Below are 113302 nucleotides of genomic sequence, written 5' to 3' on the forward strand. Positions count from 1 at the left end.
GCCGCTTCGTCTCCCAGAAGTTCATGGAAGCGAAGGGCATCCCGACCACCCGCTGGTTCGACGCCGTGCTGGCCAAGCCGGACGAGATCGAGCAGCCGGCTCCCGTCAAGGCCATGATGGTGTTCGGCCACGGCGGCAACACCGTGACCCGCATGCCGGAGATGCGGAAGGGGCTGGAGGCGCTGGACCTGCTGGTCGTCGCCGACCCGCACCCGACCACCTTCGCCTCCGTCAGCGGCCGCAAGGACGGGACATACCTGCTGCCGATCTGCACCCAGTTCGAGGCCGAGGGCTCGCGCACCGCGTCCAACCGCTCGATCCAGTGGGGCGACCGGGTCGTCGATCCGATCTTCGAGTCGAAGAACGACTACGACGTCATGTACGCGCTGGCCACCCGCCTCGGCTTCGCCGACGAGATGTTCAAGCGCATCAAGGTCGTGAACGGCGTGCCCGACCCCGAGGACATCCTGCGGGAGATCAACTACGGCTCACTGTCCACCGGCTACTCCGGCCAGTCGCCGGAGCGCCTGAAGCTCCACATGGAGCACCAGGCCGACTTCGACCGGACCACGCTGAAGGCCTCCACCGGCCCGTGCGCCGGCGAGTATTACGGCCTGCCCTGGCCCTGCTGGGGCACGCCGGAGATGAAGCACCCCGGCACCCACGTCCTGTACGACACCTCCAAGCACGTGCTGGAGGGCGGCGGCACCTTCCGCGCCCGCTTCGGGGTGGAGAAGGACGGCGCCACCCTGCTGGCCGAGGGCTCCTGGTCCAAGGGGTCGGAGATCGAGGACGGCTATCCCGAGTTCACCTACGGGATGCTGAAGAAGCTGGGCTGGAACGCCGACCTGACCGACGCGGAGCGGGCGACCATCGAGAAGATCGGCGGCGCCAACCCCGACGGCGTGAGCTGGGCGACGGACCTTTCCTGCGGCATCATCCGGGTGGCGCTCAAGCACGGCTGCTCGCCGTTCGGCAACGCCAAGGCCCGGGCGGTCGCCTGGAACCTGCCGGACCCGGTGCCGGTCCACCGCGAGCCGATCTACACCTCGCGGCGCGACCTGGTCGAAAAATACCCGACCCTGGACGACCGCCGCGACTTCCGCCTGGCCCACCTGGGCAAGACGGTGCAGGCCCGCGACGTCACCAAGGACTTCCCGATCATCCTGACCTCCGGCCGGCTGGTCGAGTACGAGGGCGGCGGCGAGGAGACCCGGTCCAACAAGTGGCTGGCCGAGCTCCAGCAGGAGATGTTCGTCGAGGTCAACACCCAGGACGCGGCGCGCCTGGGCGTCAAGGACGGCGCCATGGTCTGGGTCCACGGCCCGGAAGGCAACGGCAAGGCCAAGGTCAAGGCGCTGGTCACCGACCGCGTCGGCCCGGGCGTCGCCTTCATGCCCTTCCACTTCGCGGGCTTCTGGGACGGCGAGAGCCAGCGCGCAGCCTATCCGCCGGGCACCGACCCGATCGTGCTCGGCCACTCGGTGAATGCTCTGACGACCTACGGGTACGACCCGGTCACCTACATGCAGGAGACCAAGTGCACCCTGTGTCGGATTGTTGCGGCGTAAGGCGGGGATCAAGGCAATGGCAAGAATGAAGTTCCTGTGCGACGCCGAACGCTGCATCGAATGCAACGCCTGCGTCACGGCCTGCAAGAACGAGCACGAGGTGCCCTGGGGCATCAACCGCCGGCGCGTCGTCACCCTCAACGACGGCAAGCCGGGCGAGCGGTCGATCTCCATGGCCTGCATGCACTGCACCGACGCGCCCTGCATGGCGGTGTGCCCGGTGGACTGCTTCTACAAGACCGCCGAGGGCGTGGTCCTGCACTCCAAGGACCTGTGCATCGGCTGCGGCTACTGCTTCTACGCCTGTCCGTTCGGGGCGCCGCAGTACCCGCAGGTCGGCAACTTCGGCAGCCGCGGCAAGATGGACAAGTGCACCTTCTGCGCCGGCGGCCCGGAGGACGACGTCACCCCGGCGGAGTACCGGAAATACGGCTCCAACCGCCTCGCCGAGGGCAAGCTGCCGCTCTGCGCGGAGATGTGCTCGACCAAGGCGCTGCTGGCCGGCGACGGCGACATCATCGCCGACATCTACAAGGAACGCGTCGTCCGGCGCGGTTACGGCTCCGGTGCCTGGGGCTGGTCGACCGCGTACAAGGACAAGGCGAGCGCCTAGGACCGGCTGGAGGAACGATCATGTCCATGATGAATCTCGGGCGCGTCCTGCGCCTCGCCGCGCTGACGCTCCTGCTGCTGGTCCCGGCGGTCGGGGCGCACGCCCAGACCCCGACCGGCGCGACCCCGGTCCCGCCGGGGCCGAACGCCCTGACCGGGCCGGACATCAGCAACGAGCAGCTGCTGTTCCAGCAGCTCCAGGGCGGCTTCCAGGGGCGCGTCAGCATCCCCGACCAGAAGTCGGCCACGCTGATCCAGCCGGAAGGCCGCGACTGGCGGGAGTTCCGCCAGGGTACCCTGAAGACCATCGCGGCGGTGGTGCTGCTGGGCAGCATCGCCGGATTGGTGATCTTCTACATGGTCCGCGGCAAGATCCGGATCGACGCCGGGCCGTCCCGCTTCCGGGTGCGGCGGTTCAACGGGCTGGAGCGGTTCGCCCACTGGATCACGGCCGTCAGCTTCCTGGTGCTGGCGCTGACCGGGCTCAACCTCGTGTTCGGCCGCTACATTCTGATCCCGCTGCTGGGACCGGAGGCGTTCACCACCCTCACCGTCTACGGCAAGCTGGCGCATAACTTCGTCAGCTTCCCGTTCGTGCTCGGCATCGTGCTGATGCTGCTGGTCTGGGTCCGCCACAACATCCCCGACGCCACCGACCTCGCCTGGGTCAAGGCGGCCGGCGGCCTGTTCTCCAAGGGCAAGCACCCGGCGGCGAAGAAGTTCAACGCCGGTCAGAAGATGATCTTCTGGCTGGTCGTGGCGGGCGGCGGCGTCGTGGCGGCCAGCGGCTACGTTCTGCTGTTCCCCTTCTACGTGACCGACGTCGCCGGCATGCAGCTCGCCCATCTGGTCCACGCCGTGCTGTCGGTGCTGCTGATCGCCGGCATCATCGGGCACATCTATATCGGCTCGGTCGGCATGGAAGGCGCCTTCGACGCCATGGGCAGCGGCGAGGTGGACGTCAACTGGGCGCGGGAACACCACAGCCTTTGGCTGGAGGAGGAGGCCCGCAAGGGCCGTGCGCCGCCGGCTCCCGGCGTCGGGTACCGGGCGCCGGCGGAGTAACGCCGGACCTACGTGGCGAACCGGTCCTGCCTCACCTCGATCAGGGTCGGTCCCCGCCGCTTGAAAGCCTCCATCAGGGCTGCCGTCAGCATCGCCGGATCTTCCGCGCGGAGGCTGTGGCAGCCCATCGCTTTCGCCAGCATGTGGTGGTCGGGGTTCCTCAGGGTGACGCCGATCTCCGGGATGCCGCGCTGGATCATGCCATCGCGGATCTGGCCGAAGCCATCGTTGTTCCACATCACGACCGCCAGCGGCATGTCCAGTTCGACCGCCGTCATCAGGTCCTGCACCGTGAACATCAGCCCGCCGTCCCCGATCAGGCAGACCACGTCGCGGTCCGGCATGGCCAGCTTGGCCCCGATCGAGGCCGGCAGGGCGAAGCCCAGGGTGCCGTACCCGTGCGGGTGGTGCCACGTCCGGGGCAGGTCGGCCGGCCACAGGCTGTTGCCGGCATAGGCGATCTGGGTCATGTCGGTCATGACGATGCCGTCGGCCGGCAGGCCCGCCCGGATCGCCGACAGCACTTCCCGATGCTGCCGGCGCAGGGGCGGAAGGTCGGCGGTGGCGGCCTCGCGCGCAGCCCTGACGGCGGCGTGCTGGCGGGCCGGGTTCGGCGTCGCCAGACGGTCCACCAGATCGCACAGGATGGAACCGGCGTCGCCCAGCAATGCCACGTCCGGGGCCGTGTCGCGGGTCAGCGCGGCCGGGTCGATGTCGATCCGGATCAGCGTCCCGCCGAACTTCGGCACGCCGCTCCAGAAATCCGTCTCCGCCAGCTCGGAGCCGGCGACCACCACCACGTCGGCGCGCTCGATGAATTCCACCATGGCCGGATGGTCGCAGGACGAACCCAGGTTCAGCGGATGACCGTCCGGCAGGACCCCCTTGGCGGCGCCGGTCGGCAGGACGGCCGCGCCGACCCCCTCCGCGAATTCGCGGACCGCCTTGGGGCAGTCGCGGGCGCCGCCGCCGACGATCATGGCGGGCCGCTCCGCCATGGCGATCAGGTCCGCGGCGCGGACCAGGGCGGCATCGCACGCCGCGGGGCGGCCGATGACGGCGCGGGCATCCGTGCGGAAGTCGGCAGGTGCCGCGAGCACGTCCAGCGGGATCTCGATATGGACCGGGCGGGGGCGGGCGGACTGGAACACGCCGAAGGCGCGCGCCATCACCTCCGGCAGCTCGGCCGCGTCCATCACGGTGTGGCTGAAGGCGCAGAGTGGGGCGATCGCCGCTTGCTGGCTGCGAAGCTCATGCAGCCGCCCGCGGCCCATGCCCAGGTCGCGCCGATCGTTGACGCTGCTCAGCACCAGCATGGGGATGCTGTCCGAATAGGCCTGCGCGATCGGCGTCGCGGCGTTGGTCAGGCCGGGACCCGTCGTCAGCAGGCAGGCGGCCGGGCGGCCCGACGCCCGGGCATAGCCGTCGGCCATGAAGCCGGCGCCCTGCTCGTGCCGCGGCGTGACGTGGCGGATGCGGCCGTTGGGCAATCCCCGGTAGAGCTCCAGCGTGTGGACCCCCGGTATGCCGAACACCGTGTCGATGCCGTAGGATTCGAGCAGGCGGATCGCCGATTCGCCGCATGTCGCTTTGCCGCCTGGCGCCCTGGAGGTCACGAAGTCACCTGCGCTTCCGGTTCTGTTTTTCCGTCCGGGGCAGCGTAGGCAGGCGTCGGGGCGCTGGCAAGCAATCCGAACAGCCGGTCGGCGTCGGCCCTGGCGATCGGCGGGATCGGCGTGGACCAGTCGGGCAGGGCGAACAGCGGCCAGGAAGGCTCGACCCGGAACCCGTCCCGGAAGAAGACGTCATGGCCGCCGGCCTGCTCGTGCCGCCAGCCTCCCGCCGCCTCGCACAGCGGCGGCAGGACGATGGTCCGCAGCGCCTCGGCGTAGTCGCGGCCTGGGGCGGAGCGGACCTGGAGCCCGATGAACAGCCCGACCGCGGCAAGGACGGGGGCGGCGGACCAGAGCAGCGGGTGGCCGACCCACGCGGCGATGCCCAGCCAGCCCAGGCACAGGGTCCCGAACGCCAGGGCGCGCCGCCGCAGGCGGATAGCGTGATGCCGGCGGGCATCCTCCAGCGGCATCAGGTGCGGCGCGATGCGCGCGGCGAACATGTCGTGGAAATCGCTTGGCATGGTACTTTCCGCCATTATGGTGCGGCTGCGAAGAAACGTAGTATCCATCGGCAGCGTGCCCGGCGGAATATCGCGCCTTCCGTACCGCACGCCATACCTGCCGCTTTCCGGACCTGGGAAGACGGCTCCGATACCGCGACGGCGCGGCGACCCGGTCGCCCGACCGCGCGGCGACACTGTGATGGGGGAACAGCAATGAGCTTCAAGATCGTCGAACAGGCTCCGGCCCGGCTCAACCGCAGCGAACTGGCGGTTCCCGGGAGCAGCCCGAAGTTGTTCGAGAAGGCCGCCAAATCGGCCGCCGACGTCATCTTCCTGGACCTGGAGGATGCCGTGGCGCCTGACGACAAGCCGCAGGCCCGCAAGAACATCGTCGAGGCGATCAACGACATCGACTGGGGCAACAAGACCCTGTCGGTCCGCATCAACGGCCTCGACACCCATTACATGTACCGCGACGTGGTCGAAGTGCTGGAGCAGTGCGGCGACCGGCTCGACCTGATCATGATCCCCAAGGTCGGCACCGCCGCCGACGTCTACGCGGTCGACATGCTGGTCACCCAGATCGAGGCCGCCAAGGGCCGCCGGAAGCGGATCGGCTTCGAGCTGATCATCGAGACCGCGCTCGGCATGGCCAACATCGACGAGATCGCGACCGCGTCGAAGCGCAACGAGAGCCTGCATTTCGGCGTCGCCGACTATGCCGCCTCGACCAAGGCGCAGACCACCGGCATCGGCGGCCCCAACCCGTCCTACGGCGTGCTGACCGACAAGGACGGCGACAAGCCGCGCGACTATCACTGGGGCGACATGTGGCATTATGCCACCGCGCGCATGGTGGTCGCGGCCCGCGCCGCCGGCCTGCGCCCGGTCGACGGCCCGTTCGGCGACTTCTCCGACGCCGACGGCTACAAGGCCCAGGGCCGGCGCGCCGCCGTGCTGGGCTGCGAGGGCAAGTGGGCCATCCACCCCTCCCAGATCCCCCTGGCGAACGAGGTGTTCAGCCCGTCCGAGGCCGAGATCACCAAGGCCAAGCGCATCCTGGAAGCGATGGAGCAGGCCCAGAAGGAAGGCCGGGGCGCCGTGGCCCTGGACGGCCGCCTGATCGACATCGCGTCGATCCGCCAGGCGGAGGTGATGGTCAAGAAGGCCGAGCAGATCGCCGGCTCGTAAGCGCATGCCGGCGGCGCCCGCCCGGGTGCCGCCGGAACGCCGCTCCCGGCGAAACCCTCAGCCTTCGGGTCCCGGGCGGTTCGAGGGCGGGAGAGCGAGGAACATGCGCCGCTCCGGTCCCAGCAGGGATCGGAAGCCGAAAGCCGCATAGAAGCGACGGGCCGCTTCATCGATGGGATCGACGGCAATGACCGTCATGGCCACGGTCTGCGCGGCCAGCATGGTCTTCTTGACTGCGTCGGCGAGCAGCAGGCTGCCGAGACCCCGCCGTGCGACGATCTGATCGACTGCCAGCCGTCCGACCAGGGCTGCGGGGACAGGATATTTCGGCAGGCGTTTCGTCATGTCGGGCGGTAGATCGCCGGCCGCTATGGTCGCCGCGCTCAAGGTATAATAGCCGAGGATGCGGTCCGGATGCTCAGCGGACACCGCCACGAAAACGCGCGCCGTGACCCGCCGCATGTCCTGCGATGCCTGCTGCCGGATGTAGCGGTCCAGCGGATCCACGCCGCAGGCGAAGGCCCCCCGGTCGTGACCCTGTCCCAGCGCTTCGATTCGCAATGATCCTGCCGGCCAGGGGGCGACCGGGTTCACGGGCGCAGAATCCGCCCATGTTCGGCAAGCGCACGCCGCAGCCGCTCGTTCGGCTCGGGGGGATCGAGCAGCAAGTCCTGGAAGCGCGCCCATTCTTCGGCGGTAAGGGCGATCATCTCGTGCTCACGCACGACGGTTTCCGCTTTCTGCAAAGCCACGTCGATGACGAAATCCGTCAGCGTCTTGTCAAGATAAGCGGCGGCGCGCTCCAATTTCTGCTTGGATTGGGGGCTGAGTCGAAGACTGACGCGATCCTGGCGCTGGGCGACGCGTGGCATGAAGGCTTCTCCGGAAAGTGCCGCCGGGAGATTGTACGCCTATTAGGCGCACGCGGCAAGGATCATCCACTTGGTAGCAAACTAACCTTTCTGCGTCCTATTAGCGCTGGCTAGCCTATGGGTCGTGTGGTAGGGAAACCGGTCATTTTCCCAGCCCGTCGTGAAATACCTTCATGCAGACGTTTCTTGAATTTGAAAAGCCGATCGCGGAACTCGAAGGCAAGATCGAGGAGCTGCGGCACCTGACCGATACCGGCGACATCAACATCGCCGAGGAAGTCTCCAAGCTCCAGGCCAAGGTCGACAAGCTGCTGCGTCAGACCTATGCCAAGCTGGCGCCGGCGCAGAAAGTCCAGGTGGCCCGCCATCCCAACCGGCCGCACTGCATGGATTACATCGACAGTCTGGTCCAGGATTTCACGCCGCTCGCCGGCGACCGGGGGTTCGCGGAGGACCGCGCCGTCATCGGCGGCATCGGGAGGTTCCGGGGCCGTTCCGTCATGGTGATCGGCCAGGAGAAGGGGCACGACACCGAAAGCCGCGTCCGGCACAATTTCGGCATGGCCAAGCCGGAAGGCTACCGCAAGGCGATCCGCCTGATGGAGCTTGCCGACCGCTTCAAGCTGCCGGTCATCACCCTGGTCGATACCGCGGGGGCCTACCCCGGCGTCGGCGCCGAGGAGCGGGGCCAGGCCGAGGCCATCGCCAAGTCGATCGACACCTGCCTGAGGCTGAAGGTGCCGATGGTCGCCACGGTGATCGGCGAGGGCGGCTCCGGCGGGGCCATCGCGCTGGCCGCCGCCGACCGGGTCATGATGCTTGAGCACGCCATCTATTCGGTCATCTCGCCGGAAGGCTGCGCCTCGATCCTGTGGCGGACCAACACGGCGGCGGCGGAGGCCGCGGCGGCGCTCAGGCTGACCGCCCAGGACCTCAAGGACCTCGGCGTGATCGACCGCGTGATCGCGGAGCCGATCGGCGGCGCCCACCGCGACCGGGACGAGATCATGACCGCGGTCGGCAACGCCATCGAGGATTGCCTGGATGAACTCCGCGGCCTGGAAGGCGGCGCCCTGCGCCTCAAGCGGCGCGACAAGTTCCTGGAGATGGGCCAGAAAGGCCTGTCCTGACGCGATGCCCGGGCCGGTGCTAGACCGTCGCCACCTGATCTCGGCGGCCGGGGTCGTCTTCGGGACGGCCCTGGCCTGGGGCGGCCTCGCGCTCTTCTGGCCCGGACCCGCGGCCGGCTCCGGCCCTGCGGCCGACGGGTCGGCCTCCGCCGCCGGCTTGCTGGTCTGGCCAGCGCTCCTGCTGCTCCTGATGGTCCTCACGGTCGCCCTGGCCCGGTTCGCCACCGCCGCGTTCGATCCCCTGACGGATCCCGAAAGCCGGTTCCAGCGGCGCGCCCAGCGGGCCCTGTCCAACTCGGTCGAGCAGACCGCGGTCTTCGTGCCGGCGATGCTCTCCGCCGCGGCGCTGGCCGCTCCCGGGGATATCCGCCTCGCCGGCGTCATGACCGGGCTGTTCTGCGTGTCCCGCCTGTTGTTCTGGATCGGGTACCTGATCCATCCCTACCTGCGGGCACCGGGAATGATCATGACGCTCAACGTCAATGCCGCTATCGTCGGCTATGCAGTCTACCGGGCGCTGGGGTAAGCGGAACTCCGCGAGGCGGACCATAAGCAACGAACCGGAGGAAACGTCCCATGGATGCCGAAACCCTCAAGGCCGTCCAGGCTCCCTTGAAGCAGCGATACCGCGACGTGCCGGACAGCGCGGTCATCACCCTGAAGGCCGAAGGCACCGTCGGGGCCGAGGGCGTGACCTGCAAGGTCGATACCGGCCGGGCGCTGGTCGAGGCCGGTCTTCATCCCGCCGCCGGCGGCGACGGAACTGCGGCCTGTTCGGGCGACATGCTGCTGGAGGCGCTGGTCGCCTGCGCCGGCGTGACCCTGCGGGCGGTCGCCACGGCGCTGGACATCGATCTGCGCGGCGGTACCGTGCGGGCCGAAGGCGACCTGGACATGCGGGGCACCCTGGGTGTCTCGAAGGAGGCGCCGGTGGGCTTCCGCTCCATCCGCATGACCTTCGACCTGGATACCGACGCCGACGACGAGAAGCTCGCCAGCCTGCTCAAGCTGACGGAGCGGTATTGCGTGATCTATCAGACACTGCGCAACCCGCCTGCCGCCGAAGCCAGGATCGTCCGGAACAGCGACCATCCGGCCCGGTAGTCACCGGTTCGATCAGGAGAGGCTCTTCCGGCAGGGCTCCGATCCTCTCACCGTCATGACCGGGCTTGACCCGGTCATCCACGCCCGAACTTCATCGACCTGGTTCGCGCGTGGATGCGCGGGTCAAGCCCGCGCACGACGAAAGAGGGGCGCCGCGTAGGGCGGGTAGAGCAGGGCGGCACCCGGCCTACATGTTGATCTTCTTGTTGTCGCCGGGATGAGGCGGCTCGCCGGTCAGCTTGGCCTTCACGTAGCCGTAGGCATGGACCATCGCGCTGGACGGGCTGTCCCAGTATTCGGCCTTCGTCACGTGGACGCGGAGCAGGGCGATGTTCGGATCGTCCTTGCCCTTCGGGAACCAGGCGGCGAGGGGCTCGCTCCAGAGTTCCTCGATCTTCCCCTTGTCCCGGACGAGCTGGGCCGTGCCGGAGATCGAGACATAGTTCTGGTCGTCGGGATCGGCGTAGCTCAAGTTGACTTCATGGTGCTGGTTGACTTCATCCACCTTGTGGGAATTGGCACCGGTGAAGAACCAGAGATCGCCATCGAATTCGGATTGCTGGGCGACCATAGGACGGCTGCGGAGGGTACCGTCATCATCGATGGTGGTCATCATCGTGAAGCGGATGTCCTTGATCATCCCCCAGAGCTTCTTGATGTCGTCTGAATTCTGGGCGCTGGTAGCCATCGTGGCTCTCTCCGTTCCAATTGAGTATTGCACTTCAACAGGAGGAGAGCCGCGGTGTTCCCGACATCCGCCGTGCGGCGGCGGATCAGAGCATCAGCGTGGGGAACGCCAGCAGCACGCCCAGCGCCGCGATCCCCAGCAGGGCGGTGGCGCAGTGGCCGTAGTCGCCCGCCAGGGGCGCCAGGGAGAACTCGACGCCGGCCCGCTTCAGCGCCTGCCGGGCGTACTTCTCGGGCTCCGGGCAGCGTACGCCGTCGATCCGGAACTTCGTCAGCATGTCGGAGAGGTCCTGGACGGCGGTCTCGCCGGGCAGGGCCATCAGCCGGCGGGCGGTCGAGACGGGTTCGCGGCCGCAGGCCTCCAGGGCGGAGCGCAGCGTGATCGGCCGGTTCGTGACGCGGGAATTGCCGATCCGGTGGGCGAGGAGCTTGCCGATGACGTCTTCGGACTGACGGGAAACTCCGGAAACACACGGGAAGAACGCGCGCATGAACCTGACCTCCGCTTGAGTGCATATGACCTATGGCGGAGATTGTGCGGCGCACAGACCGGTGCGACGTTGATCCATGTCAAGTTTTTGGAAAATCGTCGCAGGGGGCTTCAGTTACATTTTAGACTGTATGTCCAGACCCCCGGGGCTCCCCGTTCGAGGTGCCCCGGGCATATCCGGCTGTTCAGGCGACCCGCCCGTGGCAGTGCTTGTACTTCTTGCCGGACCCGCAGGGGCACAGGGCGTTGCGCGGCGTACGCGGGTCGATCTCGGCTTCGGAGCCGACCGACGCGGGGGCCACGCGCCGTACCATCCCGTCCGGCAGGGCCGCGTCGGCCGGAACGGCGTCGGCGGCGGCAAGCGCCGGGTCCTGGCGTGACTCGACGCCCTCGAACGGCGGCGGCTCCATGTCCTCGGGGTGGTTCACCCGCATCTCGACATAGGACAGCACGGTGGTGACCGTCTCGCGCAGGTGCGACAGCATCCCCTCGAACAGTTCGAAGGCTTCGCGCTTGTATTCGTTCAGCGGGTCGCGCTGGGCGTAGGCGCGCAGGTTGATGCCCTGGCGCAGATGGTCCAGGTGCAGCAGATGCTCCTTCCAGGCTTGGTCGAGCAGCTGGAGCAGCAGGCTCTTCTCGGCCGCCCGCATCAGTTCGGGACCGTAATTGGCCGCCTTCTGCGCCATCTTCTCGTCGGAGGCGCGGCGCACCCGGTCCTCGATCTCCGCCTCGGCGATGCCCTCTTCCTTGGCCCAGTCATGTACCGGCAGGTCCAGGTTCAGGACCCGGCGGATCTCCTCGTGCAGGCCGTCGATGTTCCACTGCTCGGCATAGGCATTCGCCGGGATGGCCTTCTTGACCATCTCCTCGATCACCTCGTGGCGCATGTCCTCGATGGTGCCGCCGATCTCCGGCGCGTCCATGATCTCGCGGCGCTGCTCGTAGACGACCTTCCGCTGGTCGTTCATCACGTTGTCGTACTTGAGCAGGTTCTTGCGGATCTCGAAGTTGTGCGCCTCGACCTTCTGCTGCGCCTTCTCCAGGGCCTTGTTGATCCAGCTGTGGACGATCGCCTCGCCCTCCTTCAGGCCCAGGCGCTGGAGCATGCCGTCCATGCGCTCGGACCCGAAGATCCGCATCAGGTCGTCGTCCAGGCTGAGGAAGAACTTGGAGGCGCCGGGGTCGCCCTGGCGGCCCGACCGGCCGCGCAGCTGGTTGTCGATGCGCCGGCTCTCGTGCCGCTCGGTGCCGATCACGAACAGGCCGCCGGCCTCCTTCACGATCTCCTTGTCGCGCGCGATCTCGGCCTGGATCTCGGCCGTGCGGCGCTCCCGCTCGGCCGGATCCTGGATGTCGGCCAGCTCGACCGCCAGGCGCATTTCCAAGTTGCCGCCCAACTGGATGTCGGTGCCGCGGCCCGCCATGTTGGTGGCGATCGTCACGGCGCCGGGCCGGCCGGCCTGGGCGATGATCTGCGCTTCCTGCTCGTGGTAGCGGGCGTTCAGCACCGCGTGCGGGATGTTCTTCTTCTTGAGCAGGTCGGACAGCACTTCCGACTTCTCGATCGACACGGTGCCGACCAGGATCGGCTGTTTGCGCGCCCGGCACTCCTCGACCAGGATCGCGATGGCGTCGAACTTCTCGCGGCCGGTGCGGTAGACCTCGTCGTCGAAATCCTTGCGCTGGACCGCGACGTTGGTCGGCATCTCGACCACTTCCAGGCCATAGATCTCGGCGAACTCGTTCGCCTCGGTCATGGCGGTGCCGGTCATGCCGGACAGGCGCGGATAGAGGCGGAAATAGTTCTGGAAGGTGATCGAGGCCAGCGTCTGGTTCTCGCGCTGGATCGTCACGCCCTCCTTGGCCTCCAGCGCCTGGTGAAGGCCCTCGGAATAGCGCCGGCCCTCCATCATGCGGCCGGTGAACTCGTCGATGATGATGACCTTGTCATCCTTGACGATGTAGTCCTTGTCCCGCTGGAACAGGGTGTGCGCCCGCAGGGCCTGGTTGGCGTGGTGGACCAGGCTGACGTTCTGGATGTCGTAGAGGTTGCCCTCCGTCAGCAGGCCCATGTCGCGCAGGATCTGCTCGACCTTCTCGGTGCCGGCCTCGGTCAGGCTGACGGCGCGGACCTTCTCGTCCTTCTCGTAATCCTCGGCGGACAGGTGCGGGATCACCCGGTTGACCGCGATATAGAGTTCGGAGCTGTCGGTCGAGGGGCCGGAGATGATCAGCGGCGTGCGCGCCTCGTCGATCAGGATGCTGTCGACCTCGTCGACGATCGCGAAGTTGAACGGCCGCTGGACCATGTCCTCCAGCCGGAACTTCATGTTGTCGCGCAGGTAGTCGAAGCCGAACTCGTTGTTGGTGCCGTAGGTGATGTCGGCGGCATAGGCCATCTTGCGCTCGAAATCGTCCAGCCCGTGGACGATGCAGCCGACCGAAAGCCCCAGGAAGCCGTAGACCTTGCCCATCCAGCCGCTGTCGCGCTTGGCCAGGTAGTCGTTGACGGTGACGACGTGGACGCCCTTGCCGGCGATCGCGTTGAGATAGACCGGGAGCGTGGCGACCAGCGTCTTGCCTTCGCCGGTCCGCATCTCCGCGATCTTGCCCTGGTGCAGGACGATGCCGCCCATCAGCTGGACGTCGAAGTGGCGCTGCCCCAGGACGCGCTTGGCCGCCTCGCGCACGGTGGCGAAGGCGTCGGGCAGGATGTCGTCCAGCGTCTCGCCCTTTTCGAGGCGCTCGCGCAGCCAGTCGGTGCGCATCCGGAGTTCGTCGTCCGACAGGCCGGCTACCTTCGGCTCCAGGGCGTTGATGACCTCGACCTGCCGCAGCAGCGCCTTCACGGTGCGATCATTCGCGGTGCCGAAAAGTTTACGGGCAATAGCACCGAACATTGAGACCTCGGGTTAGAGCAAAGAACGGTATGAGCAAGAAACGGCTGGCGCACGATCCAGGGCGCCCGCTCGGCATCGGCCCGGGCATGGCACGGCCTTGACATAAGAGTGCGCGCAATGCCTGTCAACAAGCCTGCGGCTGCACCACCCTTGCGCCTGTAGCCATGCACCCGGCGGCACCCGCGGCCTTCGGCAGGTGCGGCAAGCGTCTTAAGCAATCGTTAAGCCGTATGGGACAAAGATAAGCCCGCGGAGAGGCTTTTCCAACCGCGCAGTAGGCGCAGGCAGCCGCTCCCCCCGTCGTTATTGGCCCTTAGAAGGAGGCAGCCGATGGTCGGCATGATGGAAGTTCTGGCCCAGACTCTGCCCGCGGGCCTCAAGCGCACCGTTCCCGGACCGGCCCAGCCCCAGGTCGCCGCGAAGTCCGAAGCGCCGCCGCGCCGGGACGCCGCCCCGGACGCGGCTCCCCGGACCCCGTCCAATTCGAATTCCGGCGCCCCGGACGATTCCCCGAATGCCGGGAGCGTCAAGGTCGAGTTTTCCGCGACGGCGATGCGGCTCAGTCAGGTCGTCAGCGAGAATTCCCGCCTCGCGCGGACTCCGCTGTCGGTCGGACGGGCGCGCGAGCCCGAACGGCCGCTCGACGCCGTGCTGGAAAAGGTGCGCGAGGACCTGATCAAGGTCCTCCGCATGTTCGGCCGCTCGGAGGAGGAAAGCCTCAAGGCCGCCGAGGCGGTCGCCGGCAAGGCCCGGGAGGCGACCGCCCGCGGCCCGCTGGCCGCGCGCTCGCCGGAGCCGGGCCAGGCGTCGGCCAACATCTCGCTGGTCTTCCAGTCGGTCAGCCTGAAGATCACCAGCGAGACCGGCAACATTGAGGCTTCCATAGAGATGGTGCGCCTGGACGCCAGCATGACGACGGGGGCCGCCCTGGCGGTCGGGCTTCCGGGTGGAGGGGGCGGCGCTGGAGGCGGCGGGGCTGGCGGGGGCGGCGCCGGCGGTGGTGGCCAGCAGGTCGATCCGCTGGTGCTGGACATGGATGGCAACGGCATCGACCTGACCACGGCGCAGTCCGGCGTCCTGTTCGACATCGATGGCGACGGCTCCCGCGACCGGACCGCGTGGGTGGCGGGGAAGGATGCGTTCCTGGCGCTCGACCGCGACGGCAACGGAAGGATCGACGACGGGCGCGAGCTTTTCGGCGAGCAGAACGGCGCCGCCGGCGGGTTCGCCGAACTGGCCCGGTTCGACCAGGACGGCAACAGCGTCATCGATCGCCGCGATGCCGTGTTCAATTCGCTGATCCTGCTGCGCGGCGACGGTGCCATGACCCGCCTGCGGGACGAGGGCATCACCGAGATCCGCCTCGACCTCGCGATTCCGGTCGACCAGCGCCTGGCCGGCGGCAATGCGGTCGCCCGGAGCGAGTTCGGCCGGGCCGACGGTAGTCGGGGAATGCTCGCCGACGTCCTGCTCGACGTGACGGTCTGACCCTTTCGTCAAGGGGTGGGCATCCGGCGGCGGGGATCAGGGACCGCCGCCGGATGCGAATGTGTCATGCGGCTGTCATCCTGCTGTAATCCGTTGCGCCTAAGTTCCGCGAAATTTTCCTGATTGCGGAGACCCGACGGAATGCGCGTACGCCTGCTCCCGATACCGGCCCTCATGATCGGCGCGCTGGCCGCCGCCCCGCTTCCGGCCGCCGCCCAGGCGCCCTCCGTGGGCGTCCAGGTGCATACGAGCAGCGATCCGATCCTGACCCTGCGCAAGGTCGCTTTCGAGGGCGGCAAGACCCTCGACCTCTCCGTCGGGATCGGCAGCGGCGCGTTCCGCGGCAAGGACGATCCGGCCGACATCTTCCACACGGTCAGCGACCGCGGCCCCAACTTCACCTGCGGCGACGCCGAGGACATCGTCGGCGTCAAGGGCGAGAAGATCTGCGGCGACGTGAAGCGGGGCCGCATCTACCCGGTGCCGGACTACAGCCCCTCGATCTACCGCATCCAGGTGCTGGAGGGCGGCACCTTCCGCGTGCTCGACAGCATCTCGCTGAAGGATGCCCGGGGCAACCCGGTGGACGGCATGCTGAACCCGCTGACCGTGGCCTCGACCGAGCAGCCGCTGGACGCCGCCGGGAACAAGCTCAAGCAGAACCCCAATGCCGTGGACGCCGAGGGGATCGTCCGCCTGTCCGACGGCAGCTTCTGGATCGGCGACGAGAACGGGCCTTCCATCCTGCACGCGGGTCCCGACGGCCGCATCCAGGTCCGCCATGTCCCGGCCGGGACGGAAAAGGACTATGCCGGCGCCGGCTACGAGGTGAAGGGCACGCTGCCGGCCATCCTGGCCAAGCGGGCGCTGAACCGCGGCATCGAATCCATGGCGGTTTCCGAGGACGGGAAGTTCCTCTATTTCGTCCTTCAGAACCCGCTGGCCAACCCGGACAACGACGCCTACGCGGACGCCGCCAATACCCGGCTGTTCAAGCTGGACCGCGCGACCATGCAGGTCGCGGGCGAATATGTCTACGTGATGGAGCCGACCTCGGCCTACCGGGGCGAGGAGAAGAAGAAGCAGAGCACCGTGCGCATCAGCGAGCTGATGCATCTCGCCGGCGACGACCTGCTGATCCTGGAGCGGACGGAGCGGACCACCAAGATCTTCCGCATCGCCCTGGCCGGCGCCACGGACATCCGGGGCGGCAAGTGGGACGACGCGGCCACGGCCCCCTCGCTGGAACAGGCCGACCTCGCCAAGGAAGGCGTCGTGCCGGCTGCCAAGTCCCTTGTGCTCGACACCGCGGACCATCCCGGGATTCCGCCCAAGATCGAGGGCATGGCCCTTTTCGGCGACGGCGCGCTGATGCTGATCAACGACGACGATTTCGGCATCGACGGCAAGCGCACCGCGGTCATGAAGGTCACCGGGCTCGGTCTCGACACTCCGGCCAAGGCCAAATAAGGCCGCTGATCGGACGATCCATGGCGGGGGTGTGGCGGGGTTCGGGCATTTGCCGGACCCCGGCAGTCCCGCCTTGCAAGCCGCCCCAAGCCGTGCTTAATCGCTGCGAAAGGGAAAAAGTGCGTGCGACCGCGGATTGCTGGCGCATGTCGCCGCACCCGTCATTCCGATGAATAAGGAACCTCTCATGTTCGCACGAGTCCTCCGCGTAGCCGCCGTCTCGCTGGCGCTCGGCGGTGCCGGCTTCGCCGCCCTGGCCCAGACCGGCACGACTCCCCCGGCCGGCACCGGCGCCGGCGAGGATCCGGTCGTGGCCAAGGTCAACGGGGCCGAGATCAAGCGCTCCGAGGTCATGCGCACGATCGCGTCGCTGCCGCCGCAGGTTCAGCAGATGCCGGTGCAGATGATCTTCCCCGCCGTGATCGACCAGATCATCAACGGCAAGCTGGTGGCCGAAGCCGGCTACAAGAACAACGTGCAGAACGATCCGGAAGTGGCGGAGCGGATGAAGCGCGCCGAGGAGCGCATCGTCCAGGAGCTCTACCTGACCAAGGAAGTCCAGAAGCGCATCACCGCCGAGCGCCTCCAGGAAGCCTACAACCAGTTCAAGCAGGAAAACCCGCCGCAGGACGAGGTCAAGGCCAGCCACATCCTGGTCGAGTCCGAGGACGCCGCCAAGGCGATCATCGCCGACCTCAAGAAGGGCGGCGACTTCGCCAAGATCGCGGGCGAGAAGTCGACCGACAAGGCCGCGGCCCAGCAGGGCGGCGACCTCGGCTTCTTCACCAAGGACCAGATGGTGGAGCCGTTCGCCGACGCCGCCTTCGCCATGAAGCCGGGCGACGTCAGCGAGACTCCCGTCCAGACCCAGTTCGGCTGGCACGTGATCAAGGTCGTGGACCGCCGCCAGAGCACCCCGCCGACCTTCGAGGAGGTGCAGGAGCAGCTCCGCAGCCAGGTTTCGGAACAGGTGATCGGCGAGCTGGTCGAGGACCTGCGCAGCGACGCCAAGGTCGAGCGCTTCCAGATGGACGGCTCGCCGATGCCCGAGCAGCCCGCCGCCACGCCCGGTTCCGCCACCCCGGGCGCCGCCCCGGCGCCCAAGCCGTAATCTACCGACACTTCCACGACCCGAAAGCCACGACCACCATGGCACCGACCATCTCTCCCCTTGCACCCGGCGACTTCCCTTGGATGCCGGCAATACCCGGTGTCCGTCTGGCTACGACCAATTGCGGCATCCGCTACCAGGGCCGCGACGACCTGATGGTCGCCCTGCTCGACGCCGGCACGACGGTGGCCGGCGTGGTCACGCGGTCCTTGACCGCCTCGGCGCCGGTCCACTGGTGCAAGAAGAACCTGGCGGGCGGCAGCGCCCGTGCGATCGTGGTGAATTCGGGCAATTCCAACGCCTTCACCGGCAAGGCCGGCGAGGCGTTCGTCCAGGCCACGGTGGAGGCGGCGGCCACGCTCGCCGGCTGCGAGCCCGGCGAGGTGTTCGTCGCCTCCACCGGCGTGATCGGCCAGCCGATCCCGGCCGACGCCATCGCCCGGCACCTGCCGGGACTGGCCAACTCCTTCGACGCCGGCGGCTGGTTCCCGGCCGCCAAGGCGATCATGACGACCGACACCTTCGCCAAGGGCGTCACCCGCACGGCGAAGATCGGCGGCACCACGGTGACCCTCAACGGCTTCGCCAAGGGCTCCGGGATGATCGCGCCCGACATGGCGACCATGCTGGGCTTCGTCTTCACCGACGCGGCGATCGCCGCCCCGGTCCTCCAGAAGCTGCTGGCGGAGGCCAACGAGCAGTCGTTCAACTGCATCACGGTGGACGGCGACACCTCGACCAGCGACACCGTGCTGCTGTGCGCCACCGGCCAGGCCGGCAACAAGCCGGTCACCAAGGCCGGCGACAAGTCGCTGGCCGACTTCAAGGCCCAGCTCAACGCGCTGATGGTCGACCTCGCCCAGCAGATCGTCCGCGACGGCGAGGGGGCCACCAAGTTCGTGACCGTCCGGGTCGAGGGCGCCGCGTCGGACAAGGCGGCCAGGCGGATCGCGCTGAGCATCGCCAATTCCCCGCTGGTCAAGACCGCCATCGCCGGCGAGGACGCCAACTGGGGCCGCATCGTCATGGCGGTCGGCAAGGCGGGCGAGAAGGCCGACCGCGACAAGCTGCGGATCTCCGCCGGGGGCGTGCTGATCGCGGCCGACGGCATGGAGGTGCCCGGCTACGACGAGACGCCGGTGGTCGAGCACATGAAGGGCCGCTACATCGACTTCCTGGTCGAGCTGGGCATCGGGTCCGGCGCCGCGACGGTCTGGACCTGCGACCTGACCCACGGCTACATCGACATCAACGGCAGCTACCGGAGCTGAGCCGAAGGTGACGCTTCTTCCGGGTGGATCCCCATGAACTGCTTCGACCCCGACTCGACTCCCGAGCCCGGCAAGCCGGTGCTTCTGGTGGTCGCGGCGGCCCTGGTCGATCCGGACGGCCGCGTCCTCCTGGCCCAGCGGCCGGAGGGCAAGGCCCTCGCCGGCCTGTGGGAGTTCCCCGGGGGCAAGGTCCATGAGGGCGAGAGCCCGGAATACGCGCTGGTCCGCGAACTGCGGGAGGAGCTGGGGATCGAGACGGCGGGAAGCTGCCTCGCCCCCTTCACCTTCGCCTCGCACCGCTACGAGAGCTTCCACCTGCTGATGCCGCTCTATGTCTGCCGCGTCTGGCAGGGCACGGTCGCCCCGCTGGAAGGCCAGTCCCTGGCCTGGGTGCGGCCCAACGACATGGGCAAATACCCCATGCCCCCGGCCGACAAGCCCCTGGTCGCGATGCTGCGGGACCTGCTGTAGGGTAACGGCATTTCATCCGCACAAGGTGCTCTTGGTTTGTAGGAGATCACGATGGGCATCAACGCGCGATACAGCGATGCCAGGACCGAACTGACCGAGCGTGTGACCTTCAGCCGGGAGGAGGCGGAGCGCGCCTTGAGGAACAGGATCCGCAAAGGCGACCTGTCGGTCATCGATTATCTGACGAAGCACAAGGGCTACCGGGAAGAGCACGCGCAGGCTCTCGAACCGAAGTTCCGCGCGGCGATCCGCGGGGTCGAAGCGCCATAATCCCTGTACGGGGGAAGGGCGTCCGGGCGGCATAGCCCATCGACCCGCCGGGTTCGATCGGCTAAGTTCCCGCCTCCCGTGTCCACAGAAGCGCCCGATCCCATCATGACCGCCAAAGTCGGCAACCCTCTCTTCCGCGACATGCCCACCACCGTGTTCGAGGTGATGTCGCAACTGGCCCTCAAGCATCAGGCGATCAATCTGGGGCAGGGATTTCCCGACGACCGCGGCCCGGCCGACGTTCTCCGGGCGGCGGCCGACGCGCTGCTGGACGGCTACAACCAGTACCCCTCGATGATGGGAACGCCGGAGCTGCGCCAAGCCGTCGCCGCCCACGCCCGCCGGTTCTACGGGCTGGAGGTGGACTGGGCGCGCGAGGTCCTGGTGACCTCCGGCGCCACCGAGGCGCTGGGCGCCTGCCTGCTGGGGCTGATCGAGCCGGGCGACGAGGTCGTCCTGTTCGAGCCGATGTACGACAGCTACCTGCCCATCATCCGGCTGGCCGGCGGCATCCCCCGCATCGTGACGCTGAAGGCGCCGGACTGGAGCTTCACCCGCGAGGACCTGGAGCGGGTGTTCGGCCCGAAGACCAAGGCGCTGGTGCTCAACAACCCGCTGAACCCCGTGGGCAAGGTCTATTCCCGCGCCGAGCTGGAGCTGATCGGCGAGTTCATGCGGCGCTTCGACGCGTACGCGGTCTGCGACGAGGTGTACGAGCACCTTGTCTTCGACGGCGCCCGCCACATCCCGCTGATCACCATCCCGGGATTGCGCGACCGCTGCCTGCGGGTCGGCTCGGCCGGCAAGACCTTCTCCCTGACCGGGTGGAAGATCGGCTACGTGACCGGCGCGCCCGAGCTGCTCCAGCCCGTCGCCAAGGCGCACCAGTTCATGACCTTCACGACCGCGCCCAACCTCCAGGCCGGGGTCGCCTACGGCCTCGCCAAGGAGGAGGCGTACTTCACCGGCCTCGCCACCTCGATGCAGGCCAAGCGCGACCGGCTGGCGGCGGGCCTGCGCGAGGCCGGGCTGTCGGTGCTGCACAGCGGCGGCACCTATTTCCTGATCGCCGACATTTCCTCCACCGGATTCGATGGCGACGACGTGGCGTTCTGCCTGAACCTGACGGAGGCGGCCGGCGTCACCGCGATCCCGGTCAGCGCCTTCTTCGCGGAAAGCCCGGTGCGCAACTTCATCCGCTTCTGCTTCTGCAAGCAGGATGCGCTGCTGGACGAGGCCGTCGCCCGGCTCAAGCGCTATTTCTGAGGCAATTGTATAGAACTTGCGCCATAATCCGGCGCCATGCTCCAGCAGGCGCCGCTCGGCGCCTGCTGGTTATTCATGTCGGCATCGGGGTTTGTCGTTTCATGCGCATACTGCGTCCGTTCGGGCTCGCTCTCGCCGTGGCCCTTGGGTGTTCGACGGCCGCTCCGGCACAGCAACCCGCACCGGAACCGATCCCCGAAACGCCGCCCTTCGGCGTCGCCGGGGTCGAGGTCCTGGCGGAACGCGACGTTCCCCAGGCCTGCTTCACCTTCACCCGCCCGCTGGAGAAATCCTCCCCGACCGACTACGCCGCGCAGGTCGAGGTCGAGCCGCCCGTGCGCGTGACCGCGGTCGCCCGCGGCGCCACCCTCTGCCTGGAAGGACTGGACCACGGCGCCGGATACGGCGTGACGCTGAAGCGGGGGCTGCCGGGAGCCGGCGGGGCGGCGCTGGGGGAAGCCGCGCGCTACGACGTGGCGGTGCCGGACCGCAAGCCCGTGCTGGCCTTCCGGGGCGCCGGCTACGTCCTGCCCCAGGTCGGCGCCGAGGGGCTGCCGCTGCGCACCGTCAACGTCGCCCGAGCCCGGCTCCAGGTGCTGCGGATCGAGGATCGGTCCCTGGTCGAGCAGATCCATTACGGGCGGATCAGCCAGGCCCTGACCGAGCTGGACGTCGGCGGCATCGTGGAGCGGAGCGGCACCCAGGTCTGGCAGGGCGAGATGGCGATCGGCGACCGGCGGAACCAGGCCGTCGTCACGCCCTTCCCGGTGGAGGCGGTCATCGGCGCCTCGGGCGGCGCGCTGAAGCCGGGCGTCTATCTCGCCGTCGCGGGCAACGCCGACCGCGAAGGCGAATCGTGGGAGGCCAAGGCGACCCAGTGGTTCGTCGTCTCCGACCTGGGGCTGACCACCTTCGCGGGGGAGGACGGGCTGCTGGTGTTCGCCCGCAGCCTGACCACCGCCGAACCCGTGCCGGGGGTCGAGCTCCGCCTGCTGGCGCGCAGCAACGCCGAACTGGGCAAGCTCGCGACCGGGCCGGACGGCATCGCCCGCTTCCCGCGCGAGGCCCTGCGCGGCACCGGCGGCGGCGCGCCCCAGGCGGTCTTCGCCTATGGCGCGTCCGGCGACATGGCGTTCCTGGACGTGGCCGCCGCGACCGACCCGTCGGAACGCGCCGGCCCCGGCGCCGACGCGTCGCCGCTGGACGCCTGGCTCTACACCGACCGCGGATTCTACCAGCCGGGGGAAACGGTGTTCCTGAACGCCCTTCTGCGCGACGCCGGGGCGGTGGCGGCCGAGGGGCGCGCCCTGACCCTGAAGATCCTCCGCCCCGACGGGTTCGAGGTGGACCGGCGGCAGGCGGCCGACGCCGGGGCCGGCAGCTACAGCCTCGGCCTGGAGCTGCCGCGCCCCGCCGCGGCCGGCCAGTGGTCCGTCACCGCCCACCTGGAACCGGACGGCGCGCCGGTGGGCCGCGTCGATTTCGCGGTGGAGGACTTCGTGCCGCCGCGCCTGGACGTAGGTCTCGCCGCCGATCGCGACCCCGTGGAGGCCGGCGGCACCCTGGCGCTCCGGATCGACGGCCGGTACCGCCGGGCGGGACCGGCGGCCAAGCTGCCGGGCGAGCTGGCGGTCACCCTGCGCCGCGCGGCCGAGCCGTACCCGCGCTTCGCCGGCTACCGCTTCGGCCTGGTCCAGCAGCCGTTCGAGCCGCTGCGGACCGACGCGCCGGGCTTCGTCACGGGTCCCGACGGCGTCGCCCGGGTCGAGCTCCGCCTGCCCGGGCCGCCGGACACCAGCCACGCGCTGGAAGCCGTCATCCAGGGCACGCTCTACGACATCGGCGGCCGCCCGGCGGTGCGCGAGATCGTCCTTCCGGTCCGGCACCAGCCCTTCGCGATCGGGATCAGACCCCGCTTCGGCGGAGACGCCGTGCCGGAGGGGGCCACCGCCACCTTCGACGTGGTCGCGGTCGGACCGGACGGCGCGCCGCTCGACCGGCCTTCCCTGTCCTATGAGCTGTACGAGGAGGAATACGACTACGCCTGGTTCGAGGCGGACGGCCATTGGGACTACCGGGCGCAGGTCAAGGACAAGCGGGTGACCGGCGGCACGCTCGCGGTCATGGCGGAACCGCCCGCCGACGGCCGCGCCGCGATCGAGCAGCCGGTCGGCTCCGGCCGCTACCGGCTGGAGGTTTTCGATACCGGAACGGGCGTCGCGACCAGCCTGCGGTTCTCGGCCGGCTGGTGGGTCACGCCGACCGCGGGCGAGCGGCCGGACCAGGTGGACGTGGCGGTCATGCTGCCGAAATATTCCGGTGGCGAAACGGCCAAGGTCTTCGTCAAGCCGCCCTACCAGGCCCAGGTGCTGGTCGCCGTGGCCGGGCGGGCGGTCCACCAGACGGTGCTGCGCCGCATCGGGCCGGAAGGCGCCTTCCTGGACATCCCCGTGGACCCGTCCTGGACCGCCGGGGTCCATGTGGTCGCCACCGCCTTCGCCCCGGCGGAGCCGGCCCACGGCGCCGCGTCGCGCCGGGCGGTCGGCAGCGCGTGGCTGGCGGTCGATCCGGCGCCGCGGCGTCTCGACGTTTCGATCCCCGCTCCCGCCGACCTGGCTCCCCGGAGTCGGGCCCGCGTCCCGGTCACGGTGCGCGGGGCGGAGGAGGGCGCGCAGGTCCGTCTGACCCTGTCGGCCGTGGACGACGCCATGCTCCGGCTGACCGATTTCGCCGCACCCGACCCGGCGGCGCACTATCTCGGCCGGCGTCCGCTGGAGGTGGACCTGCGCGACGTCGGGGGACCGCTTGCGGACCGGAACGGCGCCATGGCCGCGACGGGCACGCGGCCGGCCATGGTCCCGCCGGTCCGGCGCCGGCCGGGCGACCCGCCGCCGCCGCTCCGGAGGGAGATGACGGCCCTCCATTCCGGTATCGTGACGGTCGGCCCCGACGGCACGGCGGAGGTCCCGCTGGAGATCCCCGACTTCGACGGCCGGCTGCGGCTGATGGCGGTCGCCTGGACGCCGGGCAAGGTCGGCAGCGCCACCGCGACCGCCGCCGTCCGCGATTCCCTCCTGGTCGAGCCGGGGCTGCCCCGCTTCCTGGCGCCCGACGACGTGGCGCAGGTCACCCTGACTTTGACCGACCGGGGGCAGAAGGGCGGCGACTATGCGCTGCGCTTCGGCACCGGGGGGATGGTCGAGCTGCGCTCCGGCGGCGAGGTCGCGCTCCGCGGGGTCCGGCCCGGCAAGCCGGTGACGGTGCCGCTGACCATCGCCGGCACCGGAGTCGGCGCCGGACTGGTGCGGGTGGAGATCACCGGCCCCGACGGGGTCGCCGTGACCCGGGAATGGGCGGTCGGCGTGCGCCGTCTCCAGCCCGCCGTTTCGCGCCGCCGGGTCGAGCTGATCGAGCCCGGCCGGAAGTCGGCCGTCTCGCCCGACGCGGTTCCCGAGCCGGTGGCACTCCGCCGCGAGACGGTCGGCGTCATGCTGGCGGTCGGGACCATGCCCGACCTGGACCTTCCCGGCCTGCTGCTGTCGCTCGACCGCTATCCCTACGGCAGCGCCGAGCAGATCACCAGCCGGGCGATGCCGCTGCTCCAGCTCGGCCCCGTGATGGCGGCGCTGGAGATCGCGTCGGAGGGCGAGGTCCGCCAGCGCGTCCAGCGCGCCATCGACCGGCTGGTCTCGGTCCAGCGGTCGGACGGCGCTTTCGCCATGTGGTCCTCCCAGGGACCCGGGGAGCTCTGGCTGACCTCCTACGCTCTGGACTTCCTCGGCCGCGCGCGCCAGGCCGGCTACCGGGTGCCCGAGACGCCCTGGCGCAAGGGCATCGAGTGGCTGAACGGCGTGCTCGACAATGCCTGGTTCGGCGACGCGGAACTGGCGGCGCGGGCCTACGCCCTCTACACCCTGGCGGGCAGCAAGGCGGTCGATCCGGCGGAGGCGCGCTATTTCCAGGAAACCCACTGGGACGCCCTGCCGACCCGGCTGGCCCGCGCCCAGGTCGCGGGGGCGCTCGCCCGGCTGGGCGACGCCGACCGCGCGGCCGAGGCCTTCGCCCGACTCGACCGCGCCCGCGCGGAGCCCGCCGGCATGCGGGATTTCGGCTCGGAACTGCGCGACCAGGCAGCATTGATCGCGCTCCTGGCGGAAGCCGGCGGCGGCCGGGACCGGCTGGCCGGCCTGGCCCAGCAGCTCGCCACCCTGCTGGCCGACGCCGAGGCGACCAGCACCCAGGAGCGGGCCTGGATCCTGAACGCGGCCGCCGCCCTGGCGTCCAAGGCGGGGGAAACGAAGATGGTGCTGGACGGCCAGCCCGTGACCGTGCCCGGCGCGCTGTACCGCCGGCTCCTGCCCGGTGGCCCGGCGATGCCGCTGGAGAACGCCGGCGCCGTGCCGCTCTACCGGTCGGTCACCCTGGCCGGGGTGCCGGCGAGCCCGCTGCCCGCCGATGCCGAGGGTTTCGACATCCGGCGCACCGTCCTCGGCACGGACGGCGCCCCGGTCGATCCCGCCGGGGTGGCGAAGGGCAGGGTGCTGGTGGTGATCCTGGAAGGCGAGAGCCTGCGGCGGGAGGAGCACCAGGCGCTGGTCGTGGACATGCTGCCGGCGGGTCTGGAGATCGAGAACGTCCGGCTGGCCGACAGCGGGCAGCTCGGCGACCTGTCGTGGCTCGGCGCCCTCAGCGCCGCCAACCACGTGGAGTTCCGCGACGACCGTTTCGTCGCCGAACTCGACCTGACGCCCGACCGGCCCACCTTCCGGCTGGTCTATCTGGCGCGCGCCGTGGTGCCGGGCGACTACGCCCTGCCCGGAGCCTTTGTGGAGGACATGTACAGCCCCAACCTGTTCGCCCGCGGCCCCGCCGGGCGGATGGTCGTCCGGGAGGAGTAGGGCGCGCCGCCGGGACTGGCGCCGGAATTACGCCCCCCGCGGGCCGGCGCCGGCGTGCCTCCCGCCGCCGGCCCGTCGGCGGGAGGCGATGAAAAGGATTGCCGCCAGCACCGCCATCACCGAGCCGAGGCCGATGTAGAAGGCGATGGCGATCCCGATCGTGGCGGTGCCCAAGAGTACGAGCAATAGGAGCCACACTCCCAGCACCACGATAGCGCGGTCGGACATCTAACACCCCTGCAACTCTGTCTCTCTTGCGCCGACTATAGGCGCATGGATTTCGAGCCGCGCGTGGCAAGCTGTCGCTGGCGCATGGCAAGGGGACGCTTCATAAAATGCAAATAAAAACCGCTCTGTTGAAACAAGCCGGCCGAGCCCCATATAGCCCCAGTCTTTTTGAGTGAAATCAACAGTCAACCGGTGGGCAGGGGGAAGCATGGAACCCGCGGAGGAATTCCGCCGATGCTGAGTGCTATTCTCGGCATCTTTGCATGGGCGCTGGTAGCACCAATTGTCGCAGGCAGGTTGCCCAAGCTGGGGGGATGGGTCCTGGCCGTCGTTCCGGCGGCGCTGACCGTCTGGTTCGCGGGGTTCCTCCCGGAAATCGCCGCGGGCGGCGTGGTCCGTGAGGTGGTGCCCTGGATCCCGGGCCTCGGGGTCAACCTGTCGTTCTATCTCGACGGGCTCAGCCTGACCTTCGCGCTGATGGTCTGCGGCATCGGTACGCTGATCGTCATCTATTGCGGCGGCTACCTGCATGGCGATCCCATGCTGCCCCGGTTCTTCCTGTACATCCTGGCCTTCATGGCCTCGATGCTCGGCGTGGTGCTGGCCGACAACGTGATCTCGCTGATCGTTTTCTGGGAGCTCACCAGCGTCACGTCGTTCCTGCTGATCGGCTATCTGCACGACAGCCCGAAGTCCCGCCGGTCGGCGCTCCAGGCGCTGCTCGTGACCTCGCTGGGCGGCCTGGTCATGATGGCGGGGCTGATCCTGCTCGGGATCGCGGGCGGCAGCTTCGAGCTGAGCGAGCTGGCCGGGCAGGGCGACCTGCTGCGCGAGCATCCGCTCTATCTCGCGGTCCTGATCCTGATCCTGGTCGGCACCTTCACCAAGTCGGCGCAGTTCCCGTTCCATTTCTGGCTGCCCAACGCGATGGACGCGCCGACGCCGGTCAGCGCCTACCTGCACTCGGCGACCATGGTCAAGGCCGGCGTCTACCTGATGGCGCGGCTCGCCCCGACCCTGGGCGGGACGGAGGTCTGGATCTACACGCTGGTGGGCTTCGGCGCCTTCACGTCGCTGCTGGGCGCCATCCTGGCGGTCCGGCAGACCGACCTGAAGAGGATCCTGGCCTACACAACGATCACCGCCCTGGGCCAGCTGACCATGCTGATCGGCATCGGCAGCGTCTATGCCGTCGAAACCTTCGCCGTCTACCTGCTTGCCCATGCCTGCTACAAGGGCGCGCTGTTCATGGGCGTGGGGGCCATCGACCACGAGACCGGCACGCGCGAGGTCGGCCAGCTCGGCGGCCTCCTGAGGCTGATGCCGGTCACCGCCGCCGCGGTCGGCCTGGCGGCCATGTCCAACGCCGGGCTGCCGCCGTTCCTGGGCTTCCTCGGCAAGGAATTCATGTATTCCAGCACGGTGGGCATGGCGGGCGAAGGCATGCCGCTGCTCGGCTGGATCGCGACCCTGGCCATGCTGGCGTCCAACGCCCTGATGCTGGTGACCGCCGGCCTCGTCTTCGTCAAGCCCTTCCTGGGTCCCAAGATCGAGACGCCGAAGCACGCCCACGAGGCGCCGGTCAGCCTGTGGCTCGGCCCCGTCGTCCTGGCCGCGGTCGGGCTCGGGCTGGGCGTGTTCCACGGGGTGCTGGAGCGCCTGTTCGTGGTGCCCATGGCCGCCTCGCTGGCGGGGGAGGCGGTCGAGGTCCACATCTATCTCTGGGGCGGCTTCACCACGCCGCTGGGGCTCAGCATCGTGACCGTGGCGCTCGGCGCTGCGCTCTATCTCGCATGGCCGCGGGTCAAGGCGACCCTCGACGGCGTGGCGCGGGCGCTGGGCTACGACTCCGACGGCGGCTGGGACCGCATCCTTCAGGGACTGGTCGGCATCGCCTGGTGGCAGACGCGGGTGATCCAGTCCGGCTATCTCCGCCATTACGTGATGTTCACCATCGTCTTCACGACGGTGGCGATCGGTGCCACGATGATGGTCCACGGGGCCTACACGGCACCTTCCCTCGCGGTGCTGGATGCGCCCTACACCGCCTGGGTGCTGGCCCTGACCGTGATCGCGGCGACCTCCGCCGCCGTCGTGGCCCGGTCGCGCCTCGTCGCCATCCTGTCGCTCGGCGTGGTCGGCGTCGTGATCGCGCTGATCTTCCTGCTCTACGGCGCGCCCGACGTCGCGATCACCCAGTTCATGGTCGAGACCCTGGTCGTCATCATCGTCGCGCTGGTCCTGGCCCGGCTGCCGCGCCTGACCGCGTTCGAGCGGCCGAACCGGCGCCGCGCCGTCCGGGATGCCGTCATCTCGATCGCGTTCGGCGCCGTCGTCACGGCGGTGATGCTGTCGGTCATCGACCTGCCGATCCCCTTGGACCTCAGCGAGTATTTCGCGACCCGCAGCTATACCGAGGGCTTCGGCCGCAACGTGGTCAACGTGATCCTGGTCGATTTCCGGGCGGTCGATACGCTGGGCGAGATCCTGGTGGTGGCGACCGCGGGGCTGGGGGCCTTCGCCCTGCTGAAGGCCCGGCCCCGGCGCCCAACGCCCGAGCCGACCCCTGTCGAAACCGTAAAGACCGGAGACCGGCCATGATGGACAGCCTGATCCTGAGGACGGCGACCCGGCTCCTGCTCAGCCTGATGCTGCTGTTCTCCTTCTTCATCCTGCTGCGCGGCCACAACGAGCCCGGCGGGGGCTTCATCGGCGGCCTGATCGCCGCCAGCGCCTTCGCCCTCCACTCCATCGCCTTCGGCCCGGCGGCGCTCCGCGAGGTGCTGACCTTTGATCCGAAGGCGATCACAGGGGCCGGGATGCTGTGCGCGATCGCCGCCGGCCTCTGGTCGGCCTTCCTGGGCGATGCCTTCCTGACCGGCCAGTGGCTGCACTGGGGCGAGGGCGATGCCGCCTTCCATGTCGGCACGCCGCTGCTGTTCGACGTCGGCGTCTTCCTGGTGGTGATCGGCGCGGTGCTGACCATCGTGCTGTCCCTGGAAGAGGAGGACGTGTAGGTGGAAACCCTCATGGCCTTCACGATGGGATTCATGGCCGCCGGCAGCGTCTACCTGCTGCTGAGCCACAACCTGGTGCGCGTCCTGTTCGGCCTCATCCTGCTCAGCAACGCGGCCAACTTCGTGATCTTCGCGGCCGGCGGGATGACCGAAGGGCTGCCGCCGCTGATCCGCGCAGGCGCCAAGGAGCTGACCGGCGTCTATTCCAACCCGCTGCCCCAGGCGCTGATCCTGACCGCCATCGTCATCAGCTTCGGCCTCCTGGCTTTCGCGCTGGTGCTGGTCTATCGCGGCTACCAGGAGCTGGGCACGGTCGACAGCGACCGGATGCGCCTGGCCGAGCCGCCGCATCCCGACCAGGACATCCCCGAGCCCGAGGAGCCGCGCCGGCCCCAGGTCCGGGACGCCGCCCGCCGGGTCGAAAACATACGCGAACCTGTCGGGCGTGAGCCCGCCGGACGCGAGCCTGCCGGGAGCGACGCATCGTGAGCTGGTACCTGATCGCCCCCATCCTGGTCCCCATGACCACCGCGGTCCTCGCCATCATGCTGTGGAACAGCCGCGCCGCCCAGCGCGCGGTCAGCGCCGCCGGCGCGGGACTCCACCTCGTCTCGGCCATCCTGCTCATGGCCAAGGTCTGGCAGGGCGGCATCCTGGCCGGGCAGATGGGCGGGTGGCCGGCACCGTTCGGCATCACCCTGGTGGCCGACCATCTCAGCGCCGTGATGGTGCTGATCACCGGCATCATGGGGCTGGGCGTCGGCCTCTACAGCCTGTCCGACATCAACGAGGACCGGGAGCGCAACGGCTTCCACCCGCTCTACCACGTGCTCCTGACCGGCGTGACGGGGGCCTTCATCACCGGCGACCTGTTCAACCTCTATGTCTGGTTCGAGGTGATGCTGATCGCCTCCTTCGCGCTGCTGGCGCTGGGAGCGGAGAAGGAACAGCTTGACGGCGCCATCAAGTACGCCGCGATCAACGTGGTCGCCACGGTCATGTTCCTGATCGCGGTCGGCATCCTGTACGGCCTGACCGGGACGCTGAACATGGCCGACCTGGCCGTACGTCTGCCGCAGGTCGAGCAGCAGGGACTGGTCACCACGGTAGCCGTCCTGTTCATGATCACGTTCGGCATAAAATCGGCGGTGTTCCCGCTGTTCTTCTGGCTGCCGGCCTCGTACCACACGCCGGCCGTGGCGGTTTCCGCGATCTTCGCCGGGCTTCTCACCAAGGTCGGCGTCTATGCCCTGGTCCGGACCTTCACCCTGATCTTCACCGGCGACGTGGCCTATACCCACACGGCGCTGCTGGTGGTGGCCGGCCTGACCATGGTGACCGGCGTGCTCGGCGCCGCGGCCCAGAACGAGATCCGCCGCATCCTGTCGTTCCACATCATCAGCCAGATCGGCTACATGGTGATGGGGCTGGCGCTCTATACGCCGCTGGGACTGATCGGCGCGGTCTTCTACCTGGTCCACCACATCATCGTCAAAACCAACCTGTTCCTGGTGGCCGGGGTCGCGAAGCGGCTGACCGGATCGATGGAGCTGAAGAAGATCGGCGGGCTCTACAAGGCGTCGCCCCTGCTGGCGGTGCTGTTCCTGATCCCGGCGCTCAGCCTCGGCGGCATCCCTCCGCTGTCGGGCTTCTGGGCGAAGCTGGTCCTGATCCGGGCCAGCCTGGAAATCGGGTCCTACGCGATCGCCGCGACCGCGATCCTGGTCGGATTGCTGACCATGTTCTCCATGACCAAGATCTGGGGCGAGGCCTTCTGGAAGCCCCATCCCGGCGGCGATGCCCGGGTGCTGTCCATCTCCGACCTGACAAGGACCGAGCGGACGCTGCTGATCGGGCCGATCGTCGTGTTCGCGGCGCTGACCGTCGCGATCGGCCTGTGGACCCAGCCGTTCCTGGACCTGGCGACCCGCGCGTCGGCCGAACTGCTGGCTCCGGCACCCTATATCGAGGCCGTGCTGGGACCCCAGGCGGGGGTGCCGGGCGCCCAGCATGCGGGAGCGCAGCCATGACGATGTTCATGTTCAACCTGGCCCTGGCGATCGTCTGGCAGGCCGTCACGGGCAGCTTCAGCATGGGCGGCCTGATGATCGGGTTCGCCGTCGGCTACGCCGTGCTGTGGATCGCGCGGCCGGTGTTCGGCAACGACCCGTACTTCTGGAAACTGTGGCACATCATCGGCTTCTTCTTCTATTTCCTGAAGGAGCTGGTGGTATCCAGCCTGCGGGTCGCGTGGGACGTGGTGACCCCGCCGATCTATGCCAGGCCGGGCGTGGTTCGGGTGCCCATCGATGCCCGGACCGACCTGGAGATCACCCTTCTGGCCAACCTGATCACGCTGACGCCGGGCACCCTGACGCTCGACGTGGCGCCCGACCGCAAGTCCCTGTACGTCCACGCCATGTTCATCGACGACCCGGAGAAGGTGCGGGCCGAGATCAAGAACGGCATGGAGCGCCGCCTGCTGGAGCTGACGCGATGAGAAGCGACCTGTCGCCCTTCCTGAACTGGTCGATCGAGATCACCTTCATCGTCCTGCTGGTCTCGATCCTGATCGCCTTCGTCCGGCTGGTCCGCGGGCCCTCGCTGCCCGACCGGATCGTGGCGCTGGACCTGCTGACATTGCTGGCCGTCGGCGTCATCGCCCTGTTCGCGATCCGGGAGGACAAGCCCGTCTTCCTCGACGCCGCCATCGCGCTGGCCCTGGTGGCTTTCCTGGGCACGGTCGCCTACGCCCGCTTCCTGGAACGGCGCGGACGCCACGAACGCAAGATCGAGGAGCCCGGCCCATGATCGGCACCATCCTGGAGATCCTGGCCGGCGTGCTGCTGCTGGGCGGCGCCGCTTTTTCCCTGGTCAGCGCGCTCGGCGTCCTGCGCCTGCCGGACGTGCTGATCCGCATGCACGCCTCCAGCAAGGCCGGCACCCTGGGCGCCGGCATGATCCTGGCGGCGGTTGCGGTCCTGTACGGCACCGACGAGATCGTCGCCCGCGCCGTCGCCGCGATCTTCTTCCTGCTCCTGACCGTCCCGGTCGCCTCCCACATGATCGGCCGCGCCGCCTACATCACCGGCGTCAAGCTGTGGTCGGGCACCGTGGTGGACGAGGTGCGCGGGGAATACGAGGGCCGCGCCGCCGGCCGCCCGAAGGTATATCCCGAGAACCAGTGATGGGGCGGTCGCGATCAACGCGATCCTTCGTCATGGCCGGGCTCGATCCGGTCATCCACGTGCAAGCTCCCTCATGCCGGTTGGCGCATGAGCGAAAAAGGGGCGCCCCGTATGTCGGGTAGAGCGAAGCGGCATCCGACGTCACTACGTCTGCTCTGTCGGGTGCCGCTTCGCTCTACCCGACATAAATTTTTCTCCACGACGGTGAAGCCGTGCGGATTCGTATTCATCCGTGGGAAGATTGGCGGCCCAAACGAAAAATGCGGGCCGAAGCCCGCATTTCCCGCGATCCGACGGTGCCGCCCGGCTTAGAAGCGGTAGCCGAGGCCGACGCCGAAGATCCAGGGGTTGATGTCCACGTCGGCCTTCAGCGCGGTGCCGCCCAGGTTGGCCTTGACGTCGGTGCTCAGCCACAGCTTCTTCACGTCGACGTTCAGCGACCACGGACCGGAGATCGCATAGTCGATGCCGGCCTGGAGGGCGAAGCCGAAGCCGTCCTCGTAGCTGATCGAACGCAGCGCACCCTTTTTCTCGTTGTAGAAGATGGTGTAGTTGACGCCAGCGCCGACATAGGGGCTGAAGCGCTCCTTGGGGGCGAAGTGGTACTGTGCCGTCAGGGTCGGCGGCAGCAACCAGACGCTGCCCAGGTCCAGGCCGTTGGAGGCATCCACGTCGTGCTTCGTGGTCGCGGCGATCAGTTCCAGGGCGATGTTGTCCGTAATGAAGTAGGAAACGTCGACTTCCGGAACATAGGCGTTGCCGAGCCGGGTGTTCAGGGTGGTGTCGACACCGCCCGCCGTCTTGATGTCGCCGCGTTCCGTCGGGATCACGCCGATGCCGCGCAGGCGGACGTTGATGTCGCCGGCGGCCTTCGGCTTGAAGGCGGCAGCTTCCTGGGCGCTGGCCGGGGCCGGGGTGCCGGCGGCGAACAGGGCTGCAGTCAGGGCAGAAACGGCACAGGCGACACGCCAGGAACGAAACATTCTCAGTACTCCGTTGTTCTTCGAATTTCTTCGTACGAAAGCTCTCTCGTAGCGATGGGTCTCTATCACAACCGAAATACCTTGACTAGAAAGGCGTAATTGTTTGGCACGCATACAGTTTGAGCGATAAGCTTTTGCTGCGGTAAAGGGGAAAACCTGCCGAACCTGCGGGATTTCACGAAGATGGCCGATCGCTCTGCGGCGATCTTGAAGTGTACAAATTTTGTGCAGTAGGGTTTCGGAAGGTCAGGCAGTAAACGGCTCACTTTTGCCGAAACAATGACTTTAGGGACTTGGGAATCACATCGGATTCGGTAGTTTTTACTATCGGAAGGTGGTGTGCCTACTAAGCGCGATCCTTTCGAACCTATTCGTCCGGAATGTGTTTATGCTGTGACAGAGCACTTTCGCGTGCTTCCGCTGCCCCGGTGTTGCCCGCGACAGGGTGACGCTCCCCTTGACCAGAGGTGCTTTCGACATCGTCGCGGGCCGACCAACAAGCAGGAGATCAGACAACCCATGTGTGGCATTTGCGGTGAGATAAGGCTCGATCGAAGCGCCGCCGACGGCAGGGCGGTCAATGCCATGGCCGACGTGCTGGCGCCGCGCGGCCCCGACAGCGCGGGTGCCTTCGCGCAGGGCCGGGTGGCGTTCGGCCACCGCCGCCTCAAGATCATCGACCTGTCCGACGCCGCCCAGCAGCCCATGGTCGACCCGGCCCTGGGCCTGACCATCGTGTTCAACGGCTGCATCTACAATTACCCGGAACTGCGCACCCAACTCGAGGGGGAGGGCTACCGGTTCTTCTCCCACGGCGACACCGAGGTGATGCTGAAGGCCTACCATGCCTGGGGGCCGCGCTTCGTCGACAAGCTCTACGGCATGTTCGCCTTCGCGATCTGGGAACGCGAGAGCGGCCGGGTCGTGATGGGCCGCGACCGGCTCGGCATCAAGCCGCTGTACCTGGCCGAGACGCCGGGCATGATCCGGTTCGCCTCGACCCTGCCGGCCCTGGTCGCCGCGGGCGGCATCGACACCGACATCGACCCGGTGGCGCTGCATCATTACATGAGCTTCCACGCCGTCGTGCCGGCTCCCATGACCATCCTCAAGGGCGTGCGCAAGCTGCCGCCCGCGACGCTCCTCACCATCGAGCCCGACGGGACGAAGCGCGAGGAGGTCTACTGGACCGTCAAGTTCGGCCCGCAGGCCGGTGACGGAAGCCTGTCCGAGAGCGACTGGCAGGACCTCGTCCTGGAGACCCTGCGCAAGGCGGTGGAGCGGCGGCTGGTGTCCGACGTGCCGGTCGGCGTGCTGCTGTCCGGCGGGCTGGACAGCTCGATCATCGTGGCGCTGCTGGCCGAGGCCGGGCAGCACGGCCTCCAGACCTTCTCGATCGGGTTCGAGACCGTCGGCAACGAGCGCGGCGACGAGTTCCAATATTCCGACATCATCGCCCAGCGGTTCGAGACCGACCACCACAAGCTGTTCGTGGACAGCAGCCGGACCCTGCCGGAACTTCAGAACTGCGTCCGCGCCATGGCGGAGCCGATGGTCAGCCACGACGCGATCGGCTTCTACCTGCTGTCGCAGGAGGTGGCGAAGCACGTCAAGGTGGTCCAGAGCGGGCAGGGGGCCGACGAGATCTTCGGCGGCTACCACTGGTATCCGCCGATGATGGAGAGCCGCGACCCCGTGGCGGACTATGCGCGCGTCTTCTTCGACCGCGACCAGGCCGAAATGGCCCAGGTGCTCGACCCGCGCATGCTGGGCGACGATTACAGCCGCGCCTTCGTCGAGCGCCACTTCGCCCAGCCCGGCGCCGACCGGCCGATCGACAAGGCGATGCGACTCGACACCAACGTCATGCTGGTGGATGACCCGGTCAAGCGGGTGGACAACATGACCATGGCCTGGGGGCTGGAAGGGCGCGTCCCGTTCCTTGACCACGACCTGGTCGAGCTCGCGGCGCGGGTCCCGCCCGAGCTGAAGATCGCCGAGGGCGGCAAGTACGTGCTGAAGGAGGCCGGGCGCCGCGTCGTCCCGTCGGAGGTGATCGACCGGCCCAAGGGCTATTTCCCCATGCCGGCCCTGAAATACCTGCGCGGACCCTACCTGGACCTCGTCCGCGACGTGCTCAACGAACCGAAGGCGCGCGAGCGCGGCCTGTTCCAGCGGGACTACGTGGATCGCCTGCTGGCGGAGCCGGACAGCCACATCACGCCGCTCCGCGGCTCCAAGCTCTGGCAGGTCGCCCTCTTGGAATTCTGGCTCCAGACACACGGCATCTGAGCATGACCCAGCCTCCCAACCCAAGGTCCCAGCATCGTCTGGAGCGGCGCAATGCGCCGTCGCTCCGCAACTGGTACTCGCGCGATCAGCACCATCCCGACCAGACCGGCTACGAGGAGAACGCGACGGTCGATTGCGGCTGGGGCCGGCTGCTGTTCGCCCACACCTTCCCCGACCTGCCCGAACTGGCCGGGGCGCTGCGGGAGGAGACGCAGGGACGGCGCGACATCGCGCTGTACCTGCGCGACCCGCACGTGGCGCTGTCGCTGGCGCCGCAGGAGCTGTTCCTCGACCCGTCGCACACATACCGGCTGTGGCTGGAGAACTACCGGCCGAGCCGGCGCCGGCCGCGCGGCTTCACGGTGCGCCGGCTGCGGACGGTGGAGGACGCCGAGGCGATCAACCGCATCTATGCCAGCCGCAACATGGTGCAGGTCCCGCCCCACTTCTTCCACGACAAGCGCAACAGCCGGGTTCTCACCTATTTCGTCGCGGTCGACCAGGCGACCAACAGCGTGATCGGCTCTGTCACCGGCGTCGATCACGGGCGCGCCTTCAACGACCCGGAGAACGGCTCGTCCCTGTGGTGCCTGGCGGTCGATCCGCAGGCCTCGTTCCCCGGCATCGGCGAGAACCTGGTGCGGACGCTGGCGGAGCATTTCCAGGCGCGCGGCCGCAGCTTCATGGACCTGTCCGTGATGCACGACAACGTCAATGCCATAGCCCTCTACGAGAAGCTGGGGTTCCAGCGGGTGCCGGTGTTCGCCTTGAAGACGAAGAACTCGATCAACGAGAAGCTCTATGTCGGGCCGCCGCCCGACGAGACGCTGAACCCCTACGCGATGATCATCATCAACGAGGCCCGGCGCCGCGGCATCGGGGTCGACGTGGTGGACGCCGAGGGCGGCTATTTCACCCTCAGCTACGGCGGCCGGTCGATCACCTGCCGGGAGAGCCTCAGCGAGCTGACCACCGCGGTGGCCATGAGCCGTTGCGACGACAAGGCGGTGACACGCCGGCTGATGGTCAAGGCGGGGCTGAAGGTCCCGGCCCAGCAGGCCGCTGCCAAGCCGGAGGACGACGCCGCCTTCCTGGAGAAGTACGGCTCGATCGTGGTCAAGCCGGCGCGGGGCGAACAGGGCAAGGGCATCACGGTCGACGTCCGTACGCCGGAAGCGGTCGCCAAGGCGGTGGCCGAGGCGCGCAACCACGCGGAGACCGTGCTGCTGGAGCAGTTCTTCCAGGGCGACGACCTGCGAATCATCGTGATCGACTACCGCGTCGTGGCCGCGGCGATCCGCCGGCCGGCCGAGGTGACGGGTACCGGCGAGCATACCGTGCGGGAGCTGATCGAGGCGCAGAGCCGGCGCCGTGCCGCCGCGACCGGCGGCGAGAGCCGCATCCCCATGGATGCCGAGACGGAGCGATGCGTCACCGCCAACGGCTTCTCCATGACCGACGTGCTGCCGGAAGGGCAGGTCCTGCCGGTCCGCAAGACCGCCAACCTCCATACCGGCGGCACTATTCACGATGTCACGGACCGCCTGCACAGGACGTTGGTGGATGCCGCCATCGCCGGCGCGAAGGCGTTGGATATACCCGTCGTCGGTTTCGATTTCCTCGTGCCGTCGGTGACGGAGCCCGACTATGTCATCATTGAGGCAAATGAACGTCCCGGCCTTGCCAATCATGAACCGCAGCCCACGGCCGAACGTTTTGTTGACCTTCTCTTCCCCAATACTAAGCTACTGTCCAATGGATAGAGATAGCGAAACGAGAAGCTCAATCTGATGCAAGGCATACCTACCGAAAGACCGCAGGCCGAAAGACCTCAGGCGGTGGCTCCGAACGGGACGGACGGCCAGGCGCTCGTGCCCCCGGCCCGGCCGGCGATCGACATGGATTATGTCCTGTCGATGCTGGAGAGCCTGCTGAAGATCCCGAGCCCGACCGGCTATACCGACGAGATCGTGCATTTCTGCGGGCGCGAACTGAAGCGGCTGGGCATCCCGTTCGAGCTGACCCGGCGCGGCGCCATCCGCGCCGACATCAAGGGCCGGCTCAACAGCCCGGACCGGGCGATCGTCGCCCATGTCGATACGCTGGGCGCCCAGGTGAAGGGCCTGAAGTCCAACGGCCGGCTGGAGGTGGTCGCCATCGGCACCTGGTCCGCCCGGTTCGCCGAGGGTGCCCGCTGCACGATCTTCACCGACCACGGCTCCTACCGCGGGACGATCCTGCCGCTGAAGGCGTCGGGCCACACCTACAACGAGGAGATCGACACCCAGCCCGTCGCCTGGACCAACCTGGAGGTCCGGGTGGACGCGGTCTGCTCCAACACGGCGGACCTGATCCGGCACGGCTTCAATGTCGGCGACTTCGTCGCGATCGACCCGCAGCCCGAATTCCAACCCAACGGCTTCATCAATTCCCGCCACCTGGACGACAAGGCGGGCGTCGCGGTGCTGTTCGGCGCGGCCAAGGCGGTGATCGACGCCGGCGTGGAACTGCCGGTCGATTGCCACCTGCTTCTGACCATTTCGGAAGAAGTCGGCTCGGGAGCCTCGTCGGTCCTGCACGGCGACGTGGCGGAAATGGTCTCCATCGACAACGCGACCCCGGCGCCGGGGCAGAACAGCCGCGAATCGGGCGTCACCATCGCGATGGCCGACAGCACCGGCCCGTTCGATTACCACCTGACCCACAAGCTGCTGGATCTGTGCTCGGACTACGACATCCGGCATCAGCGGGACATCTTCCGCTTCTACCGGTGCGACAGCGCCGCCGCGATCGAGGCCGGCAACGACATCCGCACTGCCCTGGTCTGCTTCGGCGTGGACAGCTCCCATGGCTACGAGCGCACCCACGTCCATGCGCTTCGCTCCCTGGCCGAACTGGTGGCGCTCTACATGCAGAGCGACGTCACCTTCGAACGCGACCGCCACGCCATGGGCCCGCTGACCGGCTTCCCGCACCAGAAGACCGAGCCGGCCGAAGCGGCCGAATAGGCCGCTCCGGCCGCTTCCAAGACGCAGCGGCGCCCGCCGGCCGGCCGGCCAGGGCCCGGCGCCGCTGCACGCGGTCCGACGATAGGAGTTCCCAAGCGTTCGGAGCCGAAATCCCAAACAAATGCCGAGTCTTCATGCATGATGCCGCCTCCGGCGGGATGATTTTTCTTTGCCGAATTTTGCAAAACTATCCATCCGGGTAAGGGTTTTCCGGTCCTCTATGATCTATGTCCCGTTCGATACAGGTTTTACTGGTGCAGCGGGACGTCCTTTTGTTCGAGTTTTTCAGAAAAGTTGAAGGTGTCCGGTGGCGGTAGGGCCGGACTCGCTCGTCGCGGGCGCGGTGTCCCGGGAAGCCGACCGGTCCCTGATGCTGGCGCGCTCCCTGACCCGGCGGCTGCGGTTCGTGGCCGTCCTGACGGTGGTCTTCGTCGCCGGGCTCACGGCGGTCTTCCTGCTGCTGTTCCGCGAGGTCGAATTCCGGGAGCAGGCGGTCCGGACCACCTACGAGACGCGCGTCGTCCTGGAGACCCTGCGGGGCGCCTTCGACCGGTTGGCGGCTTCCGGAGCGGAGCGGCCGGACCTCCGCCGCGAGCGCATCGCCGAGGTCGGGGAGGCGCTTTCGACCCTCTCCCGGGTGGCGGCCGGCGACGGTGCCAACCGCCCGGACCTGGAGCGGCTCGTCGGGTTCGTCCGGGAGAGGCTGGACGAACCCGACGGACCCGGCGACCCCGCCGAGGTCGACCGGCGGATCGAGGCGCTCCAGGCCGGCCAGGAGGCCGACCTGAGGGAGAGGGTCGCCTGGATCGACCGCCTGGGCGACTGCGCCTTGTACGGGGGAGGGGCGCTCGGCTGCGCGAAGGTCCTGATCCTGGGCGTGCTGCTCGGGCAGGCGGCCCGTATGGCGCGGCGCGAGGCGGACATGATCGACGAGCGGGCGGTCCTGCTGCGGGAACTGAACCACAGGGTCGGCAACAGCTTGGCGACCGCCGTCGCGTTCCTCCAGCTCCAGGCGGCGCAGATCAGCGATCCGCGGCTGCTCGGGACTTTCCGGGAGGCCCAGAACCGTATCATGGCGCTGGGCGAGGTGCACAGGCGGCTGCTCCAGGCGGAAGCCGTCACGGCCCTGGACCTCTCGACCCTGCTGCCCGGCCTCGCCGGCGAACTGGCGCGGAGCCTGGGGGCCGAGGAGCGGGTCTCGGTCACCGCCGATCCAGCCGTCGTTCCGGTCGAGACGGCCATCGCCCTGGCCATCATCATGACCGAGCTGACGACCAACGCCGTGCTCCACGGCTGCCGGAAGGATGTCGGCTGCGACGTGGCGATCCGGCTGGACGCGGGAACGGACGGCGGCCTCTCCCTGTCGGTGCGGGACTCGGGCGGAGGACTGCCGGCGGATTTCGACCCGCAGGCGTCCGGCAAGGCCGGCCTGCGGATCGTTACCGCGCTGGTGGATCAGGTCGGGGGAAGCTTGAGCTACGAGGCCGACGGCTTCACCGAGGCCCGGGTGAGCGTACCGCCGCCATGACGGCGGGCCGGCCGGGCCCCGACAGGTCGGGACCCGGTCCGATGCCCGGCCGCTCTCGGCGGACGTCCGTCGTCAGAGCGGCATGATCCAGGTCGCTTCGCGGCCCTTGGCGGCGTCCTGCACGCGCATCTGCACGCGCTGGCCGGCCTCCAGCTGCATCAGACCGCAGCGGCGCAGCACGCTCTTATGGACGAAGACGTCCTTGCTCGCGTCGTCGGCGGTGACGAAGCCAAAGCCCTTGTCCGGCTTGAACCACTTGACCGTGCCCGACATCTCGACTTCCGGGCCGCCCGAGGGCGCGCCGTAGTCGCTGTCGCCGTAGCGGTCGCCGCCGCCGTAACCGCCGCCGCCATAGCCGCCGCGATCGCTGCCGTAGCGGTCGCCGCCGCCATAGCTGTCACGGTCGCCGTAGCGGTCGCCGCCGCCGTAGCCACGGTCGCCGCCGCGATCGCCGTAACGGTCGCCGCCGGCGGGGCGGGCGGAGGCCGGCGCGCCGCCGACCACTTCGACGATCCGCGTCACCTGGGGACCCTTCGGCCCCTGGCTGATCGTGCACAGGATCTCGGTGCCGTCGCTCAGCTCCTGCAGGCCCGCCCTGTTCAATACCGAGATGTGGAGGAATGCGTCCGGAGATCCGTCAACCGGAGCGACGAAACCAAAGCCCTTGGTTACATTGAACCATTTCACCAGGGCCCGAGCCTGGGCGCCATCGTCGAACGACATGGCGTTGTGCTGACTGAAGCGAGACAAGTGTGCAGAACCTTCGAATCCAGCGCCGCGCGCGGTTAACACCTTCGAGGGCAGCACCGGTTGTTCCCCCTGGCTTGCCCCCGTAATGATTTTATGCACAGAAAAATTTGAGTCTCCAGTGTAATTTTTTGTTCACCTTACTCTATCGGCTGGTTCTTTTCTTCTTTAGACAGACCGGTGCGTATCATTTTGGCCGAATTGCGCGAAAAATCGACAGGTCGGGTTGGTCTTGACCTTTACGTAAACGGCAAGTAGCCTGCAACTACCTCATCCGGTGCGGGAAGCGGCGAGCCGCCTTCCGCACCGGGAACGGCAAGCGGCAGCGATCGCAAGGGCGCATATATAAAGCCGCGGCGACGATGGGCAGCAGGGAGACAGATGGAATGGCCGATCCGGCAGCGAAGCTCTCAGAGTTCCCGTGGGCGCGTTCGTATCCCGCGGATATCGACTGGCACGCCGACATCCCGACGGCGCCGCTCCATCGCCTCATGGACGATGCGGTCGCCCGATTCGGCGACAGGCCGTGCATCGACTTCATGGACAAGCGGTACACCTACGCCCAGGTCGGCGCCCTGGTCGACAAGGCGGCGAAGGGCTTCCAGGACATGGGCGTTGGGAAGGGCAGCAAGGTCGGGCTGTTCCTGCCCAACACGCCCTATTTCGTGATCTGCTATTACGGCGTGCTGAAGGCCGGCGGCACCGTGGTCAACTTCAACCCGCTCTACGCCGAGCGGGAGATCGCCAAGCAGATCGAGGACAGCGACACCGACATCATGGTCACGCTCGACCTGGCGGTGCTCTACGGCAAGATCGCCAAGATGCTCGGCCAGACGCGGCTGAAGCGGATCGTCGTCGCCCGCATGGCCGACATCCTGCCCTTCCCGAAGAACTGGCTGTTCCCGATCGTCAAGCGCAAGGAGGTCGCCCGCATCCCGTCAGACGACCGGCACCTGGCCTTCTCCCGGCTGATCGCCAATGCCGGCCGGCCGGCCCCGGTGGAGATCGATCCCGGCGAGGACGTGGCGGTGCTCCAGTATACCGGCGGGACCACCGGCGTTCCCAAGGGCGCCATGCTGACCCACGCCAACATCTACGCCAACGCCATCCAGTCGCGCCTGTGGTGCACCGACGCCAAGCCGGGGCAGGAGCGCATGCTGGGCGTGCTGCCGCTGTTCCACGTCTTCGCCATGACCGGCGTGATGAACCTGCCGCTGGTGCTCGGCGCCGAGATGGTGCTGGTCCCCCGGTTCGAGCTGGACAACGTGATCCGGCTGATCCAGTCCAAGAAGCCGACGCTGTTCCCCGCGGTGCCGACCATCTACACCGCGATCGTCAACCACAAGGACATCGGCTCCTACGACCTGTCGTCGATCCGCTTCTGCCTGTCGGGCGGGGCGCCCCTGCCGGTCGAGGTGAAGCACGCGTTCGAGACCAAGACCGGCTGCAAGCTGGTCGAGGGCTACGGCCTGTCGGAAAGCTCGCCCGTCGCCACGGCCAACCCCATGTACGGGGTCAACAAGGCCGGCTCGATCGGCATCCCGCTGCCGGGCACCGTGATCGAGATCGTCAGCCTGGACGACCGCTCCCGCCTGGTTTCCCCGGGCGAGAAGGGCGAGGTCTGCATCCGCGGCCCGCAGGTGATGAAGGGATACTGGAAGCGCCCGGGCGAAACCGCGGAGGCGCTGGCCGACGGCCGCCTGCATACCGGCGACGTCGGGTACATGGACGAGGACGGCTACACCTTCATCGTCGACCGGATCAAGGACATGATCCTGTGCGGCGGCTACAACGTCTATCCGCGCAACGTGGAGGAGGCGATCTACCTGCATCCCGCCGTCGCGGAATGCGTGGTCGCCGGCGTGCCCGACCCCTACCGGGGGCAGACCGTCAAGGCCTATGTCAAGCTGGCCGAAGGCCACGGGCTGACGCGCGAGGACCTGGCGGAATTCCTGCGCGACAAGCTGTCGCCCATCGAGATCCCCAAGCACCTGGAGATCCGCGACGAGCTGCCGAAGACCATGATCGGCAAGCTGTCCCGCAAGGCTCTGCTGGAGGAGGAAGCCCGCCGCTCCGGCCGCCAGACCCAGGACTGACGGCCGGACCGGAAAGGGGCGGGGGCGGGGATCAGCGCATCGCGTAGCGGGACGCGCTGATCACCGCCTGGGTGCGGTTCTTGACGCCCAGCGACTTGAAGATCGCCGTCACGTGGATCTTCACCGTGCCTTCGGACAGGCCCAGCTCGTAGGCGATCTGCTTGTTGGACTTGCCCTCGCGCAGGCAGCCCAGGACGTCGCGCTGGCGCTGGGTCAGGCTGACGCCGGAGGCCGGCTCGGCCACCACGGCATGGTCGCGCGGCACGCTGGTCAGGCCGCTGGTCCCGGACGCGTTCATCAGGGCGTGCGGCACATAGACGCCGCCGGCCAGCACCAGCCGCAGCGCGCTGACCATGATCTGCACGCTCGACGACTTGGGGATGAATCCGCCGGCGCCGTGCTCGATCGCCTGACGGGCGTCGGCGCCGCTCTCCGACGCGGACACCACCACCAGCGCGGTCTTGGGCAGCAGCGCCTTGATCTGGCGGATGCCGTCGAAACCGGGCCAGCCCGGCATCTGCAGGTCGGTCAGGATCAGGTCGGGCGGCTCGCTTCCCGAGCATTGCGCCATGACGTCCTGGTAGGTCGCCGCCTGGACATAGTCGGCGTCCGAAAAAATCTGCTCCAGCAGCCGATTGAGTCCTTCGCGGAACAGCGCGTGGTCGTCCCCGATCAAAATACGCATCTCTTGCCCCTTTCCCTTTCTAGCCCGCTCATCGCATACGCAATTATGAGGTATGCTCATTCGCAAGCATACTATTTTGTTCGTTAATAAACCCTACCAACGGCCCTAGTGCAAATTAATCATAGGAGAGATGGTTAATGTTGCTACTAAGTCACAGCTTTAATTAGCCAATATCATATGCCTGTAGGAGGAGAGGGATCGGACGGGGCTGATTTGATCCGAGTATCATATTTCTTCGGTCATATGAGGGTGCGGGGGAACGGGCCGGGTAATAGGCGGAGATTCGACATCCCGGCCCAGGAGCCGCAGTATTTCGGCCGGTTCGACCGTTCCGGCCCGGCTTTTGAACAGCCCGCGCACCGTCGCGGCCGCCGCGACTCGGGCGTCCATCGACTCGATGCGGTGTTCCATGTAGACCCACTTAGCGTCCCAGCCCACGACGCGGGTATGCAGCCTGAACCGCTCGAACGGCTTCAGCGACCGCCGGAAGCGGACGCTGACCCCGCCCAGCACCGGCATCCACCGGTTCCTCAGGATCGGCCGAGCCAGCCCGCACCGGATCATCAGGTCCGCCCGGCCGAGGTCCATGATGGTCAGGTAGCGGCCGTTGTTCATGTGAAGATTGACGTCCAGGTCGTTCGGCCACACCCGGAACGTCAGGACCGACTCGTCCATTAGGTCCCGCCGCCGCCCGAACAGGGCGGCCAGCAGGACCTTGACCATGCGGAAGACCAGGTTCATCTCGGCGCCGCCTTCAGAAAGCGTCGGCGTCCATGTCCATCAGCACCTGCGAGCCGGCCATGATGGTCAGGAACAGGCCGTTGACCTGGGGCAGCAGCTTGGTCATGTAGAACCGCCCGGTCTTGACCTTGCTATCGTAGAACCCCGCCCGGCCGTCGGCCTCGGGCAGCTTCTCCTTCGCCGCCTTGACCATGCGAAGCCACATGTAGCCCAGCGCCACCAGCGCGAACATCCGCAGATAGTCGGTGGAGGCGGCCCCCGCCTCGTCCGCGTTCTTCATGCCCCTCTGGGCGACCAGCGCGGTCGCCTGCTGGAGCTTGCCGAACGCCTTGGCCAGCGGGATCACGAACTCCAGCAGCTCCGGATCCTCCTGAGTCTCCTCCAGCAGCTCCGAGACGGGGTGGAAGAAGCGGCGCAGCAGCCGGCCCATGTCCTGGGGCAGCTTGCGGCCGACCAGGTCCAGCGCCTGGATCGCGTTGGTCCCCTCGTAGATCTGGGCGATCCGGGCGTCGCGGACGAACTGCTCCATCCCGTATTCCCGGATATAGCCGTGCCCGCCGTACAGCTGCATGCCCATGTTGGTCGCGTCGAACCCGTGGTCGGTGAAGAACGCCTTCACCACCGGGGTCATCAGCGCCACCAGGTCGTCGGCCTCGCGCCGAACTTCCGGGTCGGGATGCTTGATGGACACGTCGATGTTCATGCCGACCCAGGCGGCCAGCGCCCTGCACCCCTCGGTATGCGCCCGCATGGTCAGCAGGGTCTTGCGCACGTCGGGATGGACGATGATCGGGTCCGCCGGCTTGTCCGGCGCCTTGGCCCCCGTCAGCGACCGCCCCTGGAGCCGCTCGCGGGCATAGGTCACGGCGTTCTGGTAGCTGACCTCCGCGAGGCCCAGCCCCTGGATGCCGACGCCCAGCCGGGCCGCGTTCATCATGGTGAACATGGCGCGCATGCCCTTGTGCGGCTGCCCGACCAGCCAGCCCTTGGCGCCCTCGAAATTCATCACGCAGGTGCTGGACGCCTTGATGCCCATCTTGTGCTCGATCGAGCCGCACATCACGCCGTTCCGCATGCCCGGCGTCCCGTCCTCGCGCGGCAGGAACTTGGGCACCAGGAACAGGCTGATGCCCCGCGTCCCGGCCGGCGCGTCCGGCAGCTTCGCCAGCACCAGGTGAAGGATGTTCTCGGTCAGGTCGTGCTCCCCGGCCGAGATGAAGATCTTGGTGCCGGTGACCGAATAGCTGCCGTCGCCCGACCCGTCGGGCACCGCCCGGGTGCGGATCATGCCCAGGTCGGTGCCGCAGTGCGGCTCGGTCAGGCACATGGTCCCCGACCAGGTGCCGTCCACCAGCTTCGGCAGGTACGTCCGCTTCAGCTCGTCCGTGCCGTGCAGCGACAGCGCGTTGTAGGCGCCGTGGCTGAGGCCGGGATACATGCCGAACGACAGGTTGGCCGAGCAGATGAACTCCTCCAGTATGAAGTTCACCACATGCGGCAGCCCCTGGCCGCCATAGTCCGGATCGCAGGAAACCCCCGTCCAGCCGCCCTCGATGAACTTGGCGTAGGCTTCCTTGAAGCCCGTAGGCGTCCGCACCACGCCGTTCTCGTAGTGGCAGCCCTCCTCGTCGCCGGAGCGGTTGAGCGGCTGGAGCTCGTTCTCGGCGAACTTCGCCCCTTCCTCCAGCACCGCCTCGATCAGGTCGGGCGTATGGTCCTCATGGCCCGGCAACTCGGCGAGCCTGCCGACCGCGAAGACTTCGTTGAGCACGAAACGGACATCGTCCAGAGGCGCCTTGTAGGTCGGCATGGTTCAAGTCCCTTGGTATCTCGATGGGAGGGAATCCCGTAGGTCGGCCTTGGCCCGCAGGGCCAACGCCGACGTTGCTGCCGGAACGTCGGCGCGGAGGCGTCGGCGTTCGCCTTCGGCGAAGGCCGACCTACGGTGTGCCTGTCGGGTCAGTTGCGCAGCGGCTTGCCGGTGGTCAGCATGTGTTCGATCCGGGCGACGGTGGCACGGGTGCGGACCAGCTTCATGAAGCTCTCGCGCTCCAGCTCCAGCAGCCGGTCCTCGTCCACCTCCTCCGTGATGTCGGTGTCGCCGCCGCTCAGCACCTCGGCCAGCGCGCCGGAGACCACCACGTCGTGGTCCGTCGCCTTGCCCTGTTGGCGGAACCCGTCCACCGCCATCCGCAACGCCGCCCGCGCGGTCGGCCCCGGCAGCCGCAGCGTCGCCGGCTCCGGCGGGGCGTAGTTCTCCGCCAGTTCCAGCGCCTTCGCCTTGGCGTCGGCCAGCAGCCGGTCGCGGTTCATGGTGATGCCGTCGGTCGGGCGCAGGAACATCAGGTCGCGCGCCTCGTCCGCCGACTTCGCCACCTTGGCCAGGCTGATCGTCTCGAACACCTGGGCGATCGGCGGCATCGGCCCGCCCGGCCGCTTCCTGTTCAGGGTCGCCCGGGTCAGCATCTCCTTGCAGCCGCCCCAGCCGGGGATCACCCCGACGCCGACCTCGACCAGCCCCATGTAGGTCTCGGCATGGGCCTGCACCGCGTCGCAATGCAGCAGGATCTCGCAGCCGCCGCCCAGCGCCATGCCCGACGGCGCCGCGACCACGGGGAAGGGGGCGTATTTCAGCGCCTTGTAGGTCTCCTGTCCCTCCTGGACCGACTGTTCCACCTGCGGCCACAGGGCGATGTTGACCGCGAACAGCGCCAGCCCGAGATTGACGCCGACCGAGAAATTGTCGCCCTCGTTATGGACGACCAGCGCCTTCCACTCGCCCGTGCCGTCGCCGATCATGCCGATCGCCTTCTGGATCAGCGCCATCACGTCGCCGTCCAGCGCGTTCATCTTGCCGGTGAACTCCAGGCAGGCGACACCGTCTCCGATGTCCCACAGGGCGGCCGAGCCGTTCCGCTTGATCGGCTTCGACCCGCGCTTGACGTCGGACAGCAGCAGCACGCCCTCGGGCCGGACCACCTCGGCATAGCCCCCGTCCACCGTCAGGAACTCCAGCCTGCCGCCCTCGGTCCGGTAGAATCCTTTCCCCGCCGCCTTCTCCAGCAGCGCCGGCACCGGCTTGCCCTCGTCCCTCAAGGCCCCGGCCAGCCAGTCCGCCCCCAGCTGGTCGATCAGCTCGAACGGCCCGAACTTCCAGTTGTAGCCCAGCCGCATGGCCTGATCGACCGCGGTCACGTCGTCCGCGATCTCCGGCACCAGCGACGCGGCATAGGCCAGCAGGTCCACCAGCACCCGGCGGGCATAGGTGCCGCCCCGGTCCGGATGCTCGACCAGCGCCCGAAGCCCCTGCTTCGCCGCACCCACGCTCTCCAGCGAGGGTTTCTCCGACGGGCGGTACTGCCCCGTCGCCAGGTCGATCGCCTCCTTCACCCGGCCGCCGCCCGACCTGTTCAGCCGGTAGAAGCCGCCCTTGCCCTTCCGCCCGGTATAGCCTTCGGCGATCATGCGGGTGAACAGCTCCGGCTCCCGGTGGATCGCCCGGTACGGGTCGTCCGCCGGCAGGGTGTTCAACAGCGAGCGGCTGACATAGGGCATCAGGTCCAGCCCGACGAGATCGACCAGCCCGAACACGCCCGTCTTGGGGATGCCCATGGGCCGGCCCACGACAGCGTCGGCCTCCTCCACGGTCAGCCCCAGGTCCATCGCCTGGTTGATCGCGGCCTGGATCCAGTATGTCCCGATCCGGTTGGCGATGAAGCCCGGCCGGTCCTTGCACCGGACCACGCCCTTGCCCAGCCGCACGTCGGCGAAGCGGCTCAGGGCCTCGACCGCCTCGGGCCGCGTGTCCGGCCCGGCGACCACCTCCAGCAGCCGCATGTAGCGCGGCGGGTTGAAGAAGTGGGTGATCATGAAGTCCCGGGCGAACCCATCGCCCCGCCCCTCGATCAGGTTCTTCAGCGGGATGGTCGAGGTGTTGGAGGAGACGATCGACCCCGGCTTCCGCACCGCGTCCAGCCGGGCATAGAGGTCCGCCTTGACCGCCGGGTTCTCGACCACGGCCTCGACGATCCAGTCCACCCCGGCCAGCTTCTCCAGGTCGTCCTCGATGTTGCCGGGGGTCACCAGCCGAGCGTTGCGCTTGTGCATGAAGGGCGCCGGCTCGGTCTTCAGCATCTTCTCGATCGCCGTGCGGGCCACGACGCTGCGGTCGTTGCCTCGCCCGTCCTTGACCTCCTGCGGCACGATGTCGAGCAGGAAGACCGGGATGCCGGCATTGGCGATGTGCGCGGCGATGCCGCTGCCCATCACGCCGGCGCCGATCACGGCGGCGCTGCGGATTTCCATGGGGGCTCTCCTCCGTTTCCGCTCGTGGCTCAGACCGCTTCCAGGACGGTGGCGATGCCCTGGCCGCCGCCGATGCACTGGGTGGACAGCGCGAACTGCCCGCCCTCGCGCTTCAGAAGCTGCGCCGCCTTGCCGGTGATGCGGGCACCGGTGGCGCCCAGCGGATGGCCCAGCGCCAGCGCGCCGCCGTCCAGGTTCACCTTGGCCCCGTCGAAGCCCAGCGCCTGGGCCACCGACATGGCCTGGACCGCGAAGGCCTCGTTGCTCTCCACGATGTCCAGGTCCTTCACGGTGATCCCGGCCCGCTTCAGCGCCTTCTCGGTGGACGGCACCGGGCCGTAGCCCATGATGGTCGGGTCGCAGCCGGACACGGCGATCGACCTGATCCGGGCCAGCACCGGCAGGCCGTGGGCGCGGGCGAACTCCTCCGACGTGACCAGGGTGGCCGAGGACCCGTCGGTCAGCGGGCTTGCCGTGCCGGCGGTCACCGTCCCCTCCGCCAGGAAGGCGGCCTTCAGCGACTTCAGGCTCTCGGCGCTGGTGTCGGCGCGGATGCAGCCGTCCTTGTCCACCACGCCGTCGGGCGTCTCGATCGCCACGATCTCGTCGTCGAACCGGCCGGATTCCTGCGCCGCCGCCGCCTTGCGGTGGCTCTCCACGGCGAAGGCCTCCTGGGCCTCGCGGGTGAACTGGAACTTCATCGCCAGGTTCTCGGCGGTGATGCCCATGGGCATGTAGGCGCCAGGGTTGCTCTCGGCCAGCTTCGGGTTGGGCATGGGGTTGAAGCCCAGCATGGGCACCCGGCTCATGCTCTCGATGCCGCCGGCGATGAAGGCGTGCCCGGCATCCATCTGGATGGCGCCGGCCGCCATGTGGATCGCCTGCATGGACGAGCCGCAGAAGCGGTTGATCGTGGTCCCGGCGACGCTCTGGGGCAGCTCCGACAGCATGCCGACCAGCTTGGCGATGTTGAAGCCCTGCTCGCCCTCCGGGAAGGCGCAGCCCAGGATGATGTCCTCGATCTCGTGTGCGTCGACGCCGGTCTTCTTCAGCAGGCCGTTGACCACCTGGGACGCCAGATCGTCCGGCCGGATGCGGGCCAGCTTGCCCTTGCTGGCGAAGTGGAACGGCGACCGGGCAAATCCGGCAATGACCACGTTCTTCATGGTGCTAGCTCCTCACCGACAATTCGGATTCTGGTTTGGCGTTTATTTCTTAGGCTTCTTGTCCGGCTCGACGCCGGCGGCATCCAGATGGTCCAGGATCTGGCGCTCCAGCGCGCGCAGCTCGTGCAGCGTCTGCTTGACGTCCTCCAGCTGGGTCTCCAGCGACCGGATCCGCTCCCGCCCGCGGCCCAGCGCGTAGCGCATCTGCTCGATCTGCCTGTCGTCCGTGTCGTACAGGTCCAGGAAGTCCTTGATCTCCGCCAGGCTGAAGCCCAGCCGCTTGCCCCGGCAGATCAGCGTCAGCCGCGCCCGGTCGCGATGGCTGTAGATCCGGTTCAGCCCGTCCCGCGTCGGCGCCAGCAGCCCCTGGTCCTCATAGAACCGGATCGTCCGCGGCGTCACCCGGAACTCCTCCGCCAGCTCGCTGATCGAGAAGGTGCGGGCGTTGGTGGAGCCGTTCGGCGGATCGATCATGCTGAGCATAGGAGGACACCGCGCTGGGGAATTGGGACCGGGAACCGGGATATGACGTTTACGTAAACGGAAGGTACGCGACCCGGCCCGCCGCGTCAAGCCCGCTTGCCGTTCCCGAGCATACACACTAAAATACACACTCTTGGACGCGGCGGAGGGACGTTCCCATGCACATCGGAACCGGGCAGATCTACGACCCCTCCGCGCCGAAATCGCGGATCAACATGACCCTCAACGAGGATCTGGTCCGCGTCGCGCGCGGCTACACCGACAACCTGTCCGACTATGTCGAGAAGTTGCTGGCGGCGGCCATCGCCGAGGAACGGCGGAAGAGGCTGGCCGATCAGGAACATTGGGACCGGGTCTGCGCCTCATGGGCCGAGTTCCACGAGAAGCACGGCTGCGTGGCGGACGAGTACAACGCCGACTTCCGGCCCGGGGACGCCACCCCCTGATGCCGCAGTTCGACGTTCACCGCAATCCCGGCCGCTCCCGGGAGGCGACGCCGTACCTTTTGGTCATCCAGCGGGACCGCTACGACAGGATGCCGCGCCGCGTGGTCGTTCCGCTCGTCCGGCGGGAGTATACCGGTCACACCGACCGCGACCTGAACCCCGGCTTCACCGTCGAGGGCCTTGACGTCGTCATGGACCCCCTCGCGCTCGCCAGCGTCCCGGTCCGGGATCTCGGTTCCGCGATCGCCAGCCTCGACCACGACAGCACGCGGATCATCCGCGCGATCGACGAACTGGTCGCCTACGGCAGATAACCGCAACCCCTTGCGGAGGGGCGGCGTCCCGCCGCCCAAGGTGCGCGGGACGCGCACCCTCCCGAATCCCACGACTCGCTCCGAAACCGACAGGATCATCGGACCCGCCGGCTTCATCCCACGGCGCCTTTCTCGACAGCACCTCGACCATTGCCGGAACCGGCTCGCTCGGAGCCGAGATAGCCGCGACGAACGCCTCGAAGCACTCGGGAGTCAAGCGCATCAGGACAGGCCAGCCTTCATGCCCGGACTTGATCCACGGCTGTCCGGCACGGCGATTGCCCATCAACCCCAAGCTGATGCTCGGGACACTTCATCTTCCCTTCATCGTCATGCCCGGACTTGATCCGGGCATCTCCAGCCACGGAGCCCCGGTGAGACCTGTGAGACGATGGCCGGATCAAGTCCGGCCAGGACGAAAAAGGGGTATTTCCGCCTTGAGTTCAGGCTTGTGAGCAGTACGCAACAAACGTGCCGGACAGCCGTGGACCGCACCGGCGCATACCCCGTCACCGGCGCGCCTCTGCGTCCCCATGCCCGGCGGCGGCGCCGATTTCCCCGTCTCCCCAGTCCGAGACGATCGCCAGGACCGAGTCGTGATGGGCCTTCCCCGACTTGGCACCCTTCGCCGCCAACTCGCGCACCGCGGGATCGTGTCCGTGGATCGACGCATGCTCGTAGCGATAGAACCATTCGTAATGATGGATCACCTGGGACATGATGTATTCCCGGTCGAACGCCGGGCCGGACAGCCCCTCCAGCCGATCGCGAGTCCGCCGCTGGACCGGCCCGACCGTCTCCAGCGACGCCACGCCGTTGGCGCCGGCGGCCTGCCGGAACTGCTCGCCCGAGCGGCCATGTTCCTCGACCATGCGGCGCGCGAACGCGCGGACCGGTTCCGTCACGGCTTTCTCCGCCGCCGCTTCGCCCAGCCGCACCTGCGACAGTTCGACGTTCATGGCATAGATCAGGAACATCCGATCCTCCGGCGCCAGCCCGTCCGGCAGGCCGCCCCGCAGTTCCTCGGCGAGCCGCCCGGCCTGCTCCCGGAAAGCCTCGTTGGCATCGACCTCCCCGGCGGCCGCGTTCCGCAGCGCGGGATCGGTGCCGTGCCGCGCCTCCCTCCGGTAGATCCAGCCCGCGGTATAGAGGGTCGGTTCCTGAATGCCCACATACACGGCGTCGAAAGCGGCGCCGTCCAGGGTCCGAAGCCAGTCGATCGACCGTTGCGTGACCGGATCGATTTCCCGCACGGGCTCGACCCCGTTGCTTCCGGCAAGGCCGGCCAGCTCTTCCCCGGTCTCCGAATGATGGGCGAGGATCCGGCGGGCAAGGTCGCGCACCCGCTCGTCCCGCGCATGTTCCGCGGCGAGCGTGCCGATCGCGATCTGGCCGGCGCTGGTGGACGTCGCCGAAAGAAGATAGTTCACTTCCTCCGCATGGGGCTCCGCCGCCCGCGGGGAAGTCTGCGCCTGGGCCGCGCCGGCCAAGGCCGCCTGGGCGACCGATGCGAGGAGGGCGATGCCGCGGATCGTGGACCCGATCGTTGCTGGTCTGGCTCGGTGCATCTTTCTCTCCGGTATAAGGTTCGTGCCCTGACCAGAGATGACCACCGAACGGCGCGGAAGTTCCAATCCGCGCAAGCCCCGGTCGGCTCCGCAGGGAGTATTTCCTGCGCGATCCACCGGTCACCCGTCCTGACCGGGTCTGGGCCTCGGACCTGACCCATGTTCCCACGGCGCGAGGATCACCGTCGCAAGCCCGATGGCACCCTGTCCAGCATCGCCGCCAAGCGGTTGGGCATCATGGGGCAGTCGGCAGTCGGCAGTCGGCGATCGGCGGACTTCGCCGGCCACTGGCAGCGCGCCGAAACGGCTGATAGTATCGCGACCTCCGATCGCTGAAAATTCTCCATCGGCGACTGCTCCCTGATCCCCTGCCGCCTCCCGAGATATCAAGAGCCAAGAAAGAACACTGATGATTGGGAGCATGCTCGGCCTGCTGAGATCGGAAACAGCCCGATACAGGCATTATTATGAGGAAAGACGAGAAGAGGCGCATCAGTATATCTTAGCGCAATTGGCCCCGATGATCGGTGAGTCCCTGACGGACATTACGGATATCAACTCCAAAGCTCTCGAATGCTGGGAGAAGCAGTGGCTACCTTTCATCCCATCAGGGAGATCATGGTCGGATTGGAATTGGCGCGACGATGTCGCGGGTTGGAAGAAGCATATCGATCGATTCGAAGTCGCGATCTGGAGCGGAAGACAGCTTTGTGGATTGGCTCTCGGAAAGCCTTCGCAAGCGAGAAACAACCTTTCGGTCTACCTGTTGCAGGGCAGTCCGGTTGAAAATCACCCCCTCAAGGGCAAAGTATTGGCTATCGTGATCGACGCCGCAGGCGCCTATGGAACCGCTCTGGGCTGCCGGGAGAAGGCTTGTGAAACCGCTCAGCGGTATGACAGGTAAGTATCAGGATCTGGGTTTCAGGCTTGTAAAGGAACACAGATCCGCGCCATATTGCGTTCGTTCGTTATAAGGGAGGTCGCCATGTCGGTTGCCCAGCATTTGCGGAGAGTGTCAGGAATTTCGTGTGAGGGCGGGCGGTTTCGCATGATCAGGCGAATGCCTTTGTGAAGCGCTCACCGAAGAGGACGGCGAACTGAGCCTTTGCCATGGCCCATTCGCGTGCCGGCATGGTCCACTGTTTCTCGGTCCTGTGCAAGACCAGGAAGATCAGCTTCAGGGCGGCATCGTCAGTCGGGAAGTGGCCTCGGGCGCGAACGGCCCGGCGGAGCTTGGCATTCAAGGATTCGATGGCGTTGGTGGTGTACAGGATGCGCCGGACCTCGGCCGGGAAGGCGTAGAACGGCACCACCTCGTTCCAGGCGCGGCGCCAGCACGGGCCGATGGCCGGATACTTGCGTCCCCAGGCGCTGTCCTCGAAGGCTTCCAGCGCGGCCTCGGCGGCCGTGGCGTCGATCGCCCGGTAGATGTCCTTCAGGGCGGCTGCGACGGCCCGGCGGTCCTTCCAGGAGACGAACTCCAGGCTGTTGCGCAGCAGGTGCACGATGCAGGTCTGGACCATGGCCTGCGGGAACACCGCCTGGATGGCGTCGGGAAAGCCCTTCAGCCCGTCGACCACGGCGATCAGGATGTCCTCCACGCCGCGGTTGCGCAGCTCGTTCAGGACACGCAGCCAGAACTTGGCGCCCTCGTTCTGCTCCAGCCACAGGCCGAGGATCTCCTTGGTGCCGTCGGCCCGCACACCGAGGGCCACGTGGACGGCCTTGTTGCGGACCAGTCCCTCGTCGCGGACCTTGACCCGCAGGGCGTCGAAGAACACTAGCGGGTAGACCGGCTCCAGCGGCCGGGCCTGCCAGGTGGCGATCTCGTCCAGCACGGCGTCGGTCACGGCGCTGATCAGGTCGGGCGAGACCTCCACGCCGTAGAGTTCGCGCAGGTGCCCGACGATCTCCCGGACGCTCATGCCGCGGGCATACATCGATACGATCTTGTCGTCGAAGCCCGGAAAGCGCCGCTGGTACTTGGCGATGAGCTGCGGATCGAAGGTCGCCCGCCGATCGCGCGGGATCTCCAGTTCCAGCTTGCCGGTGTCGGTCAGCACCGTCTTGCGGCCGTAGCCGTTCCGGCCGTTGCCGGCCTCGTCCTCGCCGGCGAGATGATGGTCCATCTCGGCATTCAGCGCCCGCTCGGCAAGTGCCTTCTTCAGGCCGTCCAGAAGGCCGTTCGGATCGAACGCGCTCTTCGCGTCGGACCCGGCAAGAAGTTGGTCGAGCAGGGCGTCAGGGATGACGGGTGGTTTGCGACGAGCCATGCGGGATCTCCTTTTCTCCCAGTATGCCCGCCCTCACACGAAATTCCTGACACTCTCGCATTTGCGCCCTACCGGCTTTGGCAGACCTATTGAAAAGCCGGTGTCTGCCGAGCGCCAGGATGGACTGGATGCCGATACCGCCCGGCAGCGGCTGCATGGCTATAAGAGCCTGCTGTCCACACTCAGCACCGAGCAACGGAAACGTGTTTTGGCGGACGTTGGTCCAGAGGTTGCCGGGATTCCCGGATCTTACGAAAAGTAGATCCGGCAACAGATCAGCCCCGCCTCGGCGGAACTTCTCCATTTGATCCAGGCGCGGTGCGGCACTTTACATGACGATAAGTGCCATACCGTTACAAGTGCCCGCTTGAAAAACCATGGATGGGCGATGCTTCCGAGCATGAGTGCGCCCATGGCGAGGTATGTCATGCCGCCCGCGACGCCGCATCTGACCTCTTGGTCGCGGACCACCCAGCGCCGTTGCGGCACCGTGAAGCCCTTCCGTTGCGCCACCTTGCGCCCGACCTCGAGGATGAACTCCTGGCCGGCCGCGCCACCCGTCAGCTTGTCGCGATCGCAGGCGCCATCGGCGAAGTAGTGCTTGAGCCGGGGCCGGCGCTTGCGGATCGCCTTGATGACGAACTCGGCGCCGGCGACATCCGGTCATCGGAGGCGGTCAGGTCGAGCATCTGCAGGTGCCCTTCGCCGCCAGCTTGCACACCCGCTCTCCCCGCGCATGTTCCGAGGCGAGCGTGCCGATCACGATCTGGCCGGCGCTGGTGGACGTCGCCGAAAGAAGGTAGTTCACTTCCTCCGCATGGGGCTCCGCCGCCCGCGGGGAAGGCAGCGCCTGGGCCGCGCCGGCCAAGGCCGCCTGGGCGACCGATGCGAGGAGGGCAATTCCGCGGATCGTAGACCCGATCGTTGCTGGTCTGGCTCGGTGCATCTTTCTCTCCGGTATAAGGTTCGTGCCCTGACCAGAGATGACCACCGAACGGCGTGGAAGTTCGTACTCGGGTTGACGCTGACCAGCGGGCCGCCGCTCGACATGAAGTCCCGCTATTAATCACTCAGATTATCCGGACACACAAATCAGACGAATAGCCCTGACTCATGATCTACCTCCAAATACGGTAAATCACACCATAGCCAAATCGCAACATTTATTTGTATTTTTCGCTCAGCGCCCCAGTGTTATCAAAGCTGAATTGTATAAATTTCAGTTAGGTCTTCCTTGCAATACTGGCTCCAACCACAACGCCGGCGAGGACAAGAAGGCCGCACATAAATCCTTGCGCAAGATTTCCTTTCTTCTCTGCGGGTAGGTCCTTGACAAGGTTGTTGAAAGCATCAGCCGTCTTCTCGATAAATTGTAATGTGGGTGATCTTAGCCCGAGGTCAGTTTCATTTCTAATTTTTTTCTAGTTCTGTAAGAATAACCGGCCCATCCTTATTCGGCATTAAGTTTAGCCATCATAGCTCGACGCGACCACCGGCGGTGAGCTTCATTGACTGCGTTATTGCGACAAAACGTCATTTCAGGTCCGGTTGTGATTTGCAGTTGCGCCCTGGCGCTCATCGCCGAACCCAGGTTAGATACCGTCAACGTCATCACTTAGTATCTGGCATTCAGCCTGACGCAGGCCGATACGGTGAACAGGGCTATCCAGAAGGCTATCAGGGCGTCTACATCGAAATCCGCTAGGGCTTCGACGGAAACGGGTCGGCATCAGATCCGCTGGAACGACAGGCCTTTCACCCGCCCCATGTTAGCGGATCTGGCGTGGCGAGAGTACGGCGAGGGACGAGCAGGAGCTGTTTCTTGGCATGATGCGGTCCTGCGGCATCAACTCCATGCATCGGCCATTCGAAGTTCGCAACGGCTGGGAAGAAGCCGACCGTGAATACACTGCCCCCGATCTGCTGCCGGAATGCGCCGTAGTCGAGAGTCGCCTGTCCTGGCGCTGTGAGTCCGATAGCCCCGGAGAGACGGCTATATTCCGCTATCCTTTCCTGCATGGCGGCCTGATCCGGGAGATCATGGCGAAGGTCGGCGAACAGGCCGGCCAGGATGCGCTCTATTGGCAGGGCAGTTTCTGGGGTTATGAAAAAACTACTGGCAGCCGCCTTCTCATCGAGCAGCACATGACAGGCCGATGGCAAGGCGAGATCCATGTAACGAAACGCGGCCAGGCGGCAGCGCTGCTCGATCGCCTGGTTGAACTGGTCGAGCGGGCGCAGTCGCATCTGGGCCTGAAACCGGACGATGTGTCACGCCCGCCAAAGGCGCCCAATCCCCAGGAGGAGGTGAAATTGACATTCGGACGGGAGAAGCCGCACGATTCCGCCACACCGGAATGGTACGTGTCCTATGCCTGGGGCGACGACAAGACCAAGGAGGGCCGGGAGCGTACACGTACCGTAGACCGCCTCTGCGCGAAGGCGGAAGCGCGGGGGCGGACCATCCTGCGGGACAAGAACGTGCTCGACCTCGGCGACAGCATCACCGATTTCATACGCAGGCTGGGCCAGGGCAAGCGCATCTTCGTGATCTTCAGCGAGAAGTACGCCCACTCGCCCTACTGCATGCTGGAACTCCACGAGATCTGGCGCACCAGCCGGCAGGAGGAGCAGGACTTCCTGGACCGGGTACGCATCCTCGCCCTGCCGGATGCACCGCGCATGGACGATCCGCGCGACCGGATCAAGTTGGCAGTGCATTGGAAGAAGGAACACGACGATTTCGACGCCCTCAGCCGGGAACATGGCGCCAGCGTCTTCGGCGAGGAGGACCATCGCCGCCTTAAGCAGATGCAGCGGTTCTATGCCGATGTGTCGAACATCCTCGCGACCCTCGCCGCCCGGGTGCAACCCCGCACCCTGGAGCAACTGATCGAGTGGGGGCTTGAAGACCCCGAGGATTGACCTGCCGCCAGAAGCGGCGCCAATCCTTCGATTGCAATCATCGCAAGCAAAGAATCGCCCGCAAGACCGCCGGAAAGCCCCAAAACCAGCACGCACGTTGACATCCGCGCGAATTCGGATCAGAGTTCGCGCGCCGTCATATCCCATGCATGGCGGCCGAGCCGAAGAGTGGGGACTCCAAGGCCCGGCCTGACCATAGATGCCACTTGCTGAAGGCCGAACATCCATGGCTAATCGACTACCTAGCACAAACGGAGTGCTCGCGCTCCGGTCATTGTTACCCCCGCCGCGGCGACCTCGTTCGTCGCGGCGGGGGGCTCCCTCCGCTTTCCGGCCAGCCGCGCGGGGGTAGCATCATGTCCATGTCTGGAAGGTACGAGGCCCGGTTCGACGCCGGGCTGGGGGACATGCGCGTTTTCGACGGCGACGGCACGCCGCTGACCGACGACGATGCTGTCTACCTCGTCAACATGCTGGGCGAAACGGTGGACGAGATGGACCGCCGAGGCTTCGACCCCGACTCCGCCCGGTTTCACATCGACCGCCGGCCGGAACAGCCCTCCGCGCCGGGGTAAGGCCCTGCGCCGGTATCGCGGCGGTTGAACAGAGAAACAATTCCTTGTGGGTCGGGTAGAGCGAAGCGGCACCCGACACAGCAGGCGCGGTGCTGTCGGGTGCCGCTTCGCTCTACCCGACCTACGGTCTTATCCTTGCCAAGCAATTTATGGTTTCAACGACCGTGGGCGTCAGCCTCCCAGCGTCGCAAAAGCTGTCGCCGTATCCGTGCCCATCCGACCTTATCCGTGTCCATCCGTGGAAAACAGAAGCTCGGATACCCCGACTTGCCACCCAGCCCCAACCAACATCAGGATTGATTTCCTGACAAATCCAAGGATAATAAACCCAACCCTCACCCCGCCCTGAAAGCCGCGACCATGAGCCAGACCACCCCCGCCGCCGCCCCGACGGTATCCGCATACTCCCCCCTCCCGCACCGGCAGGAAGCCTTCGCCCGCCATGTGGCATCCGGCCGAAGCTTCAGTCAGGCGGCCCGGCTCTCCGGCTATGCGTGGAACAGCGCGCGCCAGACCGGCTCGCGCCTGATGCGGGACCCCGGCGTCGCCGCCCGCGTGGTCGAGCTTACCGCCATCGAGGATACCCGCCGCCATGCCGAGCTGGACGAGCTGGTCGCGGCGGCCAAGCGGGTTCTGCTCGACGCCATGGAGAAGCAGCAGCATTTCGCGGCCCTGCGCGCGATCGACCAGATCGCCCGCCTGCGCAGCCTGGACGGCCCGCAGGCCGACGCCCGCCGCGCCGCCTTCGACGACGATCCCGACGACGCCGAAGAGGGCGGCGGCCCCGTCAGCAGCATCGCCGACCCCGACGCCCTGTTCGAGCCGCCGATGCCGCCCGCCGTCGCGGCCCCGGTCGAACCCGCGCCCGAGGACCCGGAGAAGGCGTACGCCAAGGCCGTCAAGCTGCAGAACCGGCGCTACAGCAAATGCTACGACCTGGTCATGTCCAGGCATCCCGACATCAAGGCGAGGCTCCGCGACGCCCAGGACGTGTCGCTCTACTTCGACTCGGAATACCGCCTGCTACCGCCCGAACTCTGGCCCGCCGGCAAGTCCCCGGCCGTTTCGCCCGCTCCGTCCGCTCCGGCCGTTTCGCCCGCGCCGCCCGCGCCGAAGATGACGAATGTCGACGGAAGCGGCCATGCCCCGGGGGGTCGCGCGGCCTGATCCCCCGGCCCCGGACCCCCCCGCGACCCCCTCAGTGGTGCGCCGATCCCGACGCCCCCAGGGCCTCCACCGCGAACTCGACCTCGACCGTGCCGGCCTTCTCGAAGGTCAGGGTGCCGGCGAAGCTCTCGCCCTGCTTCAGGGGCCGTTTCAGGTCCATGAACATCAGGTGATAGCTCCCGGGCTTGAACTCGACCTTGCCCCCGGCCGGCACGGCGACGCCGTCGGGCAGGTGGCGCATGGTCATGATGCTGTCCTTCATCGCCATCTCGTGGATCTCCGTCCGGCCGGCGATCTCCGCCGTGGCGGAAACCAGCCGGTCGGCCTCGGACCCGGTGTTGACGACGGCAAGGTAGCCCCCGGCCACCCGGGCGCCGCCGGGCGTGGCGCGGGACCAGGGATGGTCGATCTCCAGGGCGCCCGCCTTGGTGCCGTGGGCGAAGGCCGGGATCGCGGAAGGGCCGGCGGATGAAAACAGGACGGCGACCGCCAGCGCGGCGGCGCGGAAAGACTTGGACATGCGGATACTCCACGCGAAAGGGAACGGGTTTCGGTCGTTCAGGCGACCGCCGGCGGCGCCCGCGTCCTGCGGGGAGTCTGGTCGAGCGGAAGCAGGACGGGGCCGGCCGCCGGAACCGCCGAAGCCGCGCCGCGCGCCGGGACCGGGGCGGCGACCGCGACATCCCCCGGCGGCGGAGCCGTCCCGCCGCCGAACATCGCGCAGCCGGCCAGGCAGCAGTCCGGCAGATGCGGCCCGCCATCCTGCCCACCGTCGGGATCGGAAGCGGCACCCCCCGTACACAGCGAGTCGCCGTAGATCCGCTCCGGGGAGGCCGCCGCGGCGCCGATCGCCATGCCGGACAGCAGCATCTGGACGGCAAGCAGGTATGCCGCGCCCAACGCCACCCAGAAACCTGCAGCCCGTCCCCGGGCCTGTCGCCGCGATCCCGCCATCCCGTCCTTCCCGTGCCGGCCCGCGCACTATCATGCTTTCCACGCTCCGGCAACCTGCTTAAACTCCGGGCAGCCGGTGCCCGGCCGGAGGGCAGCGGCGGGCCGCCGGAAAGCGCGCGGGACGCTATCGACGGCAGCCATCGGCATGGCACCATCCTTGCGTCCAAGAACGATAAGCACGCCTTACAGGGAGCATCATGCACAACCTTCAGATCAACGCCCAGCGGCTGTGGGACAGCATCATGGAGACGGCGAAGATCGGCGGCACGGCCAAGGGCGGCATCTGCCGGCTGACGCTGACCGATCTGGACCGCCAGGTGCGGGACTGGTTCGTCGCCGCCTGCGAGGAGGCCGGCTGCACCGTCACCGTGGACGAGATGGGCAACATCTTCGCGCGCCGCCCGGGCAAGGACAATTCGCTGCCGCCCATCGCCATGGGCAGCCACCTCGACACCCAGCCGACCGGCGGCAAGTTCGACGGCGTCCTGGGCGTCCTGTCCGGGCTGGAAGTGCTGCGCACGCTGAAGGACACGGGGTACGAGACCAACGCCCCGATCGAGGTGATCAACTGGACCAACGAGGAAGGCTCCCGCTTCGCGCCCGCCATGCTGGCCTCGGGCGTCTTCGCCGGGGTCTTCACCCGCGACTATGCCGACGGCCGCAAGGACCGCGAGGGCAAGAGCTTCGGGGAGGAGCTGGACCGCATCGGCTACCGGGGTACCGAGAAATGCGGCGAACGCAAGCTCGGCGCCTTCTTCGAGATCCATATCGAGCAGGGCCCCATCCTGGAGGACGAGGAGAAGGTGATCGGCGTCGTCACCGGCGTCCAGGGCATGCGCTGGTACGAGGTGACCGTCACCGGGTTCGAGAGCCACGCCGGCACCACGCCCATGCATCTGCGCCGCGACGCGCTGGTCGGTGCCGCCCGGATGGTCGAAGCCGTCAACAAGGTGGCGCTCGCCCACGCGCCGCTGGCGGTCTCCACCGTCGGGCTGATGGAGGTCAGGCCCAACAGCCGCAACATCCTGCCGGGCGAGGTCTTCTTCTCCGTCGACCTGCGCCACCCCGAGGACGAGATCGTCGCCGCGATGGAGATCGAGGTCCGCGAGGCGATCGGCCGGATCGCGGCGGAGCTGAAGCTGGAGGCCGCGATCGAGCAGGTCTGGGACTCGCCGGCCGTCAAGTTCGACCCGGCCTGCGTCGGGGCCGTAAGCACCGCCGCGAAGGAGAACGGCTACAGCCACCGGGAGATCGTCTCGGGCGCCGGCCACGACGCCGCCTACATGGCGCGCGTCGCGCCGACCGCCATGATATTCATCCCGTGCGAGAAGGGCATCAGCCACAACGAGGTCGAGAACGCCGAGTTCGACCATGTCGCCGCCGGCGCCAACGTGCTTCTGCGCGCGGTGCTGGAATACGACAACCGCGACGGCGCCGCTTCCGATACCAAGGCCGCGTGATGGCATCGCCCGGGGCCGTCGTGGCCGAGAAGGCCGGCACCGCCGCGCGGCACGACCCCGCCGCGCGGGCGCCGGTGGTGGAGGCCAGGGACCTGTCCCTGGTCTTCCAGACCGCCGACGCGCCGGTCACCGCGCTGAGCGGGATCGACCTGACGATCCGGCGGGGCGATTTCGTCTCGCTGATCGGGCCGTCCGGCTGCGGCAAGACCACTCTGATGCGGGCCGTGGCCGACCTCGTCAGGCCGACTTCCGGCACGCTGCTGGTCAACGGCGGCACCGCCGGGCAGGCAAGGCTGGACCGCGCCTACGGCTACGTCTTCCAGGCCCCGGCCCTCTATCCGTGGCGCTCGATCGAGCGCAACATCATGCTGCCGCTGGAGATCATGGGCATGCCCCGGGCCGAGCGGAAGGAACGGGCGGCGCGCTACCTGGACCTGGTCGGGCTGAAGGGGTTCGAGCGGAAGTTCCCCTGGCAGCTTTCTGGCGGCATGCAGCAGCGGGTGTCGATCGCCCGCGCCCTGAGCTTCGAGCCGGCGCTCCTCCTGATGGACGAGCCGTTCGGCGCCCTGGACGAGATCACCCGCGACAACCTCAACGTCCACCTGCTGCGGCTGTGGGAGAAGACCGGAATCACCGTGATCTTCGTGACCCACTCGATCCCGGAGGCGGTGTTCCTGTCCTCCCGGATTGTCGTCATGTCGCCGCGGCCCGGCCGCATCCTGGAGGTGATCGACGGCGACCTCCCCCGCGACCGCGACCTGGACGTACGGGAAACGCCCGAGTTCCTGGAGATCGCGCACCGCGTCCGCGTCGCCCTGCGGGCGGGCCACAGCTATGACTGACGCCGCCGCCCCCGCCGTCCGCCGCGTGCCGGCGCGCGACGGCGCGGCCCTCCCGATCCTCACCGTGCTGGCGGCCCTGCTGCTGGTCTGGTACGCCGCCTCGGTCTGGCTGAACGCGCCGCAGGTGCAGGAAAGGCTGGAGCGCGCCTCGCCGGACTGGTCCGTCTCCGACCTCGTCGCCGGCGCCTGGGCCATGGACCGGCCGGTGCTGCCGGCACCCCACCAGATCGCGGTGGAGCTGTACGACTCCGTGGTCGGGCGGCCGGTCACGTCCAAGCGCAGCCTGGCCTTCCATGCCGGGGTGACCCTGTCGGCGACGCTCGCCGGGTTCGCCCTCGGGCTGGCGACGGGTGTCGCGCTGGCGGTCGGGATCGTCCATGTCCGGGTGCTCGACCGCTCGCTGATGCCCTGGATCATCGCGTCCCAGACCATCCCGATCCTCGCCATAGCGCCCATGATCGTGGTGGTGCTGGGCAACCTGGGCTTCACCGGGCTGCTGCCCAAGGCGATCATCTCGGCCTATCTCAGCTTCTTCCCCATCGCGATCGGCATGGTCAAGGGGCTGCGCTCGCCCGACCCGATCCAGCTCGACCTGATGCGGACATACAGCGCCACCCCGGCCCAGACCTTCGCCAAGCTGCGCTGGCCGTCCAGCATGGCGTTCCTGTTCCCCAGCCTCAAGGTCGCCATAGCTCTCGCCCTGGTCGGCGCCATCGTGGCGGAGTTGCCGACCGGCGCCCAGGCGGGGCTGGGCGCGCGGCTGCTGGCCGGCTCCTATTACGGACAGACGATCCAGATCTGGGCGGCGCTGTTCATGTCCGCCTTCCTGGCGATGCTGGCGGTCGGCGCCGTCGGCTTGGCCGAGCGCGGCCTGACCCGGATCAGGGGAGGGCGCCTGTGATGCGCTGGGCATTTGCAACCCTCATTGCCGGGGCGGCGGCGCTGGCGCTTCTGGACCTCAATAAGCTCGCCGCCCTCGTCGCGGGACTGGGGGCGGTCGCGGCCTGCGGTGCCGCCATGGCGGCGCTGGCGCGGGACGACCGCTGGCCGGCCCGCATCGCGGTGCCGCTGCTGTTCGGCGTTCTGCTGCTGTGGCTGTGGGAGATGGTGACGGTCGGGTTCGGCGTCCCGCGCATCCTGCTGCCGCCGCCCAGCATGATCGCGGCGGCCTTCGGCAGCCATCTGCCGACCCTGGCGGCGGACTTCCACCAGACGGTGATCCGGTCCGTGATCCCCGGCTATGCGATCGGCTGCGGCGCTGGGTTCCTGACGGCGCTGGCGATCGACCGCTCGCCCTTCCTGCAAAGGGGGCTGCTGCCGCTGGGCAGCCTGGTCAGCGCCATGCCGATCGTCGGGATCGCCCCGATCATGGTCATGTGGTTCGGATTCGACTGGCAGTCCAAGGCGGCGGTGATCGTCGTGATGACCTTTTTCCCCATGCTGGTCAACACGCTGGCCGGGCTGCGGGCGGCCGGGGCCATGGAGCTGGACCTGATGCGCTCCTACGCGGCGGGCTACGGGCAGACGCTGATGAAGCTGCGGCTGCCCGCCGCCTTGCCCTTCGTCTTCAACGCCCTCAAGCTCAATTCCACCCTGGCGCTGATCGGCGCCATCGTGGCGGAATTCTTCGGCACGCCGATCGTCGGCATGGGCTTCCGCATCTCCACCGAGGTGGCGCGGATGAACGTGGACGTGGTGTGGGCGACCATCGCCGTCGCCGCCCTGGTCGGCTCGGCATCCTACGGAATCATCTCGGTGATCGAGCGGGGGGCCACCTTCTGGCATCCCTCGTTTCGCCAACAATAGTCCGTTCAACGACAAGACGAGGCTGGGGGTACTGGGTGATGCGCAAATTGGCTCTGGCGATGGCGGCATTGGCCGCCGCGGGTATCGGCGGGATGGCGGGGACGGCCCGGGCGGCGGACCCGCTGACCCTGCAATTGAAATGGGTCACGCAGGCGCAGTTCGCCGGCTACTACGTGGCGGAGGCGAAGGGCTTCTACGACGAGGTCGGGCTGGATGTCACGATCAAGCCGGGCGGGCCGGACATCAACCCGTCCCAGGTGATCGCCGGCGGCGGGGCCGACGTGGTCGTGGACTGGATGCCCTCGGCGCTGGCGACCCGCGAGAAGGGCGTTCCGCTGGTCAACATCGCCCAGACCTTCAACAAGTCCGGCATGATGCTGACCTGCCGCAAGGACAGCGGCGTCGCCACGCCCGCCGACTTCAAGGGCAAGACGCTCGGCGTCTGGTTCTCCGGCAACGAGTATCCGTTCCTGTCCTGGATGGACAAGCTGGGCTACAGCACCGGCGGCACGAACCCCGACATCAAGGTGCTGAAGCAGGGCTTCAACGTCGATCCGCTGCTCCAGAAGCAGGCGGCCTGCATCTCCACCATGACCTATAACGAGTATTGGCAGGTGATCGAGGCCGGCGTGCCGGAAAGCGACCTGATCGTCTTCAAGTACGAGGACCAGGGCGTCGCCACGCTGGAGGACGGGCTCTACACCCTCGATTCCAAGCTGAAGGACCCCAAGATGGTCGACAAGCTGGCCCGCTTCGTGAAGGCTTCCATGAAGGGCTGGGACTACGCGATCAAGAACCAGGCCGAAGCGGTGGAGATCGTGCTGGAGAACGACGCCTCCGGCGCCCAGACCGAAGAACACCAGGCCAAGATGATCAGCGAGATCGCCAAGCTGATTGAGGGCGGCACCAAGGGTCCCGGCTACCTGGACCCCGCGGCCTACGAGCGGACCGTCAACGTCCTGATCGGCGGCAAGTCCGACCCGGTCATCAGCAGGATGCCCGAAGGCGCCTGGACCCACGAGGTCTGGGAGAAGGCGGGGCTGTAACCGGCGCCCGAGGACCCATATTGGTCCGCATGAAGCTGGCCGTCGTCATCAACGGATCGGCGGGGGCCTTGCTCGACCAGTCGGCGGGGGACGCCGCCGCCCGGATCGAAGCACTGTTCCGCGACCAGGGGGCGTCCGCGACCGTGACGGTCGCCCCTCCCGGCGGACTGATGGAAACCCTGCGGGCCGCCGCGGCGACCGATGCCGACGCCGTGGTGGTCGGCGGCGGCGACGGCACCGTGGCGGCGGCCGCCGCCCTGCTGGTCGATACCGACAAGGCCATGGGCGTCCTGCCCCTCGGCACGGCCAACCTGCTGGCCAAGGACCTGCACATGGCCCTCGACCTGGAGGCGGCGGTCGGCCAGCTCGCCGCGGGCGAGATCCGGGCGGTTGATGTGGCGGAGGTCAACGGCACCGTGTTCCTGTGCAACGCCGTGCTGGGGCTGTTCCCCATGCTGGCTCGCTACCGGGAGCGGCACAGGCACGAGCCCGGATTCGCCAAATGGTTGCATCTCGGGGCCGCGACCCTGGCCGCCATGCGCCGCTATCCCCGGCTGGAGATGGAGATCGACCTGGGCTCCGGGCCGCAGCGCCGCCGGACCATGGCCCTGGCCGTCGCCAACAACGCCTATGACGACGCCTTCTTCTCCTTCTTCGCCCGCTCCAACCTGGGGGCCGGCGAGCTGGTGGTCTATCTGGCCCGCCACAAGACTTCGGTCGGCATGTTCCGCATGGCGACGCGCATGCTTCTCGGCCGCTGGCAGAGCGACCGGGACCTCAGCGTCGAGCGCGTCCGCGAAGTCACCGTCCGGACCCGCAAGCGCAGCCTAGCCGTCGCCATCGACGGCGAGGTCCGCCGGCTGGCGACTCCGTTGCGCTTCCGGATGCGTCCCGGCGCGCTCAAGGTCCTGGTGCCGGCCGGGACCATGCCATGAGGCGGCTCGCCCATATCTCCGACCTGCATTTCGGCCGGATCGACGAGGCGGTGGTCGAGGCGCTCCTGGTCGACCTCGCCGAGGTCCGGCCCGACCTGATCGTCGTCAGCGGCGACCTGACCCAGCGCGGCCACCACGACCAGTTCCGCGCCGCCCGCGCCTTCCTCCAGCGGCTGGAGGCGCCCTATCTGGTGGTCCCCGGCAACCACGACATTCCGGGCGTCAACCTGCTGGCCCGCTTCGCCGCCCCCCTGCGGCGCTACCGCCGCTACATCGAACGCGACCTCCGCCCGCTCCACCGGGACGACGAGATCGCGGTGCTGGGCCTCAACACCGCCCGGCCGGTCGGGCTCCACTGGAACTGGTCCCACGGCAGGATCAACGCCGAGCAGATCGCCCACGCCCGGAGCGTCTTCGACTCGGTGGGACCGGAGGTCGTCAAGGTGGTGGTCACCCACCATCCCTTCCTGCCGCCCCCCGACGCTCCGGACACGCGGCTGGTCGGGCGCGCCGGCCTGGCGCTCCGCACCTTCGAGGCCTGCGGGGTGGACCTGCTGCTGGCCGGGCACCTGCACCGCGGCTACCACGGGGATGTCAGGACGCACCATACGGCGGTGAAGCGCTCGATCCTGGTGGCCCAGGCCTCCACCGCGACATCGACCCGGCTGCGGAACGAACCCAATGCCTACAACCTGATCGACTTGGACGGCGACCGCATCGGCTTCGGCGTCAGGGTGTGGAACGGCGCCGGGTTCCGCTATGCCGCCGCCGGCCGCTTCGTCCGCCGGCACGGCCATTGGGAGCGGGCCTAGCCATGGGCGGCCGGGGCGAACTGTTCCTCCAGCGCCTGCCGGGTCGGCTCGATCTGCTGCCGCGCCAGGGCGAGCAGTCGGCTCGACTCCTCCAGGTCGGCGGCGTTCACCTCGATCGCGCGGGCGATGGCGGAGAGCCGCCCGGCGCCCAGGTTGGCGTTGGCGCCCTTCATGCCGTGGGCCGCCCGCTTGACCGCCGCGGCATCGCCCGTCGCTATGGCCGCCTCGATCTCGTCCGCCTGGAGCCGGGCCTGTCCGGGGAACAGGCCCAGCATGTCCATCAGGTCCTCCGCGTCGAGACAGTCCTGGAGTTGCTCGAGCATGGTCTGGTCCAGCAGCGGCGTCTCCGCCAGATCGTCGGGCGCGGCCGGGGCGGGCGCCTGCGGTATCGGTGCGGGAAGCTTGCTCATCACGCGCTCGATCGCGGCGAACAGCTCGGCCGGGCGGACCGGCTTGGAGACGTAGTCGTTCATTCCGGCGGCGAGATAACGCTCCCGGTCGCCGGCCATGGCATGGGCGGTGACGGCGACGACCGGGATCGTTCCGAAGGGCGGGGGCAGGGTGCGGATCGCCTCGGCCGCCGAGCAGCCGTCCATCACCGGCATCTGGATGTCCATCAGCACCAGGTCGAACGGCGCGTCCGCGCCGGCCACCGCGGCGACCGCCTCCGCCCCGTTGGTCGCCAACTCGACGGAATGGCCCCGGCGGGTCAGCAGGCTGTCCATCAGGGTCCGGTTCACCTCGACGTCGTCCACCACCAGCAGGCGCAGGGGGCCGTGGTCCACCGCTTCCTGCGCGGGATCGGGCAGGGGGGCCTCGACGATGTCGGGGCCGGGCTGGCAGCGCACGGTGAAGCTGAAGATGCTGCCCTTGCCGACCTCGCTCCGGACGGTGATGTCGCCGCCCTGGAGCAGGCAGAGCTGCCGGCAGATCGCCAGCCCCAGCCCGGTGCCGCCGTAGCGCCGGGTGGTCGAGCCGTCGGCCTGGGAGAACCGTTCGAACAGGCGGCCCAGGAACTCCTCCGGGATGCCGATGCCGGTATCCTGCACGTCCACGGCCAGGATCAGCCCTCCCGATCCGTCCGGCCGGGTGGCGAAGCGGATGTCGATCCGTCCGCCGTGGGTGAACTTGACCGCGTTGCCGACCAGGTTGAACAGGATCTGCCGGATCCGGCCGACATCGCCGCGCAGCGAGATCCGCGCGCCCGGATCGATGGAGTAGGACAGCTCGTTGCCGCTCTCCATCGCCCGGGGATGGAGGATCGAGACCACGTCCTCCGCCGGCTGGGTCAGCAGGAAATCCACCGCCTCGACCTCGATCCGCCCGGCCTCCAGCTTGGACAGGTCCAGGATGTCGTTGACGATGGTCAGCAGGTTCTCGGCGGACCGCAGGGCGGAACCGGCGTGGGCCTGGGGCTCGGGGGGAAGGCGGCTGTCGACCAGCAGGCCCAGCAGTCCCATCACGCCGTTCAGCGGGGTACGGATCTCGTGGCTGATGTTGGCCAGGAACTCCGACTTGGCGCGGCTCGCCGCCTCGGCATCCTGCTTGGCCTGGTTGAGCGTTCCGGTCAGCCGCAGCAGCTCCCGCCGGGACCGGCTGCTCTGCAGGATGTACCAGCCGGCCAAGCCCGCGAAGCCGGCGCACAGAACGGCCTGTATCACCGTCGCCGTGGTCGCCAGCCGCTGCATCTCGGTGATCTCGGTCCAGCGCTGGGCCGCCTCGCCGGCGCTCACGCTGTTGATCCCGAGCATCATGGACTGGATCGGTTCGCGCAGCAGCGGCAGCCGCACCAGCAGTTCCGCCACGACGGCGCCGTCGAACCCGCCGCGCGAGGCTACGAGGGCGTCCGTTTCGTCAACGAAACGACCCAGCTCGCCGATGGGGCCGTCATAGAAGGCCCGGCCGGTGAACATCTGCCGGTAGGTGCCGCCGCGCACGATGTTGAGCCGGCTGACGAACACCTCGTACCGCCGCTCCGTCTCGGCCGCATCACTGATGCCGGCCGAGGCTTCCAGCAGCGCCACGTGCAACCGGTGGTGCTCAGTGCCGAGCTGGAAGAAGGCCCAGGCCTGGTTGTCGGTCCCGCCCGCCAGCACGCCGACGGTCTTGTTCGACAGCGCGTACTGCAACGCCCCGACGATGGAGAAGGAGACGACGACGGCAAGGCCCAGCCCCGCGAGGGCGGCGCGCAGCCCCCGTGTCAAGGTTCGACCCTGATCCGGTCGATTTGCCAGATCGCTCGGAAGAACCAAGCGTCGTTCTGCAATTCCGGATGGTCATCGAACGGGAACATCAACCAGAACGGTCCTCGCTCCCGCGGCGGGATGGGCTTGCCGTTCATGGAGGTCGCGATGATCGGCCGATAGCGCCTGATATCCGTCAGAGACAATTCTACCTTGTAATCGTCCTTGGCGATCAACGAAACCTTGCCGCCGTCGGCCTTCAGCAGGGCCAGGACATCGGTCAGGTAGGGACCGGAGAAGCTGGCCTTGCCCGTCCAGGGGGTGGCGGTGGCGATCTCCACCGCGGGCAGGCCGGCGAGCTGCTGCGAATCGATCGTGGCCGCCGCCGGGAGGCCGGCGCCGGAGACGCTGATCTGCGCCGCCAGCACCGGCGTCCCGCCGTTCCAGGAAGCCAGCGAAAACAGGAGGATGGCGGCAAGGATGCGGGCAATCATGATGGAGCGGGTCCCTGCTGGTCGAGTTGGCTCGCAGAGATTACCCCATTCGGAGAAAAAGTGCCCGCACCCCTGTCGTCTCAGGGAGTGACCGCCGTCGCGACCTCCCTGTCGACACCGACCGGCCTGTGCAACTCGTTGTACCGCTCGATCGCCTTGAACGCCGGGGGATGGCACGGGCGGTCGATATAGCGCCCGGCACCCCGGACGGTACGCAGTTCGCCGTCGGTCCAGACCAGGTTGCCCTGCGACAGCGTGTGCCGGGCGATGCCCTTCACCTCCATCCCCTCGTAGATGTTGAAATCGACGTTCTGGTGATGGGTCTTGGCCGAGATGGTCCGGGTCCCCTCGGGGTCCCAGACGACCAGGTCGGCATCCGCCCCGACCTGCACCGCGCCCTTGCGCGGATACAGGTTGAAGATCTGGGCGCAGTTGGTCGAGGTGATCCGGACGAACTCGTTAGGCGTCAGCCGGCCGGTGCCGACGCCGTTGTGCCACAGGATCGACATGCGGTCCTCGATCCCGCCGGTGCCGTTGGGGATCTTGGTGAAATTGTCGCGCCCGGCCGCCTTCTGCGGCGCGCAGAAGCAGCAATGGTCGGTCGCCGTGGTCTGCAGGCCGCCGGAGGACAGGCCGGCCCACAGGGCCTCCTGGTGGTGCTTGGCGCGGAACGGCGGGCTCATCACGTAGGCGGCGGCGGTCTGCCAGTCGGGATTGCGGTATACCGACTCATCGATCACCAGATGCTGGGCCAGCACTTCCCCGTAGACCCGGTGCCCGGCGGCGCGGGCGCGCGATATGGCCTGGGTCGCCTGCTCGGTCGAGACATGGACGATATAGACCGGCGCTCCCAGCACGTTGGCGATCGCGATGGCGCGCTGAGCCGCCTCCCCCTCGACCTGGGGCGGGCGGGACAGGGCATGCCCCTCCGGCCCGGTGATGCCCTGCTCCAGCAGCGTCTTCTGCAGATGGAAGACGGCGTCGCCGTTCTCCGCATGGACGGTGCACAGGGCGCCCAGTTCCTGCGCGCGGGCGAAGCTGTTCAGCAGGACGCCGTCATCGACCATGATGGCGCCCTTGTAGGCCATGAAATGCTTGAAGGAGTTGACGCCGTGCTCGCGCGTCAGCACGCCCATCTCCTCCCGCACCTGGTCGGACCACCAGGTGACCGCGACATGGAAGGAATAGTCCGCCGCCGCCTTCTCCGCCCAGCCGCGCCACTGGCGATAGGCCTCGACCAGCGACTGCTGGGGCGCGGGGATCACGAAGTCGATGATCATGGTGGTGCCGCCGGCCGCCCCCGCCGAAGTGCCGGAGAAAAAGTCCTCGCTGGCGACCGTTCCCATGAAGGGCAGTTCCATGTGGGTGTGCGGGTCGATGCCGCCCGGCATGACATACATGCCGCCCGCGTCGACCACTTGCGAGCCGGCCGGCGCGTCGAAACCGTCGCCGATCGCGACGATCGTGCCGTTCTCGCAATAGACGTCTGCGCGGAAGCTCTGCTCGGCGGTCACGACGGTTCCGCCGCGGATCAGGATCGACATGAAGCTTTTTCTCCCCGTTGTTCCGTGTCCGCTGTTCCGGACCCCTGTCGAGCGTAACGCAGGGAGGCCGTGCCCCGAAACGCGAAAAGCCCCCGATGCCGGAGCATCGGGGGCTTTCCGTCGAGGGCTCTCCGCGGAACGGAGCGCTTAGTGCAGGTTGCGCGGCAGGTCGGCGATTGCGGCGTCGACCAGCTTGGCGGACTGCGCGGCGTCCATGTTCTCCGCGATGAGGCGACCGCTGGCGGCGATCGCGAGATCGACCGTCAGGCTCTTCACTTCCTGAAGGGCCAGGGCTTCGGCTTGGGCGATCTTGTCCATCGCCTGGGCCTCGCGCCGCTTCATGGAGGAGTCGAGATCGGCAGCGGCGTGCAGCCGCAGCCGCTCGGCCTCCTCGCGGGCGTGGGCGATGATGTCCTCGGCTTCCTTCAGCGCGTCGCGCTGACGGCGCTGATAGGAGGCGAGGGTGGCCTGGGCATCCTCGCGGAGCCGCTGCGCTTCTTCCAGTTCCTGGCGGATCTTGTCCGCCCGGTCGTCCAGCATCGCCGTCAGGGCCTTGGCGCCCGGACGGAATGCGAAGAAGAGGAAGATGAAGAAGGCGACGGCGACCCAGAATTCAGCAGCTTGAAACATCAGCCACGCTCCTGCATCACGGCGCCGACGGCCGTATCGGCCCGGGCGGCATCGACCTTGATGCCGCCGAGCTTCTCGGCGGTCTGCTGGGCGATCTCGGCCGCCACGGAGCGGACGCTGGTGAGCGCCGTTTCCTTTGCCGCGTTGATCCGCTCCTCGGCGGCGCGGGTCTTGGCGGCCAGATCGGCATTGAACTGGGCCTGACGGCCCGAGGACGCCGAAGCGATGTCGGCGGTCGTGGCGGCCATCACCGACTGGGCATGCGCCCGGGCGTCGGTCAGGGCCTTCTCGTAGCCTTCCATGACACCGGCCGACTCCTCCCGGAGCGCGGAGGCCCGGTCGAGGTCGTTGGTGATCCGCTCCTGCCGCTCCTCCAGCACCTCGGCGACCTTGGGCAGAGCCACCTTGGCCATGAGGAAGTAGAGGGCGATGAACGAGATCGCCAGCCAGATCAGCTGGGGGGCGAAGACTGTGGGATCGAGCTGGGGCAGGCCGCCGCTGCCATGCTCTGCGCCGTGGGCCAAGTCGGCCCCGTGCGCGGCATCGCCGGCCGCTCCATGATCCGCCTGGGCCAGGGCGCTGCCCGCCGTGACGACGAGCATCGTCCAGGCGAGACCAACGCGCCCGGCCAGTCCGCCCGCACGCAGACGAGCCAAAAACTTGGGCATGATCGATCCCCTAAGCTTGCGGCGCCGGTCGCCGGGACGGTGATCCCGTTGAGCCAGGCGCCGCATGTGAGCGAAAACCAGCTTCGTTCAGGCTCGAGCTTAGGCGAACAGGATCAGGAAGGCGATCAGCAGGGCGAACAGCGCCACGGCTTCCGTCAGCGCGAAGCCCAGAATGCCGATCGGGAAGACCGCCGCGCGCGATGCCGGGTTGCGGGCGATCGAGCTGATCAGGGTCGAGAAGATGTTGCCGATGCCGAGGCCAACACCGAACAGGGCGAAAACCGCCAGACCGGCGCCGATGAACTTAGCGGCTTCTGCGTCCATGATTAGATACCCTTCTTTTGAGACTGGAAAGTAAGACAGGTGGGTGGTGTCGAGTAACCCGCGGCGCGGCACCGATCAATGGCCGGAGGGGCCGATCAGTGCAGTTCCAGGGCGTCGCGGATATAGAGGCAGGTCAGGATCGTGAACACGTAGGCCTGAAGCAGGGCCACGAGGATTTCGAAACCGACCAGTGCAACGTTGATCGCGAGCGGCAGGATGCCGATCGTGTAGCCGAGGCCGCCGAGACCGGCGCCGAGCAGGACCGAGAAGCCGCCGAACACCTTCAGCATCGTGTGGCCGGCCATCATGTTGGCGAACAACCGGATGGACAGGCTGACCGGACGCGACAGGTAGGACAGGACCTCGATCGGGATCAGGATCGGCGCCAGCGCGATCGGCGCGCCGTGCGGCATGAACAGCGAGAAGAAGTGGAAGCCGTGCTTGATCAGTCCCAGCAGGGTGACGAAGACGAACACCGTCAAGGCCAGCCCGAAGGTGACGATGATGTGGCTGGTGAACGTGAAGGTCCCCGGGATCATGCCCAGCAGGTTGCCGACCAGGATGAACATGAACAGCGAGAACACGAAGGGGAAGTATTTCCGCGCATCGGGACCCGCGTTCTCGCGCACCATGTTGGCGACGAACTCGTAGAACATTTCGGCCAGCGACTGCATGCGGCCCGGGACCAGGGCCCGGCCGCGCATGCCGAACACGATGAAGCCGGTGATCAGCGCGACTGCAATCACCATGTACAGCGACGAATTGCTGAACGATGCGTCGAGGCCGCCGACATTGATCGGCACGTACCTCTGGATTTGGAATTGGTGAAGCGGATCCACGGTCGTCCTCGTTCAGCCAAACTTTGCGTCTGGCGCTGTTATTGTTCCGGCCCGTCTTCCGGCTTCCGCATGCTCCGGTAGCCCGGTGCGTAGCCGACGCCTGTGACGGCCCGGTAGACATTCACAATTCCGGCCCCGGCGCCAAGGAAAAACATCCCGATCAGGCCCCAGGGCGTCGTACCCAGCCAGCGATCCAGCAGCAGGCCGCCGCCGACGCCGATGATCATGGCGGCCACCAGTTCGATCCCGATCCGGAAGGCGAGCCCGAGGGACTTCCTCGGCAGGTCGTCATCCCCGTCAGGCTTGGAAGCCGGGCCGGCGCTGCGTTCCCGCGCCTTCCGCAAACGGGCATCGATGTCGTCCAACGAAGGTGGGGGAGACTGGTCGTCGCTCATGTCCGGTCCCACTTCCCCCGGTTGGCCGGGAAGCCGCGCGAAAGCGGCGGCACCATACGGTTAGGGCAGTACCCTGTCAAGTCGCAAAACCCTCCTTCCAAGTGGTTGAATTACTTGGATTTCCGACGCAACTGACCCCTTCGAAAGGCTCTTCGGAGAGGCTTTTGGGGGCCTTGAAGCGCCGATGCGACACTATGTACGCGCGGCGCGTACCGCCGCGCTGCGCCGGTTCCGGACCATTCGTCAGGAGTCCAGGTGGGCGGCGATCGTCTCCGCCATCTTGTCCGGCGCGGTGCCGTGGGCGAAGGCTTCGAGGAACTTCCCGTCGGGTCCCATCAGGTAGACGAAGGACGAATGGTCCATCGTGTAGTAGTCGCCGCCGCCCTTGTCCGGGGCCTTCGCGAAATAGACCCGATAGGCCCGCGCCGCCCCGGCGACCTGTTCCGGCGTGCCGGTCAGCCCGACCAGCCGGGGATGGAACTGGGCGACGTAATCGGCCATCTGCGTCACGGTGTCACGCTCGGGATCGATCGTGATGAACAGCGGCTGGACCTGGTCGGCCTTGGCGCCCAGACGGTCCAGGGCGGTCGCCATCACCTGCAGTTCCGTCGGGCAGACGTCCGGGCAGAAGGTGAAGCCGAAATAGACCAGCATGTGGCGGCCCTGGTAATCGGCCTGGGTGACCGGGCGGCCGGTATGGTCGGTCAGCGAGAACGGACCGCCGATCAGGGCCGTGCCGGTCTGGGTGCCGCCCCGGGTGCCGCCGGGCAGCTGGGAGACCTGCCACCAGACGATCCCGGCGGCGATCAGCAGGCCGATCAGGGTGCCGACGGCGAGGCGGATGAGGCGTTGGTTCATTGTCCTGACTGCGGTTGCATGGAGCGGGGCGAACAGGCCGGGCGATTCACACCTTGACCGGGTTATCTGTTCCGGCCGAGGGTAGGGCACAGCGGGACCAATCGCCGCAGCCTTGTCGCCCTTCAGCATTCCTTTAAGGCACCGCCGGGTGCCAGTCCATGAGGATCGGACCATGAAGATCGGAATTGTCGGAGCCGGTTTCGTCGGAAGCGCCGCTGCCTACGCGATGGTGATGCGGGGCGTCGGCACGGAAATCGTCCTGGTCGACCGCAACCGCGACTTGGCGGCGGCGCAGGCCGAGGACATCCTGCACGCGACGCCGTTCGCCTATCCCATGCCGGTCAACGCCGGCGACTATGGCGATCTGGCCGGGTCGTGCGTGGTGGTCCTGGCGGCCGGCGCCAACCAGCGGCCCGGCGAGACCCGCCTGGAACTGCTGGAGCGCAACGCCGCCGTCTTCGGCGAGATCATCCCCCAGGTCCTGTCGAGCGCGCCCGGCGCGATCCTGCTGATCGCGACCAATCCGGTCGACGTCATGACCCAGGTCTCGCTGGACATCGCCCGCCGCACTCGGCCCGACATGCCGGCCGGACGGGTGATCGGCTCCGGCACCATCCTGGACACCGCCCGGTTCCGGGCGCTGCTGGGCCGGCACCTGGGTATCTCGCCGAAATCGGTGCATGCCCACGTGCTGGGGGAGCACGGCGACAGCGAGGTGCTCCACTGGTCCGGAGCGGACGCCGGGGCGATGCCGGTCGCGGAGTTCGCCGAGCAGGTCGGCCGGCCGCTGACCGACGCCGTCCGCGCGGAGATCGACGAGGGCGTGCGCGGCGCCGCCGGCCGGATCATCAAGGGCAAGGGCGCCACCTGGTACGGCATCGGCGGCGGGTTGGCGCGCATCGCCCAGGCGATCTCCGACGACGAGCGCGCGGTCGTCACCTGCTCGACCGTCAACCCGGAGGTGGCCGGGGTCGAGGCCGTGGCGCTGTCCCTGCCGCGCATCCTGGGTATCGACGGCGTGATCGGGACGCTGCGGCCGACCCTGGACGAGGGGGAGACGAAGGCGCTGGCGCGGAGCGCCGGGATCCTGAAGGAAGCCGTGTCGAAGCTCGGACTAGGATAGATCCGACGGCCGTTCCGCGCGCTTCCGGCTGCCGCACCCGCCGCCCGGCGGTAACGGCCCTGGCGTCGGCGAAGACCCAGGGCCCCCTTGCAACCCGGCCGACCCCTGCAATACACTGCGGCCGTCCGGGCGAGAAGCCCGCAGGCATGGAATCGGCAGTGGGCATGCGCTTCACACGGGTCTTTGCGGCCGTGCTGTTCAGTCTCCTCCTCGGCTGGGGAGGCGCCGTCATGTCCGGTGCCGCCGCTTCCGTCGCGCCCCATCCTGCCGTGTCTTCGGGCGAAAGCGCCGGGGACGGTTGCGACGAGCGGCCGGGGCACCACGGGTACTCGGTGCCGGGGCACCACGGGTACTCGGGGAATCATAAACACCACGATCATCGGACCGAGGGCGACCACGGGGAGCATTCCAAACTCTCCCACCAGGGCTGCTGCGCGATGGCCTGCGGCATGTCGGCCCTGGAACCGGCCGATCCCGGGGTGAACCCCGTCGAGTGGACGTCCGTCCGCGTCCAGCCCCTGGCCGACGACGTGCTCCGGGACCGATCCGTCTCCCCCTTGCGGCGGCCCCCCAGACCCGCGGCCTGACGCCGACCTCCCCCCGCTTTACCGTTCCGGGCCTCCGCGCCCGGAAGCAGCCACTTTTCCATGTCTCTCCGGCGCCGATGGGGCCGGAGACGGAGGACACCCGACATGCGTCCGCATATCCGCACCCTGCATGCCGTCGCCGCCCTCGTGACCGGCGTCGGCCTCCTGGCCGCTTCGGCCGCGGCTGTCGCCGCCCCCGGCAAGGCCGGCCACACACATGATACCGCCGCTATCGGCGAGCCCGCGAAGGCGACCGCCAAGACACGCACCGTCCAGGTCGAGATGGGCGACAACTACTACGAGCCTGGGACCATCGCGGTGAAGGCCGGGGAGACCGTCCGCTTCGTCGTCAGGAACACGGGCGAGTTCCTGCACGAGTTCAACATCGGCACCGCGGCGATGCATGCGGCCCACCAGAAGGAAATGGCCATGATGGTGGACCACGGCATGCTGACTGAGACCGGCGTGAACGAGGAGATGATGAAGATGGATCACTCCGGCATGCCGGACATGGGCCATTCCATGAAGCACGACGACCCCAACAGCGTCCTCGTGGAGCCCGGCCAGACCGGGGAACTGGTCTGGAAGTTCTCCAGGCAGGCGACGATCGAGTTCGCCTGCAACATGCCGGGCCACTACGAGTCCGGGATGGTCGGCAAGGTCGCGTTCCAGCGCTGAGGGAGGACGGCCCATGCACGAGGCATCGCGCGGCCTTTCCCGCCGCGCCGCCCTCAGGCTCGCCGGAGCGGCGGGCCTGGCGGGCATCGTCACGGTCCATCCCGGCCGCCGCGTCTTCGCGGCCGCCGACCAAAGCCTGGACCTTGCCGTCGAACGGACCCGCATCACGATCGACGGCGAGACCAGCGGCGCCATTTCCATCGGCGGCTCGATCCCCGCGCCCACGCTGCGCTGGCGCGAGGGTCAGGAGGTGGTCGTCCACGTGACCAACCGGCTGGACGAGGCGACCTCCATCCACTGGCACGGCCTGCTGCTCCAGGGCGTCATGGACGGCGCGCCGGGCTTCAACGGCTACCGGCCGATCGGCCCCGGCGAGACCTACACCTACCGGTTCAAGCTCCGCCAGGCCGGCACCTACTGGTACCACAGCCACTCCGCCTCCCAGGAGCAGGAGGGCATGTACGGCGCCATCGTGATCGAGCCCGCCGGGCGCGATCCCGTCCGGACCGACCGCGACTACGTCGTGCTGCTTTCCGACCACACGCCCGAAGCGCCCGAGTCCGTGCTGCGCAAGCTCAAGGTCAGCGAAGGCTATTACAACAACGGCAGGCGCACCCTGGTCGACTTCTTCCGGGACGCCCGGCGCGACGGCCTGGGCGCCACGATCGACGACCGCCTCGCCTGGGGCGGGATGCGCATGGACGCCACCGACCTCGCCGACGTGACCGGATACCGGTTCCTGGTCAACGGCAAGGGCCCGAAGGACAACTGGACCGCCGTCTGCGACCCCGGCGAGCGGGTACGGCTCAGGGTCGTCAACGGTTCGGCCATGTCGATCTTCGACGTCCGCATCCCCGGCCTGGCCATGACCGTGGTCGCGGCCGACGGGCAGAACGTGGTGCCGGTGAAGGTCGACGAGTTCCGCATCGGCGTCGGCGAGACCTACGACGTCATCGTCATGCCGACCGGGGACAAGCCTTTCACCTTTTTCGCCGAGCCGATCGACCGCACCGGCTTCGCCCGGGCGACGCTCGCCTCCCGGGAGGGTCTGGAGGGCGATATCCCCGAGCGGCGCCCCCGCGCCATCCTGACCATGGCCGACATGGCCATGGCCCATGGCGGCATGGACCATGGCTCGATGGATCACGGCACCATGGACCATGGTTCGATGAACCAAGGCGCCATGGCCGGCATGGACCACGGTTCCATGCCCGGAATGGACCATGGCGCCATGCAGGGCATGGATCACGGTGCCGCGGCACGCCCGGAACGCGCGGTCGGCTGGGCCGACGCGGGGACGCCTCCGGGGACAAAGGCCCTCTCCTACGCGGACCTGAAGTCGTTCTCGAAGGCCAGGGACCGGCGCGAGCCCTCCCACGAGATCGAGATCCAGCTCACGGGCATGATGTCGCGCTACATCTGGACCCTGAACGGCCGGAAGTTCGACGAGGGTGCCGCGATCCGGGTCGCTTACGGCGATCGGATCCGGATCCGCTTCGTCAACACGACCATGATGGCCCACCCGATGCACCTGCACGGCATGTTCGTCGAGCTGGAGAACGGCCAGACGGACCGGATGCCCCGGAAGCACGTCGTGCTCGTGCCGCCGGGCCAGGTCACCACGGTCCAGCTGACCGCCGACGAGCCCGGCGAGTGGCCCCTCCACTGCCATCTCCTCTACCACATGGCCTCGGGCATGATGACGCGGTTCATCGTCGAACCCCGCACGGCGAGCCTCTGATGCGGGGATCAGTATGCGAATGACGAAGACAAGCCTCCGGACGGCGGCGCTCGCGGCGGGATCCGTCCTGCTGGCGCTGTCGGCGGTCCCGTCGCGCGCCGCCGCGCAGGAACACGGCGGACCCCGGGACGCGGACCAGGCCGAGCAGTTCCACGAGGAGCCGCCGATCCTCTCGACTCTCCTCATCGACCGGCTGGAGCATCGCTGGCGGGACGGCGAGAACTCGATCGACTGGGAGGTGCAGGGCTGGATCGGCGGAGACACCAACAAGGCCTGGTTCAACGCCGAAGGCAGCAAAGCCGTGGACGGGGAGGTGGAGGAAGCGGAATTCCAGCTCCTCTACAGCCGCATGACGTCGGAGTTCTGGGACCTCCAGGCCGGCATCCGGCACGACGTTCGTCCCCGGCCGCAGACGACCTATGGGGTGGTCGGGTTCCAGGGAGTGGCGCCGTACTTCTTCGACGTGACCGCCCAGCTCTTCGTCAGCGAGGACGGCGACTTCAGCGCCCGCCTGGAAGCCGAGTACGACCTGCTCATCACGCAGAAGCTCGTCCTGCAGCCGGTCGCCGAGATCAACGTCTCGGCCCAGCGGGTCCGGGAGCTCCATGTCGGTCCCGGCTTCAACGACGTGGAGCTGGGATTGCGCCTGCGCTACGAGGTCGTCCGCGAGTTCGCTCCCTACATCGGCGTGAACTGGGAACGGAAGCTGGGCGAGACCGCCGACATCGCCCGGGACCATGGCGAGGACCCGAGCGACCTGTCCTTCGTCACCGGCGTGCGGTTCTGGTTCTAGGGTTCCTGCACTCCGGTTCCGCTGAGTAGGCTCGCCGTAAGTCGGCCTGTGCCAAAGGCCGGCTTACGGCATTCCGCACCGTCGGAAGGTCAGGAGAGCAGCGGCATCATCGCGGCCACCAGCGGGTGGCGGACGATGTCCTGGGTGGTCAGGCGGACGATGGCGACGTCGTCCAGCGGGTCGAGCCGGCGCACGGCCTCCTCCAGGCCGGACATGCCGGGCAGCAGGTCGGTCTGGTCGGGATCGCCGGTGATCACCATGGTGGAATGCCAGCCCAGCCGGGTCAGCAGCATCTTGATCTGCTGGAACGTCATGTTCTGCGCCTCGTCCACGATGACGAAGCTGCGCGAGATCGTCCGTCCGCGCATGTACGCGAGGGGGGCGATCTCGACCGTACCGTCCTTGGTCATCTGGCGCACCTGGCGGGCGCCCAGCCGGTCGGACAGCGCGTCGTAGATCGGACGCATCCACGGGTCCATCTTCTCGTTGATGTCGCCGGGCAGGAAGCCCAGGCTCTCGCCCGCCTCGACGACCGGCCGGGTGATCACGATGCGCGTCACCCTGCCGGCGCTCATCGCCTCGACCGCCTTGGTGACGGCCAGATAGGTCTTGCCGGTCCCCGCGGGCCCGACCGCCAGCGTCAGCGCATGGGTATCGATCGCCGCCATCAGCGCTTCCTGGTTGGACGTGCGCGGCTTCACCGTCTTCAGGTAGCTCTGTTCGCGGAAGCCGTCCTCGTCGGCTTCGGTGAGAGCCACGACCCGGGCCGAGGAAGCGGTGCGTTTTGCCATGGTGCGTCGTCCTTTCCCTTCGCTGGCATCCTGGTTGAGGGGATCCCAGGCGCTGCATGTGTCAAACGGGGCTCTCATCGATCACCTCCTGCTGCCGAAGCGGCGTTGGGCCATGTCGTTCTCCTGGACCGTTGAAACCGGCTTTGGGGACTTGAAGGCGGGCACAAAAAAACCTCCCGGACGGGAGGTTCGATCGTGCATTCGGCTGACGCGTGGCGGCGGATGGCTGTCCGGCGGCGGCGAAGCGTTGGTGCCCCGCATGTTGGATCCGCGATGCTTCTCGACGGGTCGGACAAGGGAAGAAGCTCCTGTCGTCTGTGTCAGCCTTGGTGTCACCGAGGATAACCGTCAAATTCGTGCTTTGTCGCCGTTATTTCGTGGGGCCAATAAAAAATTCATCTACATGTTGCGGGTTACCCACCCCGCGCCCGCTCTGGCGACGCCGGCATGGCGTCCGCGCGCTTGTTTGCCTATGCTGGCGCCACGATGTCGTACTCGGGGGTGACGGGGGTAGGCATGGCGAGCAGGTTCACGTCGATCTGGAACGAGAAGAAGCCGGTGGCCGGGACGGCGCGGTCTGCCGCCCGTCCCGTCCGCGGCCGTGCAGGCGTGGCAAGCGGCGCCGCGGACAGCGAAAGCGGCGACGAAGGCGACGACTCGGCGGCGCGATCCCTTCGGGCTCTCAAGGTGATGCTCGACCGCGGGTTGATGACCGAGGCGGAGTATGAGCAGCGCAGGGCGGCCCTCGCGGGGGGAGCCTCGGAACGGCCTTCCGACGGCGGCTGAATGCCTGTCCGGGCCATGTCGGAGATTCGCCGAAAAGTGAAGATATCGGCACCATAATTTGTAGTTTTTGAGGCACAGACCCCAAGAATTGGGCTATGGTCCGCAGTCGAGCCCGGCCGCGGGGCTGGTGGCGGAAATATCCGCGGGTTATGGTTAACTAGACGCTTGCACTTCGGGGCCATGGCTCGCTAGAAGGAGTAGCCATTTTCTCGATTTTCGTAGGGGCGGCCGATTTCAACCCGTGGGGCCAGGGCAGGGGACGGCGGTGCCGGACGCCTGCCGGGCGGCGGTCATCATGATAAGTGGTAGGGGTTTGTGAGAAGCACCAGTCAGATTTCGGAACGTGACGCGCCGTTCCAACTCAGGGGCAACAGCTTCACCGTCATGGTGTTGAAGCTGATGGCTCCCGATGACCCGTCGTTTTTCCCCCAACTGCTGAGCAAGATCCGCCAGGCGCCGAACTTTTTCCGGAACGCCCCGGTGGTGCTCGACCTCGAGGACCTGGAGGAAGGCGCCGGCCCCGCCGACTTCATCGATTTCGTCGTCACCCTGCGCCAGAACAGCCTGATCCCGGTCGGCATCCAGGGCGGCACGCCGGCCCAGCAGGCCGCCGCGTTCGAGGCCGGGCTGACGGTCATGCCGACCGGCCGCCCGAGCCGCGAGCCGGAGCGCGATTTCCAGCGGCCGGCACCCGGACGGGCGCCGACCGACCCGCTGCCGCCGCGCACCCCCGCGCCGATGGCCGAGGCGGCGCCGGAGTTCCAGAAGACTACCATGATCATCACCGAGCCGGTGCGCTCGGGCCGGCAGATCTACGCCGCGCGCGGCGACCTGATCGTGCTGGGGCCGGTCAGCGCCGGGGCCGAGTTGCTGGCCGACGGCAACATCCATGTCTACAGCTCGCTGCGCGGACGCGCGCTGGCGGGCATCTCCGGCGATACCGCCGCCCGCATCTTCTGCCACAGCCTGGAGGCGGAACTGGTATCGATCGCCGGGCTCTATCGGGTCAGCGAGGATTTGGACGCTTCGGTGTTCAAGAAGCAGGTTCACATATATCTGGATGACGGATATCTGCGCATGGATCCGTTGTCATGAGCCGCGGCAAAGAAACAAGTTCGCAATCAACATCGAAGAGTGGAGAGGCTTCCTTGGCCAAGGTAATCGTTATGACATCGGGCAAGGGCGGCGTGGGCAAGACCACGTCGAGCGCTGCCTTCGCCACTGGGCTGGCCCTGCGCGGGTTCAAGACCGTTGTCATCGACTTCGACGTCGGTCTGCGGAACCTGGACCTGATCATGGGCTGCGAGCGCCGGGTGGTGTTCGATTTCGTCAACGTCATCAACGGCGAGGCCAAGCTCAACCAGGCCCTGATCAAGGACAAGCGGGTCGAGAATCTGTTCATCCTGCCGACCAGCCAGACCCGCGACAAGGACGCGCTGACCAAGGAAGGCGTGGAGAAGATCCTCGACGAGCTGAAGAAGGACTTCGACTACATCCTGTGCGACAGCCCGGCCGGCATCGAGAAGGGCGCCCTGATGGCGCTGTACTTCGCCGACCACGCGATCATCGTGACCAACCCGGAAGTCTCGTCGGTGCGCGACAGCGACCGCATCCTGGGCGTGCTGGCTTCGAAGTCCCGCCGGGCGGAACTGAACCTGGAGCCGGTGCAGGAGCATCTGCTGCTGACCCGCTACGATCCGGAGCGCGTCGAGCGCGGCGACATGCTGAAGGTCGACGACGTGCTCGAGATCCTGGCGATCCCGCTGCTGGGCGTCGTGCCGGAGAGCCCGGCCGTGCTGCGCGCCTCCAACATCGGCATGCCGGTGACGCTGGACGAGAAGAGCAACGCGAACCACGCCTACACCGACGCGGTCGCCCGCTTCCTGGGCGAGACGGTCGAGCACCGTTTCATGAAGCCGGAAAAGAAGGGCTTCCTGGATCGTCTCCTGCGGAGGACCGCATGAGCATCTTCAACTTCTTCCGGCAACCTCCGCGCAAGTCGGTCGCCGACGAGGCAAAGGAACGCCTCCAGATCGTCCTTGCGCACGAGCGTGCCGCCGGGTCCAGCCCGGATTATCTGCCGATCCTTCAGCGGGAACTGCTGGCGGTGATCGCCAAGTACGTGCAGATCGACGAGAAGAAGGTCGAGGTCAGCTTCGAGCGTGGGGGTGACTACTCCACGCTCGAGGTCAACATAGAGCTGCCGCCGCCGACGGGGGACAAGGCCCGGGCGCGCGGCGGTGCCGCCGCGGCGGCCGCGAAGCAGGCCTGAAGCCCTGCTGGCCGGGTAATGCCGGCCGGTTGTGGCCAGGATGCCCCAACCTACCGAATGGCTCGATCCCGTCGAGCGGCGCGCCGCCCGATCCGGGTGCGCGTTCGACCCGGCCCACCCCGTTGGACAGCCTTGCCCGCCCGGACGGTCATACCGGGAAGTTGTCGATCAACCGGGTGCGTCCGATGAAGGCGGCGGCTAGGATCCTCGCCGGCCGGTCGGCCACCTCCAGCGGCTCCAGGGATGCGGCATCGCAGACGGCCAGATAGTCGATCCGGTCGAACCCGGCTTCCCTCAGCCGCTCCAATCCCCACTCGATCTCGCTCCGGCACCGCGTCGGATCGGCCCCGATGCGTTCCGCCATGGCGAACAGGACGCCGTTGAGCTGGCGCGCGATGGCGAGCTGGTCGGCGGACAGGTAGGCGTTGCGCGACGACAGCGCCAAGCCGCTCTCGTCCCGGACGGTGGCCGCCCCCTCGATCAGGACGGGGATGTCGAGGTCGCGCACCATGCGGCGGATCACCTGGAGCTGCTGGTAATCCTTCTCGCCGAACACGGCGACGTCGGGCAGGCATTGCAGCAGAAGCTTGGACACGACGGTCGCCACCCCGTCGAAATGACCGGGGCGCAACGGGCCGCACAGCCCGTCGGTCAGCCCTGCGACATGGACCGTGGTGGCGAAGCCGTCGGGGTACATCTCGCCCACGTCGGGCGCGTAGAGCAGGTCGGCGCCCACGGTCTCCAGCTTGGCGGCGTCGGAGTCCTCCTGCCGCGGGTACTTGGAGAAGTCCTCGTTGGGTCCGAACTGGGTCGGATTGACGAAGACGCTGACCACCACGTGGTCCGCCCCCCGGCGGCGGGCGGCCTGGACCAGGCTCAGGTGCCCCTCGTGCAGGGCGCCCATGGTCGGGACAAGCCCGACCTTCTCCCCGGCGGCGCGCCACCGCGCGACCTGGGCGCGCAGGCCGGCCACGGTCCGGACGGTGGTCAGTTTCTCAGGCATCGGGCGTGCTCCCGCTGGGTTTTGGGGCGAAGACGTGTTCGGGACCGGGGAACCGGCGGGTGCGCACTTCGTCGGCGTAGGCCTGCGCGGCTGCCGAGACCTGGGGACCCAGCTCGGCATAACGCTTGACGAATTTCGGGGTGAAGTCGCTGAACAGGCCGACCAGATCCTCGGTCACCAGGATCTGCCCGTCGCAGGCCGGCGAGGCGCCGATGCCGATGGTCGGGACGGGCAGATCGGCTGTCAACTGGCGGGCCAGGGTCTCGACCGTGCCCTCGATCACCAGGGCGAAGGCGCCGGCCTCCGCGATGGCGAAGGCGTCGGCCGCGATCGCGTTGCTCTCCTGCCCGCTGCGGCCCCGCGCCCGGTAGCCGCCGAGCACGTTGACCGATTGGGGCGTCAGGCCGACATGGCCCAGCACCGGGATGCCGCGCTTCGTCAGGAACTCGACGGTGGGGGCCATCTCGACGCCGCCTTCCAGCTTGACCGCGGCGCAGCCGGTCTCCGCCATGACGCGCGCCGCGGCTCGGAAGGCGGCTTCGGCGGATTCCTGGTAAGAGCCGAACGGCAGGTCCACGACGACGCAGGACAGGGCCGAGCCGCGCATCACGGCGGCGCCGTGGGCGATCATCATGTCGAGCGTTACCGGCAAGGTGCTGTCCATCCCGTAGAGGACCATGCCCAGGCTGTCGCCGACCAGCAGCATGTCCACGTGGGCGTCGAGCTGCCGGGCCATGGGCGTGGTGTAGGCCGTCAGCGATACGATCGGCGTGCCGCCCTTTCGGGCGGACAGCTCGGGCACGCTGATGCGCCGGCGGCGGCCGGGGACACTCATGGCGGGCTTCCCCTCTGTCGGGTTCGGTTCCAGGTCCAGGATCCTGCTTGTGCGCCTAAATATAATGCCGGGACCGTGGCGTCACGATGATTGGATGGATGGGCCTGGAATTCGGCGGCAATTCCCGCCTTGCGGAAGGACGAGGGCGGCCGGAACGTACCTGGATACGCATCGCGTGCCGTCCGCGCCGGATTGTGTCAGCATGGGGGCAAGCAACGGCACCAGGGAGTGGACGATGTTTCTCGACGAGACGGCGTCGATCGACCGGAACGAACCCAGGCTCGGCTACGGCGTGGCGGTGACCGACATCGATGGCGACGGCGCCTTCGAGTTCATCGTCGCCGGTCATGGCTGCGCGAACCTGGTGCTGAAATGGGACGGGCGCCGGCTGGTCGACATCGCGGACCCCGTCCTGGCCGACGCGACCCGCCAAGCCATAGGCCTGTGCGCCGCCGATGCCGACGGCGACGGGCGCGAAGAGCTGTACGTGCTGAATTCGGAAAGCTTCTCCGGCCCGAAGCGGTTCGGCGACAGGCTGTTCGCCTGCTTCGGCAAGCGCTGGCTGGACCTGTTCGGGCAGCCGGAGAATTTCGGCGCGATCAACCAGACGGCCGGGCGTTCGGTCGCCTGCATCGACCGGTCGGGCACCGGCAGGTACGGCTTCGTCGTCGCCAGCCACGGCGGGCGGTTCAGGCTGTACGAGCTGGACCGGCGCGGGCGCGCGTCCGACAGGGCGGAGGAGGCCGGCATCGACCTGGCGGCGGCGGGCCGCGGGCTGCTCAGCCTGCCGCTGGTGTCGGAGCACATGGACATCTTCGCCGCCAACGAGCACGGCCCGAACTTCCTGTTCCGCAACCTGGGCGACGGGACCTTCGAGGAGATCGCGGAGGATTGGGGGGTGGTCGATCCCACCGGGAACGGGCGCGGCGTCGCGGTGCTGGATGCCGACGGCGACGGGCTGTTCGACCTTGTCTGCGGCGATTGGGAAGGGCCGCACCGGCTGTTCCTCCAGCGGGGCGGCGGTGGCTTCGTCGAGTCGGCTCCCGCCGCCATGGCGGAACCGTCGCGCGTCCGCACCGTGCTCGCGGCCGATTTCGACAATGACGGGTTCGAGGAGATCCTCTTCAACAATTTCGGCGAGCCGAACCGTCTGTTCGCCTGGACCAACGAGCGCTGGACCGAAGCCGAGATCGGCGACGCGGAGGAGCCTATGGGCTTCGGCACTGGCGCCGCGGTCGCGGACATCGACGGCGACGGAAGGCTGGAGCTCCTGGTCTCCCACGGCGAGTCGGCGCCGCAGCCGCTGACGTTCTACCGCCCCTATCCGACGGACAACGGCTGGCTCAGGGTCATGCCCCTGACCGCCGCCGGCGCCCCGGCGCGCGGCGCCCTGGTGACCTGCACGGCGCGCGGCCGGACCCAGCGGCGGGCGATCTGCGCCGGCAGCGGCTATCTCTGCCAGATGGAGCCGGTCGCCCATTTCGGGCTCGGGGCCGTCCATTCCGTCGACCGGGTGGAGGTGCGCTGGCCCGACGGCGCGGTGCGGGTGATCGAGCATCCCCATGTCAACCGGATGATCCGGGTGGAGCATCCCGGCCGGTGACAGGCGGGCTCCGGGAACCGGTTGACGCTGGTCAGCGCCGGAGAATGGAATAGACTGTAACCGATCGCAGACGCGTAATGGAGAAGACCCTTGGCCATAGCCAATCCCTACCTGATGTTCCTCGGCGATGCGCCGGATCAACTGGCCGCCAAGACCGCCGACGGCGTGGCGCGCTGGCGCCGTGACTGGTGCGTCGGCCAGTTGCGCCTGGACGGCTGCAAGGCCGACCTGGGGCTTCCGGACAAGAGCCTGGAGGAGGCGGCCGCGGAAGGGGCCAGGACCCTGATCATCGGCGTCGCCAACCGGGGCGGGCGCTTCGCCGCGAGCTGGCAGGAAACCATGCTGAAGGCCCTGGACCTGGGCATGGACATCGCCAGCGGGCTGCACAACAAGATCACCGATCTGCCCTCCGTCGCGGCCAAGGCCAAGGAGCTGGGCCGCTCGCTCCACGACGTGCGCCACCCGACCCGCGAGTTCGACATCGGCACCGGCGAACGCCGCCCGGGCAAGCGGCTGCTGGCGGTCGGCACCGACTGCTCGATCGGCAAGATGTTCACGGCGCTGGCCTTCGAGAAGGAGATGCGGGCGCGCGGCATGAACGCCGATTTCCGGGCGACCGGGCAGACCGGCATCCTGATCGCGGGCGACGGCGTCTCGGTCGACGCGGTGGTCTCGGACTTCGTCTCGGGCGCGGTGGAATACCTCACCCCGGCCAACGATCCCGACCACTGGGATGTGGTGGAGGGGCAGGCCTCGCTGCTCCATCCCAGCTATGCCGGCGTGACGCTGGCGCTGGTCCACGGCTCCCAGCCCGACGTGATGGTGATGTGCCACGAGCCGACCCGGCCGCACATGCGCGGCCTGCCGAACCGCAAGGTTCCGGACATCCAGGATTGCATCGTGGCGCACGAGGCGGCGGCGCGGGTGACCAATCCCGATGCAAGGGTGATCGGGTTCAGCGTCAATACCGCGGCCATGGACCAGTCCGCCGCCGAGACCTACCTGAAGCAGCTGTCCGACCGCTTCGGCATGCCGGCGGTGGATCCCGTCCGCATGGGCGTCGGCCCGATCGTCGACCTGCTGGGCTGAGGCCATGGCAGCGCCGAGCGCGAAGCGCACTCTGACCGTCCGCCGCGAGATCTTCCCGATCCGCGGCACCTTCCGCATTTCCCGAGGGGCCAAGACCGAGGCCCACGTGGTCGTCGCCGAGATCGACGACGGCGGCACCGTCGGCCGGGGCGAGTGCGTGCCCTATGCCCGTTATGGCGAGAGCATCGACGGGGTCGCGGCCCAGATCGAGAGCGTCGCCGACGCGATCGCCGCCGGGATGGAGCAGGAGGAGCTGCTGGAAGCCTTGCCGCCGGGTGCCGCCCGCAACGCGGTGGACTGCGCGCTGTGGGACCTCGCCTGCAAGCTGACCGGGCAGCCGATCTGGCAGGTGGCCGACCTGGACGCGCCGCTGGCTCCGGTCGTGACCGCCTACACGTTGAGCCTCGACACGGTGGAGAACATGGCGGCGGCGGCGCGCGCTTCGGCTCACCGGCCCTTGCTCAAGCTGAAGCTGACGGGGGACGGCGACCTGGAGCGGGTGACGGCGGTGCGGGAGAACGCGCCCGACGCCCGGCTGATCGTCGATGCCAACGAGGGCTGGACTCTCGAACACCTGAAGCGCTTCGGCGACGCCTTCGCCCGGCTCCAGGTCGAGCTGATCGAGCAGCCGCTGCCGGCCGGACAGGACGACGCCCTGCTGGGCTTCGACTGCCCGGTGCCACTGGGCGCCGACGAGTCGTGCCACGACCGTTCGACCCTGGACGAGCTGCGTGGCAAGTACGGGGTGGTCAACATCAAGCTGGACAAGACCGGCGGCCTGACCGAGGCGCTTCGGTTGAAACGCGCCGCCGAGGAGGCGGGGTTCGACATCATGGTCGGCTGCATGCTGGCGACCTCGCTCGCCATGGCGCCGGGGGTGGTGATCGCGCAGGGCGCCAAGCTGGTCGATCTCGACGGGCCGCTGTGGCTGGCGCGGGACCGGGAGCCCGGCCTCCGCTACGAGGGCGAGACCGTCTTTCCGCCGGAGGCCGGCCTATGGGGGTGACGCGCGACGATCTGGGAAAGCGCATCGACCAGGCCATGGGCCGGACGAGGGCCGACCTCGTGATCAAAGACACCCGCTTCCTCAACGTGGTGACCGGCGAGATCGCCTCGGGCGACATCGCCGTCTGCGGCGACGTGATCGTCGGCACCTACGAGAGCTATGACGGGGAGGTGGTGATCGACGGGCGGGACCGCATCGCGGTCCCGGGCTTCATCGACACCCATGTCCATTGCGAGAGCACCCTGGTCACGCCGGCCGAGTTCGACCGGTGCGTGCTGCCGCGCGGGACGACGACCGCCGTCTGCGACCCGCACGAGATCTGCAACGTGCTGGGCGAGGAGGGGCTGAGATACTTCCTCGACAGCTCGGTCGGGCTGGCCATGGACCTGCGGGTCCAGCTCTCCTCCTGCGTCCCGGCGACCGAGCTGGAGACCTCGGGCGCCCGGCTGGAGGCGGAGGACCTGGTCCGCCACCGCGGCCACCCCCAGGTGATCGGCCTCGCGGAATTCATGAACTTCCCCGGCGTGCTGCACAAGGACCCCAAGGTGCTGGACAAGCTGGCGGCGTTCCAGGGCGGCCATATCGACGGGCACAGCCCGCTGGTGACGGGCCGCGACCTCAACGCCTACCTGTCCTGCGGCATCCGGAACTGCCACGAGACGACCGGGGTCGAGGAGGCGCGGGAAAAGCTGCGGAAAGGCATGCAGGTGCTGATCCGCGACGGCAGCGTATCGAAGGACGTCAACACGCTGGCCCCGATCATCGACGCCATGACCTCCCCGTTCCTGGGCTTCTGCACCGACGACCGCAATCCGCTCGACATCGCCGAGGAAGGCCATATCGACCACCTGATCCGGCGCTCGATCGCCTTGGGCGCGCCGGTCGAGTCGGTCTACCGCGCGGCGACCTGGTCGGCGGCGCGGGGCTTCGGGCTGACCGACCGCGGGCTGATCGCGCCGGGGTTCCGGGCCGACATCGCGCTGCTGGACGACCTGGAGGACTGCCGGGTCGGCCAAGTCGTCCGCAGCGGCCGGGTGGTCGGGCCGGAGACCTTCGCGGGCCGGACCATCGTGCCGCCGGTCGGGCTGGGCTCGATCCGGCTGGACCCGGTGACGCCCGAGGTCTTCAGGACCCCCTCGGGTGGCCCGTCCGGTCCGGTGATCGGGCTGATCCCGGGAAAGATCCTGACCGAGCACCTGACCGCGAGCCTGCCCTACCGTGACGGCGAGCGGCACCCGGACCCGGAGGCGGACATCCTGAAGGTCTGCGTGCTGAGCCGTCACGACACCAATCGCAATGTCGGCCGAGGCTTCGTCAAGGGTTTCGGGCTGAAGCGCGGCGCGCTGGCGTCCAGCGTCGGGCATGACAGCCACAACGTGATCGTCGTGGGTGCCGACGATGCCGACATGGCGGTGGCGGTCAACCGGCTGATCGAGCTCCAGGGGGGCTTCGTCGCCGTGCTGGACGGGCAGGTGGTCGGCGAACTGGCGCTGCCCCTGGCCGGGCTGATCAGCGACCGGACCTTCGAGGAGGTCGAGCACCTTCTGACGGCACTCCGCGCCGCCGTCCGCGGCATGGGCTGCCCCCTGGCCGAACCCTTCCTGCAACTGGCCTTCCTGCCCCTGCCGGTGATCCCGCACCTGAAGATCACCGACATGGGGTTGGTGGACGTCGACCGGTTCGAACTGATTCCGGCGTGAGCGGGGATGCCGGTCAGACCCTGACCATTTCCGGCGGGATGAGATCGTGGTTAGCCAAGTGGCTCTTCGCCGTCAGCACGGAGACGCCGAAATGCTCTGCAGCCTCCTCCATCCGGTCGTCCGAGTAGTCGCCGCCCATGAACGAGTCCAGCGCCTTGATCGGGCACAGGAGTTCCGCAGCGAATGCGCGTTGCATCTTCTGGCGGACCGTCTTCGTTCTGGTCGCCGGAAGCCAAGCGTCCGATTCCGGGGCTGTCAGGTGGTCGGCCAGGAAGCGCGCGGCTTCGAACCGGATGCCCGGAGCGTTCCGTTTTCCAAAGACCAGTTTGAGGTGAGCGCCGTCGTCTTCCCGTACAGCCAAGCCGAACGGGATGCCGGGGTTATGGGCCGAGTCCGGCAGGAATGCCTTCTTCGGAGCATCCAAGAGCCTCGCCAGATCCTCGTTGGAAATGCCGTCGCTCGGTAGCCGCCAAGCTTTCCGGGCCGCGCCGGCAAGGCTCCTGCCCCAGTCCCACGGGGGCGTCCCATCTGGAACGCCATGCTGACGCAACGCGGAAGGGAGGTCTACGGCCACCCGGACGCCTTTCCCATGCGCCGCTACGACCGTCTTTCTGATGGCATCCTCGATCCCGGTCGCGCTCCCGGACAAGGCGGGCGCGATCTCGTCCAATGCAGCCTCCCCGGCTTCGCCGGAAAGATCCAGCAAGTGGGCAAGTATCTCCTCCGGCGCCTCGTCCGGATCGTATCCAAGGCGCGCCTCCAAGCGGCGCCGGACACTTTCCGCCGGATCGCCGCGCTCGGCCTTGACCTCTTCCCAGAGCGTGGACAGGTCCCGACCGACGCCGCCGCAAGTGTCCAGGCGGGCAATCACCTCAGCCACGAAATCATCTACGGCCGCTTCGAAGGACGTCGCCGGCACTGCACACCGGAAATCGGACAGATAGCGAACCGGCTCCCCGGAGTTCTGCCGTGATGCATGGCATACCGCTTCCACGGTCGGTCCGTCGCTGGCGAAGGCCAAGCGCGGCCACAGAAAACCATGGCCCGCCGCCGCGACTTCGTGGGCCATGCGCCAGGACGGGGAGGGGACGCCGGTCGCAGGGTAAGGTTCCCAGCGAAGCCGCCACCAGTTTACCGCCAACCACATCGCCAAGGGATAGGCCGACACATGGACACGATCCTGGACCTCGTGCGACCAGTCGCTTTCAACCCGGGTCGCCACAAGTTCGTCGAAGGCGATGCGAAGCTTGGCGGCCGTCGCGCGATCCTCGGCTAGGCCGTGCCCGCATGCCTGCCATTGGGCATCGATAGCGAAACCTACCGGCATGTCGCCGCGCTCCATCTCTGTCGTACGCTGGCGGCCATGGGATCGTTATCACCCATGGAATAGCCATGATAGATGCCCTGGGTTTCATTCTCCAGGATCGCTTCGACGGGTTCACCGTTTTGAGCAACCGCCCAGATGTTCTTCGGCCAGTCACCTTTCATGGCGTCGCTGACCAACCCGTACGCGGCGCCCTGCTTCAAGAGGCGGGTGGCTTCGGCCCTGGTAAAGACTTTCGCCCTGTCGCACAATGTCTTGTGCTGGCGGCCATCGCTGGGTGGGTCTAGCCGGAAATCGCCTTGATTGCGCTTATGCATTGGATTGCCGCCGTATCCGACCTTGGTCGAAATGCCGTCCAACCAACATTTTTCCTCGGTCGTCAGAGGGGCGGGTCGGATCGACCGCTTCGGATTCACTGTGCGCTTGGACATCGCTTCGCTAGAAATCAGTTTATTGGGTAATTACAGAGATTTGCAACTCCACCACCGGCAAGGGTGATAATCATTCATATAACACTTTTTGGGTAATTCAAAAGTCAAATGGTGCCGCGGCAGGCTCCGCCGCGACACCTCGGCACTCTCATCCCGCCCGCTCCGCGGCCAGCTTCACGTCGGCGTGGAAGAGGGGTTCCTCGATGCGGTTGCCGCGCAGGATGTAGCTGGGATGGAAGGTCGGGATCACGATCGCGTCGGCGAACAGGCGGCAGGGGAGTTCCTGGCCGCGCAGCGCGGTGATGCCGCTCTGGCCGGTCAGCGCCCACATCGGCGTGCGGCCGAGCGCGATGATCACGGCGGGCTTCACCTCGGCCAGGGTCCGGCGCAGGTGCTCCACCTCGCCGGCGTACCGGGCGAGGCAGTAGTCGGAGGTGCCCATGGGACCCAGGTCCTCCGCGACCTCGACGCCCATCTTGCGCGCCTTGGTGCGGGACGAGAAGAAGTGGGTCACCTTGTTGCCCGGCGGCTGGTAGCGGAAGGTGTTGCCGATCAGGCAGGCGGCGCGCTCCAGCCCGACGGACTTCAGGTTCTCGTCCAGCAGCCGGCCGCTGGCGCCGACGAAGGGCTTGCCGGTGCGGGCCTCCTCGGCGCCGGGCGCTTCGCCGATGATGGCGATCCGGCGTCCGGCGGGGTCCTTGGCGGGATACTGGTAATCGACGAAAGGCAGCTCGGTCTCGGTACGCGGTTCAGTCACTGTGTCGGCTTTCGCAGCAGGTTGATCCGGGCCGGCTGGTCGAACCACCAGGCACCCTCCCGCCGCTCCCCCAAGGTTTCGAACAGCTCGCGCAGTTCCGCGTCGCGGGTGCGGATCAGCCTGGAACGGGTCGGATCGATGCCGGCCATGCGGTCGGCGAAGCTCTGGTAATCCTCGTGCTTCACCGGATTCAGGTAGAACAGTTCATCCACCTGTTCCAGCGCGTCCACGGTCTTCACCGCCGCATAGGCCAGGGCCCGGACCTCCGTCTCGTCGTCCAGGAGCCTGGTGAGCTGGAAATATCCGCCGGTCGGTTCCGGCTCGTTCACCAGGGCCAGGCCGCCTGGCTTCAGGACGCGCGCGGTCTCGCGCAGCGCCTTGCCCATGTGGGCTGCCGGCACATGGTGCAGGCTGTTCATGAAGACGACGGCGTCGGCGCTGTTGTCGGGCAGCGGCAGGTCCTCGCCCACGCCCTTCACGTAGCGCTCGCCCGCGACGGGTTCCGCCGCCCTGGCCTTGGAGAGCGCCTCGTCCAGGATCTCGATGCCGATGACATGGGCGCCGCGGCGTGCCAGCGCCCGAACCAGTGCGCCCTCGCCGCAGCCCACATCGACGATCCGGGCGCCCGCCAGCGGGATCAGGTCGGGAATCAGGTCCATCGCCTTCAGGCGTCGGGGCAGCGTGCTCCCGGTCGGCGTGTCCGTATGCTGGGCCATCGTGTCGGTTCCTCTCCGCGCTGCCATGTTGCAGGGCACTGACCATGGTAAACGGATTCTCCCCCGACAATAGCACCGGGGTACAGCGCAAGAAGGTCGAACGGATCGGCGGGCGGCTTGACGGGCGGTTCGACTCAGGCGCTCAGGTCGAGTCGGCCGCCGCCGGGACCCTGGCCGAGGGTGCGCGCGCGGGCGCCTGCCGCGGCCATGCTCTCGACGTTGCTCTGGTCGGCCGATTTCATCTCGGTCACGAAGGCGCTGGTGGCACCGGTGAGCGCCGGGACGCGGGCGCCCGGCTTGGTCGAGGCGTTGGTTTCCTGGACCGCCCGGCGGTCCTCGCCGACGATCGAACTGGTGATGCCGGTCAGCGGCTCCGTCTTGGCGTTGACCTTCATGCCGCCGTTGGTGTCGCTGACCTGCCGGTTGATCTCCTGGTTGAACGCCTGCGTCTGCGGCGTCAGGTCCCGCACCTTGGGCGCGGTGCGCATCAGCTCGGGTGAGATGGGGGAGGTGGAAACCACGGCGTCGCTCCAGGTCCAGCGATACACGGCCAAGTTATCGGATTTTTCAGGTTTTCGCCATAGTTCTTTATAAAGGGGTGTTTTGACGCATACCCATGCCGCGGGGAAAACGGTTGCGCATGTCGCCATCGGCAGGATACAGGAGAGCCAGCATCAAGAGTTGGGCTGGCGCCCGACACCAACCTGCCGACCCGGGCAAGGTGGTGGTCCCTTTCGGGGGACGATGCGGCCTGGACCGGCAATCAATCGGGAACGAGCCGCCGCGTCAGCCCTCCTCGGCACTTGAGCCAGGAGGGTTTATTCATGTCTGAACGCTTGCCGGTCGCTCCCGCGACCATTCCCCTGTGCGGCCCGGACGACAGCATCGAACTGATCACCGGCGGCAGCCGCGCCACCGCGCGGGAGCCCGACCGGTACGAGTGGGTCTTCGCCGCCGTCCACCGCGGCCTGGGCACCTGGACGCATCTCTACCTGGTCGTCGAGTCGCGCCGGCGCGGCCGGCCGGAGATCCATCTTCGCCTGGTGCTCCGCGGCGACCGTCTGGAGGAGGCGCGGCGGCGCGCCGTCGCCGACTGGTGGCGGCCGGTCGGCTGAGGGGATTCCCCGGAGACCGCGTCAGCGCAGCGCCGCGACCAGCCGGTCGATCTCCTCCTCCGTGTTGTAGTAATGGACCGAGGCGCGGACCATCTCGTCGAGGCCGCGCGCCTCCATGTCGAGCCGGGTCGAGGGGGCGGCCGTCACCGACACGTTGATGCCGCGCGCCGCCAGGTCGCGCTTGATCTCGGCGGCGGGGCGCGGGGCGGTGAAGGTGACGATGCCGCACCGGGTCTCGCCCAGGTCGCGCACCTCGTGGCCGGGCAGGGATGCCAGTCGGCCGCGCAGCAGGTCGGCAAGGCTCCTGATCCGCTCCCAGATGGCATCCAGGCCCCAGTTCAGCGCGTAGTCCACGGCGGCGCCCAGACCCATCCTGGCGGCGACGTTGCTTTCCCAATTCTCGAACCTCCGGGCGTCGGGGCGAAGCTCGTAGCGGTCGGGTGCCACCCAGGTGGCCGCGTGGTTGTCGATCATCGGCGGCTCCAGGCGCTCCAGCAGCCCCTTGCGCACATAGAGGAAGCCGGTGCCGCGCGGCCCGCGCAGGAACTTGCGCCCGGTCGCCGAAAGCATGTCGCAGCCGATTTCGTCCACGTCGATCGGCATCTGTCCCGCCGTCTGGCAGGCATCCAGCAGATAGGGGATGCCGCGGGCGCGGGCGATCCGCCCGACCGCCGCGGCGGGATTGACCAGGCCGCCGTTGGTCGGGATGTGGGTGATCGAGATCAGCTTCGCCGGTCCGCGCGCCTCGTCGTCCACGCTGTCCGCCAGGGCCGCCACGTCGAGCTGTCCCAGGGCGTCGTTGGGGATCACCTCGATGACCGCGCCGGTCTTCCGGGCGACCTGGAGATAGGGGATGAAGTTGCTCGAATACTCCGCCATCGCCGTCAGGATCCTGTCGCCGGGTTCGAACCGCAGCGAATAGAAGGCCATATCCCACCCCACCGTGGCGTTCTCCACCAGCGCCACCTCTTCCCGCCCGCAGCCGAGCAGGGCGGCGACCGAGTCGTAGACGCGCTCGATGCCGTCGCGGGCCTGCGCCTCCGCCTCGTAGCCGCCGATGCGGGCTTCCAGGTCCAGATGGGCGGCGACCGCGTCGAGCACCGGCTGCGGCGGCAGGGCGGCGCCTGCATTGTTGAAGTGGGTCACGTGACGGGTTCCGGGCGTCTCGGCCCGCGCCCGTTCCACATCGAAAGTCATCGCCGCCTCGGATCGCTTGTGTCGCTGAAGATGGGCCTTCCATAACGGAATCGGCGGCCCCGGACAAACGCTCCGGGCGGTCCGGCGGCCCCGCTCCCGGAACACTGACCCTCCGCTGGTGTTGATTTGCGGCAAATGGGGCATGGAGTTTGACGGGATGAACCGCAGCGACGACAACGACGATCTGAGAGCGACCGGGAGACCGGGGTCGGAGTCCGGCTCCGACCAGGGTGCGGCCAACCGCAGCCCCGAGGACATCGAGCGCGATATCGCGGGAATCCGCGCGCGCATGGACCAGACGCTGGACGAGCTGGAGTTCCGGCTGTCGCCGGGCCAGCTGACCTCCGGGGCGGTGGATCTGGTGAAGGACGTGATGCGCGGCAATCCGAGCCGCCTGGGCGACGCGATCCGCAACAACCCGATCCCGGTCGTCATGATCGGCATCGGCGCCCTGTGGCTCGCCGTGGCCATGGGGCGGTCGCAGCAGCAGCAACAGACGGACGGGACGGCCGGGCGCAGGATCAGCCGGCTGGGGCCGGCCGACATCTCCGACGTGCTGTCGCCGCTGATCGCGGTCACGCTCCAGGGCGTCGACGGGCTTCGGCAGGCCGAGACGAAGATCGCCGACCCGAAGGTCCAGGCCATGGTGCGCGAGATCGCGCAGCAGCACGACCGCGCCGCCGCCGCCCTGGAGGAGGAGGTCCGTCGCCACGGCGCCATGCCGCAGGCGGGCACGACGCCGCCGGGCCGGCTTCATCCGGCCTGGAGCGAACTGCGCCGGGCCCTGGTCACGGGCGAGACCTCGGCCATCATCGCCGGCATCGAGAACGGCGAGGATTCCGCGCTCGAAGCCTTCCGCATGGCGCTCCACGCCGACCTGCCGGAAGAGACCCGCGTGCTTGTCGGCGCCCATTTCCACGCCATCCAGCAGATCCACAACCGCATGAGTGCGCTCAAGGGCGCGACGAGTTGATCAGGGGCAGAGCATGTTGGGATTGAGCAAGAGCGCCCATCGGGAGGCCATGGCCGACCGCTATGTCGGCCCCAGCCAGGGGCGCAACCGCGGCGCCGGGCAGGACCAGGCGCTGGCACGCGAGGACGGCCGAGGCCGGACCGCCAGGAGCCCCGGGGAACTGCCCCGCACCGGCTGGCGCGACGTGCTGTGGCGGGTCAAGGAGGAGACCGACAAGGACAATATCTCGATGATCGCGGCCGGAGTCGCGTTCTATCTGATGCTGGCGATCTTCCCGATCCTCGCCGCGACCGTTTCCATCTACGGCTTGGTGGCGGACCCGGCCGACGTGCAGCGTAACTTCGAGGCCGTGTCCGGCGTGATCCCGGAGCAGGCCCGCTCGATCATCGTGGGCCAGTTGAGCTCGGTCGCCGCGGCGTCCGGCGGCCAGCTCGGCCTGAGCGTCCTGGTGAGCATCGCGCTGACCCTGTGGAGCGCGTCGCGCGGCGTCAACGCGGTCATAACCGCGCTCAACATCGCCTATGACGAGACCGAGGGCCGCAGCTTCATCAGGCTCAACGCGATCGCGCTGGCGCTCACCATCGCGATGGTCCTGTTCATGATCGTCACCCTGGCGGTCGTGGTGGGCCTGCCCGCGGTGATCGGGTATCTCAACCTGGGCGAAACGGTGGAATGGGTGGTCCGGCTGGCGCGTTGGCCGATCCTGGCGGTCGCCGTCATGGTGGCGCTCGCCGTGCTCTACCGCTACGGGCCCGACCGCGAGACGCCGCAATGGCGCTGGGTGAGCTGGGGGGCGGCCATCGCGACCCTGATGTGGATCCTGGGGTCCGTCGCCTTCTCGGTCTATGTCTCCAACTTCGCCGACTACAACGAGACATACGGCACGATGGGCGCCGTCGTCATCCTGCTGCTGTGGTTCAACCTCTCCGCCTACGCCGTCCTGCTCGGCGCCGAGCTGAACGCCGAGATGGAGCACCAGACCGCACGCGACACCACGACGGGCGCGGTCAAGCCCCTCGGCCAGCGCGACGCCTATGTCGCCGACACGGTCGGGCACAAGCCCTGACGGGCGTTCTCGTACGCACCGCCGGATGCCATGCACCGCACGGCATCCGGAACGCTCCGTCCGCGGTGGTACTCCCAGGCGACGTACAACGCATTGGGAGTGCCGCCGCCTTACCGCGGATCAAGGCTCGCTCCGGGGTGTTCTAAGAAAATGCAAATCTTCGATAGCGGCTTCGTTGCAACAGTAGGTCAACGCAATGGAGCGTAATCCGGAAAGGGAACTGGATGACTTCCGGTTTTTAGATAAGTATGAGATGCCTGCCCAATCAAGTTCAGCGCAGAGTACAGTGGCGCGGAACGGGCAAACAGAAAGACAAATTTTAGGGTCTCGAGACAAAAATGAAGCTTTCCAACGGGCTTACATCCTTATTGCCCGAAGGGGGATGTCATTTCGTGTTTACCCTTTATTGAGATCATGTGATTGTTGCGGTGCATTATAGTACTACGCTATGCGGAGGTTCTCGATCTCATGTTCGTTGGGTCGACGTAAATCAGCCGGTTTGCTGACCCTCGGCTACCGGTGCGGGGAATTTCAGAATGCTCAATGACTTCCAGATTTCCGTTAGATCTGGTCCTGCCGTGCGGACCCGGGGTCAGTTCCGATCCTTGCAGCCCGCCCTGTTTCTGTTTTTCGTGGACGTGACGACCGTCTTCCTGGCTGTACTCGTAGCCCATATCGGCATAGGCCTCATCAGCCCCGCGCCCACGACTTTCCTGTTCAATCCAACCCTGCATGCCCAGGAATTGGCGGGCGCCCTGCTCGTCGTGCCGATCCTCAAGGCCATGGTGGGCCTGTATCCGGGTTACGGCATGTCGCCGGTGGAGCGCCTGCGCCGCCAGTTCATGATCCTGATCGGGACCGTCGTCGGCATCACCATCGTCGACCTGCAGTTCAACGAGGCGATCTGGTTCAATAACGGCCTGCTCGCGGCGTTGCTGGTGCTCGGCGTACTGATCTGGATCTCCGATGCCTTGGGCCGCGGCGTGCTGATGCGCCTGCGCCTGTGGGGCCGCCCCTGCGTGGTGGTCGGCACCGGCCAGGCCGGCATCGACATCGTCCGCCGGCTCGGCCAGAACGAGCATCTGGGATACAATCCGGTCCTCTTCATCGACGAGAACCCGAACCTGTGGGGCACCACGGTCGAGGGCCTGCCGGTCGTCGCCCCCGGCGGGAAGACGACCGACGAGCGCCTGGTGCGCTACGCGTCGGTCGGCATCCTTGCGGTTCCGCGCGAACAGCCGGAGCGGCTGAACGAGATGATCGGCAACCTGCCGTTCTCGACGATCCTGGTGGTGCCCGAATGGATCGGCGTCCAGACGGTCAATACCCGGGTGCGGGACCTGTCCGGCCTGCTGTCGCTGGAGGTGAGGCGCCCGCTGGGCGCCAGCATCACGCCGCTGATCAAGCGCGGTTTCGACATCGTGACCTCGGCCCTCCTGCTGATCCTGGTGACGCCGCTGCTCCTCCTGATCGCGGTCGGCATCAAGCTCGACTCGAAGGGTCCGCTGCTGTTCCGCCAGGCCCGCTGGGCCGGCGGCTCCCGCTCGTTCCCGGCGCTGAAGTTCCGGACGATGCATGCCGACGCCGAGCAGCGCCTGAAGGAACTGCTCGCCACCGATCCGGTCCTGCGGCGCGAATACGAGATGTACCACAAGCTGACCCACGACCCGCGGGTCACCCGGTTCGGCCGGATCCTGCGGCGGCTCAGCTTCGACGAACTGCCCCAGCTGTGGAACGTGCTGGTCGGCGACATGAGCCTGATCGGCCCCCGTCCCTACATGCCGCACGAGCTGATCAAGTATCCGCACCAGCAGGAGGTCCTGTCCCGCGTGCGCCCGGGGATCACCGGCCTGTGGCAGGTGTCCGGGCGTCACCGCACGACGTTCGAGCGGCGCATCGAGCTGGACGTCTATTATGTCGAGAACTACTCGATCTGGCTGGACCTCCACGTCCTGATGCGGACCGTGTGGATCGTCGTGAAGGCCGACGGCGCCTGATCCGACGCTTCGAAAGCGCCCGCCCCGAGACATGAACAGGCCCCGGGACATGAACAGGCCCCGGGACATGAACAGGCCCCGAGACATGAACAGGCATTGACCCGCGGCTTCCCGGAACCTGTTTCCGGGTTCCGCCGGAACGCACGAAGGGCGCCGGACCAGCAGGTCCGGCGCCCTTCGCGTCGATGCCCGGCGTCGGCGGCCCCGACGGGGCCGGCCGCCTACCGATCCGTCCTGGCCGCGGCGCGGCGTCGGCCGGCCCCGGTGGCCAGGTACCAGGCGACGATCCAGGGCTCCACCAGGTAGCGGTGCCAGAACCGCTTCGGATCGCTGAGCAGCCGGTACAGCCACTCCAGCCCCAGCGGACCGAGCCAGCGCGGCGCGGTCGGCACGGCTCCCGCGAAATACTCCATGCAGGCGCCGCAGGTGCCGATGCAGTTCGTCTTCAGGTCGGCCCGGTTTTCCGAGATCCAGTGCTCCTGGCGTCCCATCCCCATGCCCACGATCAGGATATGGGGCCGGAAAGCGTTGATGTGCTCGACCACGGCGGTATTGCCGGGACTGCCGCGGCGGGCATCGAAGTAACCGTCGTGCCCGTCGATCGCCAGGTCCGGGTAGTCCCGGCGCAGGCGCGCCAACCCGTCGGCCAGCACGCGGGAGGTGCCGCCCAGATAGTAGATCCGCCATCCGGAGCGCTGGGCGCGCTCCATCAGGGGAAGGAACCAGTCGATCCAGCCTGTCCTGTGGCTCGCGTCGAGGTCGAGCCCCGCCGCGCGCCCCAGCCAGACGATCGGCATGCCGTCTATATGGACGCAGGTCTTGTCGTCCTCGTGCAGGGCACGGAAGACGTCGTCCTTGAACAGCTTGTACATGCCGTGGAGGTTCAGGCTGGCGATGACAACCTTGTCCTCCGCGGCGATAGAACGATCCATCAGGGTGAACAGATCGTCCATGGTTGTCGGCGTCACCTTCACACCGAAGATGTCGCTCGACTTGAAGCCCAGAGTCATACCGCTTTCCCGATGGAATAAGATACTTGCCGGTGAGAGATCACGGGCCGGTTCAGTTTTTGAAGTAGCTGCCGCGCCGGCCCATGTAGTACTCGACCTCGCCCGAGCCGTAGCGCGCCGCCTTGGCCGTGTCGACCTGGTTGAGCGCCACGCCCGCGATGTTGGCCCCGGCGTCGCCGAGCTGCCGGATCGCGAGCTGGACCAGCTTGCGCGGAGTCCGGCGCCACTTGGCGACGACCACCGTCTGGCTGGCCTTTTCGGCCAGGATGCGCGTGTCCGACACCGGCAGCACCGGCGGCGCGTCGAGCAGGATCAGGTCGTATTGCGGACGCAGGTTGAACAGCATCTGGTCGAACAGCGGGTTGCGGATCGTCTCCTCCGGATAGTCGGTCGGCGATCCCGCCGTGATCACGTCGGCCCCGGTGCGGGTGTCCGTGCGCATCACGTCGGGCAGCGTCGCGTCCCCGTGAAGGAAATCGGCGAGGCCGAGCTGGTTGGGCAGGCCCAGCGTCCGGTGGATGTTGGGGCGGCGCAGGTCGCAGTCGATGATCAGCACGCGCCGGCCGGCGATGGCGATGACGCGGGCCAGGGTCGCGGCCAGCGACGACTTGCCTTCGCCCGGAACCGCGGAGGTCAACATGACGATGTTGCCGCTGCCCTTGCGCTGGTGGGCGATGATCAGCGAGGTGAACAAGCTCTTGACCGCCTGGGAATAGGCCGAGGCCGGCTTGTCCAGGGCGTAGTCCTGCGGAGCCTTGCGGGTCAGACGCCCGCGGCGGACCAGCGGGATCATGCCCAGCGACGGCATGCGCAGCAGGCGCTCGACGTCTTCCTGGGTCTGGAGCCCGCGTTCGAGCTGCTCGGCCAGGAACACCAGGATCAGGCCCAGGCCGATCGCCAGCACTAGCGCCACCGCCACGAACAGCGGCTTGGACGGGAAGGACGGGCCGAGCGGGGCGCTGGCCGTCGAGACGATCCAGGCGTTGGGCTGCTCGAGATCGACCGACTGGGTCTCCTTCGAGCGGGCCAGGAAGTTCTCGAACAGGGCGCGGTTGGCTTCCGCCTCGCGCTGGAGAGCCCGGATCTCGACGTCGGACTGGTTCAGGCGGCCCGCCTCCTGTTCCAGCCTGGACATGGACTGCTCGAGCGAGGTGACCCGCTGCTGGGTCACGGACGCCTGGGCCCGAAGCGCCCGCAGCCGGTTCTCGGCCTCGTTGTTGATCTCGCCGGCGATCGCGGAGATCTGCGACTTCAGGTCCACGATCGTCGGATGGCGCGGACCGAGGTTGTTCAGCAGCTCCGCCTCGCGCTGGCGCAGCGTCGCCTCCTGGGCGCGGAGCCCGCTGACCAGGGTCGAGTCGACCACGTCGAACACGGCGCGCACGCCGCGTGCCCTGACCGCGCTCTCGACGCTGCGCAGCTGGGCCTGGGTGGTGTTGTTCTCCGCCCGGGCCATCACGAGCTGGGTGTTGAGCTGGGTCAGCTGCTCGTTGACCAGGCCGGCGTCCCGGCCCTGCACGACGCCCAGGCCCGCCCGCGCCGTCTCGACGGCGCGCTCGGCCGTCTCGACCTCCTCGCGCAGCCGCGTCAGGCGCTCGCCCAGCCAGGCGTTGGCCTTCTGGCGGGCATCGAACTTCTGTTCGAGCTGCTGGGTGATGTAGAGCGACGCGACAGTGTTGGCCACGCTGGCGGCCAGCGTCGGGTTCTCGGACGTGAAGCTGATGGTCAGCACGCGCGACCGGCCGACCGCCGAGACGCTGAGGCGGCTGAGGAACGTGGTGAGCATCGAGGTCTGCAGGCGCGCCTCTTCCGCGGCCGGGTCCGGAACCACCGGTTCCTCGGTGACGAGCAGGCTCTTGACCCACTGGACGGGCGGCAGGTCGCGCAGGCTCGGCAGCTTGAAGCTGTCGGCGTTCTGCTCCGCCGCGACGCGGGGATTGAACTCCGCCAGCCGGTCCAGGCCGAGCTGCCGGATCACCCGCATCGCGAGCTCGTCCGACCTTATGACCTGGATTTCGCTTTCGATCGTCGATTGGTCCGCGGGAGCGCCGCTGACCAGCGCCTCCACGTCGACCACCCGCTGTTCGCGCGGATCCACCATGACCGAGGTGTCGGCGGTATAGAGCGGCGTCATCATGTAGACATTGACGATGCCGAGCAGGGTCACGATGAAGATCGTGCCCAGCAGCAGGTATTTCCGGCGTGACAGGACCATGAGCAGGTCGCCCAGCCCGAGCGTCGGGGCGCTTCGCGACGGCCCTTCCTCGTGAGTGGTCCAATCATGCCGGTCGGTCTCTTGGCGGTCCGGCGTCAAAAGCTTGTTCATCGGTAATATCCGGTAGTTTTACACGCGCGTGCAGCACTGCAGAAAGAACATCACCTTGTCAGGCAATGTTCAGTGAAATGCCGGGTGTCTTCCATTGCGTCCGGAAGACGTCGCAAAATGGTGGCAAACGTTACCCCTAAGGGGTAAATGGTTAGCACCAATGCGCAATGCGATTGCATAGATTATATTTGCCATCCATTCGGTGTGTCCAGATCGTTTTGCAGTGCGGCAAGGGTTTCAGCCCCACTACAGCTGGTCATTATACGAGTATTTTAGTTTCTATATATGGCTCTGGCATGGCAAAAGGTCGCCGAAGGCGTGCCATCAATGGGTGCCCACTCCGGGTAGGGCTAAATAGCCGTGGCGCTTTGGTGAATAATGGGCACCATCGCACCATTCATCATTGGGACTCCACGGTCCCTGATCGCCCATTTCCGGGGCAGTTCAAACCTCACGTAACGACGACTGGCATCATGACCGTATCCGCGCCTGTGGCGCCCAAGATTTCCCTGTTTCTCCAGGATCTTCATGGAGGCGGCGCGGAGAGGGTGATGCTGCGCCTCGCCGCTGGCATCGCGGAACGCTCCCACCCCGTCGACCTGGTGCTGATCCGCCGGGAGGGCGCCTACCTCGACGCGATCCCCCCGGGCGTGCGCCTCGTGGTGCTGAATACCCGGCGCACCCTCAACAGCGTCGCGTCGCTCGCCCGCTATCTCCGGCGGGAGCGGCCGGCGGCCATGCTCTCGGCGTTGGTCCATGTCAATGTCGGGGCGCTGCTTGCGGCCAGGTTCGCGCGGACCCGCACCCGGATGATCGTCACGGAGCACAGCCAGATCACTCGCAATTTCCGCTCCAATTCGTCTTCGACCGTCAGGCTCGCTTACCGGATGGTTCCCTGGCTGTACCCCACGGCGTCCCGCATCGTCGCCGTCTCGGGCGGGGTCGCGGAGGATCTCGCCCGGTTCTCGGGCATGCCCGGGAGCCGGATCGACGTGGTCCACAACGGCATCGTGACGCCGGATCTCTACGCCAAGGCGGGCGAGCCGTGCGACCATCCCTGGTTCCGGCCGGGCGAGCCGCCCGTCGTCCTGGCGGCCGGGCGGATGGTCGACGTCAAGGATTTCGCGGCGTTGATCCGCGCCTTCGCCCTGCTGCGCGCCCGGCGGCCCGCCCGTCTGATGATCCTGGGGGAGGGGGAACTGCGCGACGACCTGGAGCAGCTCGCCGAACGGCTCGGCGTGGCCGCGGATGTCGCGATGCCGGGCTTCCAGCCCAATCCCTACGCGCTGATGTCGCGGGCGGCCGTGTTCGTGCAGTCCTCGCGCTGGGAGGGGCTGCCATCCGTCCTGGTCGAGGCGATGGCCTGCGGCACGCCCGTCGTGGCCACCGACTGTCCGGGCGGCACCCGGGAGATCCTGGACGACGGCAAGCTCGGCGCGCTGGTTCCCCTCGACGACGACCAAGCGCTGGCCGACTCGATCGCGCGGACCCTCGACGATCCCATTCCCGCGAACGCGATGGCGTGCAAGGTCGGGCAGTTCACCCTCGACCGTGCGGTCGACACTTACCTCGACCTGGCGCTCGGAACCGGGCGGGTCGGTTCCCGGGAGCAAGGCCGATGAATGCGACGACGCCGAGGCTGCGGCTGGTCCTGCTGATCACCCACATGGACCAGGGCGGCGCCCAGGAGGCGCTGCTACGGCTGGGGCGCAGCCTCCGCAGCCGCGGCCATGACGTGGAAACGTGGTTTCTGTACGAGAAATCGCCGCTCTACCGGAACGAGGACAACATCCGGGTGCTCCTGCCCGTGCGCTCGCCGGGCGCCGTCGGGTACCTGCAGCTCATGGTCCGGCTGTTCCGCCAACTCAGGGCGCATCGACCCGACGCGGTGATCAGCTTCCTGCCGCTGGCCAACGGGTTCGGGCAGGCCGTGGCCCGGCTCGCCGGGGTGCCCCGCCGCGTCGCGTCCCAGCGCAATCCCTCCTGGACCTATACCCCCTGGATGCAGCGGCTCGACAGGCTGGCGGGAACGCTCGGCTGCTATACCGCCAACGTGGGCAATTCCCAGTCCGTGGTGGACAGTTTCGCGGCCTACCCGCAGCCCTACCGCCGGCACCTGACGGTGGTCCACAACGGCATCGACTGGCGGTCCTCGGAGCTGGATCCCGCGGCCGCGCGGGCCAGGTTCGGATTGCCGGCCGGCGGGCCGCTGATCCTGAACATCGGCCGGCTGGCCGAGCAGAAGAACCAGTCCCTGCTGCTCCGCGTCCTGCCGTCCCTGTCGGCGGGGCATCTGGTGCTGGCCGGCGACGGCAACGACCGGGGCAAGCTGGAGCGGCTGGCGGCCGACCTGGGCGTGACGTCCCGGGTCATCTTCCTGGGCGAGGTCGCCCGCGCCGCCATCCCCGACCTGCTGCGCGCCGCCGACATCTTCGCCATGCCGACGCTGTTCGAGGGGCAAAGCAACGCCGTCCTGGAGGCCATGCATGCCGGCCTCGCCATCGTCTCCAGCGACATCCCGGCCCAGGTCGAGACGCTGGGCGGATCGGGGGAGGATGCGGTGGGCGACCTGCTGCCGCTCGACGACGACGGGGCCTGGACGAGGTCGCTCGAAGCGCTGGTGCGGGACCCCGCGCTGCGGGCGCTGATGGCGGAGCGGGCGCGGGCCCGGGCGCAACTGTTCACGGTCGACAGGATGACCGACGGGTTCGAACGCCTGGTGGATATCTCGGCGCCGGAGGGGCGGGTCTTCAGCCCCCAGGCCGGGCTGAGGCAGCGGAGCTAATCGATGTCACTCGCCTACGTCATCACCGCCTACAAGCAGCCGTCGCAGTTCGCCCGGCTGATCGATGCGCTGTGGCATCCCGACGATCACTTCGCGATCCATGTCGACGCCAAGACCCCTCCCGAGGTCCACCGGGAGTTCGCCCGCGTCGCCGAAGGGCGCTCCAACATCGTCTTCGTGAAGCCCGTGCCGGTGTACTGGGGCGGCTTCGGCCTGTGCCAGGCCGAGTGGGAAGCGATGAACGCGCTGCTCGGCCGGAAGGGCTGGACCCACATGATCAACATCACGGGCCAGGACTTCCCGCTCAGGACCCGGGACGAGATGCTGGCCGGATTGGCGGCCCGGCCGGGCGTCAACCACATGCGCGTGCATCCGCTGGCGGATACCAAGCCGCATTTCCGGCGGCGCTTCCGGTGGGTCTGCGTCGAGATGGGCGGCAAGCTGCGGCGCCTGCCGATCCCCTATCCCAAGCCCCGGACATTCCGGAACGAATGGTACGGCGACGGCTGGCATATCCTGACGCGCGCATTCTGCGAGTGGGCGGCGGCGGCGCCGGTCGCCCACGACATCCTGCGCTGGTTCCGCCGCGTCAAGCATCCGCATGAATCCTGGTTCCAGACCATGATGATGTCGAGCCCGTTCGCCGGCACGGTGGACCGGGACAACAAGCGGATGATCAAGTGGGTGCGCAACTCCGGCAATCCCAAGGTCCTGACCATGGACGACCTGCCGGACCTCCTGGCCTCGCCGGCGTTCTTCGCCCGCAAGTTCGACGAGACGGTCGATGCCGATGTCCTGAAGGTCCTCGCCGACCGGCTGCGCACCCTGGTCCCGGCCTGAATCCCGGCCGCCCGCGCGGCACTGTCCAGCTTTCCTTGACGGCGTCCACGCGACTGGACCGGTCGCGGAGCCTCCCGGCCGACGCCACCCGAGGATTCCCGTGGCCGCCCGCGCGCCGGACGGGGTAACCCCGAATTGGCACGGCGCTTGCTCCATAGGAAATGCCGGCGGAGAAGCCGCTGGGCCCAGCGATCCACAAAACCTTTCATAGGTCGGGAGATTCACATGAGCACCAATGTTGGTATCGAGCAGAGCGGCAAGGCCGGTGGCGACGCTCTCGGTTACTCGGGTTCGACCTCGACGGGCCTGGGCGGCAGCGCCAGCGGCATCGCGTCGGCCGGCGGCCTGGGCTTCAACACGGCCGGCGCCTCGGCCACCGGCGGTGACGCCCTCTCCGGCTCGACCGCGGCGGGCGCGCTCGGCGGCGACGTCAGCGACAACACCCAGATCGGGTCGATCTCCATCAATTCCTGATGGGCGAATCCCGGTTCCCCGGGATCTGCGAAAGGGGCGCGGCTTGATGGCCGCGCCCTTTTTGCTTGGGCCCGCCGCCCTACGACACGGCGCGGCGGGTAGACGGCCCGGCGGGAGCATAGCCTTCGGCATGGTTCCGCCCGCCGGCCAGCGCCATCTCCTTGAGCCAGCCGGCGGCGCAGATCCACGACACGGCGATGCAGGGCCAGATCGGCACCAGGTACCGCACGCCGCCGACATCGCCCAGCGCGGTCATGGTGATGGTCCCGCCATACAGGATCGCGCAGGAGCCGATCATCTGGATTTCCCAGCTGACCGGCCGGCGCCGGACCATGGTGACCACCATCACCAAGGCTGCGCCGATGCCGATGACGTAGAAGCCGTAATAGACGGCCCGGAACGCGATCACCGTCGCGGTGCCCCGCTGCTCGGTGCCGATGCCGACCTCCATCTTCAGCAGCCGCGGCCCCGCCTCGTATTCCCAGCTCTCGTCGCCGTCATAAGGCCACGGAGCCTGACGCTCGACGTCGGCGCGGGCGGCCTCCGCCTCCGAAGCGGTCATGATCGGGGCGAGGGTCACCAGCGCCATGAACTCCCGGAACGAGAGCTCCAGGTAGCCGAGGGGGTCCTTCTCCACGATCGCGCCGGCGATGTCGCGGACATGGAGTTCGCGGTCCCAGCCGTCGGCATGGCCGTGGCGTTCCCGATAGGTCGGGAACAGGACGCCGAAGCGCAGGTAGTTCACGTAGGTCTGCGAGACCAGCGTCCGGGCCCGCGGGTCCTCCATGCGGTCCAGCCGGGTGACGACCGGCTCCATGATGGCCGCCAGCTCGGCCACATCGTCCTGGAGCGGCGTTCCGGCGAAATCGTCGACATGCTTCGGCGCCAGCAGCATGGCCTTGCCCAGCAGGCCGGTGCCGTGGTTGCTGTTCGTCCCGGTGAAGCCGTGGACCGCGTAATTGACCGCGTTGATGGAGCCGTAGCTGACCAGCGCGGCGACCGCGATGGAGGCCGCCATGCGGATCGGGCTGACCCGCAGGGCCAGCCAGGCATAGACCGCCACCACCGCCAGGAAGGGCAGGTAGACCTGCCCGGCCGGCCGGATCACGATGTTGAAGACGGCGACCGCGCAGATCACGGCGAACCAGGACAGCCGGCGCGTCCGGTAGAACTGGAGCAGGGCGCCCAGCGCCACCATGGCCGAGGAGGTGATCAGCGATTCGGTGACGGCGATGAAGTTGTAGGTGGTGGTGACGATGTTGCCGTAGAGCAGGACCGTCAGCGCCAGGGTCAGGGCCAGCGAGCGCGACGCGCTAAGCACGGTCAGCGCCAGGAAGACGCTGGACGCGAAGTAGAGGGCGGTCTGCACCACGACCGACGTGATCCTGACGTCGCCGATCGCCTGCATCATCACCAGGAACGTCGGGTAGCCGAACACCCGGAGCGGGGAGAAGGCGAGGTAGTCGCGGGTGTCCGCGGCGATCACCTCGCGCTTGCCGGCCAGCAGGTAGGCCATGGCCAGGGTCAGCGTCAGGGCGAGGACGACGACCGCCACCCGTGCCCAGCGGCTGCGCGCCAGCGCGGCATCCAGGTGCAGGATACGGGTCAGCGGGCTGGGGGTCTCGAAGCGCGGCATGGCGGCTTTCGCATTTGATTTCCGCACGGGTGCGGAAAAGGGTTCTTCATACGACTTTCACAGTATTCGGCAGTCCTCGCGAGGACTGCCGGTCTATGGGTACCCTCTGCTTCGCTCCAGGGAAAGTCGCTTCCCGGAATTCTCAAGGGGTAGTACGGGCGCTTGCGCCGCGATATTTGGGGAGCGGGACCAATCTTCGCCGTGCCGGGCGGTGGAAACGCGAAAGGGGCACCGCTGCTGCGGTGCCCCTGCCTATCCTCGCGATCATGTCTTCGTGGTCCGGCCCTTGCGGCCCGGCCACGACGCGGTGTTACTTCTTGCGGAAGGAGTCCAGGGCCACGACCTGGCCCATTTTGCCGTCATCGGCCTGCTTGGCGCCTCCGGCCTTGGCCGCCTGGCGCTCGGCCTCCTCGGTCACTTCCTCCTCGATCTCCTCCATGCTCGTCGGGCCTTCCTGGCTGCTCAGCGGCTGGAACTGGAGCGCGAAGGTGACGGAGGGATCGGCGAAGGTGGTGATCGCCGCGAACGGGATGATCAGCCGCTCATGCGCGTTGTTGAAGCTCAGCGTCACGCCGAATTTCTCGTCCTCGACCTCCAGCCCGTAGAACTGGTACTGGAGCACGATGGTCATCTCGGAGGGATACTGGCCGCGCAGGTAGTCGGGGATCTGGACGCCCGCGTCGTTGGTGCGGAAGGTCAGGTAGAAGTGATGGTTGCCCGGCAGACCGCGTTCGGCCGCCTGGCGCAGGGCTTCCCGAACGACACCGCGCAGGGCGTTCTCGACCATCTTGTCGTATCGCAGGTACTCGGTTGCCATTACGGGCGCCGCCTCAACCTTTAATCAAATCGCTGCCGGACACAGCATCAAATGAAGTGGGGGGCTTCTGTTGCCCGGCGCCCCCCGGACCGCGCTTACCCATGGTTAGGCAGCGAGAGCCATACGGTTGTCGTTGGCACTTGTAAAATCAGCCCGATAACGGCGGTACCATGCCGGGCGAAAATCATGCCTTTACCACGCGCGTCGATCCTGATTCGCCCCCGTAGGCCTGCCCGTCCGGTACCGGCGGACAGATGGATCTGGTGGAGGCGCCGGGTGCCGCCCCCGGGTCCGCAACGCTTATTCCACATGACGTTTATCGCCATAGCCGGGTGCTACCCGACAGTTCGAATATAGGCTCTGCGATCGTGAGAATAAAGGGGCGATGTTGCGGGGAGCCGCCCCGGGGTCCGCGACATTCCCGCTCGCTATGGTCTCGGACAAGTCCAGGCGCTAGAGTGCGGCCGTCAACGAACGCCGGAGATAACATGCCGCTTACCCCGGAACAGCGCGACGAGATCGCCCACCTGCGCAGCGAGGCCGTGCCGACCCGGCGCGCCACCGTGCCCGCGCTGGAGGACATCCTCTACGAGGCCTTCCCCGTGCTCGACCACGGTTTCGTGCGCGTGATCGACTACATGGGGGACGATTCGGCGGTGGTCCAGGCGGCCCGCGTGTCCTACGGCCGCGGCACCCGGAAGGTCAGCGAGGATGCCGGCCTGATCCGCTACCTGATGCGGCACTGGCATTCGACCCCGTTCGAGATGTGCGAGATCAAGTACCACGTCAAGCTGCCGATCTTCGTGGCGCGGCAGTGGATCCGCCACCGTACGGCCAACGTCAACGAGTACAGCGCGCGCTACTCGATCCTGGACAAGGAGTTCTACGTCCCGGCGCCCCAGCACCTGTCCGCGCAGAGCACCGTCAACCGTCAGGGCCGCGGCGAGGTGCTTCAGGGCGACGAGGCGGCCCGCGTCATGGACCTGCTGCGCGAGGACAGCGAGCGGGCCTACCGCGGCTATGCCGAGATGCTGAACCAGGACGAGGACGGGGCTCCCCTCGACCCGTCGCGCTCGGGGCTGGCGCGCGAGCTGGCGCGGATGAACCTGTCCCTGAACTACTATACGCAGTGGTACTGGAAGGTGGATCTGCACAACCTGATGCATTTCCTGCGGCTGCGCGCCGACAGCCATGCCCAGTACGAGATCCGGGCCTATGCCGACGTCATGATCGACATCCTGGAACGCTGGGTTCCCCTGACCGCGGACGCGTTCCGGGAATACCGGCTGGGCGGGGCGAACCTGTCGGCGACCGGCCTCGCCATCGTCCGGCGCATGCTCTCCGGCGAGACCGTCGCCCAGGCGGACAGCGGCCTGAGCAAGCGGGAATGGCGCGAGCTGATGGAGCAACTCGGCCGTTCCCCGGAGCTTTAAGGGGATAGAAGGTCCCCAGGAGGAAGCAAGATGAAGATCTCCCGCATCGCCGGGGCCGCCTTGGCGCTGGCGTGCCTCGGCGCCGTGCCGGCCCTGGCCCCGGCCCAGGCGCAAGTCCAGAGCAAGAGCGTCGCGGTCACCGCGATCGTCGAGCATCCGGCGCTGGACGCCGTCCGCGACGGCGTCCGCGACGAACTGGCCGAGCAGGGCTGGAAACCCGGCGATACCCTGCGGTTCGACTACCAGAGCGCCCAGGGCAATCCCGGCACGGCGGTCCAGATCGCGCGCCAGTTCGTCGGGCAGGCGCCCGACGTGATCGTGCCGATCTCCACCCCGTCGGCCCAGGCCGTGGTGTCGGCGGCGCGGGACATCCCGGTCGTGTTCACCGCGGTGACCGATCCGCTCGGCGCCCAGCTCGTCCGCGACCTTTCGAAGCCGGGCCGGAACGTGACCGGCCTGTCCGACCTGTCGCCGGTGGCCGACCACCTGGCGCTGATCCGGGAGATCATGCCCGACGCCAAACGGCTGGGCTTCCCGTACAATCCGGGGGAGCCGAACTCGGTGACCCTGCTGGAGCTGGTGAAGAAGCTGGCGCCTGATCACGGCTTTTCCGTCGTCGAGGCGCCGGCCACCCGTTCGGCCGACGTGCAGGGGGCGGCGCGCGGGCTGGTCGGCCGGGTCGACGCAATCTACATGCCGACCGACAACACCGTCGTCTCGGCCCTGGAAGCCCTGCTGATCGTGGGCGCGCAGAACAAGCTGCCGGTCTTCACGGCCGACACCGACAGCGTCCAGCGCGGCGCCGTCGCGACCGTCGGCTTCAATTACTATCAGGTCGGGCGCCAGACCGGGCAGATCGTCGCCCGGATCCTGAAGGGCGAGAATCC

Annotated in this window: 106 protein-coding genes, 1 other RNA gene and 1 riboswitch (2 of these 108 running past the window's edge); of the genes, 63 read left to right on the top strand and 44 right to left on the bottom strand. The window is 67.8% G+C overall.

Translation table 11 applies throughout. The features are described 5' to 3' along the window. The 3 genes in view from JL101_RS03090 to JL101_RS03100 are tightly spaced (at most 20 nt apart) and all read left to right on the top strand, a layout consistent with a single transcriptional unit that may run on beyond the window. Nucleotides 1-1571 carry the 3' portion of a formate dehydrogenase subunit alpha gene (locus JL101_RS03090; protein WP_203100213.1) on the top strand. Its footprint begins 1342 nt before the window's first position, so only the last 1571 of its 2913 coding nucleotides appear in the window; the start codon falls outside the window, past its left edge; its stop codon occupies nucleotides 1569-1571. Between the two features lie 16 nt (nucleotides 1572-1587). Next, a complete protein-coding gene (gene fdh3B, locus JL101_RS03095; protein ID WP_203100211.1) occupies nucleotides 1588-2184 on the top strand; it encodes a formate dehydrogenase FDH3 subunit beta in 597 nt (198 codons plus the stop codon). A gap of 20 nt (nucleotides 2185-2204) precedes the next feature. Then, nucleotides 2205-3248, top strand: a complete 1044-nt coding sequence (locus JL101_RS03100; RefSeq protein ID WP_203100209.1) for a formate dehydrogenase subunit gamma — start codon at nucleotides 2205-2207, stop codon at nucleotides 3246-3248. Nucleotides 3249-3256: 8 nt separating this feature from the next. Here the strand turns inward: JL101_RS03100 and JL101_RS03105 are convergent, their stop codons facing one another. After that, complete coding sequence (locus JL101_RS03105; RefSeq protein WP_203100207.1) at nucleotides 3257-4864, bottom strand: 5-guanidino-2-oxopentanoate decarboxylase; 1608 nt, start codon at nucleotides 4862-4864, stop codon at nucleotides 3257-3259. Further along, on the bottom strand, nucleotides 4861-5385 hold the full coding sequence (locus tag JL101_RS03110; protein ID WP_203100205.1) for a hypothetical protein: 525 nt from the start codon (nucleotides 5383-5385) through the stop codon (nucleotides 4861-4863). The genes JL101_RS03105 and JL101_RS03110 overlap by 4 nt, the downstream gene beginning before the upstream one ends. Before the next feature lie 195 nt (nucleotides 5386-5580). On the opposite strand from JL101_RS03110, the gene JL101_RS03115 reads away from it, so the two are divergent. Continuing rightward, nucleotides 5581-6558 (top strand): HpcH/HpaI aldolase/citrate lyase family protein, encoded by a 978-nt coding sequence (locus JL101_RS03115; protein WP_203100203.1) that lies wholly within the window; start codon nucleotides 5581-5583, stop codon nucleotides 6556-6558. Between the two features lie 57 nt (nucleotides 6559-6615). On the opposite strand, the gene JL101_RS03120 is transcribed toward JL101_RS03115, so the two are convergent. Together JL101_RS03120 and JL101_RS03125 are read right to left on the bottom strand one after the other, a co-directional pair. After that, the gene (locus JL101_RS03120; protein WP_203100201.1) at nucleotides 6616-7152 is read right to left on the bottom strand and encodes a GNAT family N-acetyltransferase; all 537 of its coding nucleotides are present in this window, start codon (nucleotides 7150-7152) and stop codon (nucleotides 6616-6618) included. Further along, nucleotides 7149-7430, bottom strand: a complete 282-nt coding sequence (locus JL101_RS03125) for a type II toxin-antitoxin system TacA family antitoxin (protein WP_203100199.1) — start codon at nucleotides 7428-7430, stop codon at nucleotides 7149-7151. The genes JL101_RS03120 and JL101_RS03125 overlap by 4 nt, the downstream gene beginning before the upstream one ends. A 173-nt stretch (nucleotides 7431-7603) precedes the next feature. Here JL101_RS03125 and JL101_RS03130 point away from each other — a divergent pair, with 173 nt between their 5' ends. Genes JL101_RS03130 through JL101_RS03140 form a run of 3 tightly spaced genes read left to right on the top strand, consistent with a single transcriptional unit; the run spans nucleotide 7604 to nucleotide 9664 of the window. Continuing rightward, complete coding sequence (locus JL101_RS03130; RefSeq protein WP_203100197.1) at nucleotides 7604-8560, top strand: acetyl-CoA carboxylase carboxyltransferase subunit alpha; 957 nt, start codon at nucleotides 7604-7606, stop codon at nucleotides 8558-8560. 16 nt (nucleotides 8561-8576) lie between these two features. Further along, nucleotides 8577-9086, top strand: a complete 510-nt coding sequence (locus tag JL101_RS03135) for an MAPEG family protein (protein WP_203100195.1) — start codon at nucleotides 8577-8579, stop codon at nucleotides 9084-9086. 50 nt (nucleotides 9087-9136) lie between these two features. Then, entirely contained in the window at nucleotides 9137-9664 is a 528-nt protein-coding gene (locus JL101_RS03140; protein WP_203100193.1) for an OsmC family protein, read from the top strand. A gap of 187 nt (nucleotides 9665-9851) precedes the next feature. On the opposite strand, the gene JL101_RS03145 is transcribed toward JL101_RS03140, so the two are convergent. From JL101_RS03145 to secA, 3 genes are all read right to left on the bottom strand, one after another. Continuing rightward, nucleotides 9852-10352: a pyridoxamine 5'-phosphate oxidase family protein gene (locus tag JL101_RS03145; protein ID WP_203100191.1), complete on the bottom strand. Its 501-nt coding sequence runs from the start codon at nucleotides 10350-10352 to the stop codon at nucleotides 9852-9854. Between the two features lie 85 nt (nucleotides 10353-10437). Beyond that, on the bottom strand, nucleotides 10438-10842 hold the full coding sequence (locus JL101_RS03150; protein WP_203100189.1) for a hypothetical protein: 405 nt from the start codon (nucleotides 10840-10842) through the stop codon (nucleotides 10438-10440). A gap of 184 nt (nucleotides 10843-11026) precedes the next feature. Next, entirely contained in the window at nucleotides 11027-13741 is a 2715-nt protein-coding gene (gene secA / locus JL101_RS03155; RefSeq protein WP_203100187.1) for a preprotein translocase subunit SecA, read from the bottom strand. A 330-nt stretch (nucleotides 13742-14071) separates the two neighbouring features. On the opposite strand from secA, the gene JL101_RS03160 reads away from it, so the two are divergent. The 8 genes from JL101_RS03160 to JL101_RS03195 all read left to right on the top strand — a co-directional run bounded on the left by JL101_RS03160 (nucleotide 14072) and on the right by JL101_RS03195 (nucleotide 25986). After that, nucleotides 14072-15229, top strand: coding sequence for a hypothetical protein (locus JL101_RS03160; protein ID WP_203100184.1), 1158 nt, complete (start codon nucleotides 14072-14074; stop codon nucleotides 15227-15229). Nucleotides 15230-15370: 141 nt separating this feature from the next. Continuing rightward, nucleotides 15371-16699, top strand: coding sequence for an esterase-like activity of phytase family protein (locus JL101_RS03165; RefSeq protein ID WP_203100183.1), 1329 nt, complete (start codon nucleotides 15371-15373; stop codon nucleotides 16697-16699). A gap of 187 nt (nucleotides 16700-16886) precedes the next feature. Beyond that, nucleotides 16887-17810, top strand: a complete 924-nt coding sequence (locus tag JL101_RS03170; protein ID WP_203100182.1) for a peptidylprolyl isomerase — start codon at nucleotides 16887-16889, stop codon at nucleotides 17808-17810. A 38-nt stretch (nucleotides 17811-17848) separates the two neighbouring features. Further along, the gene (gene argJ, locus JL101_RS03175; protein ID WP_203100181.1) at nucleotides 17849-19081 is read left to right on the top strand and encodes a bifunctional glutamate N-acetyltransferase/amino-acid acetyltransferase ArgJ; all 1233 of its coding nucleotides are present in this window, start codon (nucleotides 17849-17851) and stop codon (nucleotides 19079-19081) included. Nucleotides 19082-19114: 33 nt separating this feature from the next. Beyond that, nucleotides 19115-19552, top strand: coding sequence for a (deoxy)nucleoside triphosphate pyrophosphohydrolase (locus JL101_RS03180; RefSeq protein WP_203100180.1), 438 nt, complete (start codon nucleotides 19115-19117; stop codon nucleotides 19550-19552). Nucleotides 19553-19603: 51 nt separating this feature from the next. Beyond that, nucleotides 19604-19822, top strand: coding sequence for a hypothetical protein (locus JL101_RS03185; protein WP_203100178.1), 219 nt, complete (start codon nucleotides 19604-19606; stop codon nucleotides 19820-19822). Nucleotides 19823-19927: 105 nt separating this feature from the next. Continuing rightward, complete coding sequence (locus tag JL101_RS03190; RefSeq protein WP_203100176.1) at nucleotides 19928-21088, top strand: aminotransferase; 1161 nt, start codon at nucleotides 19928-19930, stop codon at nucleotides 21086-21088. 101 nt (nucleotides 21089-21189) lie between these two features. After that, nucleotides 21190-25986, top strand: coding sequence for an alpha-2-macroglobulin family protein (locus tag JL101_RS03195; RefSeq protein ID WP_203100174.1), 4797 nt, complete (start codon nucleotides 21190-21192; stop codon nucleotides 25984-25986). Between the two features lie 27 nt (nucleotides 25987-26013). On the opposite strand, the gene JL101_RS03200 is transcribed toward JL101_RS03195, so the two are convergent. Beyond that, nucleotides 26014-26214 carry a hypothetical protein gene (locus JL101_RS03200; protein ID WP_203100172.1) on the bottom strand — a complete coding sequence of 67 codons (201 nt, stop codon included), beginning with the start codon at nucleotides 26212-26214 and terminating at the stop codon, nucleotides 26014-26016. Nucleotides 26215-26448: 234 nt separating this feature from the next. On the opposite strand from JL101_RS03200, the gene JL101_RS03205 reads away from it, so the two are divergent. From JL101_RS03205 to mnhG, 7 genes are read left to right on the top strand one after another with little or no spacing between them, the layout of a single operon-like run. Continuing rightward, nucleotides 26449-28815: a putative monovalent cation/H+ antiporter subunit A gene (locus JL101_RS03205; RefSeq protein WP_203100170.1), complete on the top strand. Its 2367-nt coding sequence runs from the start codon at nucleotides 26449-26451 to the stop codon at nucleotides 28813-28815. Continuing rightward, nucleotides 28812-29231: a Na+/H+ antiporter subunit B gene (locus JL101_RS03210; RefSeq protein WP_228435263.1), complete on the top strand. Its 420-nt coding sequence runs from the start codon at nucleotides 28812-28814 to the stop codon at nucleotides 29229-29231. The genes JL101_RS03205 and JL101_RS03210 overlap by 4 nt, the downstream gene beginning before the upstream one ends. Further along, on the top strand, nucleotides 29232-29720 hold the full coding sequence (locus JL101_RS03215) for a Na+/H+ antiporter subunit C (protein ID WP_203100167.1): 489 nt from the start codon (nucleotides 29232-29234) through the stop codon (nucleotides 29718-29720). It begins immediately after the preceding gene. After that, nucleotides 29717-31261, top strand: a complete 1545-nt coding sequence (locus JL101_RS03220; protein ID WP_228435264.1) for a Na+/H+ antiporter subunit D — start codon at nucleotides 29717-29719, stop codon at nucleotides 31259-31261. Before JL101_RS03215 ends, JL101_RS03220 begins: the two co-directional genes overlap by 4 nt. Continuing rightward, the gene (locus JL101_RS03225) at nucleotides 31258-31731 is read left to right on the top strand and encodes a Na+/H+ antiporter subunit E (protein WP_203100165.1); all 474 of its coding nucleotides are present in this window, start codon (nucleotides 31258-31260) and stop codon (nucleotides 31729-31731) included. The genes JL101_RS03220 and JL101_RS03225 overlap by 4 nt, the downstream gene beginning before the upstream one ends. Further along, the gene (locus JL101_RS03230) at nucleotides 31728-32042 is read left to right on the top strand and encodes a monovalent cation/H+ antiporter complex subunit F (protein ID WP_201077316.1); all 315 of its coding nucleotides are present in this window, start codon (nucleotides 31728-31730) and stop codon (nucleotides 32040-32042) included. The genes JL101_RS03225 and JL101_RS03230 overlap by 4 nt, the downstream gene beginning before the upstream one ends. Beyond that, nucleotides 32039-32419, top strand: a complete 381-nt coding sequence (gene mnhG / locus JL101_RS03235; protein ID WP_203100163.1) for a monovalent cation/H(+) antiporter subunit G — start codon at nucleotides 32039-32041, stop codon at nucleotides 32417-32419. The genes JL101_RS03230 and mnhG overlap by 4 nt, the downstream gene beginning before the upstream one ends. A gap of 308 nt (nucleotides 32420-32727) precedes the next feature. On the opposite strand, the gene JL101_RS03240 is transcribed toward mnhG, so the two are convergent. Beyond that, complete coding sequence (locus JL101_RS03240; protein WP_203100161.1) at nucleotides 32728-33402, bottom strand: OmpW/AlkL family protein; 675 nt, start codon at nucleotides 33400-33402, stop codon at nucleotides 32728-32730. 519 nt (nucleotides 33403-33921) lie between these two features. On the opposite strand from JL101_RS03240, the gene JL101_RS03245 reads away from it, so the two are divergent. The 4 genes from JL101_RS03245 to JL101_RS03260 all read left to right on the top strand — a co-directional run bounded on the left by JL101_RS03245 (nucleotide 33922) and on the right by JL101_RS03260 (nucleotide 40230). Continuing rightward, nucleotides 33922-35694 carry an N-acetylglutaminylglutamine amidotransferase gene (locus JL101_RS03245; protein ID WP_203100159.1) on the top strand — a complete coding sequence of 591 codons (1773 nt, stop codon included), beginning with the start codon at nucleotides 33922-33924 and terminating at the stop codon, nucleotides 35692-35694. Nucleotides 35695-35696: 2 nt separating this feature from the next. Next, nucleotides 35697-37457 (top strand): N-acetylglutaminylglutamine synthetase, encoded by a 1761-nt coding sequence (ngg, locus tag JL101_RS03250; RefSeq protein WP_203100156.1) that lies wholly within the window; start codon nucleotides 35697-35699, stop codon nucleotides 37455-37457. A gap of 75 nt (nucleotides 37458-37532) precedes the next feature. Continuing rightward, entirely contained in the window at nucleotides 37533-38702 is a 1170-nt protein-coding gene (locus JL101_RS03255) for an osmoprotectant NAGGN system M42 family peptidase (RefSeq protein ID WP_323374706.1), read from the top strand. A 307-nt stretch (nucleotides 38703-39009) separates the two neighbouring features. After that, complete coding sequence (locus tag JL101_RS03260) at nucleotides 39010-40230, top strand: sensor histidine kinase (protein ID WP_203100151.1); 1221 nt, start codon at nucleotides 39010-39012, stop codon at nucleotides 40228-40230. 72 nt (nucleotides 40231-40302) lie between these two features. On the opposite strand, the gene JL101_RS36735 is transcribed toward JL101_RS03260, so the two are convergent. Then, nucleotides 40303-40953, bottom strand: coding sequence for a cold-shock protein (locus tag JL101_RS36735; RefSeq protein ID WP_203100370.1), 651 nt, complete (start codon nucleotides 40951-40953; stop codon nucleotides 40303-40305). A gap of 410 nt (nucleotides 40954-41363) precedes the next feature. On the opposite strand from JL101_RS36735, the gene JL101_RS03275 reads away from it, so the two are divergent. Next, nucleotides 41364-43073 (top strand): long-chain-fatty-acid--CoA ligase, encoded by a 1710-nt coding sequence (locus JL101_RS03275; protein ID WP_203100149.1) that lies wholly within the window; start codon nucleotides 41364-41366, stop codon nucleotides 43071-43073. A gap of 31 nt (nucleotides 43074-43104) precedes the next feature. Here JL101_RS03275 and JL101_RS03280 read toward each other — a convergent pair whose 3' ends face one another. The 6 genes from JL101_RS03280 to JL101_RS03305 all read right to left on the bottom strand — a co-directional run bounded on the left by JL101_RS03280 (nucleotide 43105) and on the right by JL101_RS03305 (nucleotide 50453). After that, nucleotides 43105-43758 carry a LuxR C-terminal-related transcriptional regulator gene (locus tag JL101_RS03280; protein WP_203100147.1) on the bottom strand — a complete coding sequence of 218 codons (654 nt, stop codon included), beginning with the start codon at nucleotides 43756-43758 and terminating at the stop codon, nucleotides 43105-43107. Between the two features lie 225 nt (nucleotides 43759-43983). Then, nucleotides 43984-44499: a thioesterase family protein gene (locus JL101_RS03285; protein ID WP_203100145.1), complete on the bottom strand. Its 516-nt coding sequence runs from the start codon at nucleotides 44497-44499 to the stop codon at nucleotides 43984-43986. A 13-nt stretch (nucleotides 44500-44512) separates the two neighbouring features. Next, nucleotides 44513-46309: an acyl-CoA dehydrogenase C-terminal domain-containing protein gene (locus JL101_RS03290; protein ID WP_203100143.1), complete on the bottom strand. Its 1797-nt coding sequence runs from the start codon at nucleotides 46307-46309 to the stop codon at nucleotides 44513-44515. A gap of 149 nt (nucleotides 46310-46458) precedes the next feature. Further along, complete coding sequence (locus JL101_RS03295; RefSeq protein ID WP_203100141.1) at nucleotides 46459-48804, bottom strand: 3-hydroxyacyl-CoA dehydrogenase/enoyl-CoA hydratase family protein; 2346 nt, start codon at nucleotides 48802-48804, stop codon at nucleotides 46459-46461. A 29-nt stretch (nucleotides 48805-48833) separates the two neighbouring features. Further along, a complete protein-coding gene (locus tag JL101_RS03300) occupies nucleotides 48834-49970 on the bottom strand; it encodes a thiolase family protein (protein WP_203100139.1) in 1137 nt (378 codons plus the stop codon). Between the two features lie 42 nt (nucleotides 49971-50012). Beyond that, nucleotides 50013-50453, bottom strand: a complete 441-nt coding sequence (locus tag JL101_RS03305) for a MerR family transcriptional regulator (protein WP_203100137.1) — start codon at nucleotides 50451-50453, stop codon at nucleotides 50013-50015. 158 nt (nucleotides 50454-50611) lie between these two features. Here JL101_RS03305 and JL101_RS03310 point away from each other — a divergent pair, with 158 nt between their 5' ends. Beyond that, on the top strand, nucleotides 50612-50899 hold the full coding sequence (locus tag JL101_RS03310; protein ID WP_201077338.1) for a type II toxin-antitoxin system CcdA family antitoxin: 288 nt from the start codon (nucleotides 50612-50614) through the stop codon (nucleotides 50897-50899). After that, on the top strand, nucleotides 50899-51213 hold the full coding sequence (locus JL101_RS03315; RefSeq protein ID WP_203100135.1) for a CcdB family protein: 315 nt from the start codon (nucleotides 50899-50901) through the stop codon (nucleotides 51211-51213). Before JL101_RS03310 ends, JL101_RS03315 begins: the two co-directional genes overlap by 1 nt. 509 nt (nucleotides 51214-51722) lie before the next feature. On the opposite strand, the gene JL101_RS03320 is transcribed toward JL101_RS03315, so the two are convergent. Further along, nucleotides 51723-52781, bottom strand: coding sequence for a DUF4142 domain-containing protein (locus JL101_RS03320; protein ID WP_203100133.1), 1059 nt, complete (start codon nucleotides 52779-52781; stop codon nucleotides 51723-51725). 421 nt (nucleotides 52782-53202) lie between these two features. Between JL101_RS03320 and JL101_RS03325 the strand changes: the two genes are divergently transcribed. Further along, a complete protein-coding gene (locus JL101_RS03325) occupies nucleotides 53203-53685 on the top strand; it encodes a hypothetical protein (protein ID WP_203100129.1) in 483 nt (160 codons plus the stop codon). Between the two features lie 148 nt (nucleotides 53686-53833). Here the strand turns inward: JL101_RS03325 and JL101_RS03330 are convergent, their stop codons facing one another. Both JL101_RS03330 and JL101_RS03335 read right to left on the bottom strand, forming a co-directional pair. Then, nucleotides 53834-55054: an IS256 family transposase gene (locus JL101_RS03330; RefSeq protein WP_203104651.1), complete on the bottom strand. Its 1221-nt coding sequence runs from the start codon at nucleotides 55052-55054 to the stop codon at nucleotides 53834-53836. A gap of 676 nt (nucleotides 55055-55730) precedes the next feature. Further along, a complete protein-coding gene (locus tag JL101_RS03335) occupies nucleotides 55731-56000 on the bottom strand; it encodes a hypothetical protein (RefSeq protein WP_203098522.1) in 270 nt (89 codons plus the stop codon). Nucleotides 56001-56881: 881 nt separating this feature from the next. Between JL101_RS03335 and JL101_RS03340 the strand changes: the two genes are divergently transcribed. From JL101_RS03340 to JL101_RS03350, 3 genes are all read left to right on the top strand, one after another. Further along, nucleotides 56882-57979: a TIR domain-containing protein gene (locus JL101_RS03340; RefSeq protein ID WP_203098521.1), complete on the top strand. Its 1098-nt coding sequence runs from the start codon at nucleotides 56882-56884 to the stop codon at nucleotides 57977-57979. Nucleotides 57980-58341: 362 nt separating this feature from the next. Further along, the gene (locus JL101_RS03345) at nucleotides 58342-58554 is read left to right on the top strand and encodes a hypothetical protein (RefSeq protein ID WP_203098520.1); all 213 of its coding nucleotides are present in this window, start codon (nucleotides 58342-58344) and stop codon (nucleotides 58552-58554) included. Nucleotides 58555-58914: 360 nt separating this feature from the next. After that, a complete protein-coding gene (locus JL101_RS03350; protein WP_203098519.1) occupies nucleotides 58915-59721 on the top strand; it encodes a terminase small subunit in 807 nt (268 codons plus the stop codon). A gap of 31 nt (nucleotides 59722-59752) precedes the next feature. On the opposite strand, the gene JL101_RS03355 is transcribed toward JL101_RS03350, so the two are convergent. Beyond that, on the bottom strand, nucleotides 59753-60241 hold the full coding sequence (locus JL101_RS03355; RefSeq protein WP_211111181.1) for a copper chaperone PCu(A)C: 489 nt from the start codon (nucleotides 60239-60241) through the stop codon (nucleotides 59753-59755). A gap of 38 nt (nucleotides 60242-60279) precedes the next feature. Further along, nucleotides 60280-60675 (bottom strand): DUF2946 family protein, encoded by a 396-nt coding sequence (locus JL101_RS03360; protein WP_203098538.1) that lies wholly within the window; start codon nucleotides 60673-60675, stop codon nucleotides 60280-60282. Between the two features lie 197 nt (nucleotides 60676-60872). Here JL101_RS03360 and JL101_RS03365 point away from each other — a divergent pair, with 197 nt between their 5' ends. From JL101_RS03365 to JL101_RS03395, 7 genes are read left to right on the top strand one after another with little or no spacing between them, the layout of a single operon-like run. Then, on the top strand, nucleotides 60873-62135 hold the full coding sequence (locus JL101_RS03365; RefSeq protein ID WP_203098518.1) for a Zn-dependent hydrolase: 1263 nt from the start codon (nucleotides 60873-60875) through the stop codon (nucleotides 62133-62135). Further along, a complete protein-coding gene (locus JL101_RS03370) occupies nucleotides 62135-62977 on the top strand; it encodes an ABC transporter ATP-binding protein (protein WP_203098517.1) in 843 nt (280 codons plus the stop codon). The genes JL101_RS03365 and JL101_RS03370 overlap by 1 nt, the downstream gene beginning before the upstream one ends. Then, nucleotides 62970-63878, top strand: coding sequence for an ABC transporter permease (locus tag JL101_RS03375; protein WP_203098516.1), 909 nt, complete (start codon nucleotides 62970-62972; stop codon nucleotides 63876-63878). The genes JL101_RS03370 and JL101_RS03375 overlap by 8 nt, the downstream gene beginning before the upstream one ends. After that, the gene (locus JL101_RS03380) at nucleotides 63878-64783 is read left to right on the top strand and encodes an ABC transporter permease (RefSeq protein WP_203098515.1); all 906 of its coding nucleotides are present in this window, start codon (nucleotides 63878-63880) and stop codon (nucleotides 64781-64783) included. Before JL101_RS03375 ends, JL101_RS03380 begins: the two co-directional genes overlap by 1 nt. Nucleotides 64784-64821: 38 nt before the next feature. Next, nucleotides 64822-65829: an ABC transporter substrate-binding protein gene (locus tag JL101_RS03385; RefSeq protein ID WP_203098514.1), complete on the top strand. Its 1008-nt coding sequence runs from the start codon at nucleotides 64822-64824 to the stop codon at nucleotides 65827-65829. A 29-nt stretch (nucleotides 65830-65858) separates the two neighbouring features. Then, nucleotides 65859-66764, top strand: a complete 906-nt coding sequence (locus JL101_RS03390) for a diacylglycerol kinase family protein (RefSeq protein WP_203098513.1) — start codon at nucleotides 65859-65861, stop codon at nucleotides 66762-66764. Further along, complete coding sequence (locus JL101_RS03395) at nucleotides 66761-67576, top strand: metallophosphoesterase family protein (protein ID WP_203098512.1); 816 nt, start codon at nucleotides 66761-66763, stop codon at nucleotides 67574-67576. Before JL101_RS03390 ends, JL101_RS03395 begins: the two co-directional genes overlap by 4 nt. Here the strand turns inward: JL101_RS03395 and JL101_RS36475 are convergent. The 9 genes from JL101_RS36475 to JL101_RS03445 all read right to left on the bottom strand — a co-directional run bounded on the left by JL101_RS36475 (nucleotide 67573) and on the right by JL101_RS03445 (nucleotide 75511). Continuing rightward, a complete protein-coding gene (locus JL101_RS36475) occupies nucleotides 67573-69780 on the bottom strand; it encodes an ATP-binding protein (protein ID WP_203098511.1) in 2208 nt (735 codons plus the stop codon). The genes JL101_RS03395 and JL101_RS36475 overlap by 4 nt on opposite strands. Next, on the bottom strand, nucleotides 69777-70253 hold the full coding sequence (locus tag JL101_RS03410; RefSeq protein ID WP_203098510.1) for a molybdopterin-dependent oxidoreductase: 477 nt from the start codon (nucleotides 70251-70253) through the stop codon (nucleotides 69777-69779). Before JL101_RS03410 ends, JL101_RS36475 begins: the two co-directional genes overlap by 4 nt. A gap of 80 nt (nucleotides 70254-70333) precedes the next feature. Further along, the gene (hydA, locus tag JL101_RS03415) at nucleotides 70334-71797 is read right to left on the bottom strand and encodes a dihydropyrimidinase (RefSeq protein ID WP_203098509.1); all 1464 of its coding nucleotides are present in this window, start codon (nucleotides 71795-71797) and stop codon (nucleotides 70334-70336) included. A 147-nt stretch (nucleotides 71798-71944) separates the two neighbouring features. Next, nucleotides 71945-72427: a F0F1 ATP synthase subunit B family protein gene (locus JL101_RS03420; protein WP_201077366.1), complete on the bottom strand. Its 483-nt coding sequence runs from the start codon at nucleotides 72425-72427 to the stop codon at nucleotides 71945-71947. Continuing rightward, a complete protein-coding gene (locus JL101_RS03425; protein ID WP_203098508.1) occupies nucleotides 72427-73095 on the bottom strand; it encodes a F0F1 ATP synthase subunit B family protein in 669 nt (222 codons plus the stop codon). Before JL101_RS03425 ends, JL101_RS03420 begins: the two co-directional genes overlap by 1 nt. A 99-nt stretch (nucleotides 73096-73194) precedes the next feature. Further along, nucleotides 73195-73419 (bottom strand): ATP synthase subunit C family protein, encoded by a 225-nt coding sequence (locus JL101_RS03430; RefSeq protein ID WP_037449290.1) that lies wholly within the window; start codon nucleotides 73417-73419, stop codon nucleotides 73195-73197. Between the two features lie 95 nt (nucleotides 73420-73514). Next, entirely contained in the window at nucleotides 73515-74258 is a 744-nt protein-coding gene (locus JL101_RS03435) for a F0F1 ATP synthase subunit A (protein WP_201077370.1), read from the bottom strand. Between the two features lie 38 nt (nucleotides 74259-74296). Beyond that, complete coding sequence (locus JL101_RS03440; protein WP_203098507.1) at nucleotides 74297-74653, bottom strand: AtpZ/AtpI family protein; 357 nt, start codon at nucleotides 74651-74653, stop codon at nucleotides 74297-74299. A gap of 243 nt (nucleotides 74654-74896) precedes the next feature. Beyond that, entirely contained in the window at nucleotides 74897-75511 is a 615-nt protein-coding gene (locus tag JL101_RS03445) for an SCO family protein (protein ID WP_203098506.1), read from the bottom strand. Nucleotides 75512-75683: 172 nt separating this feature from the next. On the opposite strand from JL101_RS03445, the gene JL101_RS03450 reads away from it, so the two are divergent. The 5 genes from JL101_RS03450 (at nucleotide 75684) to JL101_RS03470 (ending at nucleotide 80433) form a co-directional block, all read left to right on the top strand. Further along, the gene (locus JL101_RS03450) at nucleotides 75684-76634 is read left to right on the top strand and encodes an L-lactate dehydrogenase (protein WP_203098505.1); all 951 of its coding nucleotides are present in this window, start codon (nucleotides 75684-75686) and stop codon (nucleotides 76632-76634) included. A 146-nt stretch (nucleotides 76635-76780) separates the two neighbouring features. Further along, nucleotides 76781-77221, top strand: coding sequence for a hypothetical protein (locus JL101_RS03455; protein ID WP_203098504.1), 441 nt, complete (start codon nucleotides 76781-76783; stop codon nucleotides 77219-77221). A 105-nt stretch (nucleotides 77222-77326) separates the two neighbouring features. Continuing rightward, entirely contained in the window at nucleotides 77327-77899 is a 573-nt protein-coding gene (locus JL101_RS03460) for a cupredoxin domain-containing protein (RefSeq protein WP_203098503.1), read from the top strand. A gap of 13 nt (nucleotides 77900-77912) precedes the next feature. Next, nucleotides 77913-79640, top strand: a complete 1728-nt coding sequence (locus JL101_RS03465; protein WP_203098502.1) for a copper resistance system multicopper oxidase — start codon at nucleotides 77913-77915, stop codon at nucleotides 79638-79640. Between the two features lie 19 nt (nucleotides 79641-79659). After that, on the top strand, nucleotides 79660-80433 hold the full coding sequence (locus tag JL101_RS03470; RefSeq protein WP_203098501.1) for a copper resistance protein B: 774 nt from the start codon (nucleotides 79660-79662) through the stop codon (nucleotides 80431-80433). Nucleotides 80434-80522: 89 nt separating this feature from the next. Here JL101_RS03470 and JL101_RS03475 read toward each other — a convergent pair whose 3' ends face one another. Continuing rightward, the gene (locus JL101_RS03475) at nucleotides 80523-81224 is read right to left on the bottom strand and encodes a PhoH family protein (RefSeq protein WP_201077383.1); all 702 of its coding nucleotides are present in this window, start codon (nucleotides 81222-81224) and stop codon (nucleotides 80523-80525) included. 516 nt (nucleotides 81225-81740) lie between these two features. Between JL101_RS03475 and JL101_RS03480 the strand changes: the two genes are divergently transcribed. The 4 genes from JL101_RS03480 (at nucleotide 81741) to minE (ending at nucleotide 84282) form a co-directional block, all read left to right on the top strand. Next, nucleotides 81741-82010 carry an SHOCT domain-containing protein gene (locus JL101_RS03480; protein WP_203098500.1) on the top strand — a complete coding sequence of 90 codons (270 nt, stop codon included), beginning with the start codon at nucleotides 81741-81743 and terminating at the stop codon, nucleotides 82008-82010. A gap of 315 nt (nucleotides 82011-82325) precedes the next feature. Beyond that, the gene (gene minC, locus JL101_RS03485; RefSeq protein ID WP_203098499.1) at nucleotides 82326-83105 is read left to right on the top strand and encodes a septum site-determining protein MinC; all 780 of its coding nucleotides are present in this window, start codon (nucleotides 82326-82328) and stop codon (nucleotides 83103-83105) included. Between the two features lie 71 nt (nucleotides 83106-83176). Beyond that, a complete protein-coding gene (gene minD / locus JL101_RS03490) occupies nucleotides 83177-83974 on the top strand; it encodes a septum site-determining protein MinD (protein WP_456115339.1) in 798 nt (265 codons plus the stop codon). Continuing rightward, nucleotides 83971-84282 carry a cell division topological specificity factor MinE gene (minE, locus tag JL101_RS03495; RefSeq protein ID WP_201077388.1) on the top strand — a complete coding sequence of 104 codons (312 nt, stop codon included), beginning with the start codon at nucleotides 83971-83973 and terminating at the stop codon, nucleotides 84280-84282. The genes minD and minE overlap by 4 nt, the downstream gene beginning before the upstream one ends. Nucleotides 84283-84430: 148 nt before the next feature. Here minE and panC read toward each other — a convergent pair whose 3' ends face one another. Both panC and panB read right to left on the bottom strand, forming a co-directional pair. After that, nucleotides 84431-85285, bottom strand: coding sequence for a pantoate--beta-alanine ligase (panC, locus tag JL101_RS03500; RefSeq protein ID WP_203098498.1), 855 nt, complete (start codon nucleotides 85283-85285; stop codon nucleotides 84431-84433). Continuing rightward, the gene (gene panB, locus JL101_RS03505; protein ID WP_203098497.1) at nucleotides 85278-86120 is read right to left on the bottom strand and encodes a 3-methyl-2-oxobutanoate hydroxymethyltransferase; all 843 of its coding nucleotides are present in this window, start codon (nucleotides 86118-86120) and stop codon (nucleotides 85278-85280) included. Before panB ends, panC begins: the two co-directional genes overlap by 8 nt. A 235-nt stretch (nucleotides 86121-86355) precedes the next feature. Between panB and JL101_RS03510 the strand changes: the two genes are divergently transcribed. From JL101_RS03510 to ade, 4 genes are all read left to right on the top strand, one after another. Then, nucleotides 86356-87723 carry a CRTAC1 family protein gene (locus tag JL101_RS03510; protein WP_203098496.1) on the top strand — a complete coding sequence of 456 codons (1368 nt, stop codon included), beginning with the start codon at nucleotides 86356-86358 and terminating at the stop codon, nucleotides 87721-87723. 90 nt (nucleotides 87724-87813) lie between these two features. After that, nucleotides 87814-88812, top strand: coding sequence for an N-acetyltransferase DgcN (dgcN, locus tag JL101_RS03515; RefSeq protein ID WP_203098495.1), 999 nt, complete (start codon nucleotides 87814-87816; stop codon nucleotides 88810-88812). A 4-nt stretch (nucleotides 88813-88816) separates the two neighbouring features. Continuing rightward, a complete protein-coding gene (dgcA, locus tag JL101_RS03520) occupies nucleotides 88817-89818 on the top strand; it encodes an N-acetyl-D-Glu racemase DgcA (RefSeq protein WP_203098494.1) in 1002 nt (333 codons plus the stop codon). Continuing rightward, nucleotides 89809-91518, top strand: coding sequence for an adenine deaminase (gene ade, locus JL101_RS03525; protein WP_203098493.1), 1710 nt, complete (start codon nucleotides 89809-89811; stop codon nucleotides 91516-91518). The genes dgcA and ade overlap by 10 nt, the downstream gene beginning before the upstream one ends. Nucleotides 91519-91531: 13 nt before the next feature. On the opposite strand, the gene JL101_RS03530 is transcribed toward ade, so the two are convergent. The 5 genes from JL101_RS03530 to JL101_RS03550 form a co-directional block, all read right to left on the bottom strand. Further along, on the bottom strand, nucleotides 91532-92845 hold the full coding sequence (locus JL101_RS03530) for an ImmA/IrrE family metallo-endopeptidase (protein WP_203098492.1): 1314 nt from the start codon (nucleotides 92843-92845) through the stop codon (nucleotides 91532-91534). After that, the gene (locus tag JL101_RS03535) at nucleotides 92836-93201 is read right to left on the bottom strand and encodes a hypothetical protein (protein WP_203098491.1); all 366 of its coding nucleotides are present in this window, start codon (nucleotides 93199-93201) and stop codon (nucleotides 92836-92838) included. The genes JL101_RS03530 and JL101_RS03535 overlap by 10 nt, the downstream gene beginning before the upstream one ends. A gap of 220 nt (nucleotides 93202-93421) precedes the next feature. Continuing rightward, nucleotides 93422-94030 carry a uracil-DNA glycosylase gene (locus tag JL101_RS03540; protein WP_203098490.1) on the bottom strand — a complete coding sequence of 203 codons (609 nt, stop codon included), beginning with the start codon at nucleotides 94028-94030 and terminating at the stop codon, nucleotides 93422-93424. Further along, complete coding sequence (locus JL101_RS36480) at nucleotides 94027-94746, bottom strand: class I SAM-dependent methyltransferase (protein WP_323374707.1); 720 nt, start codon at nucleotides 94744-94746, stop codon at nucleotides 94027-94029. The genes JL101_RS03540 and JL101_RS36480 overlap by 4 nt, the downstream gene beginning before the upstream one ends. A gap of 134 nt (nucleotides 94747-94880) precedes the next feature. Next, nucleotides 94881-95300 carry a hypothetical protein gene (locus JL101_RS03550; protein WP_228435265.1) on the bottom strand — a complete coding sequence of 140 codons (420 nt, stop codon included), beginning with the start codon at nucleotides 95298-95300 and terminating at the stop codon, nucleotides 94881-94883. 112 nt (nucleotides 95301-95412) lie between these two features. Continuing rightward, nucleotides 95413-95523: riboswitch (SAM-I-IV-variant riboswitch) on the top strand. Nucleotides 95524-95570: 47 nt separating this feature from the next. Here JL101_RS03550 and JL101_RS03555 point away from each other — a divergent pair. After that, a complete protein-coding gene (locus tag JL101_RS03555; RefSeq protein ID WP_203098487.1) occupies nucleotides 95571-95861 on the top strand; it encodes a hypothetical protein in 291 nt (96 codons plus the stop codon). 21 nt (nucleotides 95862-95882) lie between these two features. On the opposite strand, the gene JL101_RS03560 is transcribed toward JL101_RS03555, so the two are convergent. Then, nucleotides 95883-97058: an aminotransferase class V-fold PLP-dependent enzyme gene (locus tag JL101_RS03560; protein WP_203098486.1), complete on the bottom strand. Its 1176-nt coding sequence runs from the start codon at nucleotides 97056-97058 to the stop codon at nucleotides 95883-95885. Between the two features lie 157 nt (nucleotides 97059-97215). Between JL101_RS03560 and JL101_RS03565 the strand changes: the two genes are divergently transcribed. The 3 genes from JL101_RS03565 (at nucleotide 97216) to wbaP (ending at nucleotide 101094) form a co-directional block, all read left to right on the top strand. Then, the gene (locus tag JL101_RS03565; RefSeq protein WP_203098485.1) at nucleotides 97216-98031 is read left to right on the top strand and encodes a PA2169 family four-helix-bundle protein; all 816 of its coding nucleotides are present in this window, start codon (nucleotides 97216-97218) and stop codon (nucleotides 98029-98031) included. Nucleotides 98032-98044: 13 nt separating this feature from the next. Beyond that, on the top strand, nucleotides 98045-99097 hold the full coding sequence (locus tag JL101_RS03570; protein WP_228435266.1) for a YihY/virulence factor BrkB family protein: 1053 nt from the start codon (nucleotides 98045-98047) through the stop codon (nucleotides 99095-99097). A gap of 638 nt (nucleotides 99098-99735) precedes the next feature. Then, nucleotides 99736-101094 carry an undecaprenyl-phosphate galactose phosphotransferase WbaP gene (gene wbaP / locus JL101_RS03575; protein ID WP_203098484.1) on the top strand — a complete coding sequence of 453 codons (1359 nt, stop codon included), beginning with the start codon at nucleotides 99736-99738 and terminating at the stop codon, nucleotides 101092-101094. 221 nt (nucleotides 101095-101315) lie between these two features. On the opposite strand, the gene JL101_RS03580 is transcribed toward wbaP, so the two are convergent. Next, the gene (locus JL101_RS03580) at nucleotides 101316-102104 is read right to left on the bottom strand and encodes a WecB/TagA/CpsF family glycosyltransferase (RefSeq protein ID WP_203098483.1); all 789 of its coding nucleotides are present in this window, start codon (nucleotides 102102-102104) and stop codon (nucleotides 101316-101318) included. A 52-nt stretch (nucleotides 102105-102156) separates the two neighbouring features. Next, complete coding sequence (locus tag JL101_RS03585; RefSeq protein ID WP_203098482.1) at nucleotides 102157-104430, bottom strand: GumC family protein; 2274 nt, start codon at nucleotides 104428-104430, stop codon at nucleotides 102157-102159. A gap of 551 nt (nucleotides 104431-104981) precedes the next feature. On the opposite strand from JL101_RS03585, the gene JL101_RS03590 reads away from it, so the two are divergent. The 4 genes from JL101_RS03590 to JL101_RS03605 all read left to right on the top strand — a co-directional run bounded on the left by JL101_RS03590 (nucleotide 104982) and on the right by JL101_RS03605 (nucleotide 108529). Then, nucleotides 104982-106052, top strand: a complete 1071-nt coding sequence (locus tag JL101_RS03590) for a glycosyltransferase (RefSeq protein WP_203098481.1) — start codon at nucleotides 104982-104984, stop codon at nucleotides 106050-106052. Beyond that, a complete protein-coding gene (locus tag JL101_RS03595) occupies nucleotides 106049-107215 on the top strand; it encodes a glycosyltransferase family 4 protein (RefSeq protein WP_203098480.1) in 1167 nt (388 codons plus the stop codon). The genes JL101_RS03590 and JL101_RS03595 overlap by 4 nt, the downstream gene beginning before the upstream one ends. Nucleotides 107216-107218: 3 nt before the next feature. Next, nucleotides 107219-108055: a beta-1,6-N-acetylglucosaminyltransferase gene (locus JL101_RS03600; protein ID WP_203098479.1), complete on the top strand. Its 837-nt coding sequence runs from the start codon at nucleotides 107219-107221 to the stop codon at nucleotides 108053-108055. A 225-nt stretch (nucleotides 108056-108280) separates the two neighbouring features. Then, the gene (locus JL101_RS03605; RefSeq protein ID WP_203098478.1) at nucleotides 108281-108529 is read left to right on the top strand and encodes a hypothetical protein; all 249 of its coding nucleotides are present in this window, start codon (nucleotides 108281-108283) and stop codon (nucleotides 108527-108529) included. A 79-nt stretch (nucleotides 108530-108608) separates the two neighbouring features. Here the strand turns inward: JL101_RS03605 and JL101_RS03610 are convergent, their stop codons facing one another. From JL101_RS03610 to ssrA, 3 genes are all read right to left on the bottom strand, one after another. Next, entirely contained in the window at nucleotides 108609-110165 is a 1557-nt protein-coding gene (locus JL101_RS03610) for a hypothetical protein (protein WP_203098477.1), read from the bottom strand. A 310-nt stretch (nucleotides 110166-110475) separates the two neighbouring features. Next, nucleotides 110476-110982, bottom strand: coding sequence for an SspB family protein (locus tag JL101_RS03615; RefSeq protein WP_203098476.1), 507 nt, complete (start codon nucleotides 110980-110982; stop codon nucleotides 110476-110478). Nucleotides 110983-111037: 55 nt separating this feature from the next. After that, nucleotides 111038-111365, bottom strand: a transfer-messenger RNA (tmRNA) gene (gene ssrA, locus JL101_RS03620). A gap of 105 nt (nucleotides 111366-111470) precedes the next feature. On the opposite strand from ssrA, the gene thyX reads away from it, so the two are divergent. Further along, entirely contained in the window at nucleotides 111471-112415 is a 945-nt protein-coding gene (gene thyX / locus JL101_RS03625; RefSeq protein WP_203098475.1) for an FAD-dependent thymidylate synthase, read from the top strand. Nucleotides 112416-112445: 30 nt separating this feature from the next. Further along, nucleotides 112446-113302 carry the 5' portion of an ABC transporter substrate-binding protein gene (locus JL101_RS03630; protein WP_203098474.1) on the top strand. The gene runs 127 nt beyond the window's last position, so only the first 857 of its 984 coding nucleotides appear in the window; the start codon lies at nucleotides 112446-112448; the stop codon falls past the right edge of the window.

The organism is Skermanella rosea, assembly GCF_016806835.2.
In the GTDB taxonomy this organism is placed as follows: Bacteria; Pseudomonadota; Alphaproteobacteria; order Azospirillales; family Azospirillaceae; genus Skermanella; species Skermanella rosea.

Coding starts and splice junctions, on each gene's coding strand:
- fdh3B (WP_203100211.1), top strand. CDS start 1,588: ATGGCAAGAATGAAGTTCCTGTGCGACGCCGAACGCTGCATCGAATGC.
- JL101_RS03100 (WP_203100209.1), top strand. CDS start 2,205: ATGTCCATGATGAATCTCGGGCGCGTCCTGCGCCTCGCCGCGCTGACG.
- JL101_RS03110 (WP_203100205.1), bottom strand. CDS start 5,385: ATGCCAAGCGATTTCCACGACATGTTCGCCGCGCGCATCGCGCCGCAC.
- JL101_RS03115 (WP_203100203.1), top strand. CDS start 5,581: ATGAGCTTCAAGATCGTCGAACAGGCTCCGGCCCGGCTCAACCGCAGC.
- JL101_RS03125 (WP_203100199.1), bottom strand. CDS start 7,430: ATGCCACGCGTCGCCCAGCGCCAGGATCGCGTCAGTCTTCGACTCAGC.
- JL101_RS03130 (WP_203100197.1), top strand. CDS start 7,604: ATGCAGACGTTTCTTGAATTTGAAAAGCCGATCGCGGAACTCGAAGGC.
- JL101_RS03140 (WP_203100193.1), top strand. CDS start 9,137: ATGGATGCCGAAACCCTCAAGGCCGTCCAGGCTCCCTTGAAGCAGCGA.
- JL101_RS03145 (WP_203100191.1), bottom strand. CDS start 10,352: ATGGCTACCAGCGCCCAGAATTCAGACGACATCAAGAAGCTCTGGGGG.
- JL101_RS03150 (WP_203100189.1), bottom strand. CDS start 10,842: ATGCGCGCGTTCTTCCCGTGTGTTTCCGGAGTTTCCCGTCAGTCCGAA.
- secA (WP_203100187.1), bottom strand. CDS start 13,741: ATGTTCGGTGCTATTGCCCGTAAACTTTTCGGCACCGCGAATGATCGC.
- JL101_RS03160 (WP_203100184.1), top strand. CDS start 14,072: ATGGTCGGCATGATGGAAGTTCTGGCCCAGACTCTGCCCGCGGGCCTC.
- JL101_RS03165 (WP_203100183.1), top strand. CDS start 15,371: ATGCGCGTACGCCTGCTCCCGATACCGGCCCTCATGATCGGCGCGCTG.
- JL101_RS03170 (WP_203100182.1), top strand. CDS start 16,887: ATGTTCGCACGAGTCCTCCGCGTAGCCGCCGTCTCGCTGGCGCTCGGC.
- argJ (WP_203100181.1), top strand. CDS start 17,849: ATGGCACCGACCATCTCTCCCCTTGCACCCGGCGACTTCCCTTGGATG.
- JL101_RS03180 (WP_203100180.1), top strand. CDS start 19,115: ATGAACTGCTTCGACCCCGACTCGACTCCCGAGCCCGGCAAGCCGGTG.
- JL101_RS03185 (WP_203100178.1), top strand. CDS start 19,604: ATGGGCATCAACGCGCGATACAGCGATGCCAGGACCGAACTGACCGAG.
- JL101_RS03190 (WP_203100176.1), top strand. CDS start 19,928: ATGACCGCCAAAGTCGGCAACCCTCTCTTCCGCGACATGCCCACCACC.
- JL101_RS03195 (WP_203100174.1), top strand. CDS start 21,190: ATGCGCATACTGCGTCCGTTCGGGCTCGCTCTCGCCGTGGCCCTTGGG.
- JL101_RS03200 (WP_203100172.1), bottom strand. CDS start 26,214: ATGTCCGACCGCGCTATCGTGGTGCTGGGAGTGTGGCTCCTATTGCTC.
- JL101_RS03205 (WP_203100170.1), top strand. CDS start 26,449: ATGCTGAGTGCTATTCTCGGCATCTTTGCATGGGCGCTGGTAGCACCA.
- JL101_RS03210 (WP_228435263.1), top strand. CDS start 28,812: ATGATGGACAGCCTGATCCTGAGGACGGCGACCCGGCTCCTGCTCAGC.
- JL101_RS03225 (WP_203100165.1), top strand. CDS start 31,258: ATGACGATGTTCATGTTCAACCTGGCCCTGGCGATCGTCTGGCAGGCC.
- JL101_RS03230 (WP_201077316.1), top strand. CDS start 31,728: ATGAGAAGCGACCTGTCGCCCTTCCTGAACTGGTCGATCGAGATCACC.
- mnhG (WP_203100163.1), top strand. CDS start 32,039: ATGATCGGCACCATCCTGGAGATCCTGGCCGGCGTGCTGCTGCTGGGC.
- JL101_RS03240 (WP_203100161.1), bottom strand. CDS start 33,402: ATGTTTCGTTCCTGGCGTGTCGCCTGTGCCGTTTCTGCCCTGACTGCA.
- JL101_RS03245 (WP_203100159.1), top strand. CDS start 33,922: ATGTGTGGCATTTGCGGTGAGATAAGGCTCGATCGAAGCGCCGCCGAC.
- ngg (WP_203100156.1), top strand. CDS start 35,697: ATGACCCAGCCTCCCAACCCAAGGTCCCAGCATCGTCTGGAGCGGCGC.
- JL101_RS36735 (WP_203100370.1), bottom strand. CDS start 40,953: ATGTCGTTCGACGATGGCGCCCAGGCTCGGGCCCTGGTGAAATGGTTC.
- JL101_RS03275 (WP_203100149.1), top strand. CDS start 41,364: ATGGCCGATCCGGCAGCGAAGCTCTCAGAGTTCCCGTGGGCGCGTTCG.
- JL101_RS03280 (WP_203100147.1), bottom strand. CDS start 43,758: ATGCGTATTTTGATCGGGGACGACCACGCGCTGTTCCGCGAAGGACTC.
- JL101_RS03285 (WP_203100145.1), bottom strand. CDS start 44,499: ATGAACCTGGTCTTCCGCATGGTCAAGGTCCTGCTGGCCGCCCTGTTC.
- JL101_RS03290 (WP_203100143.1), bottom strand. CDS start 46,309: ATGCCGACCTACAAGGCGCCTCTGGACGATGTCCGTTTCGTGCTCAAC.
- JL101_RS03295 (WP_203100141.1), bottom strand. CDS start 48,804: ATGGAAATCCGCAGCGCCGCCGTGATCGGCGCCGGCGTGATGGGCAGC.
- JL101_RS03300 (WP_203100139.1), bottom strand. CDS start 49,970: ATGAAGAACGTGGTCATTGCCGGATTTGCCCGGTCGCCGTTCCACTTC.
- JL101_RS03305 (WP_203100137.1), bottom strand. CDS start 50,453: ATGCTCAGCATGATCGATCCGCCGAACGGCTCCACCAACGCCCGCACC.
- JL101_RS03310 (WP_201077338.1), top strand. CDS start 50,612: ATGCACATCGGAACCGGGCAGATCTACGACCCCTCCGCGCCGAAATCG.
- JL101_RS03315 (WP_203100135.1), top strand. CDS start 50,899: ATGCCGCAGTTCGACGTTCACCGCAATCCCGGCCGCTCCCGGGAGGCG.
- JL101_RS03320 (WP_203100133.1), bottom strand. CDS start 52,781: ATGCACCGAGCCAGACCAGCAACGATCGGGTCCACGATCCGCGGCATC.
- JL101_RS03325 (WP_203100129.1), top strand. CDS start 53,203: ATGCTCGGCCTGCTGAGATCGGAAACAGCCCGATACAGGCATTATTAT.
- JL101_RS03330 (WP_203104651.1), bottom strand. CDS start 55,054: ATGGCTCGTCGCAAACCACCCGTCATCCCTGACGCCCTGCTCGACCAA.
- JL101_RS03335 (WP_203098522.1), bottom strand. CDS start 56,000: ATGCACCGAGCCAGACCAGCAACGATCGGGTCTACGATCCGCGGAATT.
- JL101_RS03340 (WP_203098521.1), top strand. CDS start 56,882: ATGATGCGGTCCTGCGGCATCAACTCCATGCATCGGCCATTCGAAGTT.
- JL101_RS03345 (WP_203098520.1), top strand. CDS start 58,342: ATGTCTGGAAGGTACGAGGCCCGGTTCGACGCCGGGCTGGGGGACATG.
- JL101_RS03350 (WP_203098519.1), top strand. CDS start 58,915: ATGAGCCAGACCACCCCCGCCGCCGCCCCGACGGTATCCGCATACTCC.
- JL101_RS03355 (WP_211111181.1), bottom strand. CDS start 60,241: ATGTCCAAGTCTTTCCGCGCCGCCGCGCTGGCGGTCGCCGTCCTGTTT.
- JL101_RS03360 (WP_203098538.1), bottom strand. CDS start 60,675: ATGGCGGGATCGCGGCGACAGGCCCGGGGACGGGCTGCAGGTTTCTGG.
- JL101_RS03365 (WP_203098518.1), top strand. CDS start 60,873: ATGCACAACCTTCAGATCAACGCCCAGCGGCTGTGGGACAGCATCATG.
- JL101_RS03370 (WP_203098517.1), top strand. CDS start 62,135: ATGGCATCGCCCGGGGCCGTCGTGGCCGAGAAGGCCGGCACCGCCGCG.
- JL101_RS03375 (WP_203098516.1), top strand. CDS start 62,970: ATGACTGACGCCGCCGCCCCCGCCGTCCGCCGCGTGCCGGCGCGCGAC.
- JL101_RS03380 (WP_203098515.1), top strand. CDS start 63,878: ATGCGCTGGGCATTTGCAACCCTCATTGCCGGGGCGGCGGCGCTGGCG.
- JL101_RS03385 (WP_203098514.1), top strand. CDS start 64,822: ATGCGCAAATTGGCTCTGGCGATGGCGGCATTGGCCGCCGCGGGTATC.
- JL101_RS03390 (WP_203098513.1), top strand. CDS start 65,859: ATGAAGCTGGCCGTCGTCATCAACGGATCGGCGGGGGCCTTGCTCGAC.
- JL101_RS03395 (WP_203098512.1), top strand. CDS start 66,761: ATGAGGCGGCTCGCCCATATCTCCGACCTGCATTTCGGCCGGATCGAC.
- JL101_RS03410 (WP_203098510.1), bottom strand. CDS start 70,253: ATGATTGCCCGCATCCTTGCCGCCATCCTCCTGTTTTCGCTGGCTTCC.
- hydA (WP_203098509.1), bottom strand. CDS start 71,797: ATGTCGATCCTGATCCGCGGCGGAACCGTCGTGACCGCCGAGCAGAGC.
- JL101_RS03420 (WP_201077366.1), bottom strand. CDS start 72,427: ATGTTTCAAGCTGCTGAATTCTGGGTCGCCGTCGCCTTCTTCATCTTC.
- JL101_RS03425 (WP_203098508.1), bottom strand. CDS start 73,095: ATGCCCAAGTTTTTGGCTCGTCTGCGTGCGGGCGGACTGGCCGGGCGC.
- JL101_RS03430 (WP_037449290.1), bottom strand. CDS start 73,419: ATGGACGCAGAAGCCGCTAAGTTCATCGGCGCCGGTCTGGCGGTTTTC.
- JL101_RS03440 (WP_203098507.1), bottom strand. CDS start 74,653: ATGAGCGACGACCAGTCTCCCCCACCTTCGTTGGACGACATCGATGCC.
- JL101_RS03445 (WP_203098506.1), bottom strand. CDS start 75,511: ATGAACCAACGCCTCATCCGCCTCGCCGTCGGCACCCTGATCGGCCTG.
- JL101_RS03450 (WP_203098505.1), top strand. CDS start 75,684: ATGAAGATCGGAATTGTCGGAGCCGGTTTCGTCGGAAGCGCCGCTGCC.
- JL101_RS03455 (WP_203098504.1), top strand. CDS start 76,781: ATGGAATCGGCAGTGGGCATGCGCTTCACACGGGTCTTTGCGGCCGTG.
- JL101_RS03460 (WP_203098503.1), top strand. CDS start 77,327: ATGCGTCCGCATATCCGCACCCTGCATGCCGTCGCCGCCCTCGTGACC.
- JL101_RS03465 (WP_203098502.1), top strand. CDS start 77,913: ATGCACGAGGCATCGCGCGGCCTTTCCCGCCGCGCCGCCCTCAGGCTC.
- JL101_RS03470 (WP_203098501.1), top strand. CDS start 79,660: ATGACGAAGACAAGCCTCCGGACGGCGGCGCTCGCGGCGGGATCCGTC.
- JL101_RS03475 (WP_201077383.1), bottom strand. CDS start 81,224: ATGGCAAAACGCACCGCTTCCTCGGCCCGGGTCGTGGCTCTCACCGAA.
- JL101_RS03480 (WP_203098500.1), top strand. CDS start 81,741: ATGGCGAGCAGGTTCACGTCGATCTGGAACGAGAAGAAGCCGGTGGCC.
- minD (WP_456115339.1), top strand. CDS start 83,177: ATGACATCGGGCAAGGGCGGCGTGGGCAAGACCACGTCGAGCGCTGCC.
- minE (WP_201077388.1), top strand. CDS start 83,971: ATGAGCATCTTCAACTTCTTCCGGCAACCTCCGCGCAAGTCGGTCGCC.
- panC (WP_203098498.1), bottom strand. CDS start 85,285: ATGCCTGAGAAACTGACCACCGTCCGGACCGTGGCCGGCCTGCGCGCC.
- panB (WP_203098497.1), bottom strand. CDS start 86,120: ATGAGTGTCCCCGGCCGCCGCCGGCGCATCAGCGTGCCCGAGCTGTCC.
- JL101_RS03510 (WP_203098496.1), top strand. CDS start 86,356: ATGTTTCTCGACGAGACGGCGTCGATCGACCGGAACGAACCCAGGCTC.
- dgcA (WP_203098494.1), top strand. CDS start 88,817: ATGGCAGCGCCGAGCGCGAAGCGCACTCTGACCGTCCGCCGCGAGATC.
- ade (WP_203098493.1), top strand. CDS start 89,809: ATGGGGGTGACGCGCGACGATCTGGGAAAGCGCATCGACCAGGCCATG.
- JL101_RS03530 (WP_203098492.1), bottom strand. CDS start 92,845: ATGCCGGTAGGTTTCGCTATCGATGCCCAATGGCAGGCATGCGGGCAC.
- JL101_RS36480 (WP_323374707.1), bottom strand. CDS start 94,746: ATGGCCCAGCATACGGACACGCCGACCGGGAGCACGCTGCCCCGACGC.
- JL101_RS03555 (WP_203098487.1), top strand. CDS start 95,571: ATGTCTGAACGCTTGCCGGTCGCTCCCGCGACCATTCCCCTGTGCGGC.
- JL101_RS03560 (WP_203098486.1), bottom strand. CDS start 97,058: ATGACTTTCGATGTGGAACGGGCGCGGGCCGAGACGCCCGGAACCCGT.
- JL101_RS03565 (WP_203098485.1), top strand. CDS start 97,216: ATGAACCGCAGCGACGACAACGACGATCTGAGAGCGACCGGGAGACCG.
- JL101_RS03570 (WP_228435266.1), top strand. CDS start 98,045: ATGTTGGGATTGAGCAAGAGCGCCCATCGGGAGGCCATGGCCGACCGC.
- JL101_RS03580 (WP_203098483.1), bottom strand. CDS start 102,104: ATGACTCTGGGCTTCAAGTCGAGCGACATCTTCGGTGTGAAGGTGACG.
- JL101_RS03585 (WP_203098482.1), bottom strand. CDS start 104,430: ATGAACAAGCTTTTGACGCCGGACCGCCAAGAGACCGACCGGCATGAT.
- JL101_RS03590 (WP_203098481.1), top strand. CDS start 104,982: ATGCTGCGCCTCGCCGCTGGCATCGCGGAACGCTCCCACCCCGTCGAC.
- JL101_RS03595 (WP_203098480.1), top strand. CDS start 106,049: ATGAATGCGACGACGCCGAGGCTGCGGCTGGTCCTGCTGATCACCCAC.
- JL101_RS03600 (WP_203098479.1), top strand. CDS start 107,219: ATGTCACTCGCCTACGTCATCACCGCCTACAAGCAGCCGTCGCAGTTC.
- JL101_RS03605 (WP_203098478.1), top strand. CDS start 108,281: ATGAGCACCAATGTTGGTATCGAGCAGAGCGGCAAGGCCGGTGGCGAC.
- JL101_RS03610 (WP_203098477.1), bottom strand. CDS start 110,165: ATGCCGCGCTTCGAGACCCCCAGCCCGCTGACCCGTATCCTGCACCTG.
- JL101_RS03615 (WP_203098476.1), bottom strand. CDS start 110,982: ATGGCAACCGAGTACCTGCGATACGACAAGATGGTCGAGAACGCCCTG.
- thyX (WP_203098475.1), top strand. CDS start 111,471: ATGCCGCTTACCCCGGAACAGCGCGACGAGATCGCCCACCTGCGCAGC.